99 protein-coding genes and 3 pseudogenes (2 of these 102 running past the window's edge) are annotated in these 115,343 nt (G+C 68.1%); 40 read left to right on the forward strand and 62 right to left on the reverse strand.

Annotation, left to right across the window (positions count from 1 at the left end; translation table 11 throughout):
• The 4 genes in view from NFR93_RS12710 to NFR93_RS12725 are tightly spaced (at most 21 nt apart) and all read right to left on the reverse strand, a layout consistent with a single transcriptional unit that may run on beyond the window.
• On the reverse strand, positions 1–1,023 hold the 5' portion of the coding sequence (locus NFR93_RS12710; RefSeq protein ID WP_251453753.1) for a substrate-binding domain-containing protein. It extends 1,176 nt beyond the left edge of the window; the window shows 1,023 of its 2,199 coding nt (coding positions 1–1,023); it begins with the start codon at positions 1,021–1,023; its stop codon lies off the left edge, out of view.
• A 21-nt stretch (positions 1,024–1,044) separates the two neighbouring features.
• Positions 1,045–2,571, reverse strand: coding sequence for a sugar ABC transporter ATP-binding protein (locus NFR93_RS12715; protein WP_251453755.1), 1,527 nt, complete (start codon positions 2,569–2,571; stop codon positions 1,045–1,047).
• Complete coding sequence (locus NFR93_RS12720; RefSeq protein WP_251453758.1) at positions 2,568–3,227, reverse strand: DUF2291 family protein; 660 nt, start codon at positions 3,225–3,227, stop codon at positions 2,568–2,570. The genes NFR93_RS12715 and NFR93_RS12720 overlap by 4 nt, the downstream gene beginning before the upstream one ends.
• Positions 3,227–4,258, reverse strand: a complete 1,032-nt coding sequence (locus tag NFR93_RS12725) for a zinc-dependent alcohol dehydrogenase family protein (protein WP_251453760.1) — start codon at positions 4,256–4,258, stop codon at positions 3,227–3,229. Before NFR93_RS12725 ends, NFR93_RS12720 begins: the two co-directional genes overlap by 1 nt.
• Before the next feature lie 214 nt (positions 4,259–4,472).
• On the opposite strand from NFR93_RS12725, the gene tkt reads away from it, so the two are divergent.
• Genes tkt through NFR93_RS12760 form a run of 7 tightly spaced genes read left to right on the forward strand, consistent with a single transcriptional unit; the run spans position 4,473 to position 15,654 of the window.
• Complete coding sequence (gene tkt / locus NFR93_RS12730; RefSeq protein WP_251454580.1) at positions 4,473–6,569, forward strand: transketolase; 2,097 nt, start codon at positions 4,473–4,475, stop codon at positions 6,567–6,569.
• Positions 6,566–7,600: an NAD(P)-dependent alcohol dehydrogenase gene (locus NFR93_RS12735; RefSeq protein ID WP_251453762.1), complete on the forward strand. Its 1,035-nt coding sequence runs from the start codon at positions 6,566–6,568 to the stop codon at positions 7,598–7,600. Before tkt ends, NFR93_RS12735 begins: the two co-directional genes overlap by 4 nt.
• Positions 7,601–7,654: 54 nt before the next feature.
• Positions 7,655–8,983 (forward strand): MFS transporter, encoded by a 1,329-nt coding sequence (locus NFR93_RS12740; protein WP_251453764.1) that lies wholly within the window; start codon positions 7,655–7,657, stop codon positions 8,981–8,983.
• Positions 8,977–11,334, forward strand: a complete 2,358-nt coding sequence (locus NFR93_RS12745) for an FtsX-like permease family protein (RefSeq protein WP_251453766.1) — start codon at positions 8,977–8,979, stop codon at positions 11,332–11,334. The genes NFR93_RS12740 and NFR93_RS12745 overlap by 7 nt, the downstream gene beginning before the upstream one ends.
• Entirely contained in the window at positions 11,331–14,021 is a 2,691-nt protein-coding gene (locus NFR93_RS12750; protein WP_251453768.1) for an FtsX-like permease family protein, read from the forward strand. The genes NFR93_RS12745 and NFR93_RS12750 overlap by 4 nt, the downstream gene beginning before the upstream one ends.
• 11 nt (positions 14,022–14,032) lie before the next feature.
• Entirely contained in the window at positions 14,033–14,962 is a 930-nt protein-coding gene (locus NFR93_RS12755) for an ABC transporter ATP-binding protein (protein WP_251454582.1), read from the forward strand.
• Positions 14,959–15,654: an ABC transporter ATP-binding protein gene (locus tag NFR93_RS12760; RefSeq protein WP_251453770.1), complete on the forward strand. Its 696-nt coding sequence runs from the start codon at positions 14,959–14,961 to the stop codon at positions 15,652–15,654. Before NFR93_RS12755 ends, NFR93_RS12760 begins: the two co-directional genes overlap by 4 nt.
• 3 nt (positions 15,655–15,657) lie before the next feature.
• Here the strand turns inward: NFR93_RS12760 and NFR93_RS12765 are convergent, their stop codons facing one another.
• The 3 genes from NFR93_RS12765 to NFR93_RS12775 are packed head-to-tail and all read right to left on the reverse strand — an operon-like array spanning position 15,658 to position 19,212.
• Positions 15,658–16,197, reverse strand: a complete 540-nt coding sequence (locus tag NFR93_RS12765) for a YaeQ family protein (RefSeq protein WP_251453772.1) — start codon at positions 16,195–16,197, stop codon at positions 15,658–15,660.
• A gap of 28 nt (positions 16,198–16,225) precedes the next feature.
• The gene (locus NFR93_RS12770) at positions 16,226–18,952 is read right to left on the reverse strand and encodes a cation-translocating P-type ATPase (RefSeq protein ID WP_251453773.1); all 2,727 of its coding nucleotides are present in this window, start codon (positions 18,950–18,952) and stop codon (positions 16,226–16,228) included.
• Positions 18,953–18,984: 32 nt separating this feature from the next.
• Entirely contained in the window at positions 18,985–19,212 is a 228-nt protein-coding gene (locus NFR93_RS12775; protein WP_251453774.1) for a hypothetical protein, read from the reverse strand.
• Between the two features lie 60 nt (positions 19,213–19,272).
• On the opposite strand from NFR93_RS12775, the gene NFR93_RS12780 reads away from it, so the two are divergent.
• Entirely contained in the window at positions 19,273–19,665 is a 393-nt protein-coding gene (locus tag NFR93_RS12780) for a DUF1349 domain-containing protein (RefSeq protein ID WP_251453775.1), read from the forward strand.
• Positions 19,666–19,774: 109 nt separating this feature from the next.
• Positions 19,775–20,176, forward strand: coding sequence for a DUF3253 domain-containing protein (locus NFR93_RS12785; RefSeq protein WP_251453776.1), 402 nt, complete (start codon positions 19,775–19,777; stop codon positions 20,174–20,176).
• A gap of 31 nt (positions 20,177–20,207) precedes the next feature.
• Here NFR93_RS12785 and NFR93_RS12790 read toward each other — a convergent pair whose 3' ends face one another.
• From NFR93_RS12790 to NFR93_RS12810, 5 genes are read right to left on the reverse strand one after another with little or no spacing between them, the layout of a single operon-like run.
• Entirely contained in the window at positions 20,208–20,927 is a 720-nt protein-coding gene (locus NFR93_RS12790; protein ID WP_251453791.1) for a FadR/GntR family transcriptional regulator, read from the reverse strand.
• Between the two features lie 11 nt (positions 20,928–20,938).
• The gene (locus NFR93_RS12795) at positions 20,939–21,718 is read right to left on the reverse strand and encodes a 3-oxoacyl-ACP reductase (RefSeq protein ID WP_251453793.1); all 780 of its coding nucleotides are present in this window, start codon (positions 21,716–21,718) and stop codon (positions 20,939–20,941) included.
• Positions 21,719–21,765: 47 nt separating this feature from the next.
• On the reverse strand, positions 21,766–23,118 hold the full coding sequence (locus tag NFR93_RS12800) for an aldehyde dehydrogenase family protein (protein ID WP_251453795.1): 1,353 nt from the start codon (positions 23,116–23,118) through the stop codon (positions 21,766–21,768).
• Complete coding sequence (locus tag NFR93_RS12805; RefSeq protein WP_251453797.1) at positions 23,115–23,876, reverse strand: gamma-glutamyl-gamma-aminobutyrate hydrolase family protein; 762 nt, start codon at positions 23,874–23,876, stop codon at positions 23,115–23,117. Before NFR93_RS12805 ends, NFR93_RS12800 begins: the two co-directional genes overlap by 4 nt.
• Positions 23,857–25,212, reverse strand: coding sequence for a glutamine synthetase family protein (locus tag NFR93_RS12810; RefSeq protein ID WP_251453798.1), 1,356 nt, complete (start codon positions 25,210–25,212; stop codon positions 23,857–23,859). Before NFR93_RS12810 ends, NFR93_RS12805 begins: the two co-directional genes overlap by 20 nt.
• 163 nt (positions 25,213–25,375) lie before the next feature.
• Between NFR93_RS12810 and NFR93_RS12815 the strand changes: the two genes are divergently transcribed.
• A complete protein-coding gene (locus NFR93_RS12815) occupies positions 25,376–26,920 on the forward strand; it encodes an amino acid permease (RefSeq protein ID WP_251453799.1) in 1,545 nt (514 codons plus the stop codon).
• 57 nt (positions 26,921–26,977) lie between these two features.
• Here NFR93_RS12815 and NFR93_RS12820 read toward each other — a convergent pair whose 3' ends face one another.
• Positions 26,978–27,400: a TA system VapC family ribonuclease toxin gene (locus tag NFR93_RS12820; protein WP_251453800.1), complete on the reverse strand. Its 423-nt coding sequence runs from the start codon at positions 27,398–27,400 to the stop codon at positions 26,978–26,980.
• Complete coding sequence (locus tag NFR93_RS12825; RefSeq protein ID WP_251453801.1) at positions 27,400–27,627, reverse strand: hypothetical protein; 228 nt, start codon at positions 27,625–27,627, stop codon at positions 27,400–27,402. Before NFR93_RS12825 ends, NFR93_RS12820 begins: the two co-directional genes overlap by 1 nt.
• A 142-nt stretch (positions 27,628–27,769) precedes the next feature.
• Here NFR93_RS12825 and NFR93_RS12830 point away from each other — a divergent pair, with 142 nt between their 5' ends.
• A complete protein-coding gene (locus NFR93_RS12830; RefSeq protein WP_251453802.1) occupies positions 27,770–28,339 on the forward strand; it encodes an NADPH-dependent FMN reductase in 570 nt (189 codons plus the stop codon).
• Positions 28,340–28,427: 88 nt separating this feature from the next.
• Here the strand turns inward: NFR93_RS12830 and NFR93_RS12835 are convergent, their stop codons facing one another.
• The 5 genes from NFR93_RS12835 to uxaC are packed head-to-tail and all read right to left on the reverse strand — an operon-like array spanning position 28,428 to position 33,650.
• A complete protein-coding gene (locus NFR93_RS12835; RefSeq protein WP_251453803.1) occupies positions 28,428–29,495 on the reverse strand; it encodes a LacI family DNA-binding transcriptional regulator in 1,068 nt (355 codons plus the stop codon).
• Positions 29,488–29,619, reverse strand: coding sequence for a hypothetical protein (locus NFR93_RS16000; protein ID WP_285814601.1), 132 nt, complete (start codon positions 29,617–29,619; stop codon positions 29,488–29,490). The genes NFR93_RS12835 and NFR93_RS16000 overlap by 8 nt, the downstream gene beginning before the upstream one ends.
• Positions 29,609–30,847, reverse strand: coding sequence for a D-mannonate dehydratase ManD (gene manD / locus NFR93_RS12840; protein WP_251453810.1), 1,239 nt, complete (start codon positions 30,845–30,847; stop codon positions 29,609–29,611). The genes NFR93_RS16000 and manD overlap by 11 nt, the downstream gene beginning before the upstream one ends.
• Positions 30,844–32,253 carry a mannitol dehydrogenase family protein gene (locus NFR93_RS12845; protein WP_251453811.1) on the reverse strand — a complete coding sequence of 470 codons (1,410 nt, stop codon included), beginning with the start codon at positions 32,251–32,253 and terminating at the stop codon, positions 30,844–30,846. The genes manD and NFR93_RS12845 overlap by 4 nt, the downstream gene beginning before the upstream one ends.
• Positions 32,250–33,650 carry a glucuronate isomerase gene (gene uxaC, locus NFR93_RS12850; RefSeq protein ID WP_251453812.1) on the reverse strand — a complete coding sequence of 467 codons (1,401 nt, stop codon included), beginning with the start codon at positions 33,648–33,650 and terminating at the stop codon, positions 32,250–32,252. The genes NFR93_RS12845 and uxaC overlap by 4 nt, the downstream gene beginning before the upstream one ends.
• 203 nt (positions 33,651–33,853) lie before the next feature.
• On the opposite strand from uxaC, the gene uidA reads away from it, so the two are divergent.
• Positions 33,854–35,674, forward strand: coding sequence for a beta-glucuronidase (gene uidA / locus NFR93_RS12855; protein WP_251453814.1), 1,821 nt, complete (start codon positions 33,854–33,856; stop codon positions 35,672–35,674).
• A gap of 14 nt (positions 35,675–35,688) precedes the next feature.
• Here the strand turns inward: uidA and NFR93_RS12860 are convergent, their stop codons facing one another.
• Positions 35,689–36,552, reverse strand: coding sequence for an AraC family transcriptional regulator (locus NFR93_RS12860; RefSeq protein WP_251453818.1), 864 nt, complete (start codon positions 36,550–36,552; stop codon positions 35,689–35,691).
• Between the two features lie 105 nt (positions 36,553–36,657).
• On the opposite strand from NFR93_RS12860, the gene NFR93_RS12865 reads away from it, so the two are divergent.
• Entirely contained in the window at positions 36,658–39,933 is a 3,276-nt protein-coding gene (locus NFR93_RS12865) for a DUF5107 domain-containing protein (RefSeq protein WP_251453819.1), read from the forward strand.
• Entirely contained in the window at positions 39,930–43,550 is a 3,621-nt protein-coding gene (locus tag NFR93_RS12870; RefSeq protein ID WP_251453822.1) for a beta-galactosidase, read from the forward strand. The genes NFR93_RS12865 and NFR93_RS12870 overlap by 4 nt, the downstream gene beginning before the upstream one ends.
• A gap of 24 nt (positions 43,551–43,574) precedes the next feature.
• On the opposite strand, the gene NFR93_RS12875 is transcribed toward NFR93_RS12870, so the two are convergent.
• The gene (locus NFR93_RS12875; protein ID WP_251453825.1) at positions 43,575–43,868 is read right to left on the reverse strand and encodes a Dabb family protein; all 294 of its coding nucleotides are present in this window, start codon (positions 43,866–43,868) and stop codon (positions 43,575–43,577) included.
• Positions 43,869–44,004: 136 nt separating this feature from the next.
• Here NFR93_RS12875 and NFR93_RS12880 point away from each other — a divergent pair, with 136 nt between their 5' ends.
• Complete coding sequence (locus NFR93_RS12880; protein ID WP_251453828.1) at positions 44,005–44,343, forward strand: hypothetical protein; 339 nt, start codon at positions 44,005–44,007, stop codon at positions 44,341–44,343.
• Between the two features lie 21 nt (positions 44,344–44,364).
• Positions 44,365–44,727, forward strand: coding sequence for a DUF7882 family protein (locus NFR93_RS12885; protein WP_251453830.1), 363 nt, complete (start codon positions 44,365–44,367; stop codon positions 44,725–44,727).
• A gap of 9 nt (positions 44,728–44,736) precedes the next feature.
• Here NFR93_RS12885 and NFR93_RS12890 read toward each other — a convergent pair whose 3' ends face one another.
• Positions 44,737–45,027 carry a hypothetical protein gene (locus NFR93_RS12890; protein WP_251453832.1) on the reverse strand — a complete coding sequence of 97 codons (291 nt, stop codon included), beginning with the start codon at positions 45,025–45,027 and terminating at the stop codon, positions 44,737–44,739.
• An 84-nt stretch (positions 45,028–45,111) separates the two neighbouring features.
• A complete protein-coding gene (locus NFR93_RS12895; protein WP_251453834.1) occupies positions 45,112–45,993 on the reverse strand; it encodes a helix-turn-helix domain-containing protein in 882 nt (293 codons plus the stop codon).
• 102 nt (positions 45,994–46,095) lie between these two features.
• Here NFR93_RS12895 and NFR93_RS12900 point away from each other — a divergent pair, with 102 nt between their 5' ends.
• Together NFR93_RS12900 and NFR93_RS12905 are read left to right on the forward strand one after the other, a co-directional pair.
• Positions 46,096–47,349 carry a multidrug effflux MFS transporter gene (locus NFR93_RS12900; RefSeq protein ID WP_251453836.1) on the forward strand — a complete coding sequence of 418 codons (1,254 nt, stop codon included), beginning with the start codon at positions 46,096–46,098 and terminating at the stop codon, positions 47,347–47,349.
• A gap of 64 nt (positions 47,350–47,413) precedes the next feature.
• Positions 47,414–48,349 carry an aldo/keto reductase gene (locus NFR93_RS12905; RefSeq protein WP_251453849.1) on the forward strand — a complete coding sequence of 312 codons (936 nt, stop codon included), beginning with the start codon at positions 47,414–47,416 and terminating at the stop codon, positions 48,347–48,349.
• A 131-nt stretch (positions 48,350–48,480) separates the two neighbouring features.
• Here NFR93_RS12905 and NFR93_RS12910 read toward each other — a convergent pair whose 3' ends face one another.
• Genes NFR93_RS12910 through NFR93_RS12920 form a run of 3 tightly spaced genes read right to left on the reverse strand, consistent with a single transcriptional unit; the run spans position 48,481 to position 52,542 of the window.
• Positions 48,481–49,281 (reverse strand): SDR family NAD(P)-dependent oxidoreductase, encoded by an 801-nt coding sequence (locus NFR93_RS12910; RefSeq protein ID WP_251453852.1) that lies wholly within the window; start codon positions 49,279–49,281, stop codon positions 48,481–48,483.
• A 29-nt stretch (positions 49,282–49,310) separates the two neighbouring features.
• Positions 49,311–50,300, reverse strand: a complete 990-nt coding sequence (locus tag NFR93_RS12915) for a Gfo/Idh/MocA family protein (RefSeq protein ID WP_251453854.1) — start codon at positions 50,298–50,300, stop codon at positions 49,311–49,313.
• Positions 50,301–50,304: 4 nt separating this feature from the next.
• Positions 50,305–52,542, reverse strand: a complete 2,238-nt coding sequence (locus tag NFR93_RS12920) for a glycoside hydrolase family 2 protein (RefSeq protein ID WP_251453857.1) — start codon at positions 52,540–52,542, stop codon at positions 50,305–50,307.
• Positions 52,543–52,690: 148 nt separating this feature from the next.
• On the opposite strand from NFR93_RS12920, the gene NFR93_RS12925 reads away from it, so the two are divergent.
• Complete coding sequence (locus tag NFR93_RS12925; RefSeq protein ID WP_251453859.1) at positions 52,691–53,902, forward strand: AraC family transcriptional regulator; 1,212 nt, start codon at positions 52,691–52,693, stop codon at positions 53,900–53,902.
• Positions 53,903–53,958: 56 nt separating this feature from the next.
• On the opposite strand, the gene NFR93_RS12930 is transcribed toward NFR93_RS12925, so the two are convergent.
• The 5 genes from NFR93_RS12930 to NFR93_RS12950 form a co-directional block, all read right to left on the reverse strand.
• Complete coding sequence (locus NFR93_RS12930) at positions 53,959–55,455, reverse strand: MFS transporter (protein ID WP_251453860.1); 1,497 nt, start codon at positions 55,453–55,455, stop codon at positions 53,959–53,961.
• A gap of 251 nt (positions 55,456–55,706) precedes the next feature.
• The gene (locus NFR93_RS12935) at positions 55,707–56,525 is read right to left on the reverse strand and encodes an SDR family NAD(P)-dependent oxidoreductase (protein WP_251453862.1); all 819 of its coding nucleotides are present in this window, start codon (positions 56,523–56,525) and stop codon (positions 55,707–55,709) included.
• The gene (locus tag NFR93_RS12940; protein ID WP_251453864.1) at positions 56,522–57,766 is read right to left on the reverse strand and encodes a glycoside hydrolase family 1 protein; all 1,245 of its coding nucleotides are present in this window, start codon (positions 57,764–57,766) and stop codon (positions 56,522–56,524) included. The genes NFR93_RS12935 and NFR93_RS12940 overlap by 4 nt, the downstream gene beginning before the upstream one ends.
• A gap of 35 nt (positions 57,767–57,801) precedes the next feature.
• Entirely contained in the window at positions 57,802–60,474 is a 2,673-nt protein-coding gene (locus NFR93_RS12945; RefSeq protein WP_251453866.1) for a family 78 glycoside hydrolase catalytic domain, read from the reverse strand.
• Positions 60,475–60,497: 23 nt separating this feature from the next.
• Positions 60,498–61,853, reverse strand: coding sequence for an MFS transporter (locus NFR93_RS12950; protein WP_251453867.1), 1,356 nt, complete (start codon positions 61,851–61,853; stop codon positions 60,498–60,500).
• A gap of 157 nt (positions 61,854–62,010) precedes the next feature.
• Here NFR93_RS12950 and NFR93_RS12955 point away from each other — a divergent pair, with 157 nt between their 5' ends.
• The 3 genes from NFR93_RS12955 to NFR93_RS12965 are packed head-to-tail and all read left to right on the forward strand — an operon-like array spanning position 62,011 to position 63,542.
• Positions 62,011–62,733 carry a TetR/AcrR family transcriptional regulator gene (locus NFR93_RS12955; protein ID WP_251453870.1) on the forward strand — a complete coding sequence of 241 codons (723 nt, stop codon included), beginning with the start codon at positions 62,011–62,013 and terminating at the stop codon, positions 62,731–62,733.
• A gap of 4 nt (positions 62,734–62,737) precedes the next feature.
• Positions 62,738–63,124: a substrate-binding domain-containing protein gene (locus NFR93_RS12960; protein ID WP_353049920.1), complete on the forward strand. Its 387-nt coding sequence runs from the start codon at positions 62,738–62,740 to the stop codon at positions 63,122–63,124.
• A gap of 1 nt (position 63,125) precedes the next feature.
• Positions 63,126–63,542, forward strand: coding sequence for a pyridoxamine 5'-phosphate oxidase family protein (locus NFR93_RS12965; protein WP_251453873.1), 417 nt, complete (start codon positions 63,126–63,128; stop codon positions 63,540–63,542).
• 110 nt (positions 63,543–63,652) lie between these two features.
• On the opposite strand, the gene NFR93_RS12970 is transcribed toward NFR93_RS12965, so the two are convergent.
• Together NFR93_RS12970 and NFR93_RS12975 are read right to left on the reverse strand one after the other, a co-directional pair.
• Positions 63,653–63,904: a hypothetical protein gene (locus NFR93_RS12970; RefSeq protein WP_251453876.1), complete on the reverse strand. Its 252-nt coding sequence runs from the start codon at positions 63,902–63,904 to the stop codon at positions 63,653–63,655.
• A gap of 141 nt (positions 63,905–64,045) precedes the next feature.
• Complete coding sequence (locus tag NFR93_RS12975) at positions 64,046–64,687, reverse strand: TetR/AcrR family transcriptional regulator (protein WP_251453888.1); 642 nt, start codon at positions 64,685–64,687, stop codon at positions 64,046–64,048.
• Between the two features lie 57 nt (positions 64,688–64,744).
• On the opposite strand from NFR93_RS12975, the gene NFR93_RS12980 reads away from it, so the two are divergent.
• Positions 64,745–65,188, forward strand: coding sequence for a nuclear transport factor 2 family protein (locus tag NFR93_RS12980; RefSeq protein WP_251453891.1), 444 nt, complete (start codon positions 64,745–64,747; stop codon positions 65,186–65,188).
• A gap of 120 nt (positions 65,189–65,308) precedes the next feature.
• Positions 65,309–66,058 (forward strand): annotated as a pseudogene (locus NFR93_RS12985) (SDR family oxidoreductase); the annotation flags it as partial.
• Positions 66,059–66,689: 631 nt separating this feature from the next.
• Here the strand turns inward: NFR93_RS12985 and NFR93_RS12990 are convergent.
• Positions 66,690–66,917 carry an ATP-binding cassette domain-containing protein gene (locus NFR93_RS12990; RefSeq protein WP_251453894.1) on the reverse strand — a complete coding sequence of 76 codons (228 nt, stop codon included), beginning with the start codon at positions 66,915–66,917 and terminating at the stop codon, positions 66,690–66,692.
• A gap of 235 nt (positions 66,918–67,152) precedes the next feature.
• Here NFR93_RS12990 and NFR93_RS12995 point away from each other — a divergent pair, with 235 nt between their 5' ends.
• From NFR93_RS12995 to NFR93_RS13010, 4 genes are read left to right on the forward strand one after another with little or no spacing between them, the layout of a single operon-like run.
• Positions 67,153–68,601 (forward strand): aldehyde dehydrogenase family protein, encoded by a 1,449-nt coding sequence (locus tag NFR93_RS12995; protein ID WP_251453897.1) that lies wholly within the window; start codon positions 67,153–67,155, stop codon positions 68,599–68,601.
• Positions 68,601–69,803: an L-2-hydroxyglutarate dehydrogenase gene (gene lhgD / locus NFR93_RS13000; protein ID WP_251453899.1), complete on the forward strand. Its 1,203-nt coding sequence runs from the start codon at positions 68,601–68,603 to the stop codon at positions 69,801–69,803. Before NFR93_RS12995 ends, lhgD begins: the two co-directional genes overlap by 1 nt.
• Before the next feature lie 29 nt (positions 69,804–69,832).
• Complete coding sequence (locus NFR93_RS13005) at positions 69,833–70,279, forward strand: flavodoxin domain-containing protein (protein ID WP_251453902.1); 447 nt, start codon at positions 69,833–69,835, stop codon at positions 70,277–70,279.
• Positions 70,276–71,553 carry an MFS transporter gene (locus NFR93_RS13010; protein WP_251453905.1) on the forward strand — a complete coding sequence of 426 codons (1,278 nt, stop codon included), beginning with the start codon at positions 70,276–70,278 and terminating at the stop codon, positions 71,551–71,553. The genes NFR93_RS13005 and NFR93_RS13010 overlap by 4 nt, the downstream gene beginning before the upstream one ends.
• Here NFR93_RS13010 and NFR93_RS13015 read toward each other — a convergent pair.
• The 9 genes from NFR93_RS13015 to NFR93_RS13055 are packed head-to-tail and all read right to left on the reverse strand — an operon-like array spanning position 71,550 to position 78,381.
• Positions 71,550–71,834, reverse strand: coding sequence for a putative quinol monooxygenase (locus NFR93_RS13015; RefSeq protein ID WP_251453908.1), 285 nt, complete (start codon positions 71,832–71,834; stop codon positions 71,550–71,552). The genes NFR93_RS13010 and NFR93_RS13015 overlap by 4 nt on opposite strands.
• A complete protein-coding gene (locus NFR93_RS13020; protein ID WP_251453911.1) occupies positions 71,831–72,883 on the reverse strand; it encodes a uroporphyrinogen decarboxylase/cobalamine-independent methonine synthase family protein in 1,053 nt (350 codons plus the stop codon). Before NFR93_RS13020 ends, NFR93_RS13015 begins: the two co-directional genes overlap by 4 nt.
• An 11-nt stretch (positions 72,884–72,894) precedes the next feature.
• Entirely contained in the window at positions 72,895–73,359 is a 465-nt protein-coding gene (locus NFR93_RS13025; RefSeq protein ID WP_251453914.1) for a GlcG/HbpS family heme-binding protein, read from the reverse strand.
• Positions 73,359–74,144: an alpha/beta fold hydrolase gene (locus NFR93_RS13030; protein WP_251453916.1), complete on the reverse strand. Its 786-nt coding sequence runs from the start codon at positions 74,142–74,144 to the stop codon at positions 73,359–73,361. Before NFR93_RS13030 ends, NFR93_RS13025 begins: the two co-directional genes overlap by 1 nt.
• A complete protein-coding gene (locus NFR93_RS13035; RefSeq protein ID WP_251453919.1) occupies positions 74,144–74,599 on the reverse strand; it encodes a VOC family protein in 456 nt (151 codons plus the stop codon). The genes NFR93_RS13030 and NFR93_RS13035 overlap by 1 nt, the downstream gene beginning before the upstream one ends.
• A complete protein-coding gene (locus NFR93_RS13040; protein ID WP_251453922.1) occupies positions 74,596–75,402 on the reverse strand; it encodes a fumarylacetoacetate hydrolase family protein in 807 nt (268 codons plus the stop codon). Before NFR93_RS13040 ends, NFR93_RS13035 begins: the two co-directional genes overlap by 4 nt.
• Before the next feature lie 16 nt (positions 75,403–75,418).
• Positions 75,419–76,894, reverse strand: a complete 1,476-nt coding sequence (locus NFR93_RS13045; RefSeq protein WP_251453924.1) for an NAD-dependent succinate-semialdehyde dehydrogenase — start codon at positions 76,892–76,894, stop codon at positions 75,419–75,421.
• Positions 76,891–77,829, reverse strand: a complete 939-nt coding sequence (locus NFR93_RS13050) for a VOC family protein (RefSeq protein WP_251453927.1) — start codon at positions 77,827–77,829, stop codon at positions 76,891–76,893. The genes NFR93_RS13045 and NFR93_RS13050 overlap by 4 nt, the downstream gene beginning before the upstream one ends.
• 12 nt (positions 77,830–77,841) lie before the next feature.
• Positions 77,842–78,381, reverse strand: coding sequence for a MarR family winged helix-turn-helix transcriptional regulator (locus NFR93_RS13055; RefSeq protein WP_251453930.1), 540 nt, complete (start codon positions 78,379–78,381; stop codon positions 77,842–77,844).
• 101 nt (positions 78,382–78,482) lie between these two features.
• Here NFR93_RS13055 and NFR93_RS13060 point away from each other — a divergent pair, with 101 nt between their 5' ends.
• From NFR93_RS13060 to NFR93_RS13080, 5 genes are all read left to right on the forward strand, one after another.
• Positions 78,483–79,391 (forward strand): LysR family transcriptional regulator, encoded by a 909-nt coding sequence (locus tag NFR93_RS13060; RefSeq protein WP_251453932.1) that lies wholly within the window; start codon positions 78,483–78,485, stop codon positions 79,389–79,391.
• Positions 79,392–79,528: 137 nt separating this feature from the next.
• Positions 79,529–81,052 (forward strand): ABC transporter substrate-binding protein, encoded by a 1,524-nt coding sequence (locus NFR93_RS13065; RefSeq protein WP_251453935.1) that lies wholly within the window; start codon positions 79,529–79,531, stop codon positions 81,050–81,052.
• A gap of 57 nt (positions 81,053–81,109) precedes the next feature.
• Positions 81,110–82,054 (forward strand): ABC transporter permease, encoded by a 945-nt coding sequence (locus NFR93_RS13070; protein WP_251453938.1) that lies wholly within the window; start codon positions 81,110–81,112, stop codon positions 82,052–82,054.
• Complete coding sequence (locus NFR93_RS13075; RefSeq protein ID WP_251453940.1) at positions 82,051–84,135, forward strand: dipeptide/oligopeptide/nickel ABC transporter permease/ATP-binding protein; 2,085 nt, start codon at positions 82,051–82,053, stop codon at positions 84,133–84,135. The genes NFR93_RS13070 and NFR93_RS13075 overlap by 4 nt, the downstream gene beginning before the upstream one ends.
• Before the next feature lie 2 nt (positions 84,136–84,137).
• Positions 84,138–85,004, forward strand: a complete 867-nt coding sequence (locus NFR93_RS13080; RefSeq protein WP_353049917.1) for an ATP-binding cassette domain-containing protein — start codon at positions 84,138–84,140, stop codon at positions 85,002–85,004.
• A gap of 150 nt (positions 85,005–85,154) precedes the next feature.
• On the opposite strand, the gene NFR93_RS13085 is transcribed toward NFR93_RS13080, so the two are convergent.
• Positions 85,155–85,715, reverse strand: a complete 561-nt coding sequence (locus NFR93_RS13085; RefSeq protein ID WP_251453942.1) for a carboxymuconolactone decarboxylase family protein — start codon at positions 85,713–85,715, stop codon at positions 85,155–85,157.
• 155 nt (positions 85,716–85,870) lie between these two features.
• Between NFR93_RS13085 and NFR93_RS13090 the strand changes: the two genes are divergently transcribed.
• The gene (locus tag NFR93_RS13090; RefSeq protein WP_251453944.1) at positions 85,871–88,690 is read left to right on the forward strand and encodes a family 78 glycoside hydrolase catalytic domain; all 2,820 of its coding nucleotides are present in this window, start codon (positions 85,871–85,873) and stop codon (positions 88,688–88,690) included.
• The gene (locus NFR93_RS13095; protein ID WP_251453946.1) at positions 88,687–89,115 is read left to right on the forward strand and encodes a cupin domain-containing protein; all 429 of its coding nucleotides are present in this window, start codon (positions 88,687–88,689) and stop codon (positions 89,113–89,115) included. The genes NFR93_RS13090 and NFR93_RS13095 overlap by 4 nt, the downstream gene beginning before the upstream one ends.
• Position 89,116: 1 nt before the next feature.
• Here the strand turns inward: NFR93_RS13095 and NFR93_RS13100 are convergent, their stop codons facing one another.
• The 4 genes from NFR93_RS13100 to NFR93_RS13115 all read right to left on the reverse strand — a co-directional run bounded on the left by NFR93_RS13100 (position 89,117) and on the right by NFR93_RS13115 (position 93,786).
• Positions 89,117–90,058 (reverse strand): NADP-dependent oxidoreductase, encoded by a 942-nt coding sequence (locus tag NFR93_RS13100; RefSeq protein ID WP_251453948.1) that lies wholly within the window; start codon positions 90,056–90,058, stop codon positions 89,117–89,119.
• Positions 90,058–91,110, reverse strand: coding sequence for an Ldh family oxidoreductase (locus NFR93_RS13105; protein WP_251453950.1), 1,053 nt, complete (start codon positions 91,108–91,110; stop codon positions 90,058–90,060). Before NFR93_RS13105 ends, NFR93_RS13100 begins: the two co-directional genes overlap by 1 nt.
• Positions 91,111–91,177: 67 nt before the next feature.
• The gene (locus NFR93_RS13110) at positions 91,178–92,953 is read right to left on the reverse strand and encodes a thiamine pyrophosphate-binding protein (RefSeq protein ID WP_251453952.1); all 1,776 of its coding nucleotides are present in this window, start codon (positions 92,951–92,953) and stop codon (positions 91,178–91,180) included.
• Positions 92,881–93,786, reverse strand: coding sequence for an amidohydrolase family protein (locus tag NFR93_RS13115; protein ID WP_251453955.1), 906 nt, complete (start codon positions 93,784–93,786; stop codon positions 92,881–92,883). Before NFR93_RS13115 ends, NFR93_RS13110 begins: the two co-directional genes overlap by 73 nt.
• Before the next feature lie 254 nt (positions 93,787–94,040).
• Between NFR93_RS13115 and NFR93_RS13120 the strand changes: the two genes are divergently transcribed.
• The gene (locus NFR93_RS13120; RefSeq protein ID WP_502846302.1) at positions 94,041–94,925 is read left to right on the forward strand and encodes a siderophore-interacting protein; all 885 of its coding nucleotides are present in this window, start codon (positions 94,041–94,043) and stop codon (positions 94,923–94,925) included.
• Positions 94,926–95,133: 208 nt separating this feature from the next.
• On the opposite strand, the pseudogene NFR93_RS13125 reads toward NFR93_RS13120, so the two are convergent.
• Positions 95,134–95,538: pseudogene (locus tag NFR93_RS13125) on the reverse strand (transposase); the annotation flags it as partial.
• A gap of 248 nt (positions 95,539–95,786) precedes the next feature.
• On the opposite strand from NFR93_RS13125, the pseudogene NFR93_RS13130 reads away from it, so the two are divergent.
• Positions 95,787–96,593: pseudogene (locus NFR93_RS13130) on the forward strand (IS256 family transposase); the annotation flags it as partial.
• Positions 96,594–96,747: 154 nt separating this feature from the next.
• Here the strand turns inward: NFR93_RS13130 and NFR93_RS13135 are convergent.
• From NFR93_RS13135 to NFR93_RS13155, 5 genes are read right to left on the reverse strand one after another with little or no spacing between them, the layout of a single operon-like run.
• Positions 96,748–97,710: an aldo/keto reductase gene (locus NFR93_RS13135; protein WP_251453960.1), complete on the reverse strand. Its 963-nt coding sequence runs from the start codon at positions 97,708–97,710 to the stop codon at positions 96,748–96,750.
• 26 nt (positions 97,711–97,736) lie between these two features.
• Positions 97,737–99,812 carry a galactocerebrosidase gene (locus NFR93_RS13140; RefSeq protein ID WP_251453963.1) on the reverse strand — a complete coding sequence of 692 codons (2,076 nt, stop codon included), beginning with the start codon at positions 99,810–99,812 and terminating at the stop codon, positions 97,737–97,739.
• Positions 99,809–100,474, reverse strand: a complete 666-nt coding sequence (locus NFR93_RS13145; protein WP_251453966.1) for an alpha/beta hydrolase — start codon at positions 100,472–100,474, stop codon at positions 99,809–99,811. The genes NFR93_RS13140 and NFR93_RS13145 overlap by 4 nt, the downstream gene beginning before the upstream one ends.
• Positions 100,475–100,476: 2 nt before the next feature.
• Positions 100,477–101,406: a carbohydrate ABC transporter permease gene (locus NFR93_RS13150; RefSeq protein ID WP_502846296.1), complete on the reverse strand. Its 930-nt coding sequence runs from the start codon at positions 101,404–101,406 to the stop codon at positions 100,477–100,479.
• Positions 101,399–102,277 carry a carbohydrate ABC transporter permease gene (locus tag NFR93_RS13155; protein ID WP_502846303.1) on the reverse strand — a complete coding sequence of 293 codons (879 nt, stop codon included), beginning with the start codon at positions 102,275–102,277 and terminating at the stop codon, positions 101,399–101,401. The genes NFR93_RS13150 and NFR93_RS13155 overlap by 8 nt, the downstream gene beginning before the upstream one ends.
• A gap of 431 nt (positions 102,278–102,708) precedes the next feature.
• On the opposite strand from NFR93_RS13155, the gene NFR93_RS13160 reads away from it, so the two are divergent.
• Positions 102,709–103,833 carry an ABC transporter substrate-binding protein gene (locus tag NFR93_RS13160; protein WP_251453972.1) on the forward strand — a complete coding sequence of 375 codons (1,125 nt, stop codon included), beginning with the start codon at positions 102,709–102,711 and terminating at the stop codon, positions 103,831–103,833.
• A gap of 48 nt (positions 103,834–103,881) precedes the next feature.
• Here NFR93_RS13160 and NFR93_RS13165 read toward each other — a convergent pair whose 3' ends face one another.
• Positions 103,882–104,817 (reverse strand): LacI family DNA-binding transcriptional regulator, encoded by a 936-nt coding sequence (locus NFR93_RS13165; protein WP_251453975.1) that lies wholly within the window; start codon positions 104,815–104,817, stop codon positions 103,882–103,884.
• Between NFR93_RS13165 and NFR93_RS13170 the strand changes: the two genes are divergently transcribed.
• Entirely contained in the window at positions 104,810–105,955 is a 1,146-nt protein-coding gene (locus NFR93_RS13170) for a LacI family DNA-binding transcriptional regulator (protein ID WP_251453978.1), read from the forward strand. The genes NFR93_RS13165 and NFR93_RS13170 overlap by 8 nt on opposite strands.
• Positions 105,952–106,980, forward strand: a complete 1,029-nt coding sequence (locus NFR93_RS13175; RefSeq protein WP_251453981.1) for a Gfo/Idh/MocA family protein — start codon at positions 105,952–105,954, stop codon at positions 106,978–106,980. Before NFR93_RS13170 ends, NFR93_RS13175 begins: the two co-directional genes overlap by 4 nt.
• Before the next feature lie 7 nt (positions 106,981–106,987).
• Here the strand turns inward: NFR93_RS13175 and NFR93_RS13180 are convergent, their stop codons facing one another.
• The 7 genes from NFR93_RS13180 to NFR93_RS13210 form a co-directional block, all read right to left on the reverse strand.
• Positions 106,988–109,516: a rhamnogalacturonan lyase gene (locus NFR93_RS13180; RefSeq protein ID WP_251453984.1), complete on the reverse strand. Its 2,529-nt coding sequence runs from the start codon at positions 109,514–109,516 to the stop codon at positions 106,988–106,990.
• Between the two features lie 153 nt (positions 109,517–109,669).
• Complete coding sequence (locus tag NFR93_RS13185) at positions 109,670–110,125, reverse strand: acyl-CoA thioesterase (RefSeq protein WP_251453987.1); 456 nt, start codon at positions 110,123–110,125, stop codon at positions 109,670–109,672.
• The gene (locus tag NFR93_RS13190) at positions 110,122–110,520 is read right to left on the reverse strand and encodes a tautomerase family protein (RefSeq protein ID WP_251453989.1); all 399 of its coding nucleotides are present in this window, start codon (positions 110,518–110,520) and stop codon (positions 110,122–110,124) included. The genes NFR93_RS13185 and NFR93_RS13190 overlap by 4 nt, the downstream gene beginning before the upstream one ends.
• Positions 110,521–110,626: 106 nt before the next feature.
• Positions 110,627–112,540 (reverse strand): 3D-(3,5/4)-trihydroxycyclohexane-1,2-dione acylhydrolase (decyclizing), encoded by a 1,914-nt coding sequence (gene iolD, locus NFR93_RS13195; RefSeq protein WP_251454008.1) that lies wholly within the window; start codon positions 112,538–112,540, stop codon positions 110,627–110,629.
• Positions 112,540–113,463, reverse strand: coding sequence for a 5-deoxy-glucuronate isomerase (gene iolB / locus NFR93_RS13200; RefSeq protein ID WP_251454014.1), 924 nt, complete (start codon positions 113,461–113,463; stop codon positions 112,540–112,542). The genes iolD and iolB overlap by 1 nt, the downstream gene beginning before the upstream one ends.
• 169 nt (positions 113,464–113,632) lie before the next feature.
• On the reverse strand, positions 113,633–115,186 hold the full coding sequence (locus NFR93_RS13205; RefSeq protein WP_251454016.1) for a CoA-acylating methylmalonate-semialdehyde dehydrogenase: 1,554 nt from the start codon (positions 115,184–115,186) through the stop codon (positions 113,633–113,635).
• Between the two features lie 23 nt (positions 115,187–115,209).
• A protein-coding gene (locus NFR93_RS13210; protein WP_251454019.1) for a class I fructose-bisphosphate aldolase crosses the window boundary here: on the reverse strand, positions 115,210–115,343 show its 3' end. The gene runs 778 nt beyond the window's last position; the window shows 134 of its 912 coding nt (coding positions 779–912); the start codon falls outside the window, past its right edge — the gene reads right to left on this strand; it ends in the stop codon at positions 115,210–115,212.

Here is a 115,343-nt window from a genome sequence, read left to right on the forward strand (position 1 = left end):
GCGTCGACGTCCGTACTGCAGGGTGTTCAGCAGCACCGCGACGACGATCACCGCACCCATGAACACCATCTGCCAGTACGCCGAGACTCCGACGATGACCAGTCCGTCGGCGAGGAAGCCGATCACGAATGCCCCGAGCAGAGTGCCGCGGACGTTTCCACGACCACCGCTGAGCGCAGCACCACCGATGACCACCGCGGCGATCGCGGTGAGCTCGTACGTGTTGCCCGCCGTCGGGCTGGCGCTGGTCAGCGTCGAGGCCAGGATGAGCCCGGCGATCGCCGCGCACAGTCCCGAGATCACATACACCGAGATCTTGACCTTGCGAACGGGCACCCCGGAGAGTTCAGCCGCCCGCTCGTTTCCGCCCGCTGCGTACAGCCAGCGGCCGAAGCGCGTGCGCCCCAGGACGAACCCGAGGATGAGCGCGACCACACCCATGATCAGCACGCCGATCGGGATGTTGAAGATGCGGTTGAATCCGAGCCAGTTGAAGCCTGTGTTGCCCAGCTCGGCGTCGCCCGCCAGATCGTTGATCGTCAGGCCGTTGGTCATGAGGAGCGCGAGCCCGCGGACGACGTAGAGCATGCCGAGGGTGGCCACGAAGGGCGCGACATTGAACTTCGCGACGAGCACGCCGTTGACGAGGCCGACGAGCGCACCCACCCCGCACGACAGGAGCACGACCACGGGCACGCTGGGGAAGAGGGTGATGCCGAAGATGTTGATCGGCACGCCCTGGAGGAGGAACCCGGCGATGATGGCCGAGAAGCCGAGTGTGGAGCCTACGGACAGGTCTATGCCGCCGTTGAGGATGACCATCAGCATCCCGAGGCCCAGGATGGCGTAGATCGCCACATGGGAGGCCATGATGAGCAGGTTGCCGACCGTGAGGTAGTTCGGCGAGAGCATCGAGAAGACCACGATGATGAGGACGAGCGCGAGGAACGCGCGCCCTTCGAGGAGCAGCTTCGCCACCGAGAACCTCTTCTTGTTCTCGATGATGACGTTCGTTGTCGTCATTGTTCAGGTCCGTTCTGAAGGTCAGGCGGCCACGGCCTCGCCAGAGGCGGCCATGATCATTTCTTTGGTGGCGTCGGGCCCGAACTCCGCAGAGATGCGGCCTCGGCGCAGCACGATGATCCGATGGGCGATGCTCAGGCATTCGCCGACTTCGGATGTGGAGTAGACGATCGCCAAGCCTTGCCGCGCCCGATCGGACAGCAGCCGGAAGACCTCCGCCTTCGCCCCGACGTCGATGCCGCGACTGGGCTCGTCGAGGAGCATGACCCGCGGGTGGGTGCCGACGATCTTGCCGATGACGACCTTCTGCTGGTTGCCACCCGACAGGGCGCCGATGGGCAGATCCGGACCGGGCGTCTTCACGGTGACGTCCGCGATGAGCGCCTTGGCCCTGTCGTTCTCGGTACGGCGCGAGATGACGCCGCGAACGAGGCTGCGGCCCAGGCTGGCGAGGGTGAGATTCGTGCCGACATCGAAGGTCTGCACCAGCCCGTCCCGCTGGCGGTCCTCGGGCACGAGCCCCACACCGGCGTCGATCCTCTCGGCGATGGAGTCCTTGAGGATCGACCGGCCTTCGAGCAGCACGTCGCCCGAGGCGATGGGCTCCCGTCCTGCGATCGCCTCCAGCAGCTCGGTGCGGCCGGCACCCATGAGCCCGTACAGGCAGACGATCTCACCCGCGCGGACTTCGAGATCCAGTCCGTTCACAACGGCGCGCTCGGGGTTCTCGCGATCGAGCACCGTCAGACCGGTGACCGCGAGTGCGGGCGGCCCGAAGTCGTACCCGGTCGGCGGTGACCCCAGGTCGAAGTTGTCGCCGACCATGTTCCTGACGATCCACTCCAGGTCGATGTCCTTGCGCTCGGCTTTCGCCGTCATGGTCCCGTCGCGCAGGACGACCGCGTGATCGGTCACTTCGAGCGCCTCTTCGAGGTGGTGGGAGATGTAGACGATCGCCACTCCGCGAGCCAGCAGATCGCGGATGATCCCGAAGAGGACCTCGACCTCGGCTGCTGCGAGGGCGGACGTCGGCTCGTCCATGATGAGGATGCGCGAGTTCACCGACAGGGCGCGTGCGATCTCGACGATCTGCTGCTGCCCCACCCGCAGGTCGTGGACCAGGGTGTCCGGACCGATGGCGAGCTGCATCTCCTCGAGGAGAGCGCGCGTCTGCCGCGCCTCCTCGGCGTAGTCCACGCCGAACGGTCCGACGATCTCACGACCCATGAAGATGTTGTCGCGGACCGAGAGATTCGGCGCGAGACTCAGCTCCTGATGAATGATGGAGATCCCGCGGTCTCGGGCGTCGTTGGTCGACGCGAACTCCACCGGCTCCCCGTCGAGGATGATCTGACCGGAGGTCGGACGCTCCACGCCCGAGAGGATCTTCATCAGCGTCGATTTGCCGGCGCCGTTCTCTCCGAACAGGGTCGTCACGGTCCCTTTGCGGATCTCGAAGTTCACCCCTTTGAGCGCGCGCGTACCGCCGTAGTTCTTGACGATGTTGCGCGCCTCGAGGACGACCTCATCGAACTCGCCGCCGCTCACTGGACGCTCAGCTCGACGGGCGTGACGAGCCACGCGGCAGGGTTCACCAGGGTGAAGGCGCCTGTGACCTGGACGGTCTGTCCCTCCAGCGCCGCGGTGTCCACATCGGCGAGCACCTGGGTCTTGACCTCTTCGTTCAGGGCGGCGGCGGCGTTCTGGAATTCGATCTGGTTGCGGAACTGCCCGAACTGGATGTCTCCGGTGGCATCGCGCAGGTCGGTGCCGTTGATCGCCGGTCCGGTCTGCACCCGCACGAGCAGATCCTCGGGAAGGCCCTCGACGGAAATCGGATAGATGCCGGACTGGCCCTCTCCGGCGACGCCGGTGAAGGTCACGCTGTAGACGGGGCCGCCCGAACTCGGCATCGAATACTCCTCGGCCGCGGCCTCCGGGTCCTCTGCGATCGCCTGGGCGAGAGTCGAAGCATCCACGGCCCGGTCGATGACCCCGTCCCGGACCGCGGGGAAGGTCTCGGCGCCGAAGGTGGCCGGGTCGAAGGCGACGTCGCTCTGCGCGCGAGGATCGTCGTTGGGGACGACCTTGGTGCCCAGCACCACGAAGAGAAGTGCGATGACGGCGACGCCGATCCAGATCGCCCGCTTCACAACCGCCGGCTGCAGCCGGCTCCGCGTCGGCGCGGAGCTCGTCGTCGTCATCACAGGAGCACCCGCGATTCGGCGTCGTTGGGGCGGATCTGCAGCTTGCGGCCCTCGCCTCGACGGAACATCTCGAGCGCGTCGGAGTAGTCGTCGAGTGTGAAGGAGTGACTGATCATCGCCGTGGCGTTGATCGCGCCCGCCTCGAACAGCTCGACGGCTCTTCCGAAGGAGTTGAGGACGGCCATGGTCCCGACGATCGAGATCTCGTCGCGGTAGACGCGGAAGGGGGAGAACTGAGCGGTCTTGTCAGCCGGCGCGACACCGAAGTCCTGGAAGTAGCCGGCCGGCTTCACCCGCGTGAGGGCATCCTCGATCGCCCGGATGTTGCCGGTGCAGTCGATGACCACGTCCCACTTCTCGCGGTCGGCATCGTCCGCCGAGGTGAACCGCAGCTCGATACCGCACTCCTCCGCGGTCTTCAGTCGCGCCTCGTTCAGATCCACGATCGAGACGGTGGCGGCGCCGGCGCGCTTGGCCAGCTGAGCCATCATCAGGCCCATGGTTCCGGCACCGTAGACGAGCACGTGATCGCCCAGACGACGGGGCAGCACATCCCAGCCGCGGATGGCGCACGCGAGGGGTTCGATGAGAGCGGCCTCGAAGATGTCGGTGTCGGGCTTGAGCTTGTACACGTTGCCCGCGGGGGCGGTGAAGTACTGCTGGGCAGCACCGTCCGAGGCGACGACGCCCAGGCCGTTCCAGAAGCGGCAGAGGTTCTGGTGCCCGTTGAGACAGAATTCGCACTCGCCGCACGTGGTGCTCGGGTTGACCGCGACGTGGTCACCGACCTTGAAGTCGAAGACGCCGTTGTTGACCCCCTCGCCCAAGGCGACGATGGTTCCCGTCGCCTCGTGTCCGGGCACGAGGGGGAACACGGTCCCCTCGAACTCGCCGTCGAGAACGTGGGTGTCGGTTCCGCAGATACCGACCGCTGCGGTCTCGATCAGGATCTCCTTGTAACCCGGTTCAGGTGTCGATCGCTCTTCGAGGGCAAGCTGCCCCTCCGAACTGAAAACCACTGCGCGCATCTTTGCTCCCGTTTTCGGTCTGCCGCCTCCGGCGTTGAAGGCGACGATCCTTGCGTGATCATCCCTGCAGCGCTGCGCCGAGAGACCTCGCCGACCCGAAGGTCTCATGTTATCTTTATGTGATCTTGAACAAGACTCACGTTAGATAAACCATAATCACAAAGCGGTGGATGTCAAGAGAGACTTCCGCCAGACCTCGAAGGAGAGCGGCCCGGTGTCGGATCTGCGTTGGGATGAAATCGATCGGCGCGCGGTGGATACCGCTCGTGTGCTCGCGGCGGATGCTGTCGAGAAGGTGGGCAACGGCCACCCTGGCACGGCGATGAGCCTGGCGCCGACGGCGTACCTGCTGTATCAGCGGGTGATGCGGCACGATCCCGCGGACACGGACTGGTTGGGCCGTGACCGGTTCATCCTGTCGGCGGGGCACTCGTCGCTGACGCAGTACGTGCAGCTGTATCTGGGTGGTTTCGGGTTGGAGCTGGATGATCTGAAGGCGCTGCGGACGTGGGGTTCGCTGACGCCGGGTCACCCGGAGTTCGGACACACCAAGGGTGTGGAGATCACCACGGGCCCGTTGGGTCAGGGTCTGGCCTCGGCGGTCGGGTTCGCGTACGCGGCCCGGTACGAGCGGGGCCTGTTCGACCCGGAGGCGCCGGCGGGGCAGTCCCCGTTCGATCACTTCGTGTATGTGGTGGCCGGTGACGGGGACCTGCAGGAAGGCGTCACGAGTGAGGCGTCGTCGTTGGCGGGTCACCAGCAGCTGGGGAACCTGATCGCGATCTACGACTCCAACCAGATCTCCATCGAGGACGACACCAACGTCGCGTTCACCGAGGACGTCGCCGCCCGGTACGAGGCGTACGGGTGGCAGGTGCAGACGGTGGATTGGAAGAAGTCCGGCGAGTACGTCGAGGACGTCGCCGAGCTGCACGCCGCGATCGAGGCCGCGAAGGCCGAGACGGGCAAGCCGTCGCTGATCGTGCTGCGCACCATCATCGGGTGGCCCTCGCCGGGCAAGCAGAACACCGGCAAGATCCACGGCTCCGCGCTGGGCGCGGACGAGCTGGCCGCGACCAAGACCGTGCTCGGGTTCGACCCGGAGCAGTCCTTCGTCGTCGCCGACGACGTCCTCACCCACACCCGTTCCCTGGCAGAGCGTGCCGCCCAGGCGCGCGCCGCCTGGCAGGAGACGTTCGACGCGTGGGCGGAGGCGAACCCGCAGCGCAAGGCGCTGCTGGACCGTCTCGAGGCGGGCGAGCTGCCCGAGGATGTCGCATCCGCGCTTCCCTCGTTCGAGGCGGGCAAGGACGTGTCGACCCGTGCCGCGTCGGGTGTGGTCATCAACGCCCTGGCCGCGGAACTGCCGGAGCTGTGGGGAGGGTCGGCGGACCTCGCCGAGTCGAACCTGACCACGATCAAGGACGCGGCCTCCTTCATCCCCGCCCAGTGGTCCACCCACGAGTGGTCCGGGGACCCGTACGGTCGGGTGCTGCACTTCGGCATCCGCGAACACGCGATGGGCGCGATCGTCAACGGCATCACCCTGCACGGTCCGACGCGTCCGTTCGGCGGCACGTTCCTGATCTTCAGCGACTACATGCGCCCCGCCGTCCGGCTGGCCGCGCTGATGAACATCCCCTCGATCTTCGTATGGACCCACGACTCCGTCGCACTCGGTGAGGACGGACCCACCCACCAGCCCGTCGAGCAGCTCGCGACGCTGCGCGCGATCCCCAACTTCGCCGTGGTCCGCCCCGCGGACGCGAACGAGACCGCCGCGGCCTGGCTGGAGATCCTCCGCCGCCAGGACGGACCCGCCGGCATCGCCCTGACCCGCCAGAACATCCCCGTGTTCCCCCGCGGAGAAGGCGCCGCCGCCGGCGACGTGTTCGCCTCCACCGCCGGCGTCGCCAAGGGCGCATACGTCCTCGCCGAAGCACCCAACGGCACCCCGGACGTGATCCTCATCGCCACCGGCTCCGAAGTCCAACTCGCCATCACCGCACGCGAGACCCTCGCCGCCGACGGGATCAACGCCCGCGTGGTCTCAGCCCCCTCGCTCGAATGGTTCGACGAGCAGGACCCCGCCTACCGCGAAAGCGTCCTCCCCGCCGCCGTCAAAGCACGCGTGTCCGTCGAAGCCGGCTCCGCGCTCACCTGGCGCGGCATCGTCGGCGACACCGGACGCACCATCGCCATCGACCACTTCGGCGCCTCCGCGGACTACAAGACCCTGTTCCACAAATTCGGCATCACCGCCGACGCCGTCGTCCAGGCGGCACGCGAAACCCTCGAGGAGAACGCATGACCACCCCCACCGAACAGAACGCTGCGGTTCTCGTCGCAGCCGGAAGAGTGATCATCGAGCAGCGACCCGTTCCCACGCCCCGCGCCGACGAGGTCCTCGTCCGCGTGACGGCGGTCGGCGTCTGCGGATCGGACGTGCACTTCTACCACGACGGTCACCTCGGCGACTGGACCGTCACCGAACCGCTCGTGCTCGGACACGAGTCCGGCGGGGTCATCGTGGCTGTGGGAGACGATGTCGACTCCGCGCGAGTGGGCGAGCGAGTATCCATCGAGCCCCAGCGCCCGTCGACGACGTCTGCCGAGACGATGCGCGGCGACTACAACCTCGACCCGCACATGCGCTTCTACGCCGTACCGGGAACGGACGGCGCGTTCCAGGAGTACGTCACCATCCAGAGCCACTTCGCGCACGCCGTCCCTGAGAGCGTCAGCGATCACGCAGCCGCCCTCATGGAGCCTCTGTCGGTGGCGATCGCCACCGCCCGCAAGGCGTGCTTCACCCCTGGCGACCGGGTCCTCATCACCGGCGCCGGCCCCGTCGGCATCGCGATCGCACAGGTGGCGCGCGCCTTCGGTGCGAGCGAGGTGATCGTCTCGGACATCTCGGCACAGCGGCGAGATGCAGCACTGGCTTTCGGAGCCACGTCCACCTTCGACCCCACCGTCTCCACACCCACCGAGGCCGCCCCGGCGGTCGACTCCTTCGTCGACGCATCGGGGGCGGCCTCGGCGGTGCGGGGAGGCATAGAGGCAGTGCGTCCCGGAGGGCGCGTCGTCCTGGTAGGCATGGGCGCCAGCGAGATCGCCCTTCCGATCACGGCGATCCAGAACCGCGAGCTGGTTCTCACCGGGGTGTTCCGATATGCCAACACGTGGCCGACTGCGATCTCGCTCGTCGCGACGGGAAAGGTGGACCTGGACGGGATGGTGACGGGCACCTTCGGTCTGGGCGAGGTGCGGGAGGCTCTCGATTCGACCGGAGATCCGACGACGATCAAGAGCGTCGTCGAGCCCACACGTCTTCGTTAGCCTGGAACGGCGCCGCGGTCCCGGCGCATCACCCTCCAGCAGACGGGACGACGCGTGACGCCCACCACCCGCCTCGAGGCGCCGGGCTGGCGCACGTGGACCGTGTGGACGGTGGGCGTCGTCGCCTACGTCGTCTCGATCATCAACCGCACATCGCTATCATCGGTCGGCGTCGACGCCGCGGTCCGCTTCGACGCCGACGCCTCGGCGCTGTCGATGTTCGCGGTCATCCAGCTGGCCGTCTACGGCGCGCTCCAGGTGCCGGTGGGCCTCGTGCTGGACCGCGTCGGCGCGCGACCGGTGATCGCCACCGGGATGGTGCTCATGGCGGTGGGGCAGCTCGTGATGGCCTTCGCGGACGCGGTGGGCATCGGCATCCTGGCACGCGTGCTCATCGGGGCGGGCGACGCCGCGGTGTTCCCGAGCGTGCTCCGCGTGATCGCCACCTGGTTCCCGGCCCAGCGCTCGCCGGTGCTGGTGCAGCTGACGGGCATCATCGGGCAACTCGGGCAGATCGTGGCGGTCGCTCCGCTGGCGGCGCTGCTGCACGCGACCTCGTGGAGCGTGGCGTTCGGCAGCCTCGCGGGCCTGGCCGTCCTCTTCGCGGTCCTGACGTTCGCGATCATCCGCAACCGACCCCCCGAGCGGCGCGCCGACCCGGTCGACACCACGGTCGACACCGACACCGGGGCGATCCGGGTCGTGCGATCCTCGGCCGACCTGCGTGAGGGGTTCCGGGAGTCGTGGGCGCACCCGGCCACGCGGCTCGGGTTCTGGTCGCACTTCACCACCCCGTTCGCGGGGACGGCGTTCGTGCTGCTGTGGGGGTTCCCCTTCCTCACGGCGGGGCAGGGCTTGAGTCCCGCAGCGGCGTCGCTCGTGATGAGCTCGCTCGTGCTGTTCAGCATCGTGGCCGGCCCCATCATCGGAGCGCTGTCGAGCCGGCATCCGACGCGCCGGTCCCGCTGGCTCGTCCTGCCGACCGTCGCCCTGCAGGCCGTCGTCTGGCTCGTGGTGATCGCCTGGCCGGGACCCGCCCCGGTGTGGCTTCTCATCGTGCTGATGGTCGCCCTGGCGACCGGCGGATCGGCCTCGATGATCGCCTTCGACCATGCCCGCACCTTCAATCCGTCGCACCGGCTCAGCACGGCGACCGGCATCGTCAACGGCGGCGGGTTCCTCGCCGCACTCATCGCCATCCTGTTCATCGGCATCGCCATGGACGTGCAGGGCGCCGGCACGCCCGACACCTACTCGCTCGACGCCTTCCGGATCGCGTTCCTCACGCAGCTGCCGCTGTGGCTGCTCGGCTCGATCGCGATCGTCATCGAACGCCGTCGCACGATCCGCCACATCGGAGGGCCCGAGAACTACCCGTGGTGAATCTCCCCTCGACCCCACCGGGCACGCTGCGGCTTCTCCGCCGCCGGTCCGGAGCCCGCCGTGCGCTGCTGGCGACCACGGCGGCCACCGTCGCCGTCGCCGTCGCCGGTGTCTGCATCGTCGTCGGCTGGCTGCCCACCGGAGCCGACCGGGCGCGGGCCGCGGCCGGCCCCGGGATGAGCGCCGATGATGTGTCCGCGCAGATCGCGGCGGGCTCCGCGTCGCTGGCCTCGATGGGTCCGGCCCTGGTCGTGGTCGTGCTGTTGAGCGCAGCCGCCGCGGCCGCCCGGCTGAGCGGACTGCGCGGCGCCTCGCGCGAAGCCGAATCCGCGGTGCTGCGGGCTCGCGGGCTGTCGCGTGCGCAGATCCTCGTCATGGAACTGCGGGAAGCCGCGATCATCGCCGGCACGGGCGGAGCGGCGGGTTGGGTCCTCGGGCTGGGCGTGCTCATCGCGCTGGGCGCGGGGACCGAACGGGGCCTGTCGACGTGGCCGGTCGCCGCCGCCGCATCGACGGCACTCGGCGCCGTCGTCGTCGGCGCGACCATGCTCGCGGTGCGGCGTCCGGCATCCACGATCCGCGCGCGCGGCGCCCGGGCAGCCACAGCCGCCTCGGTGGTGCTGCTGGGCACGGGGGTCGTCGTGGTGCTGACCCAGCTCGGCACGGCGCTCACCCGCGGTGTCGATCCGATCGTCGTCGTCGCCCCGTCCGTCGTGCTGCTCGCCGCCGCGGTCACGTCCGTCGCCGCGTTCGCGGGCCTCGCGGCCCTCGCAGACCGCTCCAGCGGGCTCGGTCCCGCCCTCGTGCCGTCGCTCCCGACACGACAGCTCGCCCGTCGCCTTCCGGTCTACGCCGTCGTCGTGGCGCTGGTCGCGCTGACGGCGGCGCAGGCGGTCTTCGCTGCCGCCTACGACGGCACCTGGACCCGAACCGCCGAGGTCTCGGCAGCCCTGCGCACCGGCGCCGACCTTCGCGCTGACCTGGCCGGCGATCCCGTCACGCCGCAGCTGGTCGCCGATACGGCAGAGGTGGCCGGCGTGGACGACGCCGCGGCCGCCCTCATCGCAGACGTCGAGTTCGGCGGGACCGAGGCCGGGATCGTCGCCCTGCCGGCGGCTGCGGCGGCGAGCGTGATCCCGCGCGCGACCGGCCTGGACTCCCGCGCATTGACCGAGGCGCTGACCAGCCGCCCCGCAACGGTGACCATCGAGCCGCTGGCCATGGACGGCGACCGCGTGCGCCTCGCGGCGACGCTGGACACCGAGCGCGTCGCCCTCGCTGAACGGGTGGGGCTCTCGATCGTCGTGCTCGATGCGCGGGGAACCCCTGCCACGATCCGGTTGGATGCCCTGAGTCTCGATCGGGCCTCAGGCGCCGGGGGCGGCATCCGCATCGTCGCCGAAACCGACCTGCCGAGCGCGGCGGGTCCGTGGCGCCTGCTCGCCGTGACCGCCTCGCTGCGCGCGGGCGCGGGAACAGCCGCTGTCGAGATATCGCTGTCGCCCACGGGCTCGATACCGGCCGAGGGCACCGGCGTGCTCTCGGCCGACTCGGGCACGGTCGTGCTGTGGCGAGGCGAGCAGCCCGTCGAGGGGCCACCGCCGGTCGCAGCCGCGATGTCGGCTCCGCTCGCCGAACGCCTGGGCGCCGGCGTGGGCGACACCCTCGAGTTCCGTTATGCGGGTGCCGGGCGCCGCGGTGAGATCGTGGTCGCCGCCGTCGTGCCCGTGATTCCCGGTGCCGCCGAGCCGGACGCCGTCTTCGTGCCGCTCGAAGAGCTGACGCTGTCGATGCTGCAGCGCGGCACGACGATCATCGCCCCCGGCTCGGTGTGGGCCTCGGGAGCTCCCGATGCCGCAACGGCACTTCAATCGATGGTGGACGGCCAGGTCACCACAGCCCGGCCGGGCGTGGCGGCGACGGTCGCCGGGTCGCTCGTGGCGGGATGGTGGATCGCGACGGCCGCGGCACTCGTCCTCGCCGTGGTGGGGGTGATCGCCGCCCTGCAGACCCTGTCGACCGCACGCCGCGGCGAGGTCGCGGCGCTGCGCGCACTGGGGGTGCCCGCGCGCACCCAGGCGAACGCGCGGATGCTCGAACTGGCAGCCGTCGGGGCCGGTGCCCTCCTCCTCGGCGTCGGCACCGGCGCGGTCGCCGCGGCGCTGACCGTGCCGCGTCTCGTCGACGCGGTCGCCGCGCAGGTCGGTGCGGCGACTCCGGCGATCGCCGGCATCCCCCTCGTCGCCGCTCTCGCGGCACTCGCCGTCGGACTGGGCGGCGCGGCCGTGTGGACCGCGCGAGACGTGCGACGCCTCGCGTCGCGGGCGACCGTCGGAGAGGACGCGCGATGAGTCACCGCCTCTCGGTCGCCGCGATGCTGCGCCGGCACCTGCGCGCCGGGCTGCGCGGGGGCGTGGCGGTCTTCGCCCTGGTCCTCCTCGTCTCGAGCGTCGCGGCGGCCACTCCGGCTGCACTGTCGGCGCTCGGCGATGCCGCCCTGGACGACCGCCTCGCGGGACTGCCCGCCACCGTCCGCGATGTCGAGGCGACCGCGCCCGAGCCCCCGCAGCTGGACCCCGCAGCTGTCGGGGCGGACGAGGTGTGGGCGGGTTTCACCACGGCACTCGAACGGGTCCGCGAGGGCGCCGACGATCCGCTGCCCTCGCTGCTCGACCCGGCACGCGTCATCGTCCGCAGTGACGGGACTCCGCTGGGCGAGGGGCGGGCGCCCGACCTGCTGAGCCTCGCCGCCGACCCGCGCTTCGCCGAGGAGATCACGATCGCCGAGGGGAGGCTGCCCGCGCCCCTCGGCGGGGCGGTGGAGGCGGCATCCGGCTCGAGTCGGCTCGAGGTCGTGCTGTCGACGCGCGCCGCCGACGAGCTGCAGTGGGCGGTGGGCGAGGTGCGCGGTGTGCGCGTGTTCGTCGACGCCTTCGACATCGAGCTCGTCGGCGTCTTCGAACCGGCCGACCCGAACGGCGGTTACTGGCAGCACGTCCGGTCCGTCCTCGAGCCGAGCGTGTTCGACGACGGCAACGCCCCCCGGGTGGTCACCGCCACCGCCTTCGTCCACCCCGCACAGGCGGCGATGCTGGACATGTTCGGCAGGGCGACGACGACGACCTGGTACCCGCTGAGCACCCGTGCACTCGATTCCGGGAACGCTGACACAGCAGCGGCCGCGCTGCGCGGCTTCACCGCGGCCGCGCAGCCGCTCGGCGACCCGGCCGACGGCCCGGGCATCCAGACCCTCCGCTTCGAGGCGCCGCTCGCGACCGAACTCGAGACGGCGACGGCGCAGCAGGGGGCGACCACCGCCGTCCTGGCGATGATGATCGCCGGCCCCGCGGGCGTGGCGGCCGCCGTGCTGCTCCTCGCGTGCCGGCTGATCGTCGAGCGGCGTCGCGCCGGCATCCGGCTGCTCTCGGCGCGCGGAGCCTCTCACGCTCAGCTGCGTGCGCTGCTCGGAGCCGAGGGCCTGATGGTCGGCGCGCTGCCCGCCGTGATCGGCATCGGGCTGGTCGCCGCGGCCGACGCTCTGCGGGGCGGGACGGGACTGCCGCCCGCGAGCGTGGTGGCGGCGGGGATGCCGGGGCTCGCGGTGGTCCTCATCCTCGCGGTGCTGGCTCCGACAGCTGCTGAACGGCGTACGCGCACCGACGTCGGGCGGGGCGCGCCCCGGCGACGGCTGATCGCCGAGGCCGTGGTCGTCATCCTGACCGTCGTCGCGGTCGTGCTGCTGTTCGTCCGCGGTCCGTCGTCGCAGCTCGACCCGCTGATCGCGGCGACCCCGCTGCTGCTGGCCCTCACCGCCTGCCTGATCACGTTGCGGCTGTATCCCCTGCCTCTGGGCGCGATTCTCGCGCGGGCGCGCAGCCGTTCGGGGTTCGTGGCCTTCCTGGGGGCCGCGCGCACACTCCGGGAACCGTCGATCGGCGTCACCCCGGTTCTCGCCCTGGTTGTCGGGATGTCGGTCGCGGTGTCATCCGGCGTGCTGCTCTCGACACTGCAGACGGGTATCGACGAGGCCGCGGGAGCGCGCGTGGGCGCCGACGCCCGCATCTCGGGCGACACCTTCACGCGAGACGACCTCGACCGGGTGCACGGCATCGATGGCGTCGCCGCCGCGACCGGGCTGTCGGGCTTCGAACCCGTGGAACTGCGCATCGACGGCGAGCGGCGCCCCGCCTTCGTGATCGTGGTCGAAGGCGAGCGGCTCCGCGAGGTGCAGGGGACGATCCCCGGGCTGCTGCCCGAAGGAGTCTCGGTCGTACCCGCGGGCGAATCGGTTCCGGTGGTGATCGGCGGCGCGACGGCCGAGCTGGTGGGCGACTCGGCAGACGTCCGGGTCGGGGATGTCGAGGTCGAGGTCGTCGGAGTCAGTCGAGGGCCGAATCCCGTGGGCGCGCGCGACAACTGGATCGTGCTCGACGAATCGGCGGCCGCAGAGGCGGCTGGCCGCGACCCGGTCGATCGCACCGTCCTCGTGCGGTTCGACGACGCGGCGACGCCGAGCGACGTCGTCGACCGACTGACGGAGACGCTCGGTGACGTCCGGGTCGACACGATCGAAGACCTGCGAGAGCAGGCGCGATCCGGCGTCGCCGTCGCGGGCATGCGATCCGCCCTGCTCGCCGCAACCGCCCTGGCCGCCCTGCTGTCGGCGGTCGCGATCGCCCTGACGATCATCCTGGCCTCGGGCGCGCGCCAGCGCGTGGTCGCGCTGCTGCGCACCCTCGGCGCGCCATCGCGCCGCGTCGCCCCCCTTCTGCTGTGGGAGATCGCGCCGCCTGCCGTGGCGGCCGTGGTCGGGGGCACCGTGTTCGGCCTGCTGATCCCCGTCGTCGTCCTGGCGGGGGTCGATCTGCGGCCATTCACCGGATCCACCGTGCAGCCCCTCTTCACCGCGGATGCCGCCACGCTCGCCGTCACGATCGGCGGGTTCGTCGCGATCGCACTGGTGTCCACCGCCGTCGCGGTCATCGCCGGCCGCCGCGTGGGGGCGGCATCCGCCCTGCGCCTGGTCGAGGAAGGATAGTCATCATGCCCATGGAGGATCCGAGCGCCGACATCCTGTGCGTCGACCTGGTGCGCATCTTCACGGCCCAGGGCGTCGAGGTGCAGGCGCTGCAGGGACTGAACCTGCGCATCGGGCGGGGCGAGCTCGTCGCGGTCGTCGGCGCATCCGGGTCGGGGAAGTCCACGCTCCTGTCGATCCTGTCGAGTCTGGACCGGCCGACCGCGGGGGCGGCGTGGGTGGCGGGACACGACCTGTTGACCATGAAGGAGAAGGAGCGCGTGGAGTTCCGTCGGGCGAGCGTCGGATTCGTCTGGCAGCAGACGTCGCGGAACCTGCTGCCCTACCTCACCGCCGCCGAGAACGTCGGCGCCGCGCTCGCCGTGGCCGGACGGGTCCGGGGCGCGTCGGCGCGGCGCACCCGCGTCGCCGAGCTGCTGGATCTGCTCGAGGTCACGCACTGCGCCGATCGATCGCCCGCCGCGATGTCGGGCGGCGAGCAGCAGCGGGTCGCGATCGCCGTCGGGATCGCGAACGAACCCCGCGTGCTGCTGGCCGACGAGCCCACCGGCGAACTCGACGACGTCACCAGCGCCCACGTTCTCGAGGCCATGCGCGCGGTGAACCACGAGCTCGGGGTGACGACCCTGATCGTCACGCACGACCCGGGGGTCTCCGAGCACGTGGCTCGCACCGTGCAGATGCGGGACGGGCGCACCTCGACCGAGGTCCTGCGGTCGACGCAGCGCGACGAGCACGGCACCGAGCGGCACGTTGCCGAGGAGTACGCGGTGCTCGACAGGGTGGGACGCCTGCAGCTGCCCGACGAGTTCGTCGCGACGCTCGGCTTGAGCGAGCGGGTGCGACTGGCCCTCGAACCCGATCACGTCGGCGTCTGGCCCGGGCGGGAGAACCGCGGCGGTGCTTCCGCCGCCGACGACGCAGAGGAGGACGGGCGATGACCCCGGCCATCCGCGCCGAGCGCGTCAGCCGCACCTTCCCGTCGCCTGCGGGCGACGTCCACGCGTGCGTCGACGTCGACCTGACGGTCGCCCCCGGCGAGCTGCTGGTGGTGCGCGGAGCCTCGGGGGCGGGAAAGACCACGCTGCTCAACCTGCTGGGCGGCCTCGACCGCCCGACCGGCGGACGGGTATGGGTGGGCGAGGTCGAGACCACGGCGCTGGACGAAGACGCCTTGGCGCGGATGCGGCGCGAACACGTCGGATTCGTCTTCCAGTCCTTCGGGCTGCTGCCTGTGCTGACCGCGTCCGAGAATGTGGAGCTGCCGCTGCGCATCGCACGCATCGACCCTCGGGAACGGGACGCGCGCGTGGCGGAGGCGCTGGACCTGGTCGGCCTCGGGGCGCACGCCGCGCAGCGACCGGGCGAGCTGTCGGGCGGTCAGCAGCAGCGGGTCGGCATCGCGCGGGCGGTGGTCGCCCGCCCGCGCGTTCTGCTCGCGGACGAGCCGACCGGTCAGCTCGACTCGCGGACGGCCGCCTCGATCATGGACGTCATCGAAGATCTGGTGCGCACGCAGGGCCTCGCGGCCGTCGTCACCACCCACGATCCCCTGCTGGCGGCCCGCGCCGATCGCGTCATCGAGCTGCACGACGGACGCGTGACGAGCTCGAGCGGCGGCGGCACCGCGTAGTCGTCACCCGATGCGCTGCTCGTGGATCTCGGACTCCAGCGTCGCGCCGTTGAGCTCGAGGTAGATCCGCTGCTCGGTGACCGAGAGGGTCAGCGCGTTGCGCCGCTCCAGTCGCGCGGCGACGGCGTCGACGAATCCCGGGTCGAAGCTCCGCAGGACGATCTCGTCGCCGCGGTGGATGCGTTTGCCCGCCCACGGACCGCGAACCTTCTCGGGGTCGCGGTGGGTGTAGACGACGACGCGCTCGGCGAGCCTGCTGCCGTGGTGCAGCCGCTCGGCATCCGGAGCGCCGATCTCGATCCACGTGAGCAGCCGCCCCGTGAGATCGCGCACCACCACCGCGGGCTCCTCGGTCGACGAGATGCCCTCGCTGAACGCGATGCCCTCGGTGTACTCGAGCCCGTAGGCGAGCACGCGCGTCACCATGTAGGCGTCCGTCTCGGACGGGTGCCTGGCGACCCGCAGGGCGAGATCGTCGTACACACCGCGGTCGACGTCCGCCAGCTGGACCGTGAAGGTGTACATCGTCGAACCGAGGGCCATAGCGATCGAGCCTACGCGGCGGTTCCGTTCACGACCGTCGCCCCGGCATCCGGCGTGCGATCAGCTTGCGCAGCTCGTCGAGCCACAGCACGGACGAGGCGACGGCGATCGCGATCGCCCAGTCGACGAGGCCGAGGGCGGTGGTGTCGAAGAACGCCTGAAGGAACGGGGTGTAGACCAGCGCGACCTGCAGCGCGACAACGACGCCCAGCGAGATCCACGACGCGCGGTTGCGCAGCAGCCTCGCCGTGAAGATGGTGGCCGCCCCGGCCCGAACGTTCAGCAGGTTGAACACCTGGAAGAACACGAAGGTCGTGAAGGCGAGCGTGAGGGTCTCGTCCGACGGTTCGGCGATGCCGCCGTCGCCGTGCAGCAGCAGCACCGCGAGTGTCCCCGCGGCCATGACGACCGCGCGGAAGACGATGCGAAGCCCCCGGGCGAGGGTGAGGAGGGGCTCGTCGACCGCGCGGGGCCGGCGCGTCATGATGTCGTCGGCGGGCCGTTCGACCGCGAGCGAGAGGGCGGGCGGGCCGTCCATCACCAGGTTCACGAGCAGGATCTGAATCGCGGTGAAGGGGGCTCCCCCCGCGATGCCGAAGATGCCGGCGGCGAGGAAGACCAGGAGGAATCCCCACGACGTCGTCAGCTGGAAGGTGAGGAAGCGCACGATGTTGTCGTAGATGCCGCGCCCCTCGCGCACCGCGCGGATGATCGTCGCGAAGTCGTCGTTGCGCAGCACCATCGCCGCGGCGCTCTTGGCCACGTCCGTGCCGGTGCGTCCCATGGCCACGCCGATGTCGGCCTGCTTGAGCGCGGGAGCGTCGTTCACCCCGTCGCCGGTCATCGCCACGATGTGACCGCCGCGCTGGAACGCTTCGACGACCCGGATCTTGTGCGCCGGCGACACGCGCGCGAGGACGCCGATGTCGCGCACCTCGCGCGTCAGCTCGGCGTCGTCGAGATCCTGGATGTCGGCGCCGGAGGCCGCCCGCCCGGTCACCCCGAGCTGCTCGGCGATCGCGGCGGCCGTGGTGATGTGGTCGCCGGTGATGACCTGCACGCCGATGCCGGCGCCGCGGGCGGCGTCGATGGCGTCCCGCGCGTCCGGCCGTGGCGGGTCGACGATGGCGATCAGCGCCAGGAGCTCCAGCGGCGGCAGGGCATCGAGCAGCGCGGCGGGGTCGGTGTCGCCCGGCACCGCGTCCAGGGTCGCGCGGGCGACCGCGAGGGTGCGCAGCCCCTTCTCCGCGTAGCCGACGGTGCGCTCGTGCAGGTCGTCGTAGGCGTCGGCCAGCCGGATGCGTGCGCCCTCGCGGCCGGCGACGGTCTCGGCGTGCTCGAAGACGACGCCGGGCGCCCCCTTCACGAACACATCGACCCGCCCGTCGTCACGCTCGTGATACGTGCCCATGAGCTTGTAGGAGGAGTCGAACGGAAGCTCCGCCACGCGCGGACGACCTCGACGCGCAGCATCCGGATCGACGCCGAGCTTGCGGGCGAGCACGATCAGCGCACCCTCGGTCGGATCCCCCACGAGCTCGCCGTCGCGCACGGTCGCATCGGAGCACAGCACCATCGCCTCGGCGGCGGCGCGCAGCAGCTCGGCCGGCGCGTCCGCGTCCTCGTCGGAGGCCTCGACAGCGCCGTCGGTGGCGTAGCCCTCGCCGTCGATCGTGAACTCGAGGGCGGCGACCACGAGACGTCGCGCGGTCATCTCGTTGAAGGTCAGGGTGCCGGTCTTGTCGGTGCAGATCTGCGTGGTGCTGCCGAGGGTCTCGACCGCCGACAGCCGCTTGAGGATCGCGCCGTGTCGGGCAAGGCGGGTCGCACCGATCGCGAGGGTGAAGGCCACCACCGCTGTCACCCCCTCGGGGATGGTCGCGACCGCGAGCGATACCGAGGTCAGGATCAGGTCGACCAGCTCCGTGCCGCGAACCAGCCCGATCACGAAGACCACCGCGATCACGCCGAGGGCCAGGAGCGTCAAGACGGTCGCGAGCTGGTCGATGCGACGCTGCAACGGCGTCTTCTCGACGCCCGCCGAACCGATCATCTCGGCGATGCGGCCGATCTCGGTGCGCATGCCCGTGGCGGTCACGACCATCACCCCGCGGCCGCGACTGATCGTGGTCGAGCGGAAGAGGACGTTCCCGCGGTCGCCGAGCGCGGCATCGGGGGCGACCTCGACGTCGGCGTCCTTGCCCACCGGCGCCGATTCGCCGGTGAGCGCCGCCTCCTGCACCTCGAGCGCGGCCGTCTCGATGAGGCGCCCGTCGGCGGGCACGACCTCGCCCGCCTCGACGTGCACGATGTCGCCCGGCACGATCTCATCGTCGGGCAGCTCGCGGATGCGGCCGTCGCGCACGACGCGGGACGTGGCGGTCTCGTCGTCGTCGAGCGCGGCGAGGTTCACCTCGGCCTGGCGCTCCTGCCAGACGTTGAGGATCGCGTTGGCGAGTACCACGACGAGGATCGCGATCGGCGTCTCCCACTCGCGCGCGACGACCGCGCTGACCACGGCCGCGACCAGCAGGACGATGATCATGCGGTCCTTGAACGAGCGCAGGAACTTGCGCCACAGTGGGTCGGGCGCCTTCTCGTCCAGGGCGTTCGGGCCGACCTGCGCGCGCCGCGCGCGCGCCTGCTCCTCGGTCAGCCCCTCGACGGTCGCGTCGAGATCGGCGAGCGCCTGCTCCGCCGTCATCGCATGCGCGTCGGGCGCGTCGGCGGGCATCGCGGTGGGGGTGTGGCTCATCGAGGCTCCCGTCTGGCCGGCTGAGTCCCACGCTAGCCAGATCCGCGGGTGTGCGGTGTCACCGCGGCGTAGCCTGCCCGCATGGCCGACTCCTCCAACACGTACATCTCCGGCATCCCGTTCGCCCTGACGCCGTCGTCGGGGTCCACCTGGTCAACGGATGCCGCGTCCGCAGCCCTGCGGGTCACGGCCGCCCCGCACAGCGACATCTTCGTCGACCCGGCCGGCGCGGCCCAGGTCAACGCCGAGACGATGCTCAACGCCGTGACCCTGCTCGGCGACGTGCCGGACGGGACTTCCAGCTGCGGGCGCGCGTCGAGGTGGAGTTCGCCGCGACCTTCGACGCCGGGGTGCTGCTGCTGTGGTTCGACGACCGACACTGGGCGAAGCTGTGCTTCGAGTACTCCGCCGATCGTGAGCCGATGGTCGTCTCGGTCGTTTGCCGCGACGTCGCGGACGACGCGAACTCGTTCGTCGTCGAGGGCGGCGCGGTGTGGCTGCGGATCGCGCGCGCCGGCGGCGTGTACGCCTTCCACGCGTCGCTCGACGGCGTGACCTGGCGGTTCGTGCGCGTCTTCGCGCTCGAGGCGGACGGCGTCGCGCCCCGCATCGGGTTCGAGGCCCAGTCCCCCACCGGCGAGGGCTGCGACGTGGCCTTCTCAGACGTGTCGTTCTCGACGGCCTCCCTCGCCGACATGCGCGACGGCTCCTGACGGCACGCCCGCGGCGACGGATCTGACCGCGTTCGCCGCTGATGCCGAGGCGGATGCCGCTTCTGACGCACCGGCCTGAGGTACACCCCGCTGAGGCACACTGGTTCGCATGGCCCATCGCCGCACCGCCGACGCGCACGACAGCCGCGAGGCGAAGACGTGCGCGTCGTGCGGCCGGCGCATCGAATGGCGCGCCAAATGGGCGGCGAATTGGGACGACGTCAGGTATTGCTCGGGTGCCTGCCGCTCGCGCGGAGTGGCCGCTGTCGACCGGCGCCTCGAAGACGAGATCCGCACACTGCTGGCGGCGAGGGCTCGCGACGCGAGCATCTGCCCCTCGGATGCCGCGCGATCTGTGGGCGATGATGACTGGCGCGACCTCATGGAACCCGCTCGTCGCGCCGCACGCCGGATGGTCGCCGCCGGCGAGGTGGAGATCACCCAGGGCGGGCGAGTCGTCGATCCGTCGACGGCGAAGGGCCCGATCCGCATCCGGTTCGCGCGCTCCTGACCTGTGTGCGCGGCGATGGTCCGGGGGGCGATCAGAGGAGGAAGCCGCGCAGCAGCGCTTCGGACCCGGCGAGGTGCTCGAGCACTGCCCGCTCGGCGGCATCCGGCCTGCCTGCGAGGATCGCCGTCACCAGTCGCTCGTGCTGGGCGTTGGAGTGCTCGATGTTCCGCGGCAGCAGCGGGAACGTGTCGAACCAGGTGTTCACGCGCGCGCGGTTCTCGGCGGCGAGTGCGACGAGCGACGGGATGCCGGCGATCTCGGCGATCGACAGGTGCAGCAGGGTGTCGAGTCGACGGTAGTCGGCCTCGTCGGCTGCCGTGGCGGCCTCGTGCCGACGCCACAGGTCGTCTCGCGTCGCGGGGTCGAGCGTGCGCTCGGCGGCAGCGCGCGCCGCCCCGGCCTCGATGACGCGGCGAAGGCCCAGGACATCGTCGAGCTCGGCCGCGTCCACGGGCGCCGGAGCCGTCTGCGGCAGCGGGTCGGCGATGAACGTCCCGCCGTAACGACCGCGGCGCCGCTCGAGATAGCCCGCGACGGCCAGTTCGCGTATCGCCTCGCGCACGGTGTCACGGCTCACGGCGTAGCGCAGCGCCAGCTCGCGCTCCGGCGGCAGGGATTCCCCCGGTGCCACCACCCCGAGCCGTATCGTCTGCACGAGCCGCGCGACGGTGTCTTCGAGTGCATTGCCCTCGCGCACCGGCCGGTACACCGCCCGCCGCACCTCGGGGAGCGGACCGCCCGGGGCGTTCATCGCGGGCGGGCTCATAGCGGGGTGACGTAGGCGTTGGTGATCCCACCGTCGACGACGAAGGCGGTCGCCGTGATGAACGAGGCGTCGTCCGACGCCAGGAACGCCACGGCGGCGGCCATCTCCTCTGGCTCGGCGAACCGCCCCATCGGCACATGCACCAGCCGACGCTGCGCCCGCTCCGGGTCCTTGGCGAAGAGCTCCTGCAGCAGCGGCGTGTTCACCGGTCCCGGGCACAGGGCGTTGACGCGGACGCCCTGCCGGGCGAACTGCACGCCGAGCTCCCGCGTCATCGCCAGGACTCCGCCCTTGGACGCGGTGTAGGAGATCTGCGACGTCGCCGAGCCGAGCAGCGCGACGAACGAGGCGGTGTTGATGATCGACCCGCGTCTAGCGGGGACCATGTGCCGCAGAGCGGCGCGCGAGCACAGGTACACGCTCTTGAGGTTGACGTCCTGCACGCGATCCCACGCGGGCAGCTCGGTCGTCTCGATGGAGTCGTCGTCGGCGGGCGAGATGCCGGCGTTGTTGAAGGCGATGTCGACGCTGCCGAGGTCGGCCGCGACCGAGTCGAAGAGCTGGTTGACGGATGCTTCGTCGGCGACGTCGACCGGACGGAACAGTCCGTCGACCTCGGCCGCCGCGCGCTCCCCCGAGGCGGGGTCCAGATCGGCGACCACCACGCGCGCACCCTCGGCGGCGAAGCGGCGGGCGGTCGCGAGGCCGATGCCCGATGCCCCACCGGTGATGATGGCGACGCGGTCCCGCAGGCGCTGGGTGAGATCGACGTTCATGGAACTTCCTCCTGGTGCTGGTGATGCTCGTGCTGTGGCCGCGGAGATCAGTCCGCGGCGAAGAACACGTTCTTGGTCTCGGTGAAGTGCTCGGCGGCATCGGGGCCGAGCTCGCGCCCGAGACCCGAGGCCTTCATCCCCCCGAACGGCGTCCAGTACCGCACCGAGGAGTGGGAGTTGACCGACAGCACTCCGCTCTTCACGCCGCGCGAGACCCGAAGGGCACGCCCCAGGTTCTGGGTCCAGATAGAACCTGCGAGGCCATAAACGGTGCTGTTGGCGAGCCGCACGGCGTCGGCCTCGTCGTCGAAGGGCATCACCGCCACGACGGGTCCGAACACCTCCTCCTGCGCGATGCGGTCGCCGGGCTCGGCGAGCACCACGGTGGGTGCGAACCAGAACCCGTCACCCTCGGGTGCGCTTCCGCGGAACGCCACGCGCGCGCCGTCGAGGAACCCGACGACGGTGTCGCGATGGGATGCCGAGATGAGGGGTCCCATCTGCGTGTCATCGCGCGCGGGGTCACCCACCCGCCAGGCGGCGACGGCGGGCTCGAGAAGCTCGAGGAACCGGTCGTATGCCGAGCGCTCCACGAGGATGCGGCTGCGTGCGCAGCAGTCCTGGCCCGCATTGTCGAAGACCGCCCCGGGGGCTGCCGCGGCCGCCTGCTCGAGGTCTGCGTCGGCGAAGACCACATTCGCACTCTTGCCGCCGAGTTCGAGGGTCACCGGCTTCAGCATGCGGGCGCACCCCGCGGCGACGTCGACGCCGACTTCGGTCGAGCCGGTGAAGACGACCTTGCGCACGTCAGGGTGCGACACGAAACGCTGGCCGACGAGCGACCCCGATCCGGTGACGACCGTGAACAGCCCCTCCGGCAGGCCCGCCTCGAGCGCCAGCTCGCCCAGCCGCAGCGCGGTGAGCGGCGTGAGCTCGGCGGGCTTGAGGACGACGGCGTTGCCCGCAGCGAGAGCCGGAGCGAAGCCCCACGACGCGATCGTCATGGGGAAGTTCCACGGGACGATGATGCCGACCACGCCGTACGGCTCGTGGAAGGTGACATCCAGTCCCCCGGCGACGGGGATCTGCTGACCGGAGAGCCGCTCGGGTGCTCCGGCGTAGAAGTTCAGGACCTGCGCGACGTGTCCGGCCTCCCACCGGGCCGACTCGACCGGGTGACCCGAGTTGAGCACCTCGAGCTGAGCGAGTTCCTCCACGTGAGCGTCGACGACGCTCGCGAACCGGCGCAGCGCGTCGGCACGGGCGACCGGGGCGAGGTCGGCCCACCCGCGCTGCGCGGCCACCGCGCTCGCGATCGCGGCATCCACCTCGTCGAGGCTCGCCCGAGGGACGTCGCGGAACGCGCGACCGGTGGTGGGATCGACCAGGGTGAAGCTCATGTGACGGGTTCCTTCGCTCGGGCGTACGCGGCGGCCTGCGCGACCAGTCCCGCGAACAGCCTCTTGTCTTCGGCGTTCTCCTCGGGGTGCCACTGCACGCCGACGAGGTAGCCCGGGCCCTCGGACTCGAACGCCTGCACGAGGCCGTCGTCGGTGCGGGCCACGACCACGAGCCCTTCGCCGAGCCGGTCGACGCCCTGGTGGTGATAGCTGTGCACCGCGAACGGGCCGGCCCCCAGCATCCCCGCCAACCGGGTGTCGGGCGCGACCTCGACGATGTTGTCGGCGAATACGCCGCCGCCGATGCGGTATCGCTCCGTGCCGAGGGCTTCGGGCAGGTGCTGGTGCAGCGTGCCGCCGCGGGCGACGTTCACCAGCTGCAGGCCGCGGCAGATGGCCAGCACGGGGATGCCGCGCTCCTCGGCACCGCGGAAGAGCGCGAGCTCCCACGCGTCGCGATCCGGACGGGCGGGGTCGGTGAGCGGGTGCCGGTCTTGGCCGTACAGCTCGGGCTGGACGTCGAGTCCGCCGGTCAGGATGAGGCCGTCGAGGCCCTCGAGCACCGCAGCCGCAGCGGCCTCGGGGTCGGGGTCGCCCTGCGGCGGAAGCAGCACGGCGATGCCCCCGGCAGCGGTCACCGATGCGAAGTACTGCTGCGGCAGAAAGGCCGCTCGCACATCCCAGACGCCCTGCTTGGCCTGCTCGAGGTAGGTCGTCAGGCCGATGACGGGCGGGGCATTAGAGGCGTTCGAAACCACGCACCCGCTCCCAGTCCGTCACGGCCGCGTCATAGGCCTCCACCTCGATGCGCGCCTGGTTGAGGTAGTGCTCGACGACGTCGTCGCCGAACGCCTTGCGCGCGATCGCCGACTCGTCGAAGAGCTGCGCGGCCTCGCGAAGCGTCGTCGGCAGGTGGTCCACGCCGGCGGTGTAGGCATTGCCGGCGAGGGGATCCGGCAGCGGCAGTTCGTGCTCGATCCCGTGAAGACCGCCGGCGATGATCGCCGAGATCCCGAGGTAGGGATTGACGTCGCCGCCGGGAACCCGGTTCTCGACGCGGAGCGAAGGCCCGTGGCCGACGATGCGCAGCGCGCACGTGCGGTTGTCCACGCCCCACGCCACTCCCGTGGGCGCGAACGAGCCGCGCACGTACCGCTTGTAGGAGTTGATGGTCGGGGCGTACAGCAATGTGAACTCGCGGAGGGTCGCCAGGATGCCGGCGATCCAGTGCTCCATGAACGGACTGAAGCCGTGGCGGCCCTCGCCGGCCATCACCGCCTCACCGGAGTCGGAGCGCACCGACAGGTGGATGTGGCAGCTGTTGCCCTCGCGCTGGTCGAACTTGGCCATGAACGTGATCGACTTGCCGTGGTCGCCCGCGATCGCCTTCGCGCCGTTCTTGTAGATGGTGTGCTGGTCGGCCGTCTCGCGCACCTCGGCGAAGCGGAAGGCGATCTCCTGCTGGCCGAGGTTGCACTCGCCTTTGACGCCTTCGGTGTAGAGCCCGGCGCCGTCCATCTTGAGACGGATGTCGCGCAGCAGCGGCTCGATGCGCCCCGAGGCGAGCAGGTCGTAGTCGACGTTGTAGTCGGTGGATGCCGTCAGATCGCGGTATCCCTTCCCCCACGCCTCGCGATACGTGTCGTCGAAGACGAGGAATTCGAGCTCGGTGCCGGAGTACGCGACCAGACCGCGCTCGGCCAGGCGCTCTCGCTGCCGGTCGAGGATCGCGCGAGGGGACTGCACGACGGGTCCGCCCTGCGGCCAGCCGAGGTCGGCGATCACCATGGCCGATCCCGGCATCCACGGGACCCGGCGCAGCGTCTCGAGATCGGGCATCAGCACCATGTCGCCGTAGCCGGTCTCCCAGCTCGACATCGTGTAGCCGTCGACGGTGTTCATGTCGACGTCGACCGAGAGCAGATAGTTACAGGCTTCGGCGCCGTGGTCGCGGACCTCCTCCTGGAACAGCCGGGCCGACACCCGCTTGCCCACGAGGCGTCCCTGCGCGTCGGCGAAGGCGACGATGACGGTGTCGATCTCGCCCTCGGCGATGGCGGCGTCCAGTTGCGAGACGCTGAGGTTTCCCGGCATCCGTCGTCTCCTCACCTCACGCCGCCGAGGGGGATCCGACCGGCCGTGCGCGCGTCCACTGTAACGAGATTTCCCTCCTGAAAGGTAGACACAGCCAACCATTAGGGCCACAATCGTGCCCAGACGCGCACCCCAGCGTCGAGCGCGAGCGCACGGAGGACAGATGTCACGGTCGAGCGAGGTCAACGCGAAGGTCGCAGGAGCGACCTATACGCGTGCAGGCAAGGACTACTTCGAGAAGCGGGGGCTGACCCGCAGCGCCGGCATCTGGGGGCTGTGGGGCCTCGCTGTGGCCGCGGTCATCTCGGGCGACTTCTCGGGATGGAACTTCGGCATCGACTTCGCCGGCTTCGGCGGGATGCTGATCGCCTTCGCCATCCTCGTCGTCATGTACTACGGAATGATCTTCTCGATCGGAGAGATGGCCGCCGCCATGCCGCACACCGGCGGCGCCTACTCGTTCGCGCGGTCGGCGATGGGACCCTGGGGCGGCCTGGTCACGGGCGCCGCCGAGACCATCGAGTACGTCGCGACCACCGCCGTCATCGTCTACTTCTCGGCCTCGTACGCCGACGCCATCACGAGCGAGCTGCTCGGCGTCTCGTTGCCGGCCTGGGTGTGGTGGGCGATCCTCTACGCCGCCTTCGTGGGGCTCAATGCGGCGGGCGCGGCGATCTCGTTCAGATTCGCGATCGTGGTCTCGGTGATCTCGATCGGGATCATCGTGGTCTTCTCGATCATGGCCCTTGCCTCGGGCGCGTTCCAGTGGGCGAACCTGTGGGACATCGCGCCCGACCCCGGCCAGACGGAGTTCCTGCCGCACGGCGTGCTGCCGATCCTGTTCGCCCTCCCGTTCGCGATGTGGTTCTTCCTGGGGATCGAAGAGCTCCCGCTCGCGGCCGAGGAGTCCCACAACCCCGTGCGCGACATCCCCCGCGCCGGATTCTGGGCGCGCGGCACCCTGATCGTGACCGGTCTGCTCGTGCTTTTCCTCAACACCGGCGTCATCGGCGCCGAAGCGACGGGCGTCGCGGGCGAACCGCTCCTGGACGGCTTCCGCGCCATCGTCGGCGACGAGGCCGCCGCCGTGCTGGCGCTGCTGGCGCTGGTCGGATTGCTCGCTTCGCTCCAGGGCATCATGTTCGCCTACGGACGCAACATGTACTCGCTCTCGCGCGCCGGTTACTACCCGCAGTTCCTGTCGCTCACCGGCAAGCGACGCACACCGTGGGTGTCGCTCCTGGTCGGCGCCGTCATCGGCTTCATCGCCCTCGCCATCCTCGACACCCTCGCGGCGTTCAACGAGGGAGCGGGCGCCGTCGCCGGTGCGATCGTGCTGAACATCGCCGTGTGGGGCGCCGTGCTGGCTTACTTCCTGCAGATGGTGTCGTTCGTGCTCCTGCGCAAGAAGCTTCCGGACGTCGAGCGGCCCTACCGCAGCCCGTGGGGTATCCCCGGCGCCGTCATCGCCGCCGCGATCGCCGCGCTGATCTTCGTGGGGTTCCTGCTGAACCCGACGTTCCTGCCGGCGATCATCGCGATCGTGGTGGTGTACATCATCATCCTCGCCGGCTTCGCCCTCTTCTTCCGCCACCGCCTCGTGCTCTCGCCCGAAGAGGAATACGCACTGTCGGGCGGCCGGCACGGCGACCCGCAGGAGGAGGGCTACGACGCCATGGAAGGCGAGGTCTTCGGCGACAAGCGGTAGGGGACGCCGCTGTCGGCCCTCCGCGCGACTGGGGATGCGCGGAGGGCTCTGGCGCGCTCATGGCACGATGAACACGACCTCGGCACCGGTGGGCACCGCGGTCGTCACGATCCGGGTGTCGAAGGTTGCCAGGCGCGCGTCGTTGGACGCCGCGAGGTGCAGCAGATAGGTATCGGACACCTGCGAGCTCGACAGCAGCCGCTCCGTATGAACCGAACTGTCGAGGAGGCTGACCGCGTCGGGGAGGAAGACGTGGTCCGCCTGCGCCGCGAGGCTCGCCAGACTCGCCAGCACCACCGGAGCCGGCTGACTGTTCGGGTACTTCGGGTTACTCACGACGCGGATCACGCCGTTCTGCACGGTCGGGCTCGTGTGCCACCAGCCTTCCCGCTTCGAGAACCAGCGGTGCGCGCGCTCATGGTGCACGTGGAGCGGGTCGATCAGCGCGATGACCACGTTCACGTCGAGCAGATGCGCCATCAGGTGGCTTCGTCCCGCAGCTCGTTGACGTCCTCGAGGGTCGCCTTGCCCGCTGTCGCCGGCGCCGGCAGCAGGACGACGCCGTTCCGGGTGCTGTGGCGCCTGCGCTCGGTCAAGGTCGCCCGCGCAAGCTGCGAGAGGGCTTCTCCGAGGGTGAGGCCCCGCGCCGCGGCGAACTGTTTCGCCGCGGCCAGGACGTCGTCATCGATCGTGACCGTGGTTCTCATGCATCAATCATCACGCATCACGCATCGCGGCGGCAATGGCAGAGATCACGGACGTGCGCAAGCCCTCGCGCTGGGAGAGCGCCGAGGCGGATGCTGGAGGGACCGGCTCATGCGAGGCGGACCCCGAACGGAAGGATGACTGATGGTCACGCACAAGGTCGGCTACTTCGTGGGAAGCCTGTCGTCGACATCCATCAACCGCACACTGTCGAAGGCGCTCATCCGTCTCGCGCCGAAGGATCTGGAGTTCTCCGAGATCCCGATCGGCAACCTCCCCCTCTACAGCCCCGACTTCGACAGCGACTACCCGGCCGAGGCGACGGCGCTGAAAGAGGCGATCGCCGCTTCGGACGCGCTCCTCTTCCTCACGCCCGAGTACAACCGCTCCATACCGGGTGCCCTCAAGAACGCCATCGACTGGGCCTCGCGCCCGTGGGGCGAGAACTCCTTCGACCACATCCCCGCGGCCGTGATCGGCGCATCGGTCGGTCAGATCGGCACCGCCGTGGCGCAGCAGAGCCTGCGCGGCGTGCTCAGCTACTGCAACGCCCGGCAGATGACCGCGCCCGAGGCCTACATCCAGTTCTCCGACGAGGTGTTCACCCCGGAGGGCGAGGTGAAGGACGAAGGGCTCGAGACCTTCCTCCGCGAGTACATGACCGAGTTCCGCGATCACATCGAGCGCGTGCTCACGGTCCTCCCCCGAGACTGACCCGGCCCCTGGCGCGCGGCCGGCATCCGTTGCGGGCCGCGTGCCGGCTCATGAGGGAGTGACGGGCTCCACCGTCACCAAGGCGCCGTCACGAAGAGGCCGCGCCCGTGGAGGCCCGGATGACGAGTTCCGTCTGGAGCAGCCCGCCATCGACAGCAGCCGCCGGGTCGGCGGCGAGATGGGCGAGCACGTTGTCGGCCGCGCGCCGACCGGCCAGCTCCAGCTGGGAGCGGACGGTGGTGAGGGCCGGCACGACGAGTTCGCTGCCGAAGATGTCGTCGAACCCGGTGACGCTGAGATCGCGCGGCACGATGACCCCGCTCTCGGCGGCCGCCTGCATGAGCCCGATCGCGATCAGATCGTTGAAGGCCACGACGGCGCTCACCCGCGCTGCCCGGACCCGTCGGATCGCGTCGCGCCCGCCCTCGATCGTCGGGGCGACCGGCCCGATCTCGACCAGCGCGATCCCGAGCCCCTCGGCGTGCTCGAGCATGCGCTCCCACCGTCGACCGCTGATCCACGACGTCTCAGGGCCCGACACGTAGGCGATGGAGCGGTGGCCGAGCCCGCTCAAGTGCGTCATCAGCTGCCCGACGCCGTGATCCACATCGGGCAGGATGCTGTCGACGCCGGTGACCGCGCGATTGATCAGCACCATGGGCTTCCGCGCCGCGACAGCGGCGAGCGCATCGTCACCGAGCCGGGTCGTGGCGAGGATGAGGCCGTCGACGCTCGGCAGCAGCCGCTCGATCGTCTCGGCCTCGGCGACATCGGATTCCTGCGATTCGGCGACGACAAGCGTGTAGCCCGCCGCGCTGGCCGCCTGCTCGGCCCCGCGCACGATGCCGAACACGACCGGGTTGGTGATGTCGGCGACCACGAGCGCGATCGTGTGGCTGCGGCCGGTGTTGAGCGCCCGCGCCATGGGGTTCGCGCGGAAGTTCAGCCGCGCGGCGGCGTCGCGGATCCTCGCCTCGGTCTTCTGGCTGATGCGACCCGGGGTCGACAGCGCCCTCGAGACGGTGGACGGACTCACCCCGGCCAGCTCGGCGATGTCGTAGATGGTCGCGGATCCGCCGCGCTTGCGGATGCGTTCCATCACGGCGAGCGGGATGCCGTCCGGTGACGGCGCGGGCGCCGGTTCGGCGTCAGCCATGGGCTTCGAGGGTCGCCGGCTGCGACGTCAGGGGTGCGGGGGCCATGAAGTGATTCTCGCGCGCCGCGGCACGCGCGGCGGACAGCGCGGCGCCACCCGGGGCATCGACCTTCTCACCAGTCATGGACGGTGCCGTCGAGCAGCCGGTTGTAGGGCAGATATGCCTGCGCGTACGGATACTTGCCGGCCTCGTCCACGTCGAGGTCGACACCGAGGCCGGGCTTGTCGCCGGGGTGCAGGTAGCCGTCGGTCCACGTGAAGGACTGCTGGAACACCTGGTCGGTGCACTGTCCGTGCTGCATGTACTCCTGGATTCCGAAGTTGTGGATGGCCAGGCCCAGGTGCATGGCCGCGGCCATGCCGACCGGGGAGATGTCGGTGGGGCCGTGCATGCCCGACTTGATCTGGTACATCGCGGCGTAGTCGAGGGTCTTCTTCAGCGGGGTGATGCCGCCCATGTGGGTGACGGCGCCACGCACGTAGTCGATGAGCTGGTCGCGGATGATGTCTTTGAAGTCCCACACCGTGTTGAAGATCTCGCCGATCGCGAGCGGCGTGGTGGTGTGCTGGCGCACCAGCCGCAGCGCTTCCTGGTTCTCGGCGGGCGTGCAGTCCTCGAGCCAGAACAGGTCGTAGGGCTCGAGGTCCTTCCCCAGGCGTGCGGCCTGGATGGGGGTCATGCGGTGGTGGCCGTCGTGCAGCAGCGGGATGTCGGGGCCGAACTCGTTGCGGACGGCCTCGAAGACGCCGGGCAGGTGGTTGAGGTAGGCGCGGGTGTCCCAGTCCTCCTCGATCGGCTTCGCTCCGCGCCGGGCGGGCTCGTGGTCGTAGCGGACGGTGGCGTCGCCGACATCGGCGCCCTGGGCGGCGATGCCGTAGATCGCCTTCAGGGTCGGCACACCCGTCTGCACCCGGATCGCCTTGTACCCCTGCTCCTGGTGGGCGCGGATGGAGTCGAACAGCTCGGGCAGCTCTTTGCCCGACGCGTGCCCGTAGGCCATCAGCCCGTTGCGCGACGCGCCGCCCAGCAGCTGGTACACCGGCATCCCGGCGGCCTTGCCCTTGATGTCCCACAGCGCCATGTCGACCGCCGCGCTGGCGGCCATCGTGACGGGTCCGCGTCGCCAGTAGGCGGAGCGGTAGAGGAACTGCCACGTGTCTTCGATGCGCGAAGCATCGGCGCCGATGAGCAGCGGCACGACGTGCTCGCGCAGGTAGGCGACGACGGCGAGCTCGCGCCCGTTCAGGGTGGCGTCGCCGAGCCCGACGTGACCTTCGTCGGTCGTGAGTCGCAGGGTGACGAAATTGCGATCGGGGCTGGTGACGATCACCTCGGCCTTGTCGATGATCATTGACGTGCTCCTTCGTGGGTGAGGGGGATGCCTGTGGTGACGGCCGGGAGAGCCGCATCGATCTGCGCGACGAGGCCGGGCGATGCAGCGGAGTCGGGCGAGACGAGCGCGAGAAGTGCCGTGATGGGATCGTCCGAGGCCGCTGCCAGACGGACGTCGTCGGCGCGTGCGTCCGGGGCGAGGTCGCCGGCGAGCACCCAGTCGATCCACACCGCGAGCGCCGCGGCCGACCCGGCCGGCTCTCGTCCGGCGCGCACCGAGCGCTCGGCGACGGCGGCGAAGCGGAACTGTGCCTTGGTGGTCGCCTCGGCGGCGATCTGGCCGAGCCGGTGGACGATGCGCGGGTTGGCGAAGCGTTCGAGAAGCTGCGCCCGGTACGCCACGTGTTCGGTTCCCGGCGGCAGGTTCTGCACGGCCTCGGCCCAGAAGGCCTCGACCAGAGCACGGCACTCGGGGTGGGCGATGGCGTCGGCCACGGTGTGGAGCCCGCGGCGCAGTCCCGCGAAAGCGAGGATGCTGTGGGCACCGTTGAGCAGCCACAGCTTGCGGTTCTCCCAGGGCTCGATGTCGTCCACGAAGCGGGCCCCGGCGCTCTCCCAGTCGGGCCGCCCGGCGGGGAAGTCGCCCGCGAGCACCCAGTCGGCGAACGGCTCGGTGACCACGGGCGCGCGGTCGACCCACCCCGCCTCGGCGACGACGGCCGGCGCCTCGTCGATATGAGGGGTGATCCGGTCGACGGAGGTGCTCACGAACGAGACATGGGTGCTGATCCAGGCGGCCAGCGACGCGTCGACTTGCTCGGCGAGGGCGGCGAGGCCCGCGGCGAGAAACGAGCCGTTGTCGGGGATGTTGTCGCACGACACGATCGCGATCGCACCGGCATCCGCCCGACGACGCGCGTCGAGCGCGAAGAGCAGCCGACCGAGCACGGTCTCGGGCCGCGGCGACGCGGAGCGCAGCTGCTCGAGGTCGGCGCGCACGAGCGGGTCGTCGAGGTCGAGTCCGCCGTCGGGCCGGAGGCGGTAGCCGCTCTCGGTGATGGTCAGGGTGACGATCGCGACGCGCGGGTCGGCGAGCAGGTCGGCGAGCCGGGTCACGTCGACACCGGCGACCGCCTCGACGAGGCTGGTCACGACCTCGACGCGGTCGGCCTCGGGGCCGCGCTCGACGAGCGCGAACAGGCCGTCCTGCGCGGTCAGGTCTTCGGCGATGCGGGTGGAGCGACCGGTGATGGCGGCGATGCCCCATGCACCGGCGTCGGCGGCGCGGGAGGTGTACCACGCCTGGTGAGCCCGGAAGAAGTGCCCGAGCCCGAGGTGGACGATGCGGACGGGGGGCGCCTCGACGCGGCCGGGTTCGCGCTCGGCGAGGGCCTTCCGTGTGAGCGGGGTGGCGGTGGCGATCACAGCTTGAACACCTCTCGCGGGATGGCGTCGACGAGATCGCGGGCGATCCGCCGTGCCGTCGGGAGCGTGGCGCGCCCCTCGACGACCAGGCGCGCCAGGAAGGCGGCGTCGACGCGGCGGGCGGTGTCGTGGCGGGCGGGGATCGACAGGAAGGCGCGGGTGTCGTCGATGAAGCCGCTCGATCGGTAGAGCCCCGCCGTCTCGGTGGTCGCGGCACGCCAGCGCATCATGGCGTCGGGGGCGTCGAGGAACCACCACGGCGCACCGATGAAGACGCTCGGGTAGAACCCGGCGAGCGGGGCGATCTCGCGTGAGAACGCCGTCTCATCCACGGTGAACAGCACCAGGTGGAACCCCGGCGCGGTGCCGAAGGCCTGCAGCAGCGGCCGGAGGTTCTCGGTGTACTCCGTGCGCACCGGGATGTCGTGGCCGGTGTCGGCGCCGTGCGCCCGGAGCGTCTCGGGGTGATGGTTGCGGTGCACGCCGGGGTGCACCGTCATGACGAGGCCGTCGGCGACGCTCATCCGCGCCATCTGGAACAGCATGTGGCCGCGGAAGAGGCGTGCGTCCGCGGCATCCGCTCCCCCTCCGGCCACCCGTCGGAACAGCTGCTCCGCATCGGCGGCGTCCAGGTCGGTCGTGAACGGCTCGTACACCCCGTGATCCGCAGAGACGGCGCCGTGCGCGGCGAAATGCGCCCGGCGCTCCTCGAGGGCGCGCAGATAGCCGGCGAAGCTGTGCGGCTGCGCCGTGGTCGCGAGCAGTCGCTCCACCCGGTCGGCGAAGTCGGCGCCGGCCGGGTCGAGATAGGCGTCGGGACGGAAGGTCGGGAGCACCCGACCGCGGAAGGTGGAGTCGTCGGCCAGGCGACGGTGGACGGAGAGATCGTCGAGGGGGTCGTCCGTCGTGGCGAGCACCTCGATGTCGAACCGCTCGAAGAGGGCGCGGGGGCGGAACTCCGGGCGGCGAAGCGCCTCGTCGATGCGGTCGTAGATGCGATCGGCCGAGTCCGGAGCGAGCTCTTCGTCGACGCCGAAGAGGGTCTCCAGCTCGTGGGTGATCCAGTACGCGCTGGCGGTGCCGGTGAACTTGTGCCAATGCGAAGCCAGCGTCCGCCATGCCTCACGGGGGTCGGCGGGAGCCCCGGCGACCCCGAGCTCGGCGAGCGGGACTCCGAACGAGTGCAGCAGGCGGGTGACGTAATGATCACGCGAGACGAGAAGCTCGGTCGGATTCCGGAACGCCGCATCTTCGGCCAACAGCGACGGCTCAACGTGACCGTGGGGCGACAGAATCGGCGCCGTGGCGACCTCGGCGTACAGCTCCTCGGCGACCTCTCGCGCGAGGCCGTCGGGGGGAAGCAGGCGCGAGAGTTGCGGGCGGATCGTCTTCGACATGACTCAAGCGTGATCGAGTCCACCCGGGTCTGTCAACCGATTTCCGCTCCGAGTGACGCTTTTCACGGGGCCTAGCGGGCTCCAGACGCGATTGTTGTCAATCGGTTGCGGATCGCGATATGTTCATTACGGGTCACTGGGAATCACCGCCGTGAAGTAGAGGGGGCGTCGACCGCCGGGCTCACGACGAAGGGATAGGCAGCATGCTGCAGCCGAAAGACACCCGCACCCGCGAGCGACGCCGCCTTGACGGACTGTGGCGCTTCCGCGCCGACCCCGACGGCGTCGGCCGCTCCGCGGCGTGGTTCGGGGGCCCACTGGCCGAGGCGATCACCATGCCCGTGCCGGCGAGCTACAACGACATCGTCCCCGGACGGACCCTCCACGACTACGTCGGCGAGGTGTTCTACCAGACCGAGACTGTCCTCCCTCGGACGTGGTCCGGGCAGCGCATCGTGCTGCGATTCGACGCTGCCACGCACCGCGCGACCGTGTGGGTCGGCGACCGCGAGGTCGTAGACCACGAGGGCGGCTACCTCCCGTTCGAGGCCGACATCACCGACGCCGTCACCCCGGGCGAGCCCGTCAGGATCACCGTCGCCGTCGACAACCGCCTGCGGTGGGACACCCTCCCGCCCGGGTTCGTGGTCGACACCGCGCACGGCCCCCGCCAGAAGCAGATGCACGACTTCTTCAACTACGCGGGTCTGCACCGGTCGGTGTGGCTCTCGACGACACCCGTCACCTTCGTCGACGACGTCACGGTGGTCACGCGCGTCGACGGCGACCCGGTCCGCGGCCCGGTGACCGGCATCGTCGACTACGAGGTCGCCCTCGCCGGGATCGATGCCGATGTCGCCGAGATCGAGACCGAGCTGGTCGACGAGGCCGGACGCGTGGTTTCGCGCGGGACAGGAGGCGCAGCATCCCTTCGCATCGACGACGCCACCCTGTGGACACCGGGGACGGGCGGCATGTACACCCTCGTGGTGCGCGTGCGGCGCGGCGGCGAGCTCGTCGACGAGTACCCCCAGCGCGTCGGGGTCCGCACCGTGGAGGTGCGCGGCCACGAGTTCCTGATCAACGGCGAGCCGTTCTACTTCCGCGGGTTCGGGATGCACGAAGACCACCTCGTCCAGGGCAAGGGCCACTCGGACGTCGACATGGTGCACGACTTCGAGATCCTCAAGTGGATCGGCGCGAACTCGTTCCGCACGTCGCACTATCCGTACGCCGAGGAGTTCCTCGACTACGCGGACGACCACGGCATCGTGGTCATCGACGAGACCGCGGCGGTGGGCATGAACGCCACCGTCGGCAACGTCATCGGCGCGAACATCGACCGCGTCTACGGACCCGACTATGTCTCGGACGACACCCGACGCGCGCACGCGCAGCACATCCGCGACCTCGTCGCCCGTGACAAGAACCATCCGAGCGTGGTGCTGTGGTCGATCGCGAACGAGCCCGAGTCGCACACGCCCGAGGCCGTCGAGTACTTCACGCCGCTGTTCGAGCTCACCCGCGAGCTCGATCCCACGCGGCCGGTCGGATTCGTCAATGTGCAGTTCTCCCCCGCCGGTCAGTGCCTGCTCGCGGCACTCAGCGACGTCATCATGATCAACCGCTACTTCGGGTGGTACACGCAGTCAGGCGATCTGGATGCCGCGCGCGACGCCCTGCACGCCGAGCTCGCGGAGTGGGAGAAGACCGGCAAGCCGATCCTGGTCACCGAGTTCGGGGCGGACACGATCGCCGGTCTGCACACCCTCTCCGGCGCGATGTGGTCGGAGGAGTTCCAGACCGAGCTGGTGGAGATGTACACCGAGGTCTTCGATGCGCACGACGGAGTCCAGGGAGAGCACCTGTGGAACTTCGCGGACTTCCAGACCAGTCTCGCGATCGTGCGGGCCGACGGCAATCGCAAAGGGGCCTTCACGCGCGACCGTCGGCCCAAGGCCGTCGCGCATCAGCTGCGCAAGCGCTGGACCGGCAGCACGACCCGAGCGACACCCCAGGACTGAGGCGGCGCGGTCGCTCACCCCTTGCGGGTCGCGCGGTACGCGGTCGGACTCAGGCCGTGCACGCGCGTGAACTGGCGAGAGAAGTAGAACGGGTCCGGCATCCCCACCCGCCTGCCGATCTCGCCCACCGCGAGCGTCGTGCCGTCGAGGAGGCTTCGCGCGTGCGCCATCTTGAGGGCGATGTGGTGGGCCAGCACGCCTCCGCCGGTGGCCTCGCGGAACAGCGCGGTCAGGTGCGAGGGCGAGACCCCCACCATCGCGGCCAGCTCCGCGACCTGCACCCGCCCGTCGACCCGCTGCTCGAGATAGCGCAGCGCCCGCTGAAGCGGGGTGCCCTCTTCAGGCAGCAGCCGGTCGACGGCGAGCTGAGTGAACAGCCGCCAGACCATACCGGACGTGGCCAGCAGGGTCGCGGGCGTGGAGTCCCGGGCGAGGGAGGTGGAGATCTCGTCCAGCAGCGCGGTGATGCGGTCGAGCGCACGCAACGACAGCGTGAGGCGGTCGTGCCGGATGCCGGCGGCCCCGACGAGCTCCGGGATGTCGGTGCCTCGCACATGACACCACCAGATCGTCCATGGATCGCTCTCACTCGCCCCGTAGGAGTGCCCCACCCCGCTCGGTATCACGATCGCGGTCGATGGTCCTACGCGCTGACGCTCTCCGGCGGCATCCAACCACCCCTCGCCGGCCACGCAGACGATCACGATCGTCTCAGCGGCACCGTCAGGACGGTACCTGGCGTGCGATCGCGCGCGAGGGAAGCAACCCGCGTCGGTGACGACCGCCCGACGGGTGACCGGTCGCGCGAGCGCCGCGTCCACCCGCGGGCGAGGCACGACGGTCAGCCGTTCCCGCTCGAACCCGTCGCCGCGCTCCATCCCGACATCATGGCATCCCTCACGCGGCGATGAACCAGCGGATCGTCCAGGCGCAGCATCCGATCAGCCATGGTCACCTCGCGAGCCGCCACATACGTTGGCCTGATGACCCGGGACCCCGACGCCGCGAGCCGCATCGTCCTGCCCGACGCACCGGATGATCAGCGCGCTCTGCTCGACGCGGGCGGAGTCGCCTGCTGGAGCGAAGACGTCATCATCGACACCTACGAGCCCGGAACACCGGACCCGTACCCGCTCTTTCTCGAACGGCGGGTCTACCAGGGGTCGAGCGGGCGGGTGTACCCGATGCCGATGATCGACACCGTGGCGCACGTGAAGTCCCCCCGCGCATGGAAGGCCGTGCACCTCGAGAACGCCTACGTCCGGCTGCTGCTGCTCCCCGAGATCGGCGGGCGCATCCACATCGGGTACGACAAGGTCGCCGGCTACGACTTCTTCTACCGGAACAACGTGATCAAGCCGGCGCTGGTCGGCCTGGCGGGACCGTGGATCTCGGGTGGGGTCGAGTTCAACTGGCCGCAGCATCACCGCCCGGCGACCTTCCTCCCGGTCGAGTGGCGCATCGAACGCGAGGCGGACGACTCCGTCGTCGTGTGGCACACCGACCTGGATCCGCTGCAGCGGATGCGCGGCACGCACGGCGTCCGCCTTCGCGGCGGATCCTCCCTCATCGAAGCCGACGTCGTCCTCCACAACCGGACGGACGTTGCGCAGACCTTCCTCTGGTGGGCGAACGTGGCCGCCCGCGCGCACGAGCGATACCAATCCTTCTTCCCCGACGACGTCCGGTACGTCGCCGACCACGCCCGCCGCGCGATCACGGCGTTCCCCCGCGCGGACCGGCCGTACTACGGAGTGGACTACCCGGCGCTCGCGCGCGACGTCGAACCCGACGCGGATCGACTCGACGTCTACAGCAGCATCCCGGTTCCGACCTCGTACATGATCACCGATACCCGGCACGACTTCTTCGGCGGCTACGATCACGCCGCCGAGGCCGGCTTCGTGCATTGGGCGGACCGCGCCGTCTCGCCGGGCAAGAAGCAGTGGACGTGGGGCGACGGTCCGATCGGGCACGCGTGGGACGCCCAGCTGACCGACGACGACGGACCGTACGTCGAACTGATGGCGGGCGTCTACACCGACAACCAGCCGGACTTCAGCTGGCTCGCACCGGGCGAGACGAAGCGCTTCAGCCAGTTCTGGTACCCGATCCACCGGATCGGTCCGGCTCGCCAGGCGAGTCGGGATGCCGCGATCTCGGTGTCCGGCGCCGACGGTCTCGTGCGCATCGGCGTACTTGCGACCCGCGCCGTCGACGACGCCCTCATCACGGTGTCAGACGATTCCGGCATCCTCACCACCGCCACCACGACGCTCTCGCCCGCCCGGCCGCACCTTCTCGAGGTCGACACCGTCGCGGCGGTCGCCCGCGTCGAGGTCCGGTCGGGCGATGAGGTCCTGGTCGCGTGGGAGCGGCCGACCGGCGAGGCCGTGGTCCCGTGGGTCGCCACCGCGCCCGATGCTCCCGAGGAGGTCGCGTCGAACGACGAGCTCTATCTCACCGCGGTGCACCTGATGCAGTACCGGCACCCGACGAGGTCTCCCCTCCCCTACCTCGAAGAAGCGCTGAGGCGGGACCCTGCGGACTCGCGGTCGGCGACGGCGCTGGCGGCCGAGCGCCTGCGGCGCGGACGCTACGACGAGGCCAAGGACCTGCTCGACACCACTGTCGATCGGCTGACGCGGCGCAACCTCAACCCGCGCGACGGTGAAGCGGTCTACCTCCGCGGGCTGGTGCACGAGCGACTGGGCGACGATGTCGCCGCGGACGCCGACTTCGCGAAGGCAGCCTGGAATCACGCCTGGACGGCGGCGGCGTCCCTTGCGCGTGCCCGGATCGCGCTGCGCACGGGGCGCACGGCCGACGCGATCCTCCACGCCCGATCCGCGGGAGGCATTCCCGAGGCCGAGCGGATCGTCGTGCTCGCCCTGCGGCGGCAGGGACACGACGGCGAAGCCGCGAGACGGCTGGCAGAGCTCCGACGGACCGATCCGCTGGATGCCGCGACCGCCGCCCTCGCCGGGGCGCTCGACGTCGTCGATCCGCGGACCCCGCTCGACGTCGCCACCGAGTTCGCCCGCGCCGGCGCCTGGGACGACGCGGTGCGCACGACCGCCGGCTCCGCGTCGTCCTCCCCCGCGCTCGGCGCGTTCGTCAATCCCGAGCCGCTGCGCCATTACCTGCGCGCGGTGTGGCTCGACGCGCAGGAACTTGGAGATCAGGCACGCGAGGCGCGACGAGAGGCGAGGGAAGCCGATGCCGCGTACGCCTTTCCCGCGGGCCTCGACCAGTACGACGCGCTCCGATCGGCCGTCGACGCGGACGCCGACGACCTCCGCGCGCACGCACTCCTGGGTATGTGGCTGCTGGATGCCGGGCGGATCCACGACGCGCTTCCCCACCTGATGGCCGCGACCGCGGGCGGGTCGGACGACCCGGTCGCGTGGCGCAACCTCGCGCTGGCGACCGTGGAATCGGGCGGCGACAAGGACGCCGCCGACCGGGCTTTCGCGCACGCGCTGACGCTGCGGCGCGACGCCCGCCTCGTCCTCGAGAGGGACGTCCTCGGCAGGCTTCGCGGGCTGTCACCGGTCGAGCGCCTCGCGCTGCTCGAGCAGCAGCCCGATCTCCTGCTCGAGCGCGACGATCTCGCCCTGGCGTACGTCACGCTGCTCCTGGAGGTGGACCGGATCGCGGAGGCCTGGGACATCCTCACCGCGCGCACCTTCCGTCCGTTCGAGGGCGGTGAAGGGCGGGTGATCGCGGCGTTCGACCGCGCCTCGTGCGAGATCGCGCGCGACCTCATTCGGACCGACCCGACCGCCGCGGCGAGGCTGATGGAAGACGGCATCCGAGTGCCCGCCCACCTCGGAGAAGGGCGCCACCCCGCTGCTCCGCTGGCCGAGCGCCTGGTCGTGTGGGGCGACGCGCTGCTGGCCACGGGTGACCGGGATGCCGCGACCGCGGCGTGGTGGGGCGCCTGCAGCGGCACACCGCACGCGGTGGCTCCTCGACCCCCGGTCGAAGCGGACTACTGGGTCGGCGTCGCGCACCTCCGCCTCGGCGAAGACGCGGCGGCGGAAGAGATCTGGTCCGCGCTCGAACGGCGGGCGGATGACCTGGCGCGGTCGCAGGATGCTGTCGACTACTTCGCAACCTCGCTTCCGGAGCTGCTGCTGTTTGACGTCGATACGGCGGCAGCACGCGCCGACGAGGCGGACCGGCTGCGGGCCCTCGCCGCCGAGGGTCGGCGCATCCGCACGCTCGCCGGCACGACGAAAGGCGACAGAGCATGACCGAGCGCTACCTGGGATCCGGGACGGTCGCCACCGGAACGACGGGCCTCACCGGCGCCACACCCGCGCACCTGCCCGAGCGTCTGGCCATCACGCTGTGGGACTTCTCGTGGTACACCCGCGCCGGCGACGGCGAGCCCTACGCGAATCTCGACTCCGCGTGCGCCGACGCCGCCTCACTGGGGTACAACGCGATCCGCATCTGCGCGGCGCCGCTCCTCCTCTTCGGGGCGCTCGGACTCGATGACCTCGCGGCGTCGCTGCGGATCGAAGGCCTCGGGCCGGCCCCCGACGGCGGATACTTCGGTCGGCGCACCCGGTGGTACGACGTGCCGGGAGGATACGAGCTCGATCTGCGGGAACGGCTGCTCGCGTTGTTCACGGCTGCCGCGCGGCACGGCCTGGTCGTGATCCTCGCGAGCTGGGAACTGCAGCAGTCGCCCGCTTTCGCCGCGTCGCCACGGTGGTTCGAGGCCATCGACGCCATCCCGCTCGGCGACCGCTACCGCGTCCTCTCTCAAGCGTGGGAGCGGATGATCGACTGGCTGACCGACGAGGGCCACCGCGAGCGCATCGCGCTCGTCGAGCTCCACAACGAAGTCGACTTCTCGATCCTCCCGGCTCTCGCCGACGGCGGAGCGCACGAGGTGCAGCGGCTGCGGGCGCGGCATCCGGACCTTCTCATCACCGCCAGCTACGGCAAGCCGCCCCACCTCGCCATGCATCAGGTGCCCGAGGGGCTCGGGGCGGCGCAGTTCCACGTGTACAGCTACGGCGTGCTGGACGCGCTGCAGCAGCGCATCGACATCCGGTCCGAGGGGACCGAGGGCTTCCCGAACGCCGCGCTCCGCCGTCTGCTGCGGCCCGACGCACCCACGTTCGAGCAGTACGGACGCGCCGCCGGATGGAAGCACCGCGCGACCGTTGTCACCGACCAGATGATCTACGGCTACGACTGGATCGACCCGGCGGCCTGGGACGCGTGGCTCGATGAGCACTACGGCCCCTACGAGCACGTGATGCGGCGCGAGATCGAGTCGAGGGTGATCGCCGTCGCCGAGTGGGCGCGGTGGCACGGCATCCCCGCACTCGTCGGCGAGGGGTGGGTGGGTTACACCCCCCTGCACGGCACGTTCGAAGAGGGCGACACCGGCCGAGCGCTCGCCGAGCACGGCGTGACGACCGCGCTCGAACACGGCGTATGGGGTGTCGTGCTCTGCTCGAACGCCGCACCGCACCACCCGATGTGGCAGCTGCGGGAGTGGCAGAGCGCACAGAACCGCCGGATCACAGGGAACGCCATCATGACCGACGCCCTCGACCCGCGCGCACGGCAGGGCGGAGCCGGACTCTCGATCGACGCCGTCTCGCTGACGCGGGACGGTCGGCGATGGTTCCCGGTGTCGGGCGAGTACCACTTCAGCCGCGACGTTCCCGAGCGGTGGGAGCACGAGCTGCGGAAGATGAAGGCGGGCGGCGTCGACCTCATCGCGACCTATCTCATCTGGATCCTCCATGAGGAGCAGCCCGGCCGACGCACTTGGCAGGGCCACCTCGACGTCCGGCGATTCGTCGAAACCGCCCGGCGCGCGGGACTGGAGGTCGTCCTCCGCGTCGGCCCGTGGGCGCACGGCGAGGCCCGGAACGGCGGATTCCCCGATTGGCTTCAGGAGCTGCCGATCGCGCATCGGACGAACGACCCCGCATATCTCGAGCACGTGCGGGACTGGTACGCCGACATCGCGTCGCAGCTGCGCGGGCTGTTCCGCGACGACGCGCACCCCGACGCCCCGATCGTGGCCGTGCAGGTCGACAACGAGCTGTACGACCAGCCCGAGCATCTCGCGACGCTTCGCGACATCGCCGAAGAAGCGGGCATGCACGTTCCGTTCTGGGTTGCGACCGGGTGGGGCGGCGCGCAGGTGCCGCAAGATGCGCTGATCTCGGTGTACGGCGGCTATTCCGACGGGTTCTGGGACGAATCCGACGTCGAGCTGCCGGACTTCTCGTCGGCGCACTTCACCTTCAGCGACGTCCGGGACGACCTGTCGGTCGGCGCGGACGTACGCCTCGCACCACCCACGAACGGGCGCGACGATCGGCGCTTCCCGTTCCTCACCTGCGAGCTCGGTGGCGGGATGGCCGTCGCCTACCACCGGCGGCCGCGGGTGGACGCGGCCGACATCGACGCGCTCGCGCTCACCAAGCTGGGCAGCGGTTCGGCCTGGCAGGGCTACTACGTCTATCACGGCACCGTGCAGCCAACGGGCACTGTGCAGCCAACGGGCACTGAGCAGCCAACGGGCACGACCACGGGGATGCAGGAGACGCAGGATTCGGGCTATCCCAACGACCTCCCGCGCAAGGACTACGACTTCTACGCCCCGATCGGCTCGGCGGGAACCCTCCGCCCCCACTACCACCTGCTGCGCGCGCAGCACCTGTTCCTGCAGCAGTGGGGTGCGCAGCTGCTCGAGCTTCCGTGGGAGTTCCCGGATCCCGCCGAGACGGGCATGCCCGTCTCGGTGCGCGTGTCCGAAGGCAGGGGTTTCGTCTTCGGCACCAATCACCGACCGGCTGCGGCACCGCCCGGTGACGTGGTGGACTTCCAGCTCGCCCTCGCGCACGGTGCGATGCTCCCGGCGGTGCCCACCGGCATCCCCGCGGGCACCGCGTTCGTATGGCCGGTCGGCCAGCCCTATGGCGACGTCCGTTCGCTGACGGGGACCGTACAGCCCGTCACCCAGATCGAGACGGATGCCGGGCTGGTCGCGATCTTCCGCGCGACCGACGGGGTACCCGTCGAACTCGACATCGACAGCGGCGACGCGGCGGTCTCGGGTGCACGAGCGCTGGACACCGAGCACGGCGCTCGGTGGACTCTCACCACCGCGCCCGGGCCGGAATCGGTCATCACCGTCGGCACGACGCGCCTGGTGATCCTGGACGCGACATCGGGTTCGCGCGTCTGGGCGGGTTCGATCGCCGGCGAGCGGGTCGTCGCGCTGTGGGACGGCGGTCTGACGTTCGCCGACGACCACGTCACGCTCGAGCGCTGGGGCGCCGCGAGCGAGATCCTGACGATTCCCGCTCTCGAGGGATCGGCGGGATGGGTCGGTCCGTTCCGTCGTCTGGCCCTCCCGACCGGGGGCACCCCGGCATCCCTCGGCGTGCGTCAGGTCGCCGCTGCGACATCGCTGCCCGAGACACGAAGGGGCGGGCCGGCCGACCGGTACAGCGCCCCGCGCGACGCCGAGTATGCCGGTGCGGCCGTCTTCGAGGTCGATGTGCCGCTCGACGACGATTTCGCCGGGGCCCAGGTCGTGTCGCTCGAGTGGGCGGGGGACGTCGCCCGCGCCTGGGTGGGTGACGAGCTGGTGTCGGATCAGTTCTGGTACGGGCGCCCGTGGGAGATCGATGCGCGGCTTCTGCCGCAGCTCGCGGTCTCTCCGTTGCGGATCGAGATCCTGCCGTGGAACGGCGACGCGGACTTCTTCGTCGACCGTCGCGTGCGAGCCGACCGGGTCGCCGGGCGCGCTGAGCTGCTGTCGGCGACGCTGATCCGCGCGCCGCACCACCGTGTCGGGCCCGCGTCACAGCCGCAGCCGCAGGCGTAGCGCGGCGGCGGACTGTCGCCGCGTTCAGATATCGAAGACCAGCACCTTGGCCGCCGATCGCTGGATCTCCCCCGCGACCGCGAGATGCTCCGGGTGTGGCAGGTAGGCGTCCCGCGCCGCGGCATCCGGGAAGGTGATGACGAAGCCGTACTCGAAACCGGATTCCAGCCCCTCAGGGCTGGTGCTCTCGCCCTCTTGAAGATCGTCCACGCCGGGAACCCGATCCCGAAGAGACCGGATCGCCTGGCGAACGGCGTGGCGCGCAGGGGCGTCGGCGTGATCCGCCCAGGTGATGAGCACCACGTGTGTGACGGGCATGTGCACCTCCGCGAAGAATCGAGTCGTCCTCCCCCACCTTACGGAGATCGCTTTCGGATCCAGTCCCGCGGAACCAAGTCCGTGTTGTTGTCAAGGTCGTGTTGTGAGCGGCATGGGACTCCCTATCGTGCTGGTCATGAAACACGTCACGTTCGGCGAGAAGGCAATCCTCGTGGGCGACGATGCGGCGGACGCACTCCTGGAGTACGCGCGCGTGATCGGTGACGCGGGCACGGCTGACACCGTCACGCTGAACGCCATCGGACCCGATGGCAACACCGTCGAAGTCGGCATACTGTTGAACTCGAGCACGAGTCTCATCGTCGAGGGAACCAACTCGGATGTACGGGCACCCGAGAACGACGAGGCGGTCGCCGAGATGAGGGAGCGCATCGAGGCCCTGACCCGTCCCTTGACGGCCCAGCCCGACGAGGGATGGACGCACGACGAGTACGAGAGCACCGAGATTTTCTGACCGATCGACGAAGGATCCATCATGGGAACACTTCTCTACGGCAGTCCGCCTCGCAGGCTGGAGTTCGACGACGCGACCCTCGCCCACCTGAAGGTGGTCATCGTCACGAAGCTGCGCCGCAGCGAGAGCTTCACGGTGTCATGGCAGCACCCGCCGGACCGGCCGCCCGGCAGGTCCACTCTGTGGCTCCACCCCTCCATCGAACTGGGATTCGAGTTCGACTCGCCTGCACCGCCGGATCCACTCGACCGTCGATGGCTCGAACACTTGGCCCACGAGGCGAGCTCCGCCGCCGGAATCGTGCTGACCGCTGACGAGGTGGTCGGCGGTCATGTCCCCGAGCATGACGAACCGCGCCACCTGGTTGGGGCGCCGACTCCATAGGTGACCCGATCAGAGAACCTGCTCGTAGTCGAGAAGGTGCTCGGGGATGTCGAGATCGATGCTGGGAGGATGCTGCTCCCACTCTTCGACCTGTTCCGGAGCCGCGTGGATCGACTCGAATCTCACGCCCACCTGCGCGGTGATCAGCACACTGATGGTGGATCGGCCGACCGTCTTGAACTTCACGAAGCCCGCGCCTTCGCGGGCCGCTCGGACGACCTTCTTCTTCAGCGCTGCCACGTCCTGATCGGGGCGCAGAACGAAGGTCTGGCCGTCGACGCGTACCCTGTGGATCCTCATGCCACCTCCGACCGGACGCACCGTGTCGATGCACTACCAGAGTACCTAGATGGCCTAGCAAAAGGGCTGGGACGGGCCGGCCGGTCAGGAAGAAGCACTGGGTGAGGACGTGCTGGGGTTCGCCGCCCACGAGGCCAGCAGGCGCAGGCGCTCGGCAGATGGCGAACCGGGCTCGGCGCTGTAGATCAGCAGCACCTGGCCGGGGTCGGCGGTGATCGCCAGCTCCTCGTAGACCAGCGTGAGGTCGCCGACGACAGGATGGTGAAACCGCTTCGTGCCGGTGCCGTGGGTCCGGACGTTGTGCGCCGCCCAGAGGGCGCGGAAGGTCTCGCTGCGCGTGGAGAGCTCACCGACGAGGTCCTGAATTCCCTTGTCATGCGGGTCTCGGCCGGCCTCCGCGCGGATGACGGCGACGCACATGTCCGCGAAGAGATCCCAGTCCGGGTAGAAGTCCCGTGCGGCGGGATCGAGGAACTGGAAGCGCGCGAAGTTCGGTGTCCGTCCGCCGTCCCCGATGAGCGGCGAGTAGAAGGCCCTGCCGAGGTCGTTGAAGGCGACGAGGTTCTGCCGTTGATCGCGGACCACCGCGACGGCGTCGGTGACTGCGGCGAGCGCCCACTCAAGACTGGCCCGCGGCGGCCCGGCCTTGGTCGTTCGACGGCGGTGACGCCCGGAAGAGGGGATGCCGTCGGCATTGCGGGCGAGATCCAAGAGGTGCGCATGCTCGGCATCGTTGAGCTGGAGGGCCCGCGACACGGCGTCGAGCACGGCTCCCGATGCCCCGGCGATGCTTCCGCGCTCCAGCTTGGCGTAGTACTCGACGCTGACGCCGGCCAGAGCCGCTACCTCACTGCGGCGCAACCCCGCCACGCGTCGGTTCGACCCGGCAGTGATGCCCGCGGCATCCGGAGACACCCGGGCGCGGCGGGACATCAGGAACTCGCGGACCTCGTCTCGATTGTCCATGCGCTCAGGCTAGGCCGACCCTGCACCGAGATGGGATGCCCTGCCGGTACACCTCTCGCCAGTGACTCCCTCTCCGCGCGCGTGGCGCTGAGACTGAGGAGCATGCCAGAGATCCCACCCCCGCCCACGACGGCTGTGCGCCGAAGGTTGCCCGCGCTGCTCCTGCTGCTGACGGTGTTCGGCCCGATCTCCATGGACCTGTATCTTCCTGCGCTGCCGGCCCTCACCATCGAGCTCGCGGCAACGACGTCGGTCGCCCAGCTGACGGTCACCGCGTGCCTGATCGGGCTGGCCGCGGGTCAGCTCATCGCCGGCCCCGTGTCCGACAGATTCGGCCGTCGCGGCATCCTGCTCGTGGGGATCGTGGCGTACATCGTCACCTCGGCACTGTGCGCCCTGAGTCCCTCGATCGAACTGCTCATTCTGGCGCGGCTGGTCCAGGGCCTTGCCGGCGGAGTCGGCATCGTCATCGCGACCGCCGCCGGGCGGGACGTGTTCTCCGGCCGCGCCCTGACCCGCTTCTACGGCAGCCTCACCGTGATCGGAGGTTTCGCCGCCATCGTCGGCCCGCTTCTGGGCGGACTGCTGAACACCTTCACGGATTGGCGCGGCCTCTTCGTGTTCCTCGCCGTCATCGGCGTCGCGATCCTCGTCGCGGCCCTCATCGGCTTCGGCGAGACGCTGCCTTCCGGCCGGCGCACGTCGGGCGGGCTCGCGCGCACTCTCCGGGACTACCGGACCCTTCTCGCCGACCGGGTCTTCCTCGGCGCGGTGCTCAACCAGGGGTTCCTGTACGCGGCGCTGTTCGCCTACCTTGCCGGATCCACCTACGTGCTGCAGGACATCTACGGACTCTCCCCGCAGTGGTACGCCGCCGCCTTCGGGCTGAATTCGGCCGGCCACATGCTGTTCGGCTACCTCGCCGGGCGCACCGCCGAGCGCTGGAGCATCGCGGGGACCCTCGCCGTCGGAGTCGCCGTCACCGGGCTCGGCGCCCTCGGTCTGCTCGTCGCCGGCCTCTCGCCGATGCCACTCTGGGTCGTGATCGCGTCGCTGTTCGCCCTGTCCAGCGGCGTCGCGATGACCGCGCCCCCGGCCACGACGCTCGCGATGACGGACTATCCGCAGATGGCCGGCACCGCGTCCTCCCTGCTGGGCATGGTGCGGTTCGGCTTCGGTGGAATCGCCGCACCGTTCGTCGGCGTCGCCGGCGCGCTCAGCATCCTCCCCCTGGGCCTGACCACCACCGTCGCCGTACTGCTCGCCGCGGCATCCTGCCTGCTGCTCATCGGCCGCAAGGGCACGGATGCCGCAACCGCCGCCGCTGCCATCTCCACCCCCGCGCATACCCACTGAGCCCAGGGCCACACCAAGAGTCATAGGGTGAGAACCGAATCGCCGCTGATCTGGAGGAGCTGCTGTGAAACGGATCACCCTGCCGCACACCGACATCGACGCGCCGAACGTCGTCCTGGGCCTGATGCGGATCGCGGAGAAGTCCGACGACGAGATCCGGCAGCTCGTGAGCGCGGCCCGTGACGTCGGCATCGACTTCTTCGACCACGCCGACGTATACGGCGGCGCGCTCCACGAGTGCGAGCGTCGTTTCAGCAAGGCGCTCTCCCTGACCGCGAGCGAGCGGGCGGCCATCACCATCCAGACGAAGGTGGGGATCGTGCCCGACGGTCCGTACTTCGACTTCTCCGCCGAGCACATCCTCGAATCGGTCGACGGGTCGCTCGCCGCTCTCGACACCGACTACATCGACATACTTCTGCTTCATCGTCCGGATGCGCTCGCCGAACCGGAGGAGATCGCCCGCGCGTTCGACACCCTCCACGCCGCCGGCAAGGTGCGCGCCTTCGGAGTCTCGAACCACACCCCGCGACAGATCGATCTGCTCAAGAAGTACGTTCACCAGCCTCTCGTCGCCAACCAGCTTCAGCTCTCGATCACGCACGCGCCGATCATCGCGCAGGGCGTGGCAGGCAACATGGCCGACGTGACGCAGTCGATCACCCTCGATGGCGGCGGGATCGTCGACTACTGCCGCGTGAACGACATCACCATCCAGGCCTGGTCGCCGTTCCAGGCCGGATTCTTCACCGGAACCTTCCTCGGCTCGCCCCAGTACCCGGCGTTGAACGCCGTGCTCGACCGCCTCGCCAAGGAGTACGGGGTCAGTCCGATCGCCATCGCGACGGCATGGATCACTCGGCACCCCGCGAACATGCAGGTGGTTCTCGGCACCACGAACCCCGACCGTGTCCGCGCCGCCGCCGAAGGCTCCGAGATCCCGCTGACCCGATCGGAGTGGTACGAGCTCTTCCGCGCCGCCGGGTACAGCGTGCCGTGAATCCGCGGCGGCAGCTGTGACTGCCTACTGCCGGAGACCCTGACGCCGGAGAAGAAGGCCCACTGAGCAGTTCGTCTTCGGCCTCGACCTCATCCTCGCTGGCCTCGAGCGGCACCGCGGGGGCGTCACAACTAGCCGGCGAGCAGCCTGCCCATCTGCTTCGCGATGAGGGTGGCGGCGTGGCGCGGGCTTAGCCGCGCCAGTCGATCCATCGCTGCGGCATCGCCGCCGATCGTCGCGCGGAACTTGCCTTTCTTGACGGCGGTGAGAATCACCCGCGCGGCATCGCTCGGAGAAGTCGTCTTGTACGTCGGCGCCTCCCCCGAGGTAGGACTCAACTCCACTCCGGAGTTCGCGGCGATGCCGGTGCCGACCGCGCCGGGAAAGACCACAGTCACGGCGACGTTGGTGTCGAGAAGCTCAGCGTAGAGCGCCTCAGTGAGAATCTTCACGGCCGCTTTGGACGCGCCGTAGACCGCCTGGCCGGGAACAGGGGCGTAGGCGCCCATGGACGCGATGTTGACGAGCGCTGCGGAGGGGCGAGCCAACAGGTGAGGCAGGAAGGCCTTGCACATGTTCATCGTCCCCCAGAAGTTCACGTTCATGACTTTCTCGATCTCGGAGAAGGGCAGGTCGTTCACCTTGACGAACTGCTGGATCACCCCCGCGACGTTGATGACCGCGTCCACTTGTCCGTGCGCAGCGCCGACTGCGGCGGGTAGAGCCTCGACGGCGTGTCGGTCGGTGATGTCGGCGACGTGCGACGAGAAGCGGGCGTCTGCCGCGGCGAAGCCGGCGGTCTGCTCAAGACCGCTCGCACTGAGGTCCACGCCTGCGACCGAGGCCCCCTCGGCGAGCAGCTGCAACGTCACCTGCCGGCCGATGCCGTCGCCTGCTCCGGTGACGACGAAGACCTTCTCTGCGATGTCCATCTATAGGCGTCCTTTGCTGTTGATCGTGGTCAGTCGAGCGGGTTGTCTTCGGCGATGTCGGCGGTCATCCCGGCCATCACCGCGTCCAGGGTCTCCGCAATGGCGATCGTGTCGCAGTGCGTGTGCCACGGATGCTCGAGAAGACCGTCATCGAGGGCCGAGCGCACTCCGGCGACCATCGGGCGGTAGCCGTTCCCCTCCCGCGGATAGTGGATCACCTCGGGCTCGCCGAAGATCCGCTCCGCGGACCCCGCGTGCACCCTCGCGGAGGAGCCCGCCCAGAACATCGGATCGAACGTCACCCAGCCCCGTTCGCCGCTGACCGTGGCTGACAAGTCGAGGAACTGCACACCCGACCAAGCGAGTTGAGCGATGCCGCGCTCATAGTCGAAGGTGGAGTGACCACTGATGTCCACGCCGTCCATGAATGCTCCGACGGCGTGAATCCTGACCGGCGTCCCGAGATACCCGTGCGCCAGGGTCACGGGATAGATGCCCCGGTCTCGCAGGATGCTGCCGCCCTGAGCCGGCGTGAGCACCCGACCGCGGGCCCGAAACGGTGTGCCGAAGCTTGCGCGTACACCGCTGATCTCGCCGAGGAGGCCGTCGGCGATGCGCGCGCGCACTTCGACGTGGACAGGGTTGAATCTCGTCCACATCGCCTCCATCGCGAACCGCCCGGAGGCGTGAGCTGCGTTGAGGACCCGCCGGGTGTCGGCGGCGTTCGTCGCGAGCGGCTTCTCGACGAGCACGTGCTTGCCGGCAGTGAGTGCTTCGATCGCGATCTCGGCGTGTGTGTGGGCGGGGGTGGCGATGTAGACGATGTCGACGTCGTCGCGCGTCAGCACATCCGACATCGAGTCGGTGGCGAAGCCGATGCCGTAGGTGTGAGCAAATCGCTGTGCGCGCTCGCGCGTCCTCCCCCACACGGCCACGAGCGAGCCGGGTGATTCGGCCGCGATGTCGGCGGCGACTCGCTCCGAGATATCTCCCGTGCCGATGCAGGCCCACCTGTGCATCGCCCTACTTCGCGATCAGGTTCAGTTGCGCGTTGAGGGCGGCGACCTGCTCTGTCGGCACACCTCCGGCCTGGAGGATGAGCTTCTGAACAGTCATGCGGTCCACGATGGCTTGCATGGCGGACGGGATCTCCACTCCTCGACCGACTTCCCCGCGGCTGGTCGCCACTGCGTCCATCACGGACTCGATGAGTCGCGCACCGTCCGGAGATTGCTTGATCTCTCCGAGAGTGTCTCGGATCGAGAAGTAGCCGTCGGGGTTCGGCAGGTCTGCGTCGTCGAACCAGTTCGCGATCGTGGTGGTCGGCATGACGTGCGCGTCGGGTGCATCGTCCACCTTGCGCAGCGTGATGGTGTCGGAATGGATGCCGGCGCGGGCGGTGATCTCGTGATCCCCCGTCAGCGGCACCCGGAATCTGAACACTCTCCGGCTCGAGACGGTGTCGAGCTCGACGCCGTCGATCAGGAGCGTCACGGTGCTTTGGTTGGAGTACACGATCACCTCGGTGAGGTCCTCCGCACGCTCGGTTCTCCGTCGTCCCGCGATGTGCACGAATGGATCGCGGGACCATGCCGCCTTGTAGACGTAGAACGCGTCCTTCTTGAGGGCCCGGTCGAAGGTGACCAATCCCTTCTGGTTCCGCCCCGCGACGCCGCCCTCGTCGCGCCCCGCCGAGCCGAAGTCGGCGAGATTCCACACGTGTGTGGCCCACAGCCACGGCCTCTGCTCGATCATGTCGAGCATGTGCTCGTGGTAGAGCGCCTGGTAGCTCTCGGTGTAGTCCCCCTTGGCGGGCTCGGCTGACTGGTAACGGGGGTTGGCGTCCGCTCCGTACTCCGAGAGACCGATCGCGATGTCCGGATACGTCGCGTGGAAGTTGTCCAGCCAGGCGTCGTTGTCGGAGACCTCACCGACGTACCAGCCGAAGTAGAGGTTGTACGACATGACGTCGGGAAGGCCGACGAGGGGGTGGCCGATCTCGAGCAGGAACAGGTTCGCCATGGCGGTCAGCCGGGTCGGGTCGAGGCTGTGCGCAAGATCGTTCAGTTCACGGTGGGCGGCGACGACGTCTTCGCCGGCGCCGGCGAGCGTGATCTCGTTCGACAGGCCCCAGCAGATGATGCTGGCGTGATGACGGTTCTGGACGATCAGCTCCGTGAGCTGGTCACGGGCGTTCTCGACACCTGCGGGGAGGAACACGGTGATCTGCGGGATCTCCGCCCACACGACGAGCCCGGCCTCGTCGCAGAGATCGTAGAACCGCTGGTCGTGCTGGTAGTGGGCAAGGCGAACCGTCGTCGCGCCGAGTTCCAGGATCAGTGCGAGGTCTTCCTGCTTCATCGCCTCGCTCACGGCGCTTCCGACGCCTTCGCGATCCTGGTGGCGCGAAACGCCGCGGAGAGGGTAGTCCTCACCGTTGAGTTGGAAGCCGCGCTGCGGATCAACGGCGAACTCGCGGCATCCGAATCGAATCTCGACGAGGTCGGCGACGTCATCAGCAGCCAGCAGCTCCGCACGCGCGGAATAGAGATGAGGATCACGCAGGCCGTGCCACCGCCGCACTTTCTCGATGGGGATGAGAGCGCGCGCGGCGCCGTCGATCACGGGCACGACGATCGAACCCTCGCCGTCGATCGTGAAGCGCACCGCCGAGGCTGCGCCGACGACAGCAGCCTCCAACGCGACCTCGGCGCGAAGACCGTCGAGCGCCGGCGTCACCGCCACGCCTGGTCCGCCGTGCCCGTCCAGCGCGAAGTGCGCGTCCCCTACGCCGACCAGCCGCACGTCACGGTAGATGCCGCCGTAGAAGGTGAAGTCGGCCTGCTGCGGGTAGACGCGATCGTTCGGGGTGTTGTCGACCAGGACGAGCAGCGTCCCTTCTCCTTCGACGAGATGATCGGTCACGTTGACACGGAAGGTCGAGTATCCGCCGTCGTGAGTGGCGAGCCGTCGGCCGTTGACGAAGACCTCTGCGCTGGAGTTGACTCCGTCGAACTCCACCCATGTCTGCTCGGTCTCCGACTGCGCGACGATGCGCCGTGCGTAGGTGCAGCGACCGCGATGATAGTCACCGCCCGCCTGCCCGTCCTTCGCGTTCCACGTGTGGGGAAGGGTGATGGACGTCCCTGCCTCGATGACCGCTTCCCAGTCGGATTCCACCGGCAGCGGGACGGGCGCGAAAGCCCAGCCATCCAGGATCGGGGTCTGTCGGCGGGGCGAGAGCGTCGGTGTCCGCGTCATCTGTGTCTCCTTCGGCGCAGGGGCCGGTGTCGTTCCGGCCTCATTCACGGTAGGAGTCGAGACCCATCCGAGGATAGAATTCGTCACGCATGATCAGAACGGATCAAGCGATGATCCGCAGGTCGTCTCCCATCAGGAGGGTCACCGCATGGAGCTCTCCGCCGCGAGCCTTGAGCCTGCAGTGTCCGCGGTGATAGACGCCGTCTCCGGGATCCTCAGCTGCCCCGTGGTCGTCGTCACCGATATCGAGCACGCCGTCACGGGCTTCGAGGGCGCGCACTGCCTGGACCCCCGCGTTCAGCCGGCGTTCGCCGCTCCGGCGCTGCGTGAGTTCGTGCGCACGATGCAACCCGGAATCGTGCACGAGATCGTCGAGCCGTTGGGGATGTCCGTCGCCCTGGCCCGCTGGGATGACCAGCTGCTGTTGATCGGGCCGTACACGCACGAACCGATGTTCCCCGGTGTCGCCGAGGAAGTGGTGAGCCGGCTCGGGATACCGACTGCATACCTGGGTGCTTACAAGTTGTATCGAACGCGCTACCCGATCGTCGATGCGGAGTACGTGCACCGCTCCGCCGTCGCGATCCTGCGCGCCGCGGGATCCGACGACGACTTGGGCGCCCTGCGCAGGGTCAAGGCGGAGGGAGGGACCATCGCGCCCGGCTACGGCGAGGTGCCGCAGTCCGCCTCGTTCGACGTCATCGACGAGCGGTATCGCCTGGAGCAGGAGTTCATGGATGCTGTGACCGACGGGTCAGCCGAGCTCGCCCTCGGCGCGCTCCACCGGCTCGGTGGGATGCCGCAGACCATCACCTATCTGAACACTCCTTTTCTCGGGTCGACGATTCTGCGGATCATGGCTCGCGTCGCGGCGCAGCGCGGTGGCCTTCCGCCTGTCACCATCGACGCGATCTCGCAGGAGTACGCGCAGCGTCTGCACCGCATCGGTCACACAGCGGACTCGCGATCACTCGACTTCGTCGCCCAGATGGTCACGGACTTCTGTCTGCACGTGCGCCGCCATCGGCAACGCGATTACCCGCTCCTGGTGAGGCGGGTGACCGATGAGATAGAACTGCATCTCAACCGCCGGGTGTCCCCTGCGGACCTCGCCACGCGTCTCGGGGTCTCCACATCCACCCTGGCGCGTCGGTTCAAAGAAGCCACCGGGATGACCGTCGCCGAGTATGCCGCGAAGCAGCGGGCCGATCGTGCCGCGAAGCTGCTCGCGACGACGTCGCAGAGCGTGAGCGAGATCGCCATGTTCGTGGGCTATGACGACGCGAACTACTTCGTCAAGGTGTTCCGCGCGGTGTACGGGATGACTCCGACGACGTACCGGAGGGCGCAAGGCCGCTGACGGCTCGGACCCCGGGGCTGGCATCAGCACCGGGGTCGACGACGCGCCTCGACGGGTCAGGCGAATGACTCCTCGACGGACTGTTCCTGGAGCGCGTTCTTCTTCGACGCCACGCGCTTCTGCACCGCGATCATCTCCTCACGGTCGAGCTTGTAGCCGGCCATCGCGATGAGGGTGCAGACCCACCCAAGGATCGGGAGCCCGAAGAACAGGACCATGGTCATCCAAAGGATCGGGGTGGTCAGACTGTCCGTGGGCTGGGGCATGACGGTGACGAAGCCGATGAGCGAGACTGCGCCCAATGCCAGCGCGGCGCCGAGCGACGAGATCACCTGGTCGACGATGTTGTACGTCGCAGTCACCGTAGCCGGCAGATACTTACCCGACCGATCGAGCTCGTAGTCGATGATGTCAGCGCGCATGGCCCCCGACGCGACGGTCACGATCATGGATGCGCCGTTGAGCAGGAGGTAGAGCGCGAAGAAGACGACGGCGAGCGGGATGCTGCCCAGGATGGCCCGCGGGTCGACCGCAAGGCAGAACACCATCAGCACGACCGCGAGCCCTAGGCAGATGCTCGTCCAGGTCACTGTCGCGGCCCTCGACCCACGGCGACCCGTGTAACGCGCGCCCAGGATCGCGAACAGGATTCCGGGGAGGATCGCGATCAGGCTCAGCGTCGTCCCCAGCTGCATGTTGCCGAGCAGGATGCCCCACATCAGCGTGCCGATCACGGCCTGGGAGCGCACGACCTGGGCGAGCTTGTCGGACGCGCCGCTGATGAGGTAGCGCTGGAACGGCCCGTTCCGTGTGAGCAGGTGCCACATGTCGCGCGCAGTCACATCCGACTTCGCGCGCGCGGCGGTGATGTGTGCGAAGCTCTCGGGCTTGTCGATCCGCCATACGCCGATGCAGGCGAGCACTTGGAACACCAGCGAGAAGGCGACGTACGTGATCGCAGTCTCGCGCAGCATCCCGACCGTGAACTCGTTCCCGTGCCGCGGGAGGAAGACCACGGTGGAGATGATCGTGAAGATGGCGGGCACCAGGTAGGCGTACACGGTCGCCCAGACCTGCACCGTGGGCCGCTGACGCGGGTCGTTGGTGAGCACCGGTCCCGACATCTGGCCGGCGATGTCGTTCATCGATGAACCGATGATGTACACCACGTACACGGCGATGAAGAACACGATCCCGAGACCGGCATCGGAAGCCCACACGAACAGCATGAGGATGGCCAGGGACCGGATCAGCCATCCCGTCAGCATGAAGAACCGCAACTTGCCGAACGGCAGGGTCACCCGATCGATGACCAGCGCGAGCAGCGGATCGATGATGCCGTCGAACACTCGGGTGACGGTGAGGATAAGACCCGCAACGGCCACCGCGATTCCGTATCCGGCGTTCTGGAGGTAGCTCATGAGCCCTACCAGGACGTAGAAGATCATCGCCGAACCGTTGTTCATCTGCGAGAACGCGATCTCCCACGTGCGTGCGCGTCGGTACGCGACACCATCCGCTTCGCTCGCTGTCTGCTTGGGGGCACGCACCATCGCGTTCACTCTCCTTCGGGTATGCCCCGGGTGCGTCGGCGCCTGATCGGTGCGCCGCTTCCCGAGATGACGGTAACGCTATGGCCGGGCGGACGGGCCTTGATAGAACGAGAGATGCACAGTCAGAAGAGAATCAGCACGACGTGCACACGCGTTCCGGGCGCTCCGAGGGTCACCCACGTCAGTCCTGCTATGCGAAAAGCCCGCCGGATGACCGGCGGGCTTTTCGCGTGGGGCTGTCTCCTCGAGGGTCAGATTGTCTCGCCCGCGTCGGCCAGAAGTGTGGTCCCGGTCATGATCGTGGCGAGGTCGCTGGCTGCGAAGAGAACGACGCGTGCGATGTCGTCCGGCGTTCCCACACGACCGATGAGGCTCCGCGTCATCGCGGCAGGCATGTTGCCGGCGTCGATTCCGGCCGCAGCCATCGCCGCCTCCGCCATGGCCATGTTGCCCTCGGTAGGAACGTACGAGGGAGCCACTCCGAGGACGCGGATGCCGTTCGGCGCGAACTCGAGCGCCATCTGCTTGGTCATGCCGCGGACTGCGTGCTTGGAACCCACATAGGCGGAGAGCCCCGGCGCGGTGCCGCGGAAGCCCGCGGTCGACACCACGTTCACGATGACGCCTCCGCGTGTCATGCGGCGGGCGGCTTCACGGGATCCATTGAGGACACCCCTCGTGTTGACGGCGAACACGTCGTCCCACTGTTCATCGGTCATATCGAGAACGGGGATGCTGGGGAAGACGCCGGCGTTGTTGACCCAGACATCCACGCCCCCGAGACTCTCCACGATCTCGTCGGTCGCCGTCCGCACCGTCTCCGAGTCGGTGACGTCCATACGCACGCCGATCGCTCGGGCGCCGTGCTCGCTCTCGACGGCGGCCGCGGCATCCGTCGCCTTCTTCGGATCGAGGTCGGCGATCGCGATCTGCGCGCCTGCTTCGGCCAGACGCAGGGCGATGGCGCGCCCGAGCCCTTGCACCCCACCGGTGATCACGGCGGTGCGCCCCTCGAGCGACAACAGCTCCGCCAGGGAACGCTCGGAGACGTCGGCGAACGGGTAGCTCATGCCGACACCTCGGCGTCCGCCAGTGCATTGCGCTGCGCGACGCGCCCCAGCCACGCCAGGCTCGGCTTCGGAGTGCGGACGAAGGTATCGCGGTCGACGGCGATGAGACCGAAGGTCGGTTCCCAGTGGCCCCATTCGAAGTTGTCCAGGAGCGACCAGTGCAGATAACCGCGCACGTCGATGCCGTCGTCGATGGTGCCCAGCAGCCCCTGCAGCGCTTCCCCGGTGTAACGGATGCGCTGAGAGTCGTCAGCGGTGGCGATGCCGTTCTCGGTGATGAGGATCGGCGTGTGCTCGCTGACCTCCCAGGCGTGGCGCACCGCCATCGCGAGCGAATCCGGCCGGTATGCGGTGCCGACCAAGGTGTTGTCGGGGTGCGCAGGGTGCGGCACGAGGCCATTCGCGTCGACCTGCTGGCTGGAGTACGCCTGCACCCCTACGAAGTCGTCGCCACGGCTGCCCTCCCAGTACACGTCCTCTTTGCCGTACCGGATCTGCTGCAACTTCTCTTCGCCGCCCGGGGCAGCGGTGAGCGCTCCGGCGGCGATGGTCCAACCGACCTTCGCGCCTGTGCGGCCACGGACGATCTCTCGCGCCGCGTGATGGATGCGAGTGAACAGACGACCGATCTCGGGGTCCGCGTACGTGAGGAACTCGCTGTGGGTCTGCTTCTTCTCGTCGTCGCCGTCGGCCTCGACCGTAGGGCTCGTCCAATCCCCACCGGATGCGGAGAGGCGTCGCATCGCGGTCATGATCGCCGCCTGCATGTTCGGCTCGTTCATGGTCGCGACCCACTCGACACCGTCGAGAATCGTGCATGCCTGCTCGACGTACGCGCAGAACAGCTCCTGCGCCTCGGGGCCGTCCCACCCCCCGAGAGCGGCGAACCACTGCGGAGTGGTGAAGTGCTGAAGGGTGACGACGGGAGTGACACCCCGCTCGAGGCAGTGATCGATCATGCGGCGGTAATGCGCGAGCTCGGCTTTGGAGAAGTGCCCGCGTACCGGCTCGATGCGCGACCACTCGAGACTGAATCGGTAAGAGGACAGGCCTGCGTCGGCGAGCAGTTGGATGTCCTCGCGGTAACGGTGGTAGCTGTCCACAGCATCACCTGAAAGCTCCATTCCGGGCATCATCTGCTCGCGTGCCCACCAGTCGCTGTTGACGTTGTTGCCTTCGATCTGGTGTCCGGCCGTCGCCGCGCCCCAGAGGAAGCCGGCGGGGAAGCGGGTGTCAGTCATGGTCATGCTCTCCTTCACGTCGATGTGTACAGGTGTCACCGCGAGGCGGGGACGAGGTCGGATGCCGGCAATGCGGCGGATTGTCGGAATCGGCCCGGTGATGCGGTGTGGACCTCGCCGCCGGGGAAGACGACGCGAGCCGTGGTGCCCGCGGGGATGTCCGCGGTGATGTGGAATCGCCCGTTCTCGATGCGCCAGCCGACGACGATCTCCCCCTGCGGGCCATCATGTGATCCGCGGGCCCACGTCATCCCGGGCGCCGGGACCGGCGCGATCACGACGCGCTCCCACGCGACGGACTCCGCGTCCTGCCGCAGTCCCAGCGTGTGCGTGTGGAGGAACCGGATGACGGCGCCCTTGCTGTAGTGATTGAGCGAGTCATGCGCGACGCCGTGCTCGTCGATGCCCTCCCAGTCCTCCCAGATCGTCGTGGCTCCGCGGTCGACCATGTACAGCCACGAAGGAGCCGTGCGTTGATGGAGCAGCTCATATGCGACATCGGCGCGACCGGCATCCGCGAGCACCGGAAGCAGATCACCGGTGGCGAGGAAGCCGGTACCGAGGTGCGTGCCTGCCGATCGGATCAGCTCGACGAGGCGGTCGACGGCGGCCGTCTGCAGCGCCTTGGGGATGAGACCGAACGACAGCGCACGGACGTACGCCGCCTGGCTGTCGGTTACGGTCGTGCCGTCTTCGCGCAGGTAGGCCGCTCGCCAGGCGGAGGCCACGCTTTCGGCGGTGGCCGCGTAGCGCTCGGCGTCGGGTGTCCTTCCCAGCAGGGACGCGATGCGCGCGACGGTGGTGACCGAGCGGTGCAGGTACGCGGTGCCGACTTCTCCCTTGTCTGCCATGAACCAGGCCATCGGGTTGTGCGCGATCGGATCGATGGCGTTGCCGTCCGCGTCGCGCTGTTTGGGTTCGGTCCACTCACCCCAATGGAAGGTACCGTCCCACAGGTACTCCTCGAACCACTCCGGTTCGGGGGAGGCTTCCACGCGGGTGTGGTGGCGGGACGTGCGGGCCTGGTCGAGCGCCCAGTCGATCCAGCGCACCATCGCGTTGTAGTTCTCCTCGAGCACGTCACGGTCGCCGTAGGAGAGGTACATCTCCCACGGGACCGCCACGATGGCATCTCCCCAGCCGGAGGAGCCGGTCATCATCGCGAACTGGTCGTCGAGGTGGTGCTTGATGCGGCGCCCGTCCGGTGAGAAGTTGGCGATGCGGCCGTCGTCGAGTTGGTCATCCCGCACCGAACGCAGCCATTTGCGGGTGAACCCGAGGACGTCGTACAGCCGCGTCGCAGTCGGCGCGAACACCTGATAGTCGCCCGTCCAGGCCAGACGCTCGCGCGTCGGGCAGTCGGTCGGGACGTCGACCGCGTTGCCGCGGAAACTCCACTCGGCGATCGCATGGAGCCTGTTCAGGTCGTCGTCGCTGCTTACGAACGAGCCTGTCGGAACGAGATCGGTGTGCACGACCTGCATGGCGATCGCTGCCGCGTCGAAGCGGCCACCCGGGCGGGTGATGCGAACGTACTGGAACCCGTGAACCGTGTGACGGGGCTCGAACACATCCCCCGCGGCACCCGCGATCACCTCATCGCGCTGGATGAACGGAATCGGGTCCACGTCCGGCCGCTTCGAATCGAGATGCGCGGTGGACAGATCGCCTGAGGCGTCCACATACTCGCCGTACTCGATCACCGTGCGCGTACCGGGCACGCCCAGATCGCCGAGGCGGACCCAGCCCGAGGCGTTCTGACCGAAGTCGATCACCCACACACCGTTGCGGATCTCGCGCACGGCCGCTGGGAGAAGCGTCTGCACCACCCGCACCGGGGGCGCGGGCGAATAGTCGATACGTGGCACGTCGGCCACGGCTCCGACGCGCACCGGCACGGGCTCGGAACGCGTCGAAGAGAAGTCGACGGTCTGACCGCCCATGAGGTCGGCGCGGGTCGTGAGGGAACTTGCGCTTTTCCAGGTCTCGTCACTGCCGAAGCGGTGCACGGTCCCGTCGGAAGACTGCGCATGCAGTTCCACCCGCACACCGGTTGCGGTCCCCCACTGCGAGGGAAGCCGGAAGGCACCGACCTGACCCCGATACCAGCCGTCCGAGAGTTCGATCTCGACCCGGTTGTCGCCCCCGACCAGGAGTGACGTGACGTCGTGGGCTTGGGCGTACAGAGTGCGGTCGTACGAGGTCGATCCGGGCGCGAGCTCGTCGCCGCCCACCCGGCATCCGTTGACCGTCGCTGTGTAGACACCGAGCGCCGTGGCATACAGGCGGGCCGACACGACATCGTCGGGCAGGCCGAAAGCGCCGGACAGCACGTACGCAGGGCGCTCCCCATACCCGGGGTCGGTCGGTTCGGCCGGTGAGATCCAGGCGGCCGTCCAGTCCTGGTCGAGCAGGCCGACCTCGAACACCGCGTGCTCCGACCAGGTGGAATCCTCGGATGCCGCCTCCCGCACCCGCCACTGGACACGGTTCTTGCTGCGCAGAGCATCGAATGGCCAGGCGACGAAGAGATGCCCCGAGACCTCGGCGGTTACGGGGTCACTGTCCTCGACGGTCGCTTCAACCACGAAGATCTCTGGGCCGTCGACGGGGTGCTTCCACGACAGCCGGGGCTCGGCTGTCGTCACGGCGAACGCGTCGCCGCCGCTGTCGACGGACAGGGCATAGGGGGCGGGGGACACACTCATGCTCGGCATCTTCGGGTCAGGGATCAGCGGACGGACTTGACCTTGAGCAGGATGATGAGCCCACCGACAAGAGCGAACACAGCGCCGACGAGATAAAGAAGCGTGTAGTTCTTCTCCCCGCCGACCGCGCCCAGTGTGATCACCACACCTGCGAGCAGCGGGGCGACGGCGCTGGGGATCTTCTGAGCGAATTGGATCACCGCCATGTACCGACCCGCTTGGTCCCGCTCGGGGATGATCGCGTACACGATCGCCTGGTCGACGGTCGCGAAGACCGCGATCGCCATCTGCATCAGGACTGCCCCGACGATGATCTGCGGCAGAGACCATGCAGTGGCCTCTGCGACCGCGCCGACGACGAAGAGGAGCGACGCGATCATCACGAACAGCCGTCGACGCTGAAGTCTGTCTGAAAGGAAGCCTCCGACGAGTGCGCCGGCGGCCGCTGACAGGACACCGATCATTCCTACGGTTGCGACGACTCCCGCCACCTCCCGCACGGGAAGGTCGAGCCGCTGGGCATAGAAGAATGTGCCGAAGGTCGTGTTGAAGTACAGGCCGATGAAGAACACGAAGCGCCCCAGCCAGTTCCACGCGAAGTCCGGATACTTGCGCACGTTGAAGCCGTAGCTGCTGACGACCGACTTCACTGTCACACCATCTGTTCGCGAGATGCTCTTCGAACTGCCCTCGGGCTTGAACAGAGGGAAGAGAGCCAGCATCACCGCGCCGATGACGCCCGGCACCAGGAAGATGAGCATCGTGCTCGAGGAGACCGCATAGGCGATGCCGATCCCGAGCACCGGGGCGATCTGGGTCATCAGGCCCGTCAGCGCGGAGACCTTGCCGCGCTGTCGCTCCGGCAGTTTGTCGGCCTGGAGCGTTTGCAGTGCGGCGCCGGCGATGGACCAGCCCGTCATACCCAGAATCCATCCCGCGCCGACGAGAAGCAGGCTCGGCGCAAGTCCGATGACGATCAGGCCTGCAAGGCCTATCACGGTACCGAGATACAGGAACGGCGTGCGCCGGCCCCAGCGAGAGCGGGTGCGATCACTCCAGATCCCGATGAGAGGGCTGATCAGAAGGTAGACACCTTGAGCCGTGCCCGTGATGTATCCGAGGACCTCTTCACTTCCCGGCGCCAGTTCGGTGATGCGGACCGCGATACCGTACGCCAGCGGCACCATCATGGCCATCGAGGCGCCGAAGCTCGCCAGCATGAGCCAGACGATGTACGACCGGCTCACCGGGACGAGCGGCTCGCCGGTCGGTGACGGCGATGCAGTGTCCTGCGACCCGCTCACGTTCCCCGGTAAAGGCTCGGCAGCGTTGAACCCCTCGGTAAGCAGGCGGCCTTGCGGCTCGTCGTTCGTCACCATGACTCCTTCATCATTTGCCAGACTCAGCGTTCGCGACTCCGCGGGGGCGGCGGGCCACCCAAAAGTAACCACAGCGGTAACTCTTCGTAGAATGTAACCGCTCTGGTTACACTTGGCAAGTGCTGGGCGCTCGACAGTTCAGCGCCGAAGGAGAGTCGTGACCCACGCAGGCGATGCCGACGACGCCGACCGCGCCCTCAAGCCCGAAAGCCGCCGTCGCGGCCAGTACTCCACGACGCCGGCCCGTCGAGCAGCCATCGTCCAGGCGGCGTCCGCGAGCTTTGCCGAGCACGGATACGAGCGCGCTTCCCTCCGCGATATCGCGGCCCGGGCGAACGTGACCCACGCCGCTCTCCTCCGTCATTTCGCAAGCAAGGACGAGCTGCTCATCGCGGCCCTCGCGCAGCGCGATGCACAGGACGAAGAGCTGGCGCGGCAGATCATGGAGTCACCGGTCCCGCCCGAGCGGGTGCTCTCCACCGTCCTCCGAGAGGAGTTCGCGCACCCCGATCAGCAGCGCAACTGGCTCGCCATCACCGTGGCGGCCACGAACCCCGACCACCCCGCTCACGATTTCTTCCTCGCCCGACGCGACCGGATGCGCCAAAGCTTCACGTCGGGCCGCCTTGCCACCACGCACGACGATGCCGAGCTGACCGCGGACGACAAAGTGACGATGGTGCTGGCGATGATCGACGGGCTGCGCATCCAGGCACTCCTCGACCCCGGCCGGGATGTCCTGCCCCTGCTGGAGCGGATGATGCGCCTCATCTCCACTTCTGCCTCGGCATCCGCATCTGGCCCCCTGAGCATTCCGAAGCGGCCGAGCGGGGATCCGGTGGCGGTCAGAGGAGTTCGAGGAGCTGATCCGCGTACATAGCCTGATCCCGATCATGGTCGGGCCATACACCCCGACGGTCACCAGCGGGCAAGCGGCCGCGGATGCGCTCGTCTTCACCGGCGCCACCCCATGCGTCGCCTTCAACGACCTCCTCGCGATCGGTGTTCTGCAGCGTCTCCGCCAACGGGGCGTGCGAGTACCCGAGGATATGAGCGTGATCGGGTGCGATGACATATTCGGTGCGGACTTCAGCGCGCCTCCGCTGACGACGATCGCGGGCGACACCGAGCACGCCGGCCGGCTCGCCGCGAGCAGACTCATTGCCATCCTCAACGGTGAGCCGGCCCGCACCGGAACCACCCTGATCCCGACGCACCTCCTCGTGAGAGAGTCGACCGGACCGGTTCGCCACCACGACTTGGGAGTGTGACATGACCCGGCTCACTGAGTCCGACCGGGCACTGCTGTCGCGACCGCTGCAGGCGATGATCACTGTGGCGCCGTCGGGAAATCGGTGGCCGGCCCCCCGGCCCGTGTGGTTCGAGCTGACGGACGCAGACGAGGTACAGATCTTCTCGTTCGCCTCGACGCCCCGGGTAGCGCGGGTGCGTGAGGTTCCGCGCGCGTCGATCGTCGTGGCCGCGCCCCTGGGCGAGCCCGAACAGTGGGTGTCGCTCGAGGGAGCCGTGACGGTGCACGAGGACGGCGCCTACGAACTGGCGGATCGCCTGGCGAGGCGCTATTACGCAGACGAGCCGGCCAAGCTCGCCCTACTGGACGAGTGGCGCGACGCGGATCTGGTGCGGATCGTCGTGTCGGCGGAGCGAGTACAGCGCTACTCGATCTGACCGCCTCCGCTGGTGTTCCCGCCTGACCCACGCTGGCGCAGGGCCCAAAGCAGAAGCCCCGCGATCCCAGGTCAGCCGCGGTGCGTGCGTCCCACAGGAAGGCGGACGCCTCAGGCCGCATAGAGTTCCTCAGCATCGGCGGTCGCGTCAGCCTGGAAAAACGGGTTGCGCACCGCATCCGCCATCACCGGGTCCACGCGTCGGCCGAAGAGTGCTTCCAGATCCTCTTTCAACCCGAAGTACGCGTCGAAAAGGTCCGCGACGCCTGAGTCGAACTCAATTATGGAGATCGACATCGCTTTTCGACTGGTCAAACCGATCGCCTGTGACAGAACCGAACGCGCGCAGTCGACGCACTCCATGGGAGCCGCACACACGAGGGATCTCCTCAGCGTCGAGCGCGAGACGGAAAGTCATGCGGGCACGTTAATGGGCTAACGGCGGCTCGACCGAGGAGTGTCCACTGCCCCTCGCTGGCCCACACGTCGGCGGCCGCCTCCCGGTCAGCGCGGTAGGAGCCCGGCTCGCATCATGTCGGTGATGAATGCTGCGAAGCGGTCTGGCGGCCATTGTCGTTGCAGGACCAGGAGTTCGTACAACTCGACTGAACTGCACGCCCACAGCACGTCGGTGGCGGTTTCGACGTCCACGCCTGATCGGAGGAAGCCTCGCTCAGCGAGGAACTGCGCGTGGTGGCGCATGCGGTCGAGGCGTTCATCCTCGAAGCGCGCGAGCAACTGGGCCATGTCGGGGTCCGTGGCGGCGGCGGTGCGCAGGAGCAGTCGTATGGGCGTGACGGTTTCGGCTACCTCGGCAGTCAGCCGACCCCACCCCTTGAAGATGTCAGCGGGATCGCTCTGTCGCTCGCGCATCTCGTCTGAGCGCTGATAGGCGGGAATGGGGCCGACCCCGGCGAGGCGGCGATCGTAGATGGCCTGCACCAGGCCCCCCTTGCCGCCGAAGGTCTTGTAAACCAGTTCCGCGGAAACACCAGCCTCGGACGCGATCGCGGCGACCGTGGTTCTGGCGTAGCCGTGACTGAGGAATTGGCGCTCGGCGACGTCGAGCACAGCCTCTCGATTGCGGGCCGCGCCCGCGCGTCGACCGCGCGCGTCGTAGGAGCGAGGGGTCTTGACGGGGGTCATCGCACCTTCCATACTGAGATTTAGTTACAGTCAACTGTAACGGAATTAGGGTATCCGATGCACACCGACACGATCCCCACCCGCACGCTCGATCGACTCGTGTCCGCACTGAACGCGCACGACATCGACACTGTCGTCGCCTGCTTCGCCGAGGACTACCGCAACCGCACACCCGCGCACCCTCAGCGCGGGTTCACCGGCCGCCATCAGGTGCGCCGCAACTGGGTGCAGATCTTCGCGACCGTGCCCGACATCACCGCAGCCGTCACCAGCGCAACCTCCGACGGCTCGACAATCTGGAGCGAGTGGATGCTCACCGGCACCCGCACCGACGCCCAGAGATTCGACCTGCGAGGCGTCATCCTCTTCGACATCCCCGCGCAGCTCATTCAATCGGCCACGCTCTACCTCGAACCGGTAGACGACGATTCGGCCGACGGCCCAGACCAGGGCGTCCAGCGCGTCCTCGGCAGATCACCCCAACGCCAGGAGCCATCATGATCCTCATCGCCGGAGCCACCGGGATGCTCGGCAGCCAGATCGTCACCAACCTCGCCGAACGCGGCGAGCAGCTGCGGCTGGTGACCCGCCCCGGCTCCCCCCCCACATGCCGCGAACCCCTCCGTCGAACACGTCATCGCGGACCTCAAAGACCCGCGATCACTGCGACGCGCGTGCGAGGGCATCGACACCGTGGTGACCACAGCCAACGCAGCCGGCCGTCAGCACCCCGACACCCTGCACACCGTCGACGACCTCGGCAACGCGAACCTCATCCGTGCCGCCGAAGAGACGGAAGTGCAGCGATTCCTGTTCGTCTCCGCACTCGGAGCACGCCCCGACCACCCGATGCCCCTGCTCGCTGCGAAGGGCGCCAGCGAACGCCGATTGAAGGCGAGCCACCTCGAGTGGACCATCCTGCAACCAGACACATTCATGGACCTCCTCATCCCCCTCGTCGTAGCCCGACCCGCCCTCGCCGGCCAGCCCGTCCTCCTCGTCGGCCGCGGCCAACGAAAGCACTCATTCGTCGCATCCGCTGACGTCGCCGCCTACGCCACAGCCGCCCTGACCCACCCCGCAGCGAAAAACCAGACCATCACCATCGGCGGCCCCACCCCGCTCAGCTGGCACGACATCGTCGCCGCCTTCGAGGAAACACTCCAGCTAAGCCTGCCGATCCACCACATCGCGCCCGGCGAAGTCATACCCGGCCTACCCGAGTTCGTCAGCCACCTCCTCACCGCACTCGACACCTACGACTCGATCATCGACATGCGCAGCACGAGCACCACCTACGGCGTGAACCCCACCGACATCTCGCAGTACGTGCGCACCCTCTTACGAACCCGGACAACCCCCGCCGCGTAAGCCACCGGAATGGGGATCGGGGTCGGCGCCGTGCCTTCGACGACGGCGAGTGACCGTGGTCCACAATCCCACCGCAGGTGCCGTCGGCTAACCGCCCGCCACCAGGACTTCTGCGTCCGCACCTCGCCCTACTCCGCCGCGTGGGAGAGGATTGGGAAGAATCGTCTTTCCCATTTTCTTCCCAGCCGCGTGCCCAGAAAAACCTTGATCAAACGAGAAAACCGCCGCACCTGAGGATGCGACGGCTTTCTCACTCCCGTTCAACGAGACTCGAAAATAGCCTCTGACCTGGGATTTATGGCGGTGACGGTGGGATTTGAACTCATACCCCGGGTCATTTCGCGGGTGTGCGAGGTCGTTCTCCCCCGTGTTTCCGCGGAAGTCGACCTTTCGCGGATGTGTCGGAAGCAGTCGATCGCGACACAATCTTTCTCACGGACTTGCTCGCGGCGAAGCACCCATCCGCCGCTCGCGCCTCCTGCTCTGCTCGAGTCGGTCGGCGGGCATGAGCCGCGCCGCGAGACCGATCTGTGCGAGCGCTGCTCCCGAGTTCGACCCCGTCGGCGATCCATCCGGGCGCTGCCGTCGGAGATGCAGCGTTGCGAGGGTTGTGGGCCGCACACGCGGCACCTTATCCGGTCATTCCCACAGCACGATCGGACAGCCGGTGATCTCGGCCACACGCGGGGGTGTCGTAGAACTCAGCGAGACCCTCCTCGGTGATGACCTCAGCGACGCTTCCGTAGTGCACCACCCGCCCGTCGCGCATCGCGACGATGTCGTTCGCGCACTGCGCGGCGACGTTCATGTCGTGCAGCACCACGACCACCGTCATCCGCTGTTCATGGGCGAGGCGCACGCACGAGCTTCATCAGGGGGACGCCGTGCCGGGGATCCAGGTTTGCTCGGTTGCGCTCAATGACGCTTGCCATCCCGCCTGGGGAACCGCGTGAGTGCGAGTGTGAACGCTGGGCAAGCAACGCTTGCGAGATCCGAGCGCCTCGCGCGTTGCCCGGCCGACCGGGCCCGGTAATGCTGGAGGGGCGCCACGGCGGGCGGCCCTCGCTTGCTGCGGCGGTTCCGGGAGGATCCGCGTGAGCACCAACGTCGAGCCCAACCTCGTGGGCGGTCGATTCACCATCGACGCGGCGGGCGAGCCCATCGAGGTCCGAGATCCGGCGACCGGTGCGCTGGTCGGCCGTGTGCCGGCAATGGACGCTTCGGACGTCGACGCCGTACTCACGGCCGCCGTCCAGGGCGCGCGCACGTGGCGGACGACAGGGCAGCTCGACCGCGGTCGCGTGCTCCTGGATGCAGCAGCGCTGATCCGACAGGATGCCGCGTCCTTGGCCGAGCTCATCGTCACGGAGATGGGAAAGACCCTTGCCGAGGCCCGCGGCGAGGTCGGCAAAGCGGCGGAGTTCTTCGAGTTCTACGGCGGGCTCGGCCGGGCGCCGTTCGGCGAACTCATTCCCGACGCGCGACCCGGCACCTTCGCCCTGCAGCGACGTGAGCCCGTCGGCGTCGTCCTGCTCATCACTCCCTGGAACGATCCCCTTCTGACCCCCGCGCGCAAGATGGCCCCGGCACTCGTCGCCGGCAACGCCGTGGTGATCAAGCCCGCCACCGAAACGCCGCTCATCACTCTCCGGCTCGCCGAGATTCTCCATCGCGCGGGCCTCCCGGCCGGCGCGCTCGGCACTGTCACCGGCCGCGGCTCGGTGATCGGCGACGCGCTGGCCGCCGACCCGCGCCTCGCCGCTGTGTCGTTCACGGGATCGACGGAGGTCGGCCTGGGACTTCAGCGCAAGCTCGCGGGCAGCGGCATCCGCGTGCAGACGGAGATGGGCGGCAAGAACGCGGCGGTCGTTCTCGCCGACGCCGACCTCGACCTGGCCGTGCCGGTGCTCATGGCGGGAGCCTTCGGCCAGGCCGGCCAGCGTTGTACGGCGACAAGTCGGCTGATCGTCGACCGCGCCATCGCCGATGAGGTGCGCAGCCGACTGGCCGCCGCTGTCGAGGGGCTGCGCGTGGGCGCGGGCGGCGCCGCCGGGACGGATGTCGGACCCGTGGTGAGTCGGACCGCCCAGCGCGACATCCGGAGTCTGGTCGAGGCCGGTCTGGCGGACGGTGCTGAGATCGTCAGCCGCGCGGCGCTCACCGAAGGACTCGCCGAGCGGGGGTGTTTCGTCGAACCCCTCTTCCTCTCGGTCGACCGCGAGAACACTCTCTGGCGCGAAGAAGTCTTCGGCCCGGTACTGGGCATGATCGTTGTCGACGGCATCGACGAGGCGATCGAGGCAGTCAACGACTCCGCATACGGTCTGTCGAGCGCGGTGTACACCCGCAGCCTCGACGCCGCGTTCCGCTTCATCGACGGGGTCGACACCGGGCAGGTTTCGGTGAACCAGCCGACGAGCGGATGGGACATCCACCAGCCGTTCGGCGGATTCAAGCAGTCGGGTTCGGCGTTCAAGGAGCAGGGCCTCGAGGCGCTTCACTTTTATACGCGAGTGAAGACCGCGGCCGTGAGGACCCATTGATGGCAGGCACGACGGGGATCATCGGAGGGGGCATCGTCGGCATCGCGCTCGCGCGCGCGCTGTCCGCGCGCGGGGAGCATGTCACTGTGCTCGAGAAGGAGGCCCGCCTCGCTCAGCACCAGACCGGGCACAATTCCGGCGTCGTCCATGCCGGCCTCTACTACAAGCCGGGATCGCTGAAGGCGACGCTGTGCGCGGCAGGGCGGGTGTCGATCCGCGAGTTCTGCGAGGAGAAGGGGCTGCCCTACCGGGAGGTAGGCAAGCTTGTCGTCGCCGTCGACGAGTCCGAGCTCGGTGCCCTCGCCGAGATTGAGCGCCGCTCCGCGGAGAACGGCGTTCCCGACCTCGCCCGCATCGACGACCCCTCCCGTCTGCGCGAGATCGAGCCGCACGTCGCCGGCGTCGCCGCCGTCCATTCCCCCCGCACCGCCGTCGTCGACTACGCCTCGATCACCGAGGCGATGGCGCAGGACGTTCGGATGGCAGGCGGGTCGGTGCGACTCGGGCACGAGGTGACCGGCATCCGATCCAAGAACGGCCGCGTGCATGTCACCACGCCGGGGTCGGAGAGTGTGTTCGACCGCCTCGTCGTGTGCGCCGGACTGCAGTCGGATGTGGTCGCGCGCTTCGTGGGGGTCGATGCATCTCCGAAGATCCTGCCGTTCCGCGGCGAGTACTGGGAGCTCGCGCCCGAGCGCACCGACCTCGTGCAGGGCATGATCTACCCGGTGCCCGACCCGCGGTTCCCATTCCTCGGCGTGCACTTCACCCGCGGCGTGTACGACAACGTCCATGTCGGCCCGAACGCCGTGCCCGCCCTCGCGCGCGAGGGCTACAGATGGCTGAGCATCTCGCCGAAGGACACCTGGGAGTCGCTACGCTGGCCCGGCGCCTGGCCGTTGGCCAAGCAGCATTGGCGGATGGGTGTCGACGAGATCTCCGGATCGTTGTTCAAGCCGCTGTACTTCCAGAAGGCGCGCCGGTTCATCCCCGAGCTGAAGAGCTCCGACCTCGCTCGCAAGTCGGGTGCCGGTGTTCGCGCGCAGGCCTGGGGGCGCGCAGGCGAGCTTCTCGACGACTTCGCGGTCGATCAGGTCGGACCCGTGACGCTGCTGCGCAATGCGCCGTCGCCAGCGGCGACCTCTTCGATCGCGATCGCGGAGTACATCATCGAGCACTACCTGGTGAAGGCGGCGGCGTAGGCATTGCGCCGACGCCTCGAGGTCGTCTCATGCGCATCGTCGCCCTCTACGGGACCGAGTCCGGCCACGCTGAGGAGCTCGCGCGCGGCATCGAGAACGCAGTCCCGCAGCGCGCTGTCGAGGTGATCAACATGGCGGATGCCGAACCCGGGGTGTTCGTGCCGGGAACGCTGTTCCTCATCTCGTGCGCGACGCACGGCGGCGGCGAGCTGCCCGGCTTCGCGCAGTTCCTCCACGACGATCTGCGCGACCTCTCGCCCGACCTGATCGGCGTCAGGTACGCAATGTTCGGCCTCGGCGACACCTCCTACGAGGAGCGGTACCTGCGCGGCGCGAGACAGTTCGATGAACTCCTCGCCGGTCTCGGGGCGACGCGCGTCGGCCCCTTCGGCGAACATGACGTCATGTCGCGCCAGGACCACGTCGAGCTCGGGGTCGCGTGGGCGCGCGCCGTACTGGCCGAGATCGGCACATGAGCGAGCATGCCGAACGGCTCGATCCGGGCACACTGCGGATGCTCTGGCGATTCGCGCCGATGATCTACGGGCCGACGCTGCTGTTCGGTCTTGCCGAAGGAGCGCTGCTGCCGCTCCTGCCGGTGATCGCGGCATCCCTCGGCGCCGACGTCGCCCAGGCGGCTCTCATCGTCTCGGTTATCGTCGTCGCGCGGCTGATCGGCAACCTTCCGGCGGGGTGGCTCGTCGCACGCATCGGCGAACGATGGACCATGGCGATCGCCGGATGCCTCGCCCTCGCCGGCGGCATCGGAGTCCTCCTCGCCCCGGGGCTCGGTCTGCTGGCCGTCGCGGCGCTCCTCATCGGCCTCTGCGCGTCGGCGTTCGGACTTGCCCGCCACGCGTTCATGACGACGCGGGTGCCCCGCCATTACCGGGCCCGCGCGCTGTCGGTGCTCGGAGGCTCGTTCCGCCTGGGAATGTTCGCCGGGCCGTTCATCGCCGCTGCCCTGTTGGCCGTGCTCGGCACCGCCGACGCGGCGGTTTGGTTCTTCATCACGACGCTCGTGGCACTGGTGGTGCTCGTACTCGTCGGACGGGATCCCGAAGAACAGCTCGAGTGGGAGGGCCTCCTGCCTTCATCGCCTACCGCATCCGGCGTCCGCGTGGGGACTGAAAGGCGCCGGAGTTCGGACAGGGTCTTTATCTCGATGTGGCGGCATCGGGCGGTTCTCGCGCGTCTCGGACTGCCTGCGGCCGCCCTGTCGGGCCTGCGTCAGGCGCGCGTCTACCTACTGCCGCTGTGGGGCGTCTCGCTCGGACTCGATGCTGAAGCAATCGCCCTGATCGTGGGCATCACAGGCGCGCTGGAATTTGCGCTCTTCTATTCGAGCGGCCAGATCATGGACCGGTGGGGACGACTCTGGGCATGCCTGCCGTCGATGGTGCTGATGGGCGGGGCCTTCGTCGGGCTGGCGTCCACGCACGATCTTCCCGATGCGACGGCGTGGTTCGTGGGTGCGGCGGTGGTGGTGGGCATCGGTAACGGCCTCTCGAGCGGCATCCTCATGACTCTCGGTGCTGACGTGGCGCCGGCAGGCCACCCCGCCCCGTTCCTCGGCTCGTGGCGGACTCTGACCGATGCCGGTGCGGCCGCAACGCCGCTGCTCATCGCGGGCATCACCGCACTGATCGCTCTGCCCGCGGCGACCGTCGTCGTCGGGATGCTCGGACTTTTTGGCGCCGTCGGGTTCGCGCGTTACGTGCCCCGGTACGTGCCGCACTCTCGCAACTAGATTGCGACGGCCACCGTGACTTCTGTGGCCGTCGCCATGAGACCCGAGACTCCGTCGCGCAGCACCTGCACGGCGGCGCCGGTGTTGTGGGCGGCGAGCGCCTTGCGCGAGGACCACCGTTCGACGATGAGAATGGTGCCGTCATCGGCGAGGTGCGGGTCGTACTGCTCACAGCCGTCTTCGGCACGGATGCCGGCGAGGGCTGCCCGCACCGCGTCGAGCGCGGCATCGGTCTTCTCCGGGTGGGGATGCAACCGTGCGACGACGGTCACCGCGGTCATGCCTCGTTCCCCCAGATCATCGTGGCGAGGGTCTCGACGAGCTCGAGCTTGCGGCGCTGGTCCTGGGCGGTCAGGTTCACCGGCTTGTAGTGGACAGGATGGAACGGCCGGTGCGGGAGCAGGGCGATCCGGTCGAAGTCGTGCACGTCCACCACATGATCGATGCGGGCGAGCACCGTGTCGATGTCATCGAGTGCGGGGTTCGTCGCATCGACGACGCCGATGCCGATCTGCTTGTGGTCGGGCACCAGGCGCGGCAGATCCTGCGCGAACGCCGCATTGTTGTGGAACGGGAAGATGAACTTGTCGTAGTCGAGGCTGAAGAGCTGCTCCGCGCGGGCGCGGTCGGGCGCGGCATCCAGGTGATCGCCCCAACCGATCGTCAGCGCGACCTTCTGGTCCTCCTCCAACTCAAGGCCGGCAACCACGGCATTGTCGACCTCTAGGGCCTCCTCGAACGACAGCTCGCTTTCATCGCGACCAGCCAGATGGGCCGCGTAGTCGGGGTTGTCGAGCTGCACGAATTTGACGCCGATCTCGAACAGGTGCTCGATCTCGTCGCGCAGCAGTTCGGCGATCGCGTCGCCCAAGGCGGCCGCGCCGGGGTAGGCACGGACGGCGTCGTCGGAGTATGTCTGTGCAGCGATGTGGGCAGCAGACGGCAGATTGACCTTGATCGGGAAAGACGTGTGCTCGAGCAGGAAGGCCGCGGCTTCCGATGCGATCGGCTTGCGCTGCTTCAGCGGTCCGTCGACGGTCCAACGGCCGAGGCCCGTGGACGTCATCTGGTCCGGGACCCGCTTGAAGCCGGCCACCGACTGTAGGACGGGGCTGCGGTAGTCGCCGTTGCGGTACCCACCGTCGGTGAACGCCGACAGCGTCAGGTGGCGCTGCTGCGAGATCCAGCCGAGGATCGCCTCGTCCTCGATGTCGCGGAGCTCGTCTTCGCCGATCTCGCCGGCGCGACGCTGGGCGCGGCCCCGCTGGATGCTGTCTGGACGGATGCTGTCACCGTGGTTGTCGATGCGGTACGTGTGGAGATTGGCCATCGCCGGTGCCCTCAGTTCTTCTCGTCGGATGCCGCGCGGGCGCCGGCCCACTCGGCGAAGTCGGCCTCGTACTCGAGCTCGGAGAGAACCGTCTGCGCGAGCTGCTCGTCTTCCTGCGGTGTGCCGCCGGAGACGCCGACCCCGCCGACGAATTCGCCGTCGCGCTTGAGTGTCACGCCGCCTCCGGTCGCCACGATCGGGAACTGTCCCATGGTCGAGACCTGGCTGAAGAAGGCGGGATCGGAATTCGACCACGGTTTGAGCATTGCGCTCGGACGCTGCATCACCGCCGACGTGTACGCCTTGGACAAGGCGATGAGCGGCGTCATCGGTCGTGCGCCGTCGAACCGGCGGATGCTCACGATGAAGCCGCCGGAGTCGACGACCGCGATGGAGAGCCCCTTGCCGAGCCGCAGCGCCTCGCGCTCGGCGATCGCCATGATCTGTTCGGCGTCGTCCTGCAGGACATTGGCCATCAGCGCACCTCTTCCGTTTCGCGCACCAGGGCGTCGGTGAGCCGCGCGACGGCGGCGTTGAACAGGTCGGGGCGCTCCCAGTACATCGAGTGCGGCGCGCCCGGGACGACCTCGAGCAGGGATCCGGGAACGAGCTCGTGCGCCCGGGTCACCGTCGCCGGTCGGATGACGGCATCCTTCTCCCCTGCCAGGAAGGCGACGCGGATTCCTGAGTCGACGATGTCGTCCACCGTGGGACCGTCCGTGGCGAGGTTGCGAAGGTCTTGCATGCGCGCAACGTTGAAGGTGCCCATCTGGGTGAACAGGAACGTCTTCGCCTGCTCGCCGGCGCGGAACTGAGGGGTCAGCAGCCGGTCGATGACAGGGAGCTTCTCGGCTTCGGCGCGGTCTTCCTTCACGAGCTTGGTGACCTCGGGGGCGTCGATGCCGCCGAGGGAGTGGGCGAGGATGACCCCGCGGATCCGCTCGGGTACGCGCAAAGCGGCCTTGAGCGCCGCAGCGGCTCCGATCGACTGGCCGACGAGGACCGCGTCGGTGAGGTCGGCATCCTCGAGCACTGCGACGATGTCACCCGGGAAGTTGAGGCTGTCGTACGTCTCGTCGGGATCGGAGTTGCCGAAGCCGCGGAGGTCGAGCGTGACGACGGTATGGGTGACGCGAAGTGCGACAACCTGCTGCCACCACGCCGCGTGATGGCCGCCGGAGCCGTGCACGAAGACGATCGGCGACCCGTCGCCGTGCACCTCGTAGTAGATCCGAGTGCCGTTGTTGTCGACGACGGGCATCAGGCGGGGCGCTTGCCGTGGAAGACGAGCTCGATCATCGTGTGATCGGGGTCGTGGATGTAGCAGAACTTGGACTGGTTCTCCGGGCGCTCGACCGTGCGCGTGTGGCGGATGCCGAGACTGTCGAGGTGGCCGAGGAAGCCGTCCCAGTCCTCGACCTCCATGGCGAAGTGGTACGGCGCCATGCGGTCCATCTCCTCGACCGGCGTGAAGTGCAGGTCGAAGCGTCCCTTGGTCATGAGCACCACGCGGGTGTTGCTCTTGGGCATGACGCGCTTGAGGCCGAACACCTTCGTGTACCACTCGACCGTGCGATCGACGTTGGTGGTGGGGAAGTTGACGTGGTGGATGTACTTCGGCTCGATGCTGCGACCCTTATCGTCGGTCTTGGGCTCGGGCAGGCTGAACCCGCCGGCCGCGGGCGCGGAACCGTTGGTGGTCTCGGTGATGCTCATCGCATCGTCCTTTCTTCGTCGGCACCGGCGGCTTCGCCGGCGACAGGATTCGCAAGTGTTCCGATGCCCGAGATCTCGATCTCGATGACGTCGCCGACGTCCATCGGGGTGTTGCCGTCTGCGCCCATCCACAGCACGTCGCCGGGATGGACAGTGATGTACTTCGTCATCTCGACGAGGAAGTCGTAGGGGTCGAAGATCATGTCGCCGGTCGCGAACTCCGCGTCGACGACGCCGTTGCGGCGCACCGTGGTCGTTGAGTTGAACGGGTCGGCTTCGGTGTCGATCCACGGGCCCATCGGCTTGAAGGTGTCGGCGTTCTTCGCCCGCCAGAAGGTGCGGTCGGCGTGCTGCCATGCCCGCGCACTCACGTCGTTGCCGATCGTCCAGCCGAACACGGCGGCCTTCGCCTCGTCGCGGGTCGCGTGCTTGAGCGTCCGTCCGATCACCGCGACGACCTCGGCCTCGGTCTCGAAGCGGCCCTCGACCTCGGCTGGCTTGACGATGGCGTCGCCGTGGCCGATGAGTGCGCTCTGCGCCCGGTACCCGACCTCGGGATGCGGGCCGACCTTGACCGGGTCGTACCCGAGGTCCTCGTGATGGCGATTGTGCGCCTTGTAGTTGAACCCGGCAGCGTAGAAGGTGCGCGGCATCACGGGCGGCAGCAGGGCGACCGCGGGCAGCGAATGCCGCGCGCCTCGCTCGTGCGGGCACCACGGCGCGGCCGAGATCTCGACGACCTCGTCCTGTTCGACGATCGCGAAGAACTCGCGACCGTCGAGCGCGCATCGGGCGTACCGCATCCGTCGTCCCTCGCCCTCAGCGCAGCTTGTGCGAGACGCGCTTGGTGATGAGGTACGCCTGAACGCCTTCCGGACCACTCTCGCGTCCGAGGCCGCTTTCCTTGACTCCGCCCGACGGCGCCTCTGTGACCGAGCCGCCGCAGTGGTTGATGGAGAGGATGCCGGCCTCGAAGCCGCGGGCGAGGACGTCCGCTGTGGCCGCCGACTCGGTGAAGCCGTAGGCCGCAAGACCGAAGGGGAGCGAGTTCGCGATCGCGATCGCCTCGTCGAGGTTCGAGAACGAGGTGATCGGCGCGATGGGGCCGAAGGGCTCCTCGCTCATGACCTCGGCATCGAGCGGCACGTTCGTCAGGACGGTCGGGGCGTAGAAACAGCCGCGTCGGCCGATGCGAGCCCCACCGGTCGCGATGGTCGCACCGTGTGCGACGGCATCCTTCACCAGCTGATCGGTCGACTCGACGCGCTTCGCGTTGATAAGCGGGCCCATCGTCACGTCGTCGTCGAGCGGGTCGCCGACGACGAGCGCCTCGGCCTGGCGGACCATCTCGGCGGTGAACTCCTCGACGATCGACTCGTGCACGAGGAAGCGACTCGGCGAAGTGCACACCTGGCCGGCGTTGGCCCACTTTGCGGCGGACGCGCGGCGGGCGGCCTCGATGGGATCGGCGTCCGCGGCGACGATGACCGGGGCGTGACCGCCGAGCTCCATGATCGTCGGCTTCATGAGCCCGCCCGCGCGGGCGTTGAGCTCCTTGCCGACCGGCACCGATCCCGTGAAGGCGATCAGCCGGGTGATCGGCGAGTCGATGAGCTGCTCTGCGGTCTCGGCGCCGCGGCCGAAGACGAGGTTGAGGACGCCTTTGGGCAGTCCGGCATCGTGGAAGACCTGCGCCAGCGCGCAGACCGTGGCCGGAACTTCCTGTGACGCCTTGATGACGAGCGAGCAGCCGGCCGCAATCGCGGCGGACATCTTGCGCATGGGCGAACCTGCGGGGAAGTTCCATGGCACGATCGCTCCGACCACGCCGACCGGCTCGTAGCGGACGGTCAGTGACGTGTCGGTGTCGGTCGGGATGATCCGTCCGTAGAGGCGCCGGCTCTCCTGCGCGCACCATTCGAGCGTGCCCGACACACGCATGACCTCAGTGATGGCATCCTTCACCGGCTTGCCCTGCTCGGCCGCCATGAGGCGGCCGATCTCGGGAGCCCGCTCGCGAAGCAACGCGACGGCCTTCATGAGGATCCGGCTCTTCTCGAACGCCGACGTGTCGCGCCACGCGGGAAAGGCGCGCTCCGCTGCCGCGAGGGCATCGTCGAGATCGGATACCTCGGCACGAGCGACCTGACCGATCACCCCGTCGTCGACGGGGTTGAGCACGTCAAAGGTGCGGCCGGCGGCGCCTTCGCGCCATGCGCCGTCGATGTAGAGGCCGAGCTTCGCCTGCGCGTAGATCTCGGCCGCTCTGCTGGGGGCCTCGGTTGCGATGGTCATTGCAGGGCCGTTCCTTCCGACGTGTTGGGGACCGCTCGGTCGCGGTTGGTTTCGAGAACCCAGATGTGGTGGGGTGGGGTCTCGTCGTGAACGCGGGTGGGGTAGTCGGCATCCACGCGGTCCATGTCCGCGGCGTATTCGACTCGGCCGCCGGCGGGGCAGTGGATGAAACGGAAGACGTTGGAGCCGACGGTGTGTCGTCCCAGGCGGCGGGCCTCGCGCCAGCCTCTGGCGATCATGTGGTTGCCGCCCTCGATGACGTCATCGAATCCGGATACCTCCCAGGATGTGTGATTGGTGCCCGCTCGGTCGGGCCGGTGACACAGCAGGAAGTTGTGCTGATCATCGTCGCCCTCGATCTGCATGAAGACGCCCATCGGTTTGACCACATCGACAGCTCGGAAGTTGAGTCGCTCGAGGTAGAACTCGACCGCCCTGCCCCTGCCTTCCTTGGGGATGTTGAGGGCGACGTGGCAGATGCGGATTGGTCGCACGTCGGCGATCGGAGCGTGCGGCTGGTTCCATCGATCGATGCGGCCGGAGCTGTTGTAGCGACGGGGGTCGTAGTCCTGGTGCTCCGGTCGGGTGACCGCGAAGGCGATACCGAAGCCGGTTTCGTCGTGGGTGTGCGCGATGCCGTCGCTGTCGACTGTGACTTCTCTGTCGGTTCTGAGGTCGGCCACGAGGCGTTCGAGCGCCTCGTGAGAGTCGATACCCCACACGACTTCGCGGATTCCGGGGCCGGTCTCGACGGGTGAGGGGAGGGTGGGGTCGTCAACGTGTTTGAGGACGAGGCGCTGTCGTACTCGGGTGGTCAGGACCACGTGGGTGTCGGTGCGTTCGAGGAGCTCGAGTCCGAAGTCGATGAAGAATCGTGAGCACTCGTCGAGGTCGTCGACGCCGTACACGACCGATTCGATGCGTTCGATGGACATGCTCGGAACCTTTCACCCGGGTGGAACTGAGTCTTCGCCCGGCGGGGCGGTGGCAGAAGTAGCCGGTACGTAGCCTGTCCTTGCACGATCTGCATCGCGGTCGGCCGTGAGCTCCGTACGCACGGCGCAGAGCGCACTCAGCACCGTCTCGGGGATGCGGGGGTCCTGCAATTCGGGGCTCGCTTCCCAGGCACGCCGGATCAGGTCGGCCCAGGATTCGGTGAGTTTGGCGATGGTCGCATCGGCGAGTGCGGTCGCTGTGATACGGATGGCGCGTCCGTCGTGTTCGTCGCGAAGCGAGGTGAGATAGCCACGCGCTCGCAGCTCGCGCAACGCGGTCGAGACATTGGCGCGTTGCAGCCGCGCACCATCGGCGATGTCGGACGCGGAGCATCCTGGGTTCTTGTGGACGTACCGCATGACCTGCCCTTGAGTAGGCGTGAGCGGGACCACGGGTGTGATCTGGGTAGCACGCAGTTGAATCTCGCGAGCCACGTCAACGATGACTTCGGCCAGCTGCGTGTGCACGTCGTCTGTTGCGCCCTCGTTCATACGGCCTCCTCGCCATTTGATTATTGAATCATAATTACTTTGCCGTACAGTTGCATGCACGACTTGCATGACGCAAGACGCATTCTGCAAGGAGGATCAAAGTGGATCGCCTCATCGTGATGAAGACCTTCGTCACCGTCGCCAAGTCGTCGAGCTTCAGTGCCGCAGCACGCGAACTCGCCATCTCGGGCTCCCTCGTCTCCCGGCACGTCGCCGACCTCGAACGGCAGGTCGGGGTGCGCCTGGTGAACCGCACGGCCCGATCGGTCAGTCTCACCGATGCGGGAACGCGCTATGCGGACTTCGCGCGCCGCATTCTCTCTGAGATCGATGAGGAGGACACCGCGCTGTCGGAGTCGCGGGATCGACCAGAGGGCACGCTGTCGGTCATCTGCCCGAAGTGGATCGGGACCCTCGATCTCGGTGACGCCATCGCCGCTTTCGTCAAGGCGCACCCTCTGATCACCATGCGATTCGAGCTCGGGGGGATGTCTGATCGCAACTACGACTTCCTGGAGCGCGGGTACGACGTCGCCTTCCACACCAGGGATCTGCGCGACTCGAATGTTCTGGTGCGACGCGTGTCGGAGCTGCCCTTCGTCCTCGTCGCCGCCGCCGACTACGTGCGCCGGCATGGCGCTCCGACGACGACCGCCGAGCTCGCCGAGCATCAGTGCATCCTTCACCCCAACGATCCGGTGTGGCGTCTCGGCGCGGGCGCCGAGACGTCCCATCACAAGGTGCAACACCCATCGGTCGTCGCCAATTCGTATCTGGTCATCGAGAAGCTGGTGGAGCAGGGGGCCGGTATCGCCCTGATTCCGCGCCGACCGGCCGTTGAGCGTTTGGCCTCCGGCGATCTCGTCGAGGTTCTGCCGCAACATCAGCCTCCGGCGCGAGCACTGTACGCGGTGCACGGACCCGGCGGTCACACTCCGGAGCGCGTGCGGATCTTCCTCGATTTCATGACGGTGTGGTTCCGGTCCCGCCCCGCGGCGCATGCAGCGTGATCATCCCACTCATCGTGCACGGTTATGTTGCGCCGCCGGGCACTGTGCCTGCCAGCCCGCGCAGGTAGCTTCAAGCACACACAGCCGCCCCGACCCGCGGGGCACACCACATGACTGTCCGCGCAAGGAGGCGCCTCATGAAGTCAGCGACCCGGAAGACCGCCATCCCTTTGGCGGTGTTCGCCCTCGTGCTCACCGGCTGCACGCAGGGTGACACCGACACTCCCACTGAATCGAGCGCCCCTGAAGCATCGGGCACGCTCCGCGTGAACTTCGGCGCGTTCCCCGAGACCTGGGCACCGGGGTACGAGTTCGAAGGCGGACCCATGCGCATCGTCTACGAGAACCTCATCACCCGCGACGATGCCGGCGAACTCGCGCCCGGCCTTGCTGAGAGCTGGGAGCTGAACGACGACTCGACATCGCTGACCCTCACTCTCCGCCAGGGCGTCAGCTTCCACGACGGCGAGCCGTTCAACGCGGAGGCCGTAGCGCAGAACATCGACACGGTGAAGAACACGCCCGGGCCGTTCGGCGCCCAGCTCGCACCGATCGATTCGGTGGACGCGCCCGACGAGCACACCGTGATCATCAACTTCTCCGCGCCCACACCATCCATGCCCAACACCCTGTCGACGCGAGTGCTACCCATTGCGAGCCCCGCAGCGATCGAGGACGGCAGCGTCGCAACAAACCCCGTCGGTACCGCCCCGTGGGCATACGACGAAGCAGCATCGACCGCAGGCACCGTCATGAGTTTCACCCTGTACGAGGACTATTGGGGAGACGCACCCGCCTTCGAAAACATCGAGCTGTACGCGATCCCCGACGACGAGGCCGCGGCAGCTGCCGTCGTCAACGGAGAGATCGACATCACCGATACAGAGGAAGAGGTACTGCCCCGCTTCGACGGAACCACGGTGGAGTCCTTCGAATACCCGGCAATCCGCAACAACGTCATGTTCTTCGATCGGGGGGCCGGTGGCCTGTTCGAGGACGTCGAAGTTCGTCAGGCGGTCTGCTACGCCATCAATGTGCAGCAGATGGTCGACGTCAGCGGTGGCGAGGCGGCAACGCAGCACTTCCTCGAAGGCACCCTGGGCCACAACCCCGACATCGCCGGTTACCCCACCGACGTCGAGCAAGCACGGTCGCTGTGGCAGAGCGCGGGAAGCCCCCAGATCGCGGGCGAGATGATCGCCGCGCCCTTCACGACAACGCAATCCACCATCTACATGGATCAGGCAAGCCAGCTGGACGGGTTCGGCATCGAGGTCACCACGGTTCCGCCCCCGGAGTGGTTCCAGGGATGGAACAGCGGTTCGTACCCGATCGGCATCGGCTCCAACGACGAGCAGACCCCCTTCGAGTGGTACAAGGCGTGGTTCGCCGCCGACGCCGGCGGCAACCCGTCCGGCACGGAAAGCGACGAGCTCAAGACGGCGGCCGACGCCGCGATCGCGGCGGGCGACTCCGAGGAGGCCGAAGGCCTCTGGGCCGAAGTGACGAAGATCATCGCGGACGAGGCGCTCACCTGCGCCCACGCTCGCGGGTTCGAGATCATCGCGTTCAACGCGGATACCGTGCAGGGTGTGGAGGAGTCGAACTTCCCGTTCGAGGCCAACAACATCAACCTGCGGGAGATCACGCCCGCGGGCTGACGATCAATATCGGAATCCAGTGACAGTCATGAAGACCACGGCGGGGCGGGAGGACTGATGGCCAAGCTCATCGCCTTCCGCCTCGCCCTCGCCCTCCCCCAACTGATCCTGGTCGCCATGGTCGTGTTCCTCATGACCTATCTGGTGCCGGGGAGCCCGGCTGCGGCCATCCTCGGCACCAGCGCGACCCCCGACCGTATCGCACAGGTCGAAGCCCAGCTCGGCCTCGACCAGCCCTTCTTCACCCGTTTGGTGTCGTGGTTCGCCGCAGCCGCCCAGGGAGACCTCGGCACCTCTTTCGCCATCGGCCGCCCCGTCACCGACATGCTGCTCGAGCGGATGCCGGCAACGCTGTCGCTCGTCGTCGGCGGGCTGATCGTCTCGGTCATTATCGGGCTGGCTCTCGGACTGCTCGGCGGCACACGACCTGGATCGACGACGGACCGGGTGACGACCACCATCACCGCTGTGACCGTGGCCATTCCGGAGTTCTGGCTCGGCATCGTGCTGCTGCTGATCTTCGCGGTCCAGCTCAAATGGGTACCGGTCGTGTCATACGTACCTCTCGATGTGGATCCGGCCCGTTGGGCGCAGGGTTTGATCCTGCCGTCGATCGCTCTTGGCGTAGGTTCTGCCGCCCTCATCGCTCGCGCGATGCGCACCTCTATGGCCGAGACGCTCTCTGCCCGGTGGGTCGACACACTTACGGCGACGGGAATGTCCCGCACCCGCGTGATTTACCGCTACGGACTCAAAAACGCCCTCGTCCCGGTGCTGGCCTCGACAGGCCTCACCGTCAGCATCCTCATCGGCGCCAGCTTCGTCGTCGGCCAGGTCTTCGCATTCCCCGGAATCGGCGACATCATGCTCCGCAGCGTCATCGGCAAGGACTTCCCTGTCGTCCAAGGCGGGGTGCTCATGATCGCCGTCATCGTGATCGTCGTGAACCTCGTCCTGGACATCTGCTACGGCCTGCTCAACCCCAAGGCGCGACCTCAATGACCGACACCTACTCGCTGAACCTCTCCCGGCTGCGCCGCTCCCCCGACGGTCGCCCGCAATCGGGGCTCTCCCGGGTGATCGGGCGGATGCGTCGACAACCACTGACGCTGGTCGCCCTATGGACCATCGTCGCGCTGGCACTCATTGCGATCTTTGCCCCTGTGATCGCGCCGTATGACCCCAACGTGTCGGACTACTCGGCTCTCCTTCAAGGCCCGTCGGCGACGCATTGGCTGGGCACCGACAATCTCGGTCAGGACTACTTCAGCCGCCTCATCTTCGGCACGCGGGTGGCACTCGTGGTAGCGCTGGGTTCGGTTCTTATCGCCATGGCGCTGGGTGTGCCGATCGGCTTGCTTCTGGGCTATCGCGGTGGGTGGACCGACCGCCTCGGCTCTCGCTTGCTCGACGTGGCCCAGGCCCTGCCAGGGCTCCTGGTCGCCCTCGCTGTCATCGCGATCCTCGGGCGGAGCCTATGGACGCTCATGCTCGCCATCGGCCTGATCTTCACGATGGGCTTCGCGAGAGTGACCCGCGCCATCGCCCTCACCGAGCGACACAAGCTCTATGTCGAGTCCGCACATGTCGCAGGCATGCGGGAGCGGACCATCATCTTCAGGCAGGTGCTGCCCAACCTGATCGGCCCGCTCGTCATCCAGGCTGCGGTGTTCTTCGGCTCGGCGATCATGATCGAGTCCGGGCTCAGCTTTCTCGGCCTCGGGCTCAATCGCGAAACCCCTACGTGGGGTGGCCTGCTCAGCATGGCCGTCGCGCATCAGGCGCAGCAGCCCTTCCTCGCCTTCCCACCCGGCATCGCCATCATCATCACCGTGCTGGCGTTCAACCTCTTCGGCGACGGCATGAACGACGCCATCACCGGCGGCATCCGCCGATCACCGCGCAAGGCTCAGGGCAAGGCGGCCCTGCCGTCGATGAGCAACGTTCCGACCGCCGCAGCGGCAACGCTTCCCGGACAGGACGCACCGCTCGGGGCGCAGAGCCCCGACGATGCCGCACCCGATGCGGCGAGCCCGTTCCCGTCGCACCGCACGCCCGCCCCCGCGCCGACCGGCATCACCGCTGACGATCGCCTCCCCGTCGCGACGAACCAGGTGCTGGCCGTGCGCGAACTGTCGGTGGAGCTGGAACGCCCCGAGGGAGACGTCGTCCCGCTCGTGTCAAATGCGCAGCTCTCCATCGGCGCTGGCGAGATCGTCGGGCTCCTCGGGGAATCGGGCTCGGGCAAGTCGATGTTCGCCAAGGCTGTGATGGGCTTGCTGCCGCCCCGCACCAGGCTGGCTTCCGGCACGATCCTCTTCGACGGCACCGAACTGGCGTTCCAGTCGCAGCGAATGTTGCGCACCGTCCGCGGGGCAGGCATCGGCGTGGTCTTCCAAGACCCGCTGTCCGCGCTCTCGCCGGTGCACACGGTCGGCCGCCAGCTCGTCGAACCTTTGCGGGAGCACAAGGGCATGTCCAGATCGCAGGCACGAGACCGCGCCGTGGAACTGCTGGAACGTGTCGGCGTGAGTCGTGCGCGCGAACGGCTCGACCACTACCCGCACCAGTTCTCGGGCGGGATGGCGCAGCGCGTCGCAATCGCGATGGCGCTAGCCGCTGACCCGAAGCTGCTGATCGCCGACGAGGCGACCTCGGCGCTGGACGTCACAACGCAGGCGCAAGTGCTCGACCTCATCCTCGACCTCCGCGACGAGTACGGGATGGGAGTGTTGATGATCACCCACGATCTCGGCGTCGTCGCGGAGACATGCGACCGGGCAGCGATCATGTACGCGGGCCAGATCATCGAAACCGGGACGGTGACGGACCTGTTCCGCACACCCCGGCATCCCTACACGGCCGCACTGCTGGCCGCGAACCCCGCGGCCGATGCCCGCGTGGACCGGCTGCCGACCATCCCGGGCCGAGTTCCGCTCGCCGGCGAGTGGCCGCGCGGTTGTCACTTCGCGAATCGCTGTGTGTTCGCGACCACCGAGTGCACATTGGCCCCGGTACCGATGATCGACGAGGTGCGGTGCGTCCGTGCACACGAATTGACCTTGGAGGTCGCCGCCCGATGACCATGGACACCTCCCCTCTGCTCATTGTCGAGGGACTGACCGTCGAGTACGAGACCGGCGGCGCGCTCCCGTGGCGCCGGCGCACGTCCCGCGCGATTGAGAACGTCTCCTTTGACATCCGTCCCGGTGAGACACTCGGGCTGGTCGGCGAATCGGGGTCGGGCAAGAGCACGACGGGGCGCGCCATCCTTCGGTTGGCGGAGGCCGCGGCAGGGTCGATCCGCTTCGATGGTCAGGAAGTCACGGCGATGGGTCGGCGCACCCCGCTCGCCTACAGGCGGCACGTGCAGGCCATCTTCCAAGATCCCAGTTCCTCCCTCAATCCCCGCCACGTCGTCGGGCGCTGCGTGGACGACACCCTCCGCACTCACGGAGTCGACGACCCCGCCAAGAGGCGGATGCGCACCCTCGAAGCGTTCGAGCAGGTCGGCCTCTCCCGCGACCACCTCCACCGCTTCCCCAACGAGCTGTCAGGCGGTCAGCAGCAGCGCGTCGCGATCGCCCGGGCGCTCGTGCTCAAGCCTCGGCTGGTCGTCTGTGACGAAGCCGTCAGCGCGCTCGATCTGTCAACCCAGGGGCAGATCATCAACCTGCTCGCCGATCTGCAAGAGGCCACCGGCGTGAGCTACCTCTTCATCGCGCACGACCTCGGTATCGTCCGGCACCTCTCGCACCGGATCGCCGTCATGAAGCAGGGGCACCTTGTCGAACTGGCGCCCGGCGAGCAGCTGTTCACCGCAGCGACGCACCCGTACACCCGCAAGCTCCTGGGCGCGAGCCCGTCGGCGACGCCCGAGGGGCGCGAGGAGCGACGAGCGCGGCGCGAGGCGTTCCGGCAGATCCACGAAGCCGAGATCGCGCTGACCTGATCAGGACACGCAGAAAGGGGAGCCCCGCCTCGAGCGGGACTCCCCTTTCGTGTTAGTCGGTCTCGGCGCCGGCGCAGAAATGGCATCCCTCGTCGTCGCAGAACCAGTCGGGCACCTCCCTGTCGGCAACACGGCGCGGCGCCAGGACGCTCACGGTCCAACCTTGCTCGGCTCGACCTTCGCGTAGCCGCGGACATCCGGGAACGGCGGCGTGCGGTCAGGTTGCAGGTCGACCTGAAACGTGTTCAGACACATCGAGAGCAACGTGAAGTTACCGAGTAGACCGATCGCGTCAACGAGCTGCTGATCGGTGAACACGCTCCGCAGCCGCGCGAAGGTGGCGTCCGACACGAAATGCGTCGTCAGCAGCTCGGCGGCGAAATCGTGGAACACACGCAGTTCCTCATCGTCGCCGAACTCCGGCACTCGCCCGGCGGCGAGCGCGGCGACAGCGGCTGCGGGGACGCCGGTCTCGATGGCCTTGTCCACGTGAGAGTTCCACGAGAACTGCGCGTCGAACTGGCGCGATGCGATCAGCAGTGCGTACTCGCGGATGCGTTCGGGCATGCTGCAGTCGAAGCGGACGAAGGCTCCCAGTGCCTCGACTCTGTCGCACAGTTCGGGGCTGTGCAGCCACACTTTGAAGGGTCCGCCGATCTTTCCGCGCTTGGCGATGATGCGGTCGGCGAGCTCCTGCTGTCGCTCGGTCATGTCTTCGTAGGGGGTGACGTCCAGTCTCATGAGGCCTCCGGGTGACGGGAGTGGGTTCGTCCGCGACATTAGGTGGCCCGCGCCGACGGGGCCAGATCAGGACGGGCAACGTTAGCGTGCATCCGCGGTGGGGTTGCACGCCCTAGCGTGAGGGAGTGCCCTCACGTATCCGCACGCTCGTCGCCGAGCTCCGCCACGACTCACCCGCCGTTGCCACCAGCACCCCGCGCCTGACGTGGACGGTGGACTCCGACGAACCGGGCTGGGAGCAGCAATGGGCTGAGATTCGCTGTGGTGACGAAGTGGCTCGCAGGAACGACCGGGACAGTGTGCTCGTGGCTTGGCCATTCTCACCGCTGGAACCGGGCGAGAGGGCACAGGTGTCGGTGCGATCGGCGGCGACCAATGGGGAACTGACCGCGTGGAGTCATCCGCTCGAGGTGTGGGCCTTGTTCACCGCCGAGTGGACGGCCCCACCCATCGCCGCAGCCGAGCCCGAAATGGCCGCGCAGCCGGTGCTTCTGCGGCGTCGCTTCGAGGTGCGCGCAGGACTTACCAGCGCCACGCTCCACTGGACTGCCCTCGGCGTGGCCGATACCGCGGTGAACGGCATCGCGGCAGACGATGCCGTTCTGTCGCCTGGCTGGACCTCGTACCGTGAGCGCCTCATCTACGACAGCGCCGACGTCACGGCTCTGCTGCATCCGGGCGAGAACATCCTCAGCTCCCGGCTCGCCGGGGGGTGGTACACCGAGGAGTATCACGTCCTCACGACTCCCCGACGATTTTACGGCGATCAGCCCCGCTTCACCGCACAGCTCGAGCTCATCTACGAGGACGGGACTCGCGAGACGATCATGACCGACACCGCCTGGCGAGCATGGCTCGACGGACCGGTCATAGCCACCGGCATCTACGACGGCGAGCATGTCGATGCGCGCCGTGAACCCGCCGGCTGGGACCGGCCCGGATTTGATGACGGCCACTGGCCGACCGCGATCGAGACGTCCGAGTCCCTACGGGGGATCGAGCCGCGGATGGCTCCGCCTGTCCGCCGACTGGAGACACACGCGGTGAAAGCCGTCACTCGGACGGCGAGTGGTCGGGTCCTGCTCGATTTCGGGCAGAACCTCGTCGGCCGGCTACGACTGCGGCTTCGAGGCCCACGAGGAACCGTCGTGACGGTGCGCCACGCCGAAGTGCTCGAGGGTCGGTGGGACGACAAGCCCGAGCTCGCCCTGCGCCCGCTGCGCCGCGCCCGCGCCACCGACTCGTTCACCCTCGCCGGGGCGGAAGATGAGGTGTTCGAGCCGCGCTTCACGTTCCACGGTTTCCGCTACGCCGACATCGACGGCTGGCCGGGCGAGTTCGATCCGACCGATGTCGAGGCCGTGGTTCTCGGCAGCGACCTTCGTCGCACCGGCTGGTTCGCGTCGTCGGATGAGACGCTCGACCGCTTCCACGAGAATGTGGTCTGGACGCTGCGCGGCAACTACCTCGCCGTCCCACAAGACTGTCCTCAGCGCGACGAGAGGCTGGGCTGGACCGGCGATACGCAGCTGTTCGCACCGACCGCCCAGTCGCTGTTCGACTGCCATGCGTTCCTGCGCTCGTGGCTGCGGGATCTGGCGCTGGAGCAGCGCCGCCTGAATGGCCTGGTGCCGCTCTTCGCCCCGGACGTCGTGCCCGGTTTCAGCGACCGCGGCCCGGTCGCCGCGTGGGGCGACGCCATCACGATCGTTCCGCGGGTGCTGGCTGACACATCAGGGGATCTCTCGGTGCTCAGCGAGTTCTACCCGGGCATGCGGGCCTGGCTGGAGCTCGTGCTCGACCACCGTGACGAGGAGGGCCTGTGGACGAGCGGCAGGCAGCTGGCGGACTGGCTCGACCCGAACGCCCCGCCGAACGCCCCCTCGCGCGGACGCACCGACACCGACATCGTCGCCACCGCCTACCTCGCGCGCACCGCACAGCTCACCGCAGACATCGCCGCGGAACTCGGGCAGGACGCCGACGCCGCGCGGTTCGCCGCTTCGGCAGCCGCCACACGTGACGCTTTCGTCACCGCCTTCGTGGCGCCCAGCGGCCGAATGATGTGCGACACGCAGACCTCCTACGCGCTCGCGATCGCATTCGACCTCGTAGAGGATCAGCGACTTCGCCGGCGCGTGGGCGACCGGCTGGCGTACGTGGTGCGCCGCGATGGGTACCGCATCGCCACCGGACTTGTCGGCACGGCCGTCATCGCCGACGCCCTGACTATGGCCGGTCATCTGGATGCCGCCGAACGACTTCTTTTCCAGACCGAGGCGCCCTCCTGGCTGTACCCGGTCACCGTCGGCGCCACCACCGTGTGGGAACGCTGGGACGGCTTGCGTGAGGACGGATCGCTGAACCCGGGCGCGATGGTCTCGTTCAACCACGTCGCGCTGGGATCGGTGGCGAACTGGCTGCACACCACCGTCGCGGGCATGTCCGCCGACGGGCCGGGCTACCGGCGGCTGAGGATCGCGCCACGACCGCTGCAGCGATTGACCAGGGCTCACTTCCGCCATCTCACACCGTACGGACCGGCAGAGGCGGGCTGGGAACGCGACGGCGCCTCGCTCCGCGTGGTCGCCGCCATCCCTGCGAATACGACAGCGCGCGTGACGCTACCCGATGGACGTGAGCTCGAGGTCGGGTCGGGCAGACACGAGTGGCGTTGCGCCGTGCCGGAGCGTCGTCCCCGTGCGGCGGTGACGCTCGACTCGTCGCTTGCGGACCTGGCTGACGACCCCGCCGCGTACCGTGCCTTTCATGCCACCCTCGCCGCGCAGCCGAACCGGTTCCTCGCGGGCGCGGTGAAGGCGAACGCGCTCTACACCCCGGGCCGCACTCTCCGTGACGCGCTCATCTTCGCCGACGACGCGACGTTGGTTGCGGTCGCCGATGCCCTGCAGTCCGCGCACCACCCGACGGGAGACACCGCATGACCACCATCCGCCTCTTCTCCGACATCGACGCGCTCGACCGCGGCGGCGCGGTCCGGACCTGGCCTCTCATCACCAAGGACACCGCCGGTGGGACCAATGACGTCACGACCGGCATCAGCGTGTACCCGGTCGGGGCGGGCGCTCCGCTGCATTCGCACAACTGCGGCGAGCAGGTGCTGATCATGGAAGGTGAAGGCTTCGTCGAGGTGCATGATCCCGTGCAGGGGCTCATTCGGCAGGATCTCGTCAAGGACGACACCGCGTACGTTCCCGCTGAGGTCTTCCACCGGTACCACAACACCGGAGACGTGCCGCTGCGGATCCTGTGGATCTATCCGGGAGCGTACGTCACCCGCACTTTCGCGGACACGGGCAAGACGGTGGAGCACCTGACCGCGGAGGACGCCATGGGCGGACGGAGCTGACTCAGGCGGTCAGGATCACCTTGCCACCCGGATGTCCGCTCGCCACGAGACGCAATGCGGACTTCGCTTCGGCCAGATCGAAAGTCTCAGCGATCGGAAGGGTCAGGTCGCCGTTGGCGGCGAGATCGAGGATGACTCGGCGATGCGGCATCCGGAAAGCGATGCTCTCGGGCCGCATACCGGCCGATATCCGCACCCCGGCTTCCGTCGCGCGCTTTCCCGGCGCGACGGTGGCGATGCGCGCGGGGTCCGCGACGAGCGCGAGCGAAACGTCCAGTGCTTCGTCGGTGCCGGCCGCGTCCACCGCGGCGTCCACACCACCGGCCGCGATCTCCCGAATACGGCCCTCCAACCCGTCGCCGTAGGCGACCGGCTGCCCGCCGAAAGCCCGGACCTTGTCGTGCTGGGCCGGAGAGGCCGTACCGATCACCCGGATGCCCTCACGCCGGGCGAGTTGCAGCACCAGCGCACCTACAGACCCTGACGCGCCGTGCACGAGGAGGGTCTCCCCTTCATCAGCACCGCACAGCATCAGCAACTCGGCGGCGACGACTCCGACATGCAGGATTCCTGCGGCCGTCAGGTCGTCAACGCCGGCAGGGATCGCGAAGACGTCACTTGCGGGGACCGTCACGACGTCGGCGAACGCACCGGAGATCTTGAAGGCGACGACGCGATCTCCGGCCTGGGCCGGGCCGCTGGCGATCGACGTGTCGGGACCGATCGTGATGATCACCCCGGCCGCCTCCTGACCGATGGGCAAGGGCAGCTTCGTCGGGTCGGCATTCCACCCGCCGCTGAGGGATTTGTAGTCGGAGGGGTTCACCCCCGCCGCGGTCACTCTGATCTTCACCTCGCCCCGCGCAGGGACGGGGGGATCTGCGCTGACGCATTCGAGCGCGTCGATGCCGCCGTAATGCGGCAATTGCCAACGCCTGGCCATCAGCCGACATCCGGGACGGTGATGCCACGCGCTGTCGCTGCCTCGACGACTTCGTTCCACAGCTTCTCCGGCACGGGAACGCCAGCCGCAGAACGTTGTGCGTAGGTCTCCGCACCGCGCTCCCCGGGGACGCGGACCCTGGCGGATCCGGGGGCGAGCGGCAGATCGTGGATGGTGTCGACGGTGGCATCGACGTTCGCCTGGAACTCCTCGATGGGCCCCAAAGCGGCCGGATCGATGGCGATCAGGGTGGCGTTCTGCCGATGCGTGCGGCCGCCCTCGACGTGGGCGTGGAAGCCGGTGAGGATCGGGGCGGTCACCAGCACGGAGGTGAGCAACTCGAACATCAGCGAGAGGCCCGAGCCCTTCGCCCCGCCCACGGGAAGCGGGATCTTGGCCTCGTTCGGGTCGGTCGTCGCCACTCCGTCGGCGGTGACAGCTGCCCCCTCGGGCAGGGGTTTGCCGGCGCGCTTGAACTGAGCGATCTTGCCGAGCGCGATGACAGCGGTGGCCATGTCGAGCAGAACGGTCGGCTTGGCCCCTGTGCCTGGCACCGCTACGGCAAGAGGGCTCGTCGCCACCGACGCCCCCGCTGCTCCGTCGTACGCCATATTGGGCATGCCGGCGACCATGCCCAGTCCGACCAGTCCCGCGTCAGCGATCCGGGAGGTGTAATAGCCGATCGCCCCGGTGTGCACGGTCGTGCGCACCGCGACGAGGGCAATGCCCTGCTCCCGCGCACGATCGATCGCGAGATCCGCGGCACGGGTGAGGGCAACCGGTCCTGGGGCGCGGTCGGCGTCGACGACGACGACGCCGGGTCGGGTCGAGTCCACCGCGATGGAGGGGGTCGCGTTCGCCTCGCCCGATTCGAACAGCTCGAGGTAGCGGGGGACACGGGACAGTCCATGGGAATCCACACCGCGCAGGTTCGCCCACACGAACACAGGCGCGGCGATCGCGGCGTCAGTTTCGCTCACCCCCGCGGAGACGAATAGGTCACGGATGAGCTTCTCGAGCGCCTCGGGGGCGAGGGTGACGGAGTCGGGCATGGCAGGGCCTTTCGGTGGAAGCGTGGTGCGGGGCGAGCCGGTCGGTGCGATCGGCCCGCCCCGGGTCTCAGCGTGTGACGGTGACGTTCACGACGGCGGTCGTGCCCGCCTTCACCGCGGCTGCGGCGTCGCCGAGGACACGGGCGAGGTCACCGCGATCGTCGACGCTGGCGTGGAACATGTCGAACGGAGCGGCGAAGGCGCTCAGCTCCGGTTGCGACGACAAGTCGACGCCGAGATGGTTGCCGGTCTGTACCGCTGATCCCTCTGGGTAGAACCGCAAGTGGTTCATTTTCATCGACAGGTACTTCTTGTTGTTGAAGATCACGATGAGCAGAGGAAGCCCGAAGTCCTTCGCCGCGAGCAGCGATTGCACGACGGGGTTGTACAGGAATGCCCCGTCGCCGATAGTCAGAACGACAAGTCCGTCCCGCACCGCGAGTTTCACGCCCAGTGCGACGGCGATGCCCTGGCCGAGGCCGCCTTGCACGTAGAAGTACGAGTCCGGCCTGTCCCAGCCGACGTGGCGCTGAACCACGCGGCTGTGGGTGATCGTCTCGTCGACGACGACGGCTCGCTCTGCGCGGACGATATCGCGCAGAACCGACGCGAGGGTGATCGGGTCGATGCCTGCACCGTCGCGGGAGCGCTGCTCGGCGGCATCCGTCTCGCTACGCCATCGCGCGCGGGAACGCTCCACAGCGTCCCTGCGGACCGCCACCGCACTCTCGTCGCTCAGAGCGAGAGACGCCTCACGCAACTGCTGGAGCGTCTCGGGCAGCGCGCCTTCGAGATAGTGATCGGCGTTGAGCACCTGGTAGACGATGTGCGGGCGCTGCGGCACCTCGTCGATGACGACGATCGTCGCCCGGGCGGGACGTCGGCTCGGCGGGTAGAACGGCGCGCGGCAGTTCACCAAGAGAATCAGGTCGGCGTCGTCGATGTGCGGCTCGAGGTCTGCGCCGAGGTGCGCGGGCGAGTCCTTGCTGATGTTCGCGCAGACCGCCGAGGAGGGTTCGATCACACCGATGCCCAGGTCCTCGGCGAGTGCGGTGAGCGCTTCGAAGCCTCCGGGTTCACGGCCGCCGGTTTCGGTGATGATGATCGGGTTACGAGCCTCTGCCAAGAGCCGGGCCACGGTGTCCACGTCGTCGTGAGCGCTGATTCGACGTCCCCGTGCAGCGACGGCCTTGGGACGCACCGGCGGGGTGGTGGGCTCGAGCAAGATCTCCAGAGGCACGTTCAGGTACACCGGCCCGGTCGGCTGCCGGGCTGCCAGCTCGCCTGCGCGGGTGACCATCGTGTACAGCGTCGAGACGCTGCCGACCATGTTCGACCATTTCGTCCACGGCTGCGCGACGTTGTGGGGCCCCCCGACGATCGAAAGATTGCGGTACCACTGCCCGCCGGGGTCCTGTCCCGCACCGTCGCCGTATGTGGTCGACTCGCTGGATGCGACGACCATGCCGACGCCGGCCAGCAGTGCCCCGTGGATGGCGGTCGATCCCTGAAGAAGGCCGGGCGCGGCATGCAGCAGCACGGCCTGTACGCGACGGGTGACCAATCCGAAGCCCGTCGCCATTCCGACGGCCACAGTCTCATGGGTGAGGTCGAGGTAGGCAGGGGTCGGGGTGCCTTTCGCCTGGCGGCGTGCGAGCGCTTCCCACGCAGGCGCCCATTCCGAACCCGGCGACGAGAAGATGTACTCGACGCCGAGGTCGTCGAGGGCAGCGATCAGCAACTCACCGCCGTCATACGTCCCCGCCACTGTCACCCGTTCTGCGCTGATGCGCCGCTCGTCGCTCCGGCCGGCAGCGGCTCGGGGATCGGCCAGTTCAAGCATTCGCTGATTCCTCGTCCCATGATCCACTCCAGCTCCTCGGGAGAGAAGCTGTAGTACTTGGTGAATTGCTCGATGGTGTCGGTCCACGTCAGCCCGTGGCCGAGCAGGCGGGTGATGTCGGTCCCGAAGAAGCAACGCTCTGGCCCCATGGCGTCTACCATCTGCCGCACGTACTTCTCGATGTTCAGGTTCGGGAACGGCTGCGTGGAGTACCCGGGGAGCGCCGACACCTTGACGTAAATGTTTGGGTGGACGTGCAGGTCCGCGGTCTCCTGCACCCAATAGCCGATGGCGTCGTCGACGCACCGCGCCATGATCCCCATGTGATCGATGATGATCTTCAGGTCGGGGTGCTTCTCGGCGATGGCTCCGAGCTCGGCCTTCCAGATCGGGGCATGCACCATGGTGGGTATGCCGAGCTTCTCGGCGATCGGCCAGTACCAGTCATTGGTGCCGTCGATCATCCAGTTCCGGTCTTGCGGCCGGTGGAAGGTCAGGCGCGTGCCCTTGATGTATGGATTGTCCTTGATGAAGTGGAGCAGTTTCTCACCCTCCTCCTGGTCGTTCTGGGGGATGCGGGCCATGATCCCGAAGCGGTCAGGATGCTGCTCCGACGCTTCCAGCGCGTAGTCGATGCGGTCTCCCTCCCACGACGGGGGAAGGATGAGGGCACGGTTCACCCCCGCCTCGTCCATGAGCGAAATGGCTTCCTCGGCGAGGAAGGCCTCCTCGCGGTGACCGTTAAGGCGGATGCGCTCACGCGCTCCCGGGACCCAGGGACGCTCCGGCGTCTCTTCCTTCCAGAGATGGATCTGCGAGTCGACGATGAACAACGGGCTTCCTAACGTTCGAGTGCTGCGTGCCGGTCTGCCTGGTCGGCGGTGACCTGATCACCGGCTGGCGCCAACGGGCTCCAGTGCAAGCGAACGTATCCCGGCCCCTGGGAGCGATCCAGGGCCGGGCACGCACGTTTAGGTTTACGGATCGTGCATCCTTCGCCTTGTGAGCAAAGGATCGCGGCGTGCTTTGCTGGGTTCTGGTCGTTTCGACCCCGCGGCTCAGGGAGGATGCCATGACGGACACGCCGATCGCAGGCCTTGGCGACACCGCAAGGGGCCCCCGGACGGGCCCCGATCCGGCGTCACCGTTCTTCCGCTCCGGCGGCCGAAACCGCTTTACGGCGCGGCGCGCACGAGTGGTCTCCGTCGAGCAAGTCGCGCCGGTAATGGTCCGTGTCCGTGTCTCCGGGCCGGACTTCGTCGACTTCGTCAGCGACGGACCCGCCGACCACGTTCGAGTGTTCTTCCCGGATCCGGTCACGGGCGCACTTGTTGCGCCGAGCCCCGTCGGTCCGGGCGAGGACGGCATCTTGCGCCCGAAGGCCCCGACCCACGCACGCGACTTCACGCCGCTCAGCGTGTCGCGCGTGGGCGACGACATCGTCGTCGATCTCGACTTCTTCCTGCACGCGTCGCCCGGTCCGGCCGCACAGTGGGCGGCCCGCGCTCGTATGGGGGATGAGATCGTGGTCGTGGGGCCTCGTGGATCGAAAGCGGCCCCGCAAGGCGCAGCGCGCGCGATCCTCGTCGGCGACGAGACGGCACTACCCTCCATCACCCGCTGGCTCTCCGAGCTTCCCTTTTCGACCGCGGTCAACGTCGTGGCCTCGGTGGAGGATAACGGCGGTTGGGTCGCGGACTATCTCGCCGAGACCTCCGCGAGGACCGACGCGAACATCCGTCTCCTCCGCTCCTCCTCTAAAGAACTCACCGCGACCGTCGCGAGTCTGCGTCCGGATGCTTCGACCTTCGTGTTCGCGGCAGGCGAGGCAGCCGCCCTCATCCCCCTTCGCCGGCTGCTGCGGCGCGACCTGGCGCTGGCGCCGGAGCAAGTCGCGCTCAGCGGCTACTGGAAGAGCGGGACGATCGGATTCGACCATCACTCCCCCGTGGACCCCTCCGATCCGGACTGAACGCGTTCGCTATACGAGCGGGATAGCGCGTGGGGACGCTCCGATGCCTACCTGCGGGTGAGCGCCGACGGGCTGAGTCCCGCTGGAGCCCTGGAAGCGAGTTGGAGGACTGCCTCGCGCGCAAACTTGGCCAGCACCCGGCGGAGGGCATCGACGTCCTCATCTGACCAGGTTACGAAGGTTTCCTCGAGCTTCTTCGTGGTCGCGTCGAGATGCCGGTGTCGTTGCCCAGCGCCCGGACCAGCTGATCGACTTTGCGAGTGGACACCCCGTCGATCCACGCCTGGCAGATCACCGCGTAGAGTGCCTTGTCGACCCGGCGGCGGGGGCTGAGCAGCGACGGGAAGAACGACCCCTCGCGCAGCTTCGGGATCTGAAGGTCGACCTCGCCAGCCGGGGTCGCGAGGGTCTTCGGGCGGGTGCCGTTACGACGCGTGGTCCGCTCTGGGGTGCGCTCGTGCGGCGCCGCGCCGATCTTCACCGTCGCTTCCGCGTTGATCAGGTCCTGCAGGCCGGCCTGCAGCATCCGTCGGAACACGTCCGAGTGGGCGAGGTCGGGATCGGCGAGGACTTCGCCGATCAGGGTCGTCAGGGCAGACTGGTGGTGGGTCATCGTGGGATCTCTGCTTTGCTTCTTGCCGGAAACAACTGGTCATCCCACGGTGGCCCTTCATCGTCTACGACGACGAGACCCCCGCGGGAAGTGACACCACGCTATGGGACTCACCCGCGGTGGGTGACGTCCCCTGGGGTGGTGTAGTTCCTGGGCTCGAGTGTCACGTCGTTGACGTGGCGAGCCATCGTGCGATGGTCAGGTGAGAACCGACTAAAGCTACTCACACAGGAAGACACAAACGCACGATGGCTCTTGACCAGTCTGCCCTCCTCGAGCTCCTCGGGGAACTGAAACTCACCGATGTCACCGACCGGATCCGGGTCGCGACCGAGACGCTCTACCAGGAGCTGATCGATGCGGAAGCGGCCGCGTTCATCGGTGCTGCCCCGTTCGAACGCACCCCGGACCGCACCGCGCAGCGCAACGGCACCCGCCCCCGCACTCTCACGACCACAGCGGGCGAGTTGGAGCTGCGGATCCCGAAGCTGCGCACCGGGTCGTTCTTCCCGTCGCTGCTGGAGCGGCGCCGCCGGGTTGACCAGGCGCTGTTCGCGGTCGTGATGGAGGCGTACGTCCACGGCGTCTCGACCCGGAAGGTCGACGACCTCGTCAAAGCGCTCGGCGCGGATACCGGCATCTCGAAGTCCGAGGTGTCGCGGATCTGCGCGCACCTGGACGAGGACGTCGCCGCGTTCCGCGACCGACCGCTCGCGGATCAGTCCTACCCGTACGTGTTCCTCGACGCGACCTACTGCAAAGCCCGCGTCGGCCGCCGCGTGGTCTCGCAGGCTGTCGTGGTCGCGGTCGGCGTCGCCGCCGACGGGCGGCGGGAGATCCTCGGCTTCGAGGTCGGCGAGACGGAATCGCAGCCGTTCTGGACCACGTTCCTCCGCTCCCTCAAGGCCCGCGGGCTCGATGGCGTCCAACTGGTCATCTCGGATGCGCACACCGGGCTGATCGCCGCGATCCAGACGGTGTTCTCCGGCGCCTCGTGGCAGCGTTGCCGGGTCCATTTCATGCGGAACGTGCTCGCCAACGTCCCCAAAGCGGCCGGGGCCGGATCCGCAAACGTCTTCGTGGTGCGAGTCCTTCCCGAGTCGAACTTCATCGGCAGACCAGGGTTCGACAACATGGTACATCTACTTCAACAGAATGACACCTGCCATCTCGCGAGGCTCTCAGTGGATGGGTCCCGTCCGAGTGGCCTCACCAGGCGTACGACTCGGGCGCCTCCCCCGGACCCGGCCAGATATCGTCGAGCTCGGCTACCAGAGCATCGTCGAGAGACGCCGCCGAGGCGGCAGCGAGCGCGCGAAGCTGCGCCGGCGTCCGCGGCCCGATCATGGCCGCGGCGACCGCCGGACGGCGGAGGAGCCAGGCGAGCGCGAGCGATGTCATGTCGAGCCCTGCTTCGACGGAAAGCCGTGCGGTCACATCGAGCTGCCCTCGGAATCGCGCTCGCCGCGCCCGGGTGGTGGGCGACATGCTGCGCACGCCCCCCGTCGCATCCCCCGCGAACAGCCCGCCGGCGAGAGGGCTCCACGCGAGTATCCCGATTCCGTGGTAGCGCGCAGCAGGCACTACCTCCTGCTCGATGTCTCGGCGGGACAGGTTGTACACGGACTGCTCGGAGATCAAACCGGGCACGCCGTGCCGCTCCGCCGCGCTCTGCGCGGTGGCCAGATGCCAGCCCGCGAAGTTCGAGGAGCCGACATACACGATCTTGCCTTGCTGCCGCAGGATGTCCATGGCCGACCAGATCTCGTCCCACGGCGCATCCCGGTCGATGTGATGCATCTGGAAGAGATCGATGTAGTCGGTTCTGAGTCGTTTGAGCGAAGCGTCGCACGCCCTACGGATGTTGAGAGCCGAGAGGCCCGAGTGGTTCGGCCATGCGGCGGTCGGCTCGAACACCTTCGTGGCGAGGACGACCCGCTCCCGCCGGGCGGGTGCGCCGGCCAGCCAGTCGCCGATGATCTCCTCGGACGCGTGCGGCCGATCGGCCGTGCCGTACATGTTCGCGGTGTCGACGAGGTTGATGCCGAGCTCCAGCGCCTCGTCCAGCAGCACATGCGACTGTTCGGCATCGACAACCGAGCCAAAACTCATCGCGCCGAGCCCCAGCCGCGAGGTCTCCAGGCGACTCCGGCCGAGCATGACGGTATCCATGGCGATGCGTTATCCAGCACCCGCCGTCAGCGGGTGGAACCGCCGTAGATCGGCCGCCAGGACGGGTGCGGCCCGGTCGACTCGCTCGCGACGTGCGCGCCGTCGCCTATGCGGAGATCGTCGAACAACGGCCGGCTAAGCCGCTCACCAATCGCTCCCGCCAGCAGGCCGACCATGCCGTGAGCATGGGTGCTGTCGCTCACCGCGCAGACGACCTCGCCGTCGATCGCGGCCTCGACAATGCTGCCCTCGCATCGGAGCCTCAACACGCGCCACAGGCCCGCACTGGGGCTGAGCCGTCCCTCGGCGAGGACCCTCTCCCCGCCGCGACCCGCGTCCCCCTGTGCCCGGATGATCGCCTGTTGCTCGGCATCGCCGACGAGCTCACTTTTGTCAAGCTTCCCGTTTGAGGACACCAGACGCCACTCGCCGTCGCCGGTGACCTCGAGGTAATAGCCTTTCGGCTCGATCCCGTACCCCGTGCCGACATGATTCACGCGTGCCATCAGCGCAGCGGATTCCGCAGGCTCGACGGACACCCGAACGGAGACCTCCACGTCCTGCCACGACTCGTCTCCAGCAATCGTGTACGGACGCCAATCCGGCGCCCAGGACAGGGTCGGGACCGGGACCACCTGCTGCAGGCAGCGTCCGCCTTCCGGCCTGTCGACGATCTCGAATGCGCCGGCGATGTCAGCCGTGTAGCGCGGCAGCATCCCGTGACGCTCCGGCTCGGAGTACGACGAGAAGTCCTCGCGATACGGCATCGGGAATGGCACATCATCCGGAACGTCGGGGAAGCAGCCCTTCTGCTGTCCCGTGGTCGTGGAGATCGAGTAGACAGCGTCCGGCTCGGCCCACAGCTCGAATCGCCCACCGACCGGCACGATGTCGTCGAGTCGGACGAACTGCTCGTCCTGCGTGCTGCGCCACACGCAGAGTGCGGACGCCGATGTGAGGTCGCCGCCAACGGCGAACTGCAGCCGCTGGGGCGCCGAGGCATCCTTCGTCTCCACGATCACGCTGTATTCGCCGTGGCCGCTGGCCAGCGTGACAGCTGTGCCACCGCCGTCGAGAACGGCGCAGGCGCTGTCGACGTACGCCCACCCGAGCTCGGTGAACTGCCCGTAGTGGGCGTATCCCCATAGCGCTTCCCGGATCTCGTAGTGGCCGCTCCACGGCGAGTGTGCGAGGATCATGGCCGGTTGCACGGAGTATGGCTGCATCGGGTACACGCCGGCGACGTCGTACCAGAGAATCGTCTTCGTGGCTGCGCTGTGCAGGTAGTTCTCGTTGAAGCACTCCACGATGCTGATGAGGCAGTCGAAGCCGTCCTTGTAGACGTGGTCCTCGGTGTTCCAGATGGGCTTGCCCATCTGGCGCGCGAGGGCGAGGACATCCGCGGGGATGTGCCCGTCGGGCTTGTCGTACATCACGTGTGCGCCGATGATGTCGATCGCGTCCCGGGCGTCCGGATGGTCCGCGAGGTCGCGCACGAAGTCGAACTTGTCGGCGGGCCAGTTGTCGAAGGCGTGCAAGCGCACATTGCTGAAGCCGGAGCCATCCAGCGTGTCGCGGAGCGTTCGGGCGAACGGCAGACTGACGCCCTTCTCGTTCCGGCAGCCGATCGCGTCGAGCTCGAGCCCGTACTCGTCTCGCAGGATGCGCAGCCACGTGACGTAGTAGTCAGCCATGTCCTGTGACCAGAACTCGCCGTTCCCGATCCACCCCGGAGCGCTCCAGGCGACGGCGTCAAGGGACAGCCGTGCGTTGCGGGCACGAGCCTGCTGCAGGATCCACCAGGTGTAGCCGCGGGACGTGTGGAGGTCGTCCCGGGTGTGGCTGTGACTCGGCATGGACCCTTGCGTGGAGTTTCCGTCGCCTGGCACCTCAGCGAGGAGGGCGCTCACGGACGCGCCGAATTTCGGCCTGAACACCAGGTCGAGGATCTGGCTTCGTTGCGGCTCGGGGTAGTCCTTGAGGAGCACTGAGGTCGCGCCGCCGCCGTTGACTGCGCCGATGCCGTCGAACCTGAGGTCGGAGGCGTCGGGTTCGATGACGATGGACTGCGGCTCGCGGATGGGATCGAACTGTTCTGTCACGCCTGGCCTTCCTCGCCCCAGCCGAGCGCGCGGAGCCATTGCGCGCAGGCACGGGTCCAATCCTGCGCCGTGCCGAAGCCCTCCCCCAGGCCGATGCCGTGGCGGCCACGCTGGTAGATGTGCAGTTCGTAGGGTGCACCGGCCTCGGCGAGCGCGCGCACAAGACGGATGGAGTGCTCGGGCGTCACCGACGTGTCCTCGGCCGTGTGCCAGACGAAGAAGGGCGGAGCACCGGCGTCGACGAGGAGGTCGGCCGAGGTCTGCTTGCGCAGTTCGTCGTCGGCATCCGACCCGATGAGTGCATGTCGAGAGCCCTGATGAGTGGGGAGCTGCATGGAGATGACCGGGTATCCGACGATGGCCAGATCGACTCTCTCGTCCGCTTTGGCGCCAGGGGCCAATGCCGCCATGGCCGCCGCGTGCCCGCCCGCCGAGAATCCGACGAGGCCCACGCGCCGCGCGCCCTCACTTCGGCGAATGGCTACCTCCGCGCGTACGGCGTGCAGCGGCGAGGGGTGTCGCGTGCGAACCGGGTAGTGGAACACGCTGGCGCCGATTCCCAGGGAGCGGAGCCACGCTGCGACCGGCTCGCCCTCGTGGTCAGCGAGCGCCTCGTAGCCGCCACCCGGAAGGACGATGATGTGGTCGGTGCGCCCCAACACGGTCAACCCTTCATACCTGTCGTTGCGATGCCCTTGATGAGGAACCTCTGTCCGAACAGGAAGATGAGGAACACCGGGATGAGTGTGACGATCGACATGGCGAACATCGCCCCCCAGGACGAGGTGCTCGTCGCGTCGACGAAGTTCCGCAGCGCGACCGGAGCGGTCTGCATTTCGGGCTTCGTGAGGTAGATCAGCTGGCTGAAGAAGTCATTCCACGTCCAGATAAAGGTGAAGATCGCCGTCGTGGCGAGGGCCGGGACGGAGAGCGGGAGGATGATGCTGAAGTAGGAGCGCCAGTAGCCCGCACCGTCGATGCGCGCGGCTTCGTCGAGTTCCTTGGGGAGTCCGCGGAAGAACTGCACCATCAGGAAGATGAAGAACGCGTCCGTTGCAAGGAACTTCGGGACGATCAGCGGCAGGAACGTGTTGACCCATCCGAGTTGGGCGAAGAGCACGTACTGCGGGATGAGCAGCACGTGGAACGGGAGCATCAGGGTGAGCAGCATCGCACCGAAGAAGGCCTTGCTCCAGCGGAATCGCAGCCGGGCGAAGGCGTATGCCGCCATCGAGCAGGTAAGCAGGTTGCCCAGCAGTGATCCCGCGACAAGAATCGCGGAGTTCCACAGGTATGTCGAGAACGGATACGCGAGAGCATTCCATCCGTCGGAGTAGTTGCTGAAGTCAAACTCACGGATGAGCAGTGTCGGGTCTTGGAAGATCAGCGCTTCGGGCTTGAACGAGCTGGCGACCATCCAGAGAAGCGGGTAGAGCATCACAACTGCGAAGACGATCAGCAAGATGTGCTTTACGACCGCGCGCGTCGCAGCCCAGGCACTCCGCCTCCGTTCGACGCGTAGATGAGCTTTGGAGGTCGAGGCTCGTTCCGGGGCCGCCTCGGTGGCCGGTTCCATGGTCGTCGTCTCACTCATCGCCGTAGTGCACCCATCGCTTGCTGAACAGGAAGTTGATCGCGGTGAAGATCGCGATGATCGCCACGAGCAGCCAGGCCATCGCCGAGGCGTAACCCATGTCGAGGCGCCCGAAGGCGCGCTGATAGAGGTAGAGCGTGTAGAACAGCGTCGAGTCGACGGGGCCGCCCGTCCCGCCGCTGACGACGAACGCCTGCGTGAAGCTCTGGAAGGTGTTGATGATCTGGAGCACGAGGTTGAAGAAGATGATCGGGGTGAGCAAGGGCATCGTGATGCTCCAGAACTGTCGCCATCGTCCCGCGCCGTCAATCGCGGCGGCCTCGTAATACTCCTCGGGGATCTGGCGGAGGCCGGCGAGGAAGATCACCATCGACGAGCCGAATGTCCAAACGTGAAGCGCGATGAGAGTGCTGAGTGCCGTATCTGGGTCAGCAATCCAGGCGGGCCCGTCGATCCCGAACACGGCGAGGAACTGGTTGACCAGGCCCTCTTCGCCGAACAGTTGGCGCCAGAGGATTCCGACTGCGACGGAGCCGCCGAGCAAAGACGGCAGGTAGAACACGGATCGGTAGAACGACAGCCCCCGCAGTCCCCGGTTGAGCAGTACCGCGAGCGCTAAAGCAACAACCAGCAGCAGAGGCACGCCGAGGAACACATAGGTGAAGGTTACGACGAGCGATTGGTGCAGGCGCGTGTCCGTCAGCATGTCTGCGTAGTTCTGGAGCCCGATCCACTCGGGCGGCGAAAGGAGGTTGTAGTCCGTGAACGAGAAATAGAGCGACGCGATCATCGGGCCGATCGTGATCGCCAGCATGCCGATCATCCACGGGGCTAGGAAGGACCAGGCAGCGCGTTCCTCGCGCCGCTGCATCAACGTTCTGCGTCGCGTCTTCGTGACAGTGGTCATCTCTCAACTCCGAGTGTGGATCCGATGGAAACGATTACTCGCTCCGTACGGCGAGTATACGTCAATTTGAGAAAACGATTCCTGAAAGTTCGTTTTGTGGCTACACTGGCCAATCGACGGCCCCTCGCGGCCTGCACGACCCGCCCGCGCGACCACGCATCGGGTGACACAGCGAACTGCTAGAAGCAAAGGAGCTCTCAATGGGCGTCTCTTTCGGCCGCGCTTCGGCGCGGCGCACTGCCGCCGTCATCGGCGGCGCGTTGACCATCGGACTTCTGGCCGGCTGCGCCGGCCCGGCAGCACCCGAGGCAGCGAAGACTCTCGATGCGGATGAGGAAGTCACGATCCGCTACACGTGGTGGGGCGGTGACGCGCGCGCCGAACTTACCCAGGAGGTGATCGACCTCTTCGAGTCCGAGCACCCGAACATCACAATCGTTCCTGAGTACGCCGATTTCGCCTCGTACTGGGACAAACTTTCCACGACTGCCGCCTCGAACGACTTGCCCGACGTCGTGCAGATGACGATTCCTCACATCTACTCGTATGCCGAGAGCGGGCAACTCGCGAACCTGAGCGACTACTCGGACTTCGTGAAGACCGACGAGTTCTCCGACAGCGCCTTGGACGTGGGACGAGTCGACGACGGGATCTACGGCGTCCCGGCCGGCGGGGGCTCGTTCGGAATTCTGGCCGACCCTGAACTCTTCAAGCAGGCCGGTGTCGAACTGCCCGACGCGAGTTGGACGTGGGACGACTACGTCGAGATCTCGAAGGATATCTCGGCCGCTGTCCCCGGCGTGGCCGGCACCCAGCTCTCCACGAACGAGCAGGCGTTCACTGTGTGGCTGCGCCAGCACGGCCAGGACCTCTGGAAGGACGACGGACAGAAGCTCGGATTCGATGCCGAGACAGCTACGTCGTGGTTCGAGCAGCTTCTGGATCTCCGAGACAGCGGTGGCGCAATGAGCGTCGCAGCCACCGTGGAGAACATGGGTCTCGGCATCGAGGCGTCACCGCTCGTGGTTGGCAAGGCCGCTATGCAGGAGGTCGCAGTGAACCAGGTTGGGACCGCCGAGGCCGCGTCCGGTAAGGACTACGTGCTCCTGCGCTTCCCGGGAGACGAGCAGTTCGACGCGGTCGGCAGCTATGTCGGCGTGGGCCAGTTCTACTCCATGGCCGCCAAGACCGAGCACCCCGAAGCCGCTGCGACTTTCATCGACTTCCTCGCCAACGACGTCGAGGCAGGGAAGATCCTGCAGTTCGACCGGGGGATCCCGGGTAACGCGGAGGTTCTCGCTGCCATCACGCCGGATCTCTCGCCGGCCGACCAGGAGGTGGCTTCGTTCTTCCAGGAACTCGGCGAAGCCGACCCTGCTCCGCTTGCTCGGATGAATGCGGACATCGGCAGCGGGCTCACGGAGACAATCACCCGGATCCAGCAGGAGGTGCTCTTCGATCGCCTCACACCCGAACAGGCTGCGGATCAGCTGATCTCGGAGTTGAACGCGGCGATCTAAGCATCTCCGCCAGTAGGGGGATCCGCCAACAAATGGCGGATCCCCCTACTACGCGCGGCGCGGCGTTGTGCCGCGCAAGCGCACCTCGGGAGCAGGGATATGAGCACCGGCCAAGTCATGCCCCGCCGCGATTCGCACAGCGGCATACCCCGCCTCGTGCAGCGCGAGATGCACGGTGGTCAGCGTAGGACTCATGTCGAGCGCGGCGTCGATGTCGTCGAAACCCGCGATTCCGACGTCGACACCGGGAGTCAGACCCGCTTCCCGGATCGCGGCCATGGCGCCGATTGCCATGCGGTCGTTAGCTGCCCAGATCAGATCGACATCGCGGAGGCCCCCAACCAGCAGCCGACGTGCAGCCGCGAACCCTCCATCACGGCTGTAGTCGCCACGGAAAACGCGCGCGTCGGCGACAGCGACGCCCGCCTTCCACATGCCCTGGTGGAAGCCGTCGAGGCGAGCGTCGCCGCCGACGTGCCCCCGCGGACCGGCGATGACCGCCGGTTGGCGGTACCCCTGCCGAACGAGCGCCTCCGCGAGTTCGCCTGCCGCGGCACGCTCGAAGAGTCTCACGGTCGGGAAAGGCATCGACTCGGACCCGACAACGACCACCGCGCCACCGCCCTGTTGGAGGATCCGTATTGCTGCGGAACGTGTCGGTTCCGCGTGGAAGCTCGTCGCGCTGAGAACGATCAGCCGCGGCCGCAGCGTCTTCACCTCTCTCAGAACGGCAAGGTCGTCGCCGGCGATGAGGGAGCTAGCGAGCGTGACCGTGAGTCCGGTCTCCTCGGCGGCATCCATCACCCCACGTGTGATCGCGGCGAAGTATGGATCGCGGATGTCGTTCGCGATGACTGCGATGACTTGAGTCGTGCCGCTCTTCATCGCAAGAGCCGTGAGATTCGCCGTGTAGCGAAGACTCAGCGCTGCCTGCGTAACTCGTTCGCGCAACTCAGCCCCGACACGCGGATCATCGTTGAGCACGCGCGAAGCGGTGGCTCGGGAGACACCGGCCATCGATGCAACATCGGTCAGCGTCGAGCGTCTGGCTGGCGACGGCCCCGAAACCGACGGTGGTAGCGACATGAAGGTATCTTTTCAGACCATGACAGACACTCCTGCTCCTCCTGGGCTTCGTGAAGTCGCCAGGATCTCCGGCGTGTCGCTCGCCACCGCGTCGCGGGCGTTGGGTCAGCATGAATCGGTCAGCGATGACATTCGGCTCCGAGTCCGCGCAGTAGCGGATTCGATCGGGTACGTCGCCAACATGTCGGCGCAGGCGCTGCGCAGCAAGCGCAACGCTGTGGCCGTCATCGTGGACGACATCACAACGGCATCGGTCGCAGCCATGGTCACCGCGATGCAGACTGCCGGAAGAGCAGATGGAACACTCGTTCTTGTGTCCGGCACGTCGGCCATTGCCCAGCGGACCCTACATGCGCTGCGCGTCTTCCGCGGCCTCAACCCGCGTGCGATCGTCATGGTCTCGGGTGGTGTGGACGCGGAAGCTGACCTGCGCGAAATCGGCCTGGAACTCGCCGACTATGCGGCCGGTGGCGGGCGCGTCGTTGTGCTCGAACCGACACCCTGGCTGCAATTCCCGTCGGTCGGCCTGTCGCAAGAGGCCCTTGCGCGCACGCTCACCAACCACATGACTTCACTCGGCAGAAGACGCGCTATCGTGCTGGCCGGATCAGCGAACCATGTGGCATTCGCCGCTCGAGCACGCACCTTCGTGCGCGAGCTTGAGGATTCGGGGATCTCCCCCGAGCACATCAGCGTGCTGCATTCGTCGAATGACCGCGCTGGCGCCGAGTCAGCAGTACGATCTGCGATCGCTACTCAGGCGGAGCCAACGATGATTTTGGCCGCGTCCGATGCCCTCGCGATCGGGGCCATGAGAGCACTGCGGGACTTGGGGATCGAGGTCCCTCGCCAAATAGCGGTCGGAGGAATCGACGACAGCCCCATGTCGCAGGATGTGTTCCCTGGGCTTACGACCGTACGTCAGCCGTTCGATTCGATCGGGCGAGAAGCGCTGCGTCTGGCTGTAAGCGCCGATGTCACCGAGGCAACACACATTGAGCTCCGAGGAGAACTCGTCGTCAGGGCCAGCGCGTGAGGGCCCCCGCGCGCGTCGGGCTGATCGGCACCGGGTGGATCGCGGAGCGGATCGCTGATGACCTGACACACGTTCGGGATCTCCGACTGACGACAGTGACCGGGCGCGATCCGGCCCGTTTGCGAGCCTTCTCTGACAGATTCGGGCTCCAGCAGACCCACAGCCTGCCGGAGTTTCTGGCGATGGACGTCGATCTCGTCTACATCGCCACGCCACCGGGATCTCATTTCGCTCTGGCCTCGCAATCCCTGCACGCCGGCAAAGCGGTGGTCGTCGAGAAGGCCTTCACGGAGACGGCCGATCAGGCTTCGCGTCTCATCGAGTTGGCTCGCGAAAAGCAGCTATTCCTGATGGAAGCGATGTGGATGCGATTCAACCCTCTGATCAGGTCGATCGCTGACCAGCTGCGGTCCGGCAGACTGGGCCAACCTCGAGTTCTCGTGTCGACAGCGGGATTCGCTGCCCCGCCCGATCATCGCCTATGGTCAGCCGTCTCCGGAGGCGGCAGCCTTCTGGATCAAGTGGTCTACCCACTCGTGCTGGGGGATCTCCTCCTTGGCCGGGCAGTCGACATCTCCGCCCGAGCAGTCCACGAGGGTTATCGGAATGAACCCGTCCTGGTGGACACCGAACTCGCGGTCAGGGTCAGTCACTCAGACAATCGGAGTTCACTCTTCGCGACGTCGATCCGTGCCGCATTGCCTTGCCAGGCAGACCTTGGTTGCGCCGAGGGGCGCGTGCTCTTCCCCACGTTCTTCTGGAATCCGCCACACGTCGAGATAATCCGCGGCGGCCATGACCCCGAGATTGTGCGAGCGAGTCCGAGAGGTCGAGGTTACGTTGACATGCTCGAGGCGGTCGCGCACGCGCTGCTAGCGGGTTGGAAAGAGCACCCCGACTGCAGCCATGAGATGACGCTCCGGACGATGCATCAGATCGACGCCATTCGCGCTGTGGGCGGACCCACACCGAGTCATACGATGGTGCGGCCACGGGATGCGACGCCCCACCGTCGCATCCCATGACACAGCATCAGGTCAGCGCGCCACGAATGAGCGCGGTCTGATACGAGAGCCGCTGGACGACCCCCGCGTCTCCCCGCTTTCCGAGGTGCTTCTCGAACCTGTCCAGCGCGTCGAGCGCCTGTGAGACTCGACCAGCGTCGAGGTGATGTGCGGCAGCCTCCACGGCCTCTGTGAGCTGACGAGACAGCACCTGCGAGATGTCACCAGTCGCGGCGAGATCTGCCACTGACGCGGCCAACTGTGTCAAGGCCCCGGTCGGCAGGAATTCGGGAACGGGAATCGTCGACCAGTCGACATCCGAGGCGAGGTAGAACCCCGGGTAGGACGGCTGGTTATAGGATGTCTGCTGTCGTGCCACCTCCGCGCGGTACTGCGGATCCTGGAGGAGGGTGTACATCTTCCTGTCAGTGACGTCAGTAGACAGGTAGATGCGGATGGCGCTCGAGTCGGTCGTGCGCACGAGGAGTTCCTCGCGCCAGTCGCCGAAGACATCTGCGACCAGCCCCGGGTTTCCCTTCGTGGAGTTGTTCGTCAGCGTACCTGTCGCGTTGAGCACGATCCCGTCCTCCCACACCGGGATCGACTTCGCGTAATCGTGGATGATCGGTGCCACGTCGCCGGAATTGCGGACCGTCTGAGTCGTCATATCTGCCGCCCACCGGATCGACTGGTTGGTGCCGGGGATATCCGAGGAGATTTGCTGGCCGTCCGCAGTGTGCAGGCCGATCCCCCAGACCTCGATGCCCGGGACGTCGGGGAAGACGTCGCCGATCATGCCGCGTCCGGTGTCACGACCGGCCCAGGTGCCGAAGAGCACGTCGCCCGTCTCCGCCGCACGCATCGCCATCCCATAGGGCGCTCGGGTGTTTTCGTGCACGGTGAAGATCTCGAGTCCCGGCCGTGCCGGGTCGATGTCGGTCACGTGCATCGCGTCGCCATGGCCCAGCGGCATCACCTGGTTGGGAACGCTGCTCTGGGGCGGGGTCACGTCGGACGACGAGTACAGCAGTTTTCCGTCGTCGTCGAGCGTGGCAGAACCGTAGACGATCTCGTGCTTGCCGTCGCCATCGACATCGGCTGCGCTGAGCGAGTGGAAGCCCTGTCCGACGAGGGTGCCCCACTCAGGGTCCTCCCCCACCGAGGCGCCGTTCGCGAACGGGTTCGTCGACGGTGTCCAACCGCTGTCGGCGAGCCAGCGACGGGACAGGTGCTCGCCATCCCAGTCGTAGGCGGCGACGGTCGAGCGTGTGTAGTAGCCGCGGGCGAAGATCGCCGATGGGCTGGTGCCGTCGAGGTAGGCGACACCGGCGAGGAAGCGGTCGACGCGGTTGCCCGGCTCGATCCGCGCGGAGGCGTAGTCGCCCCAGAGCAGGCCATCGTCCTCACGGCCCGGCTCGTAGCGGATCGTCTCGAGCTCCTGGCCCGACGATCCGTCGAAGACCGACAGGTACTCGGGTCCGGAGAGGATGAACCCCTCGAACTGACGGAACTTGTTGTTGCTCGAACGCGAGGGCGCGTACACGTCCATGAAGTAGTCGACGAGTGAGCGCGCATCGGCCTCCGAGAGCGGGTACGAGTACGTCGCCGCGATGCCGAAAGCCTCCTCGAGTGTGGCCGGCCAGTCCCCGTTCAGGACTTCCGGATGCTGGCCCCAGCCTTGGAAGACGTCGACCAGGTGCTCGTAATAGCCGGCCGACGAGAGCCGGTAGTCATCCTGTTGTGAATAGCCGGCCGCGATGTCCTCGGCGGGCATGGTGACGTACGACTCGCCGGCGGGAACATTGCCCTGGTAGCGCACGGTCTTTGTTCCGGGAGCCGTCTTGAGCATGATCTCCGAACGGCCGTCCCCGTCGAAGTCGTAGACGAGGAACTGCGTGTAGTGTGCACCCGCCCGGATGTTGACGCCTAGGTCGATGCGGTTGAGCAGCGTGCCGTCCAGCTCGTAGGTGTCGACGTAGACGGACCCGGTGTAACCCACCTGCGAGTTGTCCTTCTGGTTCGTCGGGTCCCACTTGACGACGTATTCCAGCGCGCCGTCACCGTCGACATCGCCCACGCTGATGTCGTTCGCGCGGTAGGTGTACGCCTGGCCAGCGGGTGTGACGCCGTCAGCCGGCTTGATGAGCGGCATGTCGACGAAGGCGTGCTCCCACGCCGTCGCAACAGCAGCCGACCCGAGTTCCTTCCCCCCGGACGTGGGGATCACACGGTACTCCGCCGACGAGGTGCCGCCCGTATCGAGATAGTTGGTGCTGTCGCTAACCGTCGCCAGCAGCTGCCCGTCGCGGTAGACATTGAAGTCCACGCCCACGAGACCCGACGAGCCAGACCCCGTCACCTCGGAGGCCAGCAACCGCCAACTGAGGAAGATCCCATCTTCTGTGTGTGCGGCTACCAATCCTCGGTCGAGGTTTTCGAGCAGGACGGACTGGGTGTGGGTTCTCGCGCCAGCGGCGGGGACTGACGTGGCGACGACAGCGCAAATCGCCAGCGCGGCGCATGCCGCGAGCCCCGGGGTCCTGTACATGTATCTCATCGTTGAGTCCTCTCGTAGCGGGGAAACGTTTCCCCACCGGGAACCTACGGCAGGATTGCGGCACGATCAAGAGATCTGGAAAACGATTACTCAAAGATGACGGACTGAACCTGCGGCCTGAACACGGACAGACACCCCGGCTCGCGATAACGATTACAGTGCTCGCGGGTCAGCATGCTCTTGTCCCCTGGGCGAGTGACCCCCGGGCAGGCGGTCGCGACTGTAAGTGATCTCCGTGTACCCGTGCGGCGTGGGCACTCCCGCCTCATCGAGTCCTACGAAAACAATCCTGTCGATTGCGAGGATGCGGTCGCGAGTGAGCATGTTCCGAACTTCGGCGCGCATGGTCAGTGATGTGCGGCCGAACCCGGTGGCACGGATGCCGAGCTCAACCAGGTCTCCCTGACGAGCGGATGAAACGAAGTCGATCTCGGACATGTACTTTGTTACTGCGCGCGGATTGCCGAGCTGCAGAATCGCGTAGATCGCCGCTTCCTCGTCGATCCATCTGAGCAGGCTTCCCCCGAACAGAGTTCCGTGCGCATTGAGGTCTTCAGGCCGGACCCATCGTCGGGAACGGAACGTCACTGCGCCATCAGGGAGGGTCACGGAGCCTCAGACGCCGGGATACCCAGTTCGCCGGTCAGGTACTGCGCCCGCCCGAAGCCGAACGACCAGTCCTGCGGTCCGTTCTCCACGTACCCGATGAATACGTCCACGCCAGGCACCCCGACGGCCTCGAGACGCTTCGCGATCTCGGCGTACAGCCGCTGCTTGATCTCATCGCTTCGCCCACGCTGAGTGAAGATCTGGATGATCACCGGGTCCGTGCGCTCGAATCCGAGCCCCGCGTCCTCGGCGACAATCGTGGCCCCGGCTGTGATCACCTGGAATCGATCCCGCTCGGGGATGCCAAAGACAAAGACAATGGCGTCATGGACCGCTGCCGCGATGTCAGCCCCGTTCGCGCGGTGCGCACTGTGGTCGATTCGAACAAGCGGCATTGGAACTCCCGATTCGATTTGTTCTTACTTGTAGACGTGGCCCTGGACGGCACGACGTGGATAGGAGAGTGGTCGACCGCCGGAGACCGCGTATCCCGCTACGGTCCTAGCCCAGCAGCGGGCGCTGACCGCGGCGATGCTCCAGATAGCGCGACCGGGCCGCCTTCGAGCTGTCAATGGTCGACTCTGCGGCGACCGGGACGTCCCACCAGCCGGCGCCGTTGGGCGCGTAGATGAGCGGGTCGCTGTTGATGTGGATGAACGTGGACTTCTCGGATGCCTTGGCCTGCGTGACGGCCGCCTTGAGGTCGTCGATGGCCGAGGCGCCGGGCTCGATCTCGATGACGTCCAGGCCATAGCTGCGCGCGTTCATGGCGAGATCGACGGGGAGGATCCGTTCGCCCTGGAAGTTGCGGGCGTCGCCGTCGTACTCGCGGTACCAGGTCCCGAAGCGCTCCGAGCCGACCGTCTCGGACAGGTGGCCGATCGACGCGTAGCCGTGGTTCTGGATGAGCACGACGATGAGCTTGATGCCCTCGGCGACCGCCGTGACGAGCTCGGTGTTGAGCATCAGGTACGACCCGTCGCCGACCATCACGATGACGTCGCGGTCGTCGCCGTCGGCGAGAAGGCCGCGCTTGGCGCCGAGACCGCCGGCGATCTCGTAGCCCATGCAGGAGAACGCGTACTCGACGTGGTAGCCGAGCGGGTCGCGCACACGCCACAGCTTGTGCAGGTCACCCGGCAGCGAACCCGCGGCCTGGACGATGACGTCCTCCGGGGCGCTGGTGGACTGCACGGCGCCGATGATCTCCGGCTGACCCGGGAGCGCGAGACCGGAGGGGACGAACGCGGCATCGACCGCGGCATCCCATTCCACCTTCTCACGGGCGATGCGCTCGGAGTACTCGCGGCTGATCTCGAACCCCTCGAGCTCGATCGCAAGCTCCGTGAGCGCCTCGCGCGCGTCGGCGACGACCGGCAGCTGCGAGCCGTGCTTGTACGCGTCGAAGGAGGCGATGTTGATGTTGACGAACACGACGTCCGGGTTCTGGAACGCCGTGCGCGACGCGGTGGTGAAGTCGCTGTAGCGGGTGCCGATGCCGATGATCACGTCGGCCTCGGCCGCGAGGCGGTTGGCGGCGAGCGTGCCGGTCGCGCCGATGCCGCCGAGGTTCTGCGGGTGGTCCCAGTTCAGCGACCCGCCACCGGCCTGCGAGGTGCCGACCGGGATGCCGGTCGCCTCGACGAGCGCCCGCAGCTGCTCCTCGGCGCCCGAGTAGATGACGCCGCCGCCCGCGACGATGAGCGGGTTCTGCGCGCCCCGGATCGCCGCGACGGCGCGGGCGAGCGGGCCACGCTCGGGCACCGGCCGGCGGAGATGCCACTCGCGGTCCTGCAGGAACTCGACGGGCACATCGAGCGCCTCGGCCTGGACGTCTTCGGGGAGCGCGATGGTGACCGCGCCCGTCTCGGCGGGGTCGGTGAGCACGCGCATGGCGGCGAGGGCGATCGAGTACAGCTGCTCGGGGCGCTGCACGCGGTCGAAGAACTTCGACAGCGGGCGGAACGCGTCGTTGACGGTGAGGCCGATGTCCCACGGCTGCTCGAGCTGCTGCAGCACCGGGTCGGCGACGCGCGTCGCGAACGTGTCGCTCGGCAGGAGGAGCGCCGGCAGGCGGTTGGTGGTGGCGAGTGCCGCGGCGGTCAGCATGTTCGCCGCGCCCGGGCCGACCGACGCCGCCGACGCATAGGTGCCACGGCGGCGGTGCATGCGGGCGTAGCCGACGGCCTGGTGCACCATCGCCTGCTCGTTGCGCGCCTGGTAGTACGGCATCAGGTCGGGATTCTCGACGTTGAACTGCTTCAGCGCCTGGCCGATGCCGGCCACGTTCCCGTGGCCGAAGATGCCGAACATGCCCGGGATCGTCCGCTCCCGGATGTCGCCGTCCACGGTCCACTGGTGTGCCAGGAACTCCACGAGCGCCTGGCTGACCGTCATCCGTCGCGTCGCGCCCATCAGCGGTCGCCTTCCTTGTCGTTCGAGTCGTTCGTATAGGGCAGTCGCTCGTCGACGCTCTGCCCGGCCCAGGTGTCACGCACCCACGCGTGCGCGGGGTCGTCACTGATCAGCCATTCCCGCTCCGGGTCGGGGCCGGCCATGACGTTGAGGTAGTACAGGTCGTACCCCGGCGCGGCGACGGCCGGGCCGTGGTACCCGAAGGGCACGAGCGCGATGTCGCCGGTGCGCACCATCGCGTTGATGTCGATCTCCCCCGCCGGGGACGAGTAGGTACTGAACATGCCGAACGCGCTCTCGGCCGTGGCATCCGATCCCGCCACCGGCGCCGTCTCGAAGTAGTAGATCTCCTCGAGACGCGACTCGTGACCCGGCACCTGCTCGTCGTGCTTGTGCGGCGGGTACGACGACCAGTTCTCGGCCGGCGTGATCACCTCGCACACGATGAGCCGCGCCGCGTCCAGCGCCTGCGGCGTGCCGAAGTTGTGCACCTGACGGCTCGAGCGCCCCGCTCCCCGCAGCTCGACGGGAGTGTCGGACGCCGGGATGTACACGCTCGGCTTCACGACCTCGGTCGGCGACGTCGCGATCGCGACACGACCGACGCCGGTCAGCACAGCGGTCGCGACGGACGAGAGGTAGAGCACGTCGGTCGGCCCGTCGAACACCGACGCCCGGCCCTTCAACCGCGTCGTCGTGGTCTCCGCACCCTCGAAGCAGACAACGGTGAACGACCCCGACAGCGGCACAACGATCCGCTCGACGCCCACGGGGGCGAGAGCCAGCGAATCGGTCGCCGTCAGGTCGGCCACACCGATGCCGGTGTGCTCCCAGCCGGGAGTGTTCTCGTCGACGACGCTCTCCCACCCGTCACGGGCGAGATCGCCTCGGCGATGGAACCAGCGCTGGTGCAAAGTGCTCATGAGTGCTCTCGTAGGTCGATTCTGTGGGACGGATGCCGCGGCCGCGATTCCCCCGGATACGCGGCCGCGGCAGCGCGTAGACACTGCACCGGGCACGAGCCGGGCTGATGCCGCCGAGTGTGGGGCGCCGCGGCCAAGATCGGAAGTCCGCGACGCCCCGGTAATGGGGTCAGTTGTTCTGGGGGAAGCCGAGGTTGATGCCGCCGTGGCTGGCGGGGTCGAGCCAGCGGCTGGTGATGGCCTTTTCGCGAGTGAAGAAGTCGAAGCCGTGGACGCCGTAGGCTTTCGCGTCGCCGAACAGGGACTGCTTCCAGCCGCCGAAGGAGTGGTAGGCGACGGGCACGGGGATGGGCACGTTGATGCCGATCATGCCGACCTGCACCTCGTTCTGGAAGCGGCGGGCCGCGCCGCCGTCGTTGGTGAAGATCGCGGTGCCGTTGCCGAACTGACCGGAGTTGATCAGTTCCAGCCCCTCGTCGTACGACTGCACCCGGACGACGGAGAGGACGGGTCCGAAGATCTCCTCCTGATACGCCCGGCTGGTGGTGGGGATGTTGTCGATGAGAGTGGGGCCGAAGAAGAACCCGTCCTCGTGACCCTCGACGGTGTAGCCGCGGCCGTCGACCACGATCCTCGCGCCATCCTGCTCGGCGATGTCGACATAGGAGGAGACCTTGTCGCGGTGGACGTCGGTGATGAGGGGGCCCATGTCGGGTTCGACACCGTCGATGCCCGCCCCGTTGCCGATGCGGAGCTTGCCGATGCGGTCTTGGATCTTCGCGATGAGGTCGTCGGCGACGGGTTCGACGGCGAGGACGACGGAGATGGCCATGCAGCGTTCGCCCGCGGCGCCGTACCCGGCGTTGACGGCCTGGTCGGCGACCAGGTCCAGGTCCGCGTCGGGGAGGACCAGCATGTGGTTCTTGGCACCGCCGAGGGCCTGCACCCGCTTGCCGTGCTTCGAGGCGGTCTCGTAGATGTACTGCGCGATCGGCGTCGACCCGACGAACGAGATCGACTGCACGTCGGGGGAGGTGAGCAGGCCGTCCACGGCGAGCTTGTCTCCCTGCAGCACCGTGAACACCCCGTCCGGCAGCCCCGCTTCCTGCCACGCCTGCGCGAGCCAGAGCGCGGCGGACGGGTCCTTCTCCGACGGCTTCAGGATGACGGCGTTGCCCGCGGCGATCGCAATCGGCACGAACCACAACGGCACCATCACCGGGAAATTGAACGGCGAGATGACACCCACCACGCCCAGTGGCTGCTTCAACGAATACACGTCGATCCCGGTCGACGCGTTCTCACTGAACGCGCCCTTGATCAGGTGCGGGAACCCGGTCGCCAGCTCGACCACTTCCTGACCGCGGAGGATCTCGCCCATCGCATCGGAGACGACCTTGCCGTGCTCCGCCGTGACGATCTCGGCCAGCTCGCGCTTGCGCGAGTTCAGGATCTCCCGGAAATTGAAGAGGACCGTCTGCCGCTTCGCGATCGAGAACTGCGACCACGTTTGGAACCCGCGGACTGCGGACGCGATCGCCGCATCGATCTCCGCCTCATCCGCCAGCGCCACGTGAGCGGTGACGGCGCCGGTGGCGGGATTGTGGATCGGAGCGGTGCGACCAGAGTTCGACGGGCGCTCAGCGCCGTCGATCCAGTGCGACACGACCGCGGTGTCGGTGTCGATCAAGGCGGCGCCAGCGGCCGCATCGGTGATGCTCATGGGTATTCCTTCGTTCGTGATGGTCAGGGGATGGCGACGAGACCGGTGGGATGGACGAGACTCGCGGCGATGTCGACGGCGCCCGCGACGTCGCCGTCAGGCGGATACAGCAGGGTGCGGCCGACGGTGAGGCCGCGGACTCCGGGCAGCGTGAGAG

It is taken from the genome of Microbacterium sp. Marseille-Q6648 (assembly GCF_943181415.1).
GTDB lineage: Bacteria > Actinomycetota > Actinomycetes > Actinomycetales > Microbacteriaceae > Microbacterium.

Excerpts from the sequence above, each read along its gene's own strand:
- NFR93_RS12720 (WP_251453758.1), bottom strand. The coding sequence starts at position 3,227 with ATGACGACGACGAGCTCCGCGCCGACGCGGAGCCGGCTGCAGCCGGCG.
- NFR93_RS12725 (WP_251453760.1), bottom strand. The coding sequence starts at position 4,258 with ATGCGCGCAGTGGTTTTCAGTTCGGAGGGGCAGCTTGCCCTCGAAGAG.
- NFR93_RS12735 (WP_251453762.1), top strand. The coding sequence starts at position 6,566 with ATGACCACCCCCACCGAACAGAACGCTGCGGTTCTCGTCGCAGCCGGA.
- NFR93_RS12750 (WP_251453768.1), top strand. The coding sequence starts at position 11,331 with ATGAGTCACCGCCTCTCGGTCGCCGCGATGCTGCGCCGGCACCTGCGC.
- NFR93_RS12755 (WP_251454582.1), top strand. The coding sequence starts at position 14,033 with ATGGAGGATCCGAGCGCCGACATCCTGTGCGTCGACCTGGTGCGCATC.
- NFR93_RS12760 (WP_251453770.1), top strand. The coding sequence starts at position 14,959 with ATGACCCCGGCCATCCGCGCCGAGCGCGTCAGCCGCACCTTCCCGTCG.
- NFR93_RS12765 (WP_251453772.1), bottom strand. The coding sequence starts at position 16,197 with ATGGCCCTCGGTTCGACGATGTACACCTTCACGGTCCAGCTGGCGGAC.
- NFR93_RS12770 (WP_251453773.1), bottom strand. The coding sequence starts at position 18,952 with ATGAGCCACACCCCCACCGCGATGCCCGCCGACGCGCCCGACGCGCAT.
- NFR93_RS12785 (WP_251453776.1), top strand. The coding sequence starts at position 19,775 with ATGGCCCATCGCCGCACCGCCGACGCGCACGACAGCCGCGAGGCGAAG.
- NFR93_RS12790 (WP_251453791.1), bottom strand. The coding sequence starts at position 20,927 with ATGAACGCCCCGGGCGGTCCGCTCCCCGAGGTGCGGCGGGCGGTGTAC.
- NFR93_RS12795 (WP_251453793.1), bottom strand. The coding sequence starts at position 21,718 with ATGAACGTCGATCTCACCCAGCGCCTGCGGGACCGCGTCGCCATCATC.
- NFR93_RS12800 (WP_251453795.1), bottom strand. The coding sequence starts at position 23,118 with ATGAGCTTCACCCTGGTCGATCCCACCACCGGTCGCGCGTTCCGCGAC.
- NFR93_RS12810 (WP_251453798.1), bottom strand. The coding sequence starts at position 25,212 with ATGCCGGGAAACCTCAGCGTCTCGCAACTGGACGCCGCCATCGCCGAG.
- NFR93_RS12815 (WP_251453799.1), top strand. The coding sequence starts at position 25,376 with ATGTCACGGTCGAGCGAGGTCAACGCGAAGGTCGCAGGAGCGACCTAT.
- NFR93_RS12820 (WP_251453800.1), bottom strand. The coding sequence starts at position 27,400 with ATGGCGCATCTGCTCGACGTGAACGTGGTCATCGCGCTGATCGACCCG.
- NFR93_RS12825 (WP_251453801.1), bottom strand. The coding sequence starts at position 27,627 with ATGAGAACCACGGTCACGATCGATGACGACGTCCTGGCCGCGGCGAAA.
- NFR93_RS12830 (WP_251453802.1), top strand. The coding sequence starts at position 27,770 with ATGGTCACGCACAAGGTCGGCTACTTCGTGGGAAGCCTGTCGTCGACA.
- NFR93_RS12835 (WP_251453803.1), bottom strand. The coding sequence starts at position 29,495 with ATGGCTGACGCCGAACCGGCGCCCGCGCCGTCACCGGACGGCATCCCG.
- NFR93_RS16000 (WP_285814601.1), bottom strand. The coding sequence starts at position 29,619 with ATGACTGGTGAGAAGGTCGATGCCCCGGGTGGCGCCGCGCTGTCCGCC.
- manD (WP_251453810.1), bottom strand. The coding sequence starts at position 30,847 with ATGATCATCGACAAGGCCGAGGTGATCGTCACCAGCCCCGATCGCAAT.
- uxaC (WP_251453812.1), bottom strand. The coding sequence starts at position 33,650 with ATGTCGAAGACGATCCGCCCGCAACTCTCGCGCCTGCTTCCCCCCGAC.
- uidA (WP_251453814.1), top strand. The coding sequence starts at position 33,854 with ATGCTGCAGCCGAAAGACACCCGCACCCGCGAGCGACGCCGCCTTGAC.
- NFR93_RS12860 (WP_251453818.1), bottom strand. The coding sequence starts at position 36,552 with ATGGAGCGCGGCGACGGGTTCGAGCGGGAACGGCTGACCGTCGTGCCT.
- NFR93_RS12865 (WP_251453819.1), top strand. The coding sequence starts at position 36,658 with ATGACCCGGGACCCCGACGCCGCGAGCCGCATCGTCCTGCCCGACGCA.
- NFR93_RS12870 (WP_251453822.1), top strand. The coding sequence starts at position 39,930 with ATGACCGAGCGCTACCTGGGATCCGGGACGGTCGCCACCGGAACGACG.
- NFR93_RS12875 (WP_251453825.1), bottom strand. The coding sequence starts at position 43,868 with ATGCCCGTCACACACGTGGTGCTCATCACCTGGGCGGATCACGCCGAC.
- NFR93_RS12880 (WP_251453828.1), top strand. The coding sequence starts at position 44,005 with ATGAAACACGTCACGTTCGGCGAGAAGGCAATCCTCGTGGGCGACGAT.
- NFR93_RS12885 (WP_251453830.1), top strand. The coding sequence starts at position 44,365 with ATGGGAACACTTCTCTACGGCAGTCCGCCTCGCAGGCTGGAGTTCGAC.
- NFR93_RS12890 (WP_251453832.1), bottom strand. The coding sequence starts at position 45,027 with ATGAGGATCCACAGGGTACGCGTCGACGGCCAGACCTTCGTTCTGCGC.
- NFR93_RS12895 (WP_251453834.1), bottom strand. The coding sequence starts at position 45,993 with ATGGACAATCGAGACGAGGTCCGCGAGTTCCTGATGTCCCGCCGCGCC.
- NFR93_RS12900 (WP_251453836.1), top strand. The coding sequence starts at position 46,096 with ATGCCAGAGATCCCACCCCCGCCCACGACGGCTGTGCGCCGAAGGTTG.
- NFR93_RS12910 (WP_251453852.1), bottom strand. The coding sequence starts at position 49,281 with ATGGACATCGCAGAGAAGGTCTTCGTCGTCACCGGAGCAGGCGACGGC.
- NFR93_RS12915 (WP_251453854.1), bottom strand. The coding sequence starts at position 50,300 with ATGCACAGGTGGGCCTGCATCGGCACGGGAGATATCTCGGAGCGAGTC.
- NFR93_RS12920 (WP_251453857.1), bottom strand. The coding sequence starts at position 52,542 with ATGACGCGGACACCGACGCTCTCGCCCCGCCGACAGACCCCGATCCTG.
- NFR93_RS12925 (WP_251453859.1), top strand. The coding sequence starts at position 52,691 with ATGGAGCTCTCCGCCGCGAGCCTTGAGCCTGCAGTGTCCGCGGTGATA.
- NFR93_RS12930 (WP_251453860.1), bottom strand. The coding sequence starts at position 55,455 with ATGGTGCGTGCCCCCAAGCAGACAGCGAGCGAAGCGGATGGTGTCGCG.
- NFR93_RS12935 (WP_251453862.1), bottom strand. The coding sequence starts at position 56,525 with ATGAGCTACCCGTTCGCCGACGTCTCCGAGCGTTCCCTGGCGGAGCTG.
- NFR93_RS12940 (WP_251453864.1), bottom strand. The coding sequence starts at position 57,766 with ATGACTGACACCCGCTTCCCCGCCGGCTTCCTCTGGGGCGCGGCGACG.
- NFR93_RS12945 (WP_251453866.1), bottom strand. The coding sequence starts at position 60,474 with ATGAGTGTGTCCCCCGCCCCCTATGCCCTGTCCGTCGACAGCGGCGGC.
- NFR93_RS12950 (WP_251453867.1), bottom strand. The coding sequence starts at position 61,853 with ATGGTGACGAACGACGAGCCGCAAGGCCGCCTGCTTACCGAGGGGTTC.
- NFR93_RS12965 (WP_251453873.1), top strand. The coding sequence starts at position 63,126 with ATGACCCGGCTCACTGAGTCCGACCGGGCACTGCTGTCGCGACCGCTG.
- NFR93_RS12970 (WP_251453876.1), bottom strand. The coding sequence starts at position 63,904 with ATGGAGTGCGTCGACTGCGCGCGTTCGGTTCTGTCACAGGCGATCGGT.
- NFR93_RS12975 (WP_251453888.1), bottom strand. The coding sequence starts at position 64,687 with ATGACCCCCGTCAAGACCCCTCGCTCCTACGACGCGCGCGGTCGACGC.
- NFR93_RS12980 (WP_251453891.1), top strand. The coding sequence starts at position 64,745 with ATGCACACCGACACGATCCCCACCCGCACGCTCGATCGACTCGTGTCC.
- lhgD (WP_251453899.1), top strand. The coding sequence starts at position 68,601 with ATGGCAGGCACGACGGGGATCATCGGAGGGGGCATCGTCGGCATCGCG.
- NFR93_RS13005 (WP_251453902.1), top strand. The coding sequence starts at position 69,833 with ATGCGCATCGTCGCCCTCTACGGGACCGAGTCCGGCCACGCTGAGGAG.
- NFR93_RS13010 (WP_251453905.1), top strand. The coding sequence starts at position 70,276 with ATGAGCGAGCATGCCGAACGGCTCGATCCGGGCACACTGCGGATGCTC.
- NFR93_RS13015 (WP_251453908.1), bottom strand. The coding sequence starts at position 71,834 with ATGACCGCGGTGACCGTCGTCGCACGGTTGCATCCCCACCCGGAGAAG.
- NFR93_RS13020 (WP_251453911.1), bottom strand. The coding sequence starts at position 72,883 with ATGGCCAATCTCCACACGTACCGCATCGACAACCACGGTGACAGCATC.
- NFR93_RS13025 (WP_251453914.1), bottom strand. The coding sequence starts at position 73,359 with ATGGCCAATGTCCTGCAGGACGACGCCGAACAGATCATGGCGATCGCC.
- NFR93_RS13030 (WP_251453916.1), bottom strand. The coding sequence starts at position 74,144 with ATGCCCGTCGTCGACAACAACGGCACTCGGATCTACTACGAGGTGCAC.
- NFR93_RS13035 (WP_251453919.1), bottom strand. The coding sequence starts at position 74,599 with ATGAGCATCACCGAGACCACCAACGGTTCCGCGCCCGCGGCCGGCGGG.
- NFR93_RS13040 (WP_251453922.1), bottom strand. The coding sequence starts at position 75,402 with ATGCGGTACGCCCGATGCGCGCTCGACGGTCGCGAGTTCTTCGCGATC.
- NFR93_RS13045 (WP_251453924.1), bottom strand. The coding sequence starts at position 76,894 with ATGACCATCGCAACCGAGGCCCCCAGCAGAGCGGCCGAGATCTACGCG.
- NFR93_RS13050 (WP_251453927.1), bottom strand. The coding sequence starts at position 77,829 with ATGTCCATCGAACGCATCGAATCGGTCGTGTACGGCGTCGACGACCTC.
- NFR93_RS13055 (WP_251453930.1), bottom strand. The coding sequence starts at position 78,381 with ATGAACGAGGGCGCAACAGACGACGTGCACACGCAGCTGGCCGAAGTC.
- NFR93_RS13065 (WP_251453935.1), top strand. The coding sequence starts at position 79,529 with ATGAAGTCAGCGACCCGGAAGACCGCCATCCCTTTGGCGGTGTTCGCC.
- NFR93_RS13070 (WP_251453938.1), top strand. The coding sequence starts at position 81,110 with ATGGCCAAGCTCATCGCCTTCCGCCTCGCCCTCGCCCTCCCCCAACTG.
- NFR93_RS13075 (WP_251453940.1), top strand. The coding sequence starts at position 82,051 with ATGACCGACACCTACTCGCTGAACCTCTCCCGGCTGCGCCGCTCCCCC.
- NFR93_RS13080 (WP_353049917.1), top strand. The coding sequence starts at position 84,138 with ATGGACACCTCCCCTCTGCTCATTGTCGAGGGACTGACCGTCGAGTAC.
- NFR93_RS13085 (WP_251453942.1), bottom strand. The coding sequence starts at position 85,715 with ATGACCGAGCGACAGCAGGAGCTCGCCGACCGCATCATCGCCAAGCGC.
- NFR93_RS13095 (WP_251453946.1), top strand. The coding sequence starts at position 88,687 with ATGACCACCATCCGCCTCTTCTCCGACATCGACGCGCTCGACCGCGGC.
- NFR93_RS13100 (WP_251453948.1), bottom strand. The coding sequence starts at position 90,058 with ATGGCCAGGCGTTGGCAATTGCCGCATTACGGCGGCATCGACGCGCTC.
- NFR93_RS13105 (WP_251453950.1), bottom strand. The coding sequence starts at position 91,110 with ATGCCCGACTCCGTCACCCTCGCCCCCGAGGCGCTCGAGAAGCTCATC.
- NFR93_RS13110 (WP_251453952.1), bottom strand. The coding sequence starts at position 92,953 with ATGCTTGAACTGGCCGATCCCCGAGCCGCTGCCGGCCGGAGCGACGAG.
- NFR93_RS13135 (WP_251453960.1), bottom strand. The coding sequence starts at position 97,710 with ATGGATACCGTCATGCTCGGCCGGAGTCGCCTGGAGACCTCGCGGCTG.
- NFR93_RS13150 (WP_502846296.1), bottom strand. The coding sequence starts at position 101,406 with ATGAGTGAGACGACGACCATGGAACCGGCCACCGAGGCGGCCCCGGAA.
- NFR93_RS13155 (WP_502846303.1), bottom strand. The coding sequence starts at position 102,277 with ATGCAGCGGCGCGAGGAACGCGCTGCCTGGTCCTTCCTAGCCCCGTGG.
- NFR93_RS13180 (WP_251453984.1), bottom strand. The coding sequence starts at position 109,516 with ATGAGATACATGTACAGGACCCCGGGGCTCGCGGCATGCGCCGCGCTG.
- NFR93_RS13190 (WP_251453989.1), bottom strand. The coding sequence starts at position 110,520 with ATGCCGCTTGTTCGAATCGACCACAGTGCGCACCGCGCGAACGGGGCT.
- iolD (WP_251454008.1), bottom strand. The coding sequence starts at position 112,540 with ATGGGCGCGACGCGACGGATGACGGTCAGCCAGGCGCTCGTGGAGTTC.
- iolB (WP_251454014.1), bottom strand. The coding sequence starts at position 113,463 with ATGAGCACTTTGCACCAGCGCTGGTTCCATCGCCGAGGCGATCTCGCC.
- NFR93_RS13205 (WP_251454016.1), bottom strand. The coding sequence starts at position 115,186 with ATGAGCATCACCGATGCGGCCGCTGGCGCCGCCTTGATCGACACCGAC.